Origin of the sequence: Nocardiopsis sp. NPDC006832, from assembly GCF_040635885.1 — a bacterium.
Classification (GTDB): Bacteria; Actinomycetota; Actinomycetes; order Streptosporangiales; family Streptosporangiaceae; genus Nocardiopsis.
In genome coordinates this window covers 29,607-141,306 of record NZ_JBEYLC010000009.1, presented here as the reverse complement: position 1 = coordinate 141,306, position 111,700 = coordinate 29,607, and the positions used below count along the sequence as shown (strand labels likewise).

109 protein-coding genes and 4 tRNA genes are annotated in these 111,700 nt (G+C 68.3%); 83 read left to right on the top strand and 30 right to left on the bottom strand.

What is annotated here, in order from left to right:
• Positions 1-122: 122 nt before the first annotated feature.
• Positions 123-620 carry a YajQ family cyclic di-GMP-binding protein gene (locus ABZ717_RS07200; RefSeq protein WP_358506836.1) on the bottom strand — a complete coding sequence of 166 codons (498 nt, stop codon included), beginning with the start codon at positions 618-620 and terminating at the stop codon, positions 123-125.
• 214 nt (positions 621-834) lie between these two features.
• Between ABZ717_RS07200 and ABZ717_RS07195 the strand changes: the two genes are divergently transcribed.
• The 17 genes from ABZ717_RS07195 to ABZ717_RS07115 all read left to right on the top strand — a co-directional run bounded on the left by ABZ717_RS07195 (position 835) and on the right by ABZ717_RS07115 (position 16,353).
• Positions 835-916: transfer RNA gene (locus tag ABZ717_RS07195), tRNA-Tyr, on the top strand.
• A gap of 553 nt (positions 917-1,469) precedes the next feature.
• On the top strand, positions 1,470-1,715 hold the full coding sequence (locus ABZ717_RS07190) for a hypothetical protein (RefSeq protein WP_358506834.1): 246 nt from the start codon (positions 1,470-1,472) through the stop codon (positions 1,713-1,715).
• Positions 1,716-1,771: 56 nt separating this feature from the next.
• Complete coding sequence (locus ABZ717_RS07185; RefSeq protein ID WP_358506833.1) at positions 1,772-2,017, top strand: hypothetical protein; 246 nt, start codon at positions 1,772-1,774, stop codon at positions 2,015-2,017.
• Positions 2,018-2,030: 13 nt separating this feature from the next.
• On the top strand, positions 2,031-2,276 hold the full coding sequence (locus tag ABZ717_RS07180; protein WP_358506831.1) for a hypothetical protein: 246 nt from the start codon (positions 2,031-2,033) through the stop codon (positions 2,274-2,276).
• A 10-nt stretch (positions 2,277-2,286) separates the two neighbouring features.
• Entirely contained in the window at positions 2,287-2,610 is a 324-nt protein-coding gene (locus ABZ717_RS07175; RefSeq protein ID WP_358506829.1) for a hypothetical protein, read from the top strand.
• A 130-nt stretch (positions 2,611-2,740) separates the two neighbouring features.
• Positions 2,741-3,283: a hypothetical protein gene (locus tag ABZ717_RS07170; RefSeq protein ID WP_358506827.1), complete on the top strand. Its 543-nt coding sequence runs from the start codon at positions 2,741-2,743 to the stop codon at positions 3,281-3,283.
• A 172-nt stretch (positions 3,284-3,455) separates the two neighbouring features.
• Positions 3,456-4,421, top strand: coding sequence for a DUF2397 family protein (locus ABZ717_RS07165; protein ID WP_358506825.1), 966 nt, complete (start codon positions 3,456-3,458; stop codon positions 4,419-4,421).
• Entirely contained in the window at positions 4,421-5,815 is a 1,395-nt protein-coding gene (locus tag ABZ717_RS07160; protein ID WP_358506823.1) for a TIGR02678 family protein, read from the top strand. The genes ABZ717_RS07165 and ABZ717_RS07160 overlap by 1 nt, the downstream gene beginning before the upstream one ends.
• Positions 5,769-10,340, top strand: coding sequence for a TIGR02680 family protein (locus tag ABZ717_RS07155; RefSeq protein ID WP_358506821.1), 4,572 nt, complete (start codon positions 5,769-5,771; stop codon positions 10,338-10,340). The genes ABZ717_RS07160 and ABZ717_RS07155 overlap by 47 nt, the downstream gene beginning before the upstream one ends.
• 85 nt (positions 10,341-10,425) lie before the next feature.
• Complete coding sequence (locus tag ABZ717_RS07150) at positions 10,426-12,531, top strand: AAA family ATPase (protein ID WP_358506819.1); 2,106 nt, start codon at positions 10,426-10,428, stop codon at positions 12,529-12,531.
• A gap of 253 nt (positions 12,532-12,784) precedes the next feature.
• Positions 12,785-12,860: transfer RNA gene (locus ABZ717_RS07145), tRNA-Thr, on the top strand.
• A 101-nt stretch (positions 12,861-12,961) separates the two neighbouring features.
• Positions 12,962-13,037: transfer RNA gene (locus ABZ717_RS07140), tRNA-Met, on the top strand.
• A 99-nt stretch (positions 13,038-13,136) separates the two neighbouring features.
• Positions 13,137-13,301, top strand: a complete 165-nt coding sequence (rpmG, locus tag ABZ717_RS07135; protein WP_026117477.1) for a 50S ribosomal protein L33 — start codon at positions 13,137-13,139, stop codon at positions 13,299-13,301.
• A 154-nt stretch (positions 13,302-13,455) separates the two neighbouring features.
• Positions 13,456-13,899 carry a MaoC family dehydratase N-terminal domain-containing protein gene (locus ABZ717_RS07130; protein ID WP_067597708.1) on the top strand — a complete coding sequence of 148 codons (444 nt, stop codon included), beginning with the start codon at positions 13,456-13,458 and terminating at the stop codon, positions 13,897-13,899.
• 17 nt (positions 13,900-13,916) lie between these two features.
• The gene (locus ABZ717_RS07125; protein WP_358506817.1) at positions 13,917-14,342 is read left to right on the top strand and encodes a MaoC family dehydratase; all 426 of its coding nucleotides are present in this window, start codon (positions 13,917-13,919) and stop codon (positions 14,340-14,342) included.
• Between the two features lie 39 nt (positions 14,343-14,381).
• Positions 14,382-15,443 carry a UDP-N-acetylmuramate dehydrogenase gene (locus tag ABZ717_RS07120; protein ID WP_358506855.1) on the top strand — a complete coding sequence of 354 codons (1,062 nt, stop codon included), beginning with the start codon at positions 14,382-14,384 and terminating at the stop codon, positions 15,441-15,443.
• 316 nt (positions 15,444-15,759) lie between these two features.
• Positions 15,760-16,353: a TMEM165/GDT1 family protein gene (locus tag ABZ717_RS07115; RefSeq protein WP_358506815.1), complete on the top strand. Its 594-nt coding sequence runs from the start codon at positions 15,760-15,762 to the stop codon at positions 16,351-16,353.
• A gap of 42 nt (positions 16,354-16,395) precedes the next feature.
• On the opposite strand, the gene ABZ717_RS07110 is transcribed toward ABZ717_RS07115, so the two are convergent.
• Both ABZ717_RS07110 and ABZ717_RS07105 read right to left on the bottom strand, forming a co-directional pair.
• The gene (locus ABZ717_RS07110; RefSeq protein ID WP_358506814.1) at positions 16,396-17,436 is read right to left on the bottom strand and encodes an adenosine deaminase; all 1,041 of its coding nucleotides are present in this window, start codon (positions 17,434-17,436) and stop codon (positions 16,396-16,398) included.
• A 125-nt stretch (positions 17,437-17,561) separates the two neighbouring features.
• On the bottom strand, positions 17,562-18,770 hold the full coding sequence (locus tag ABZ717_RS07105; protein WP_358506812.1) for a pyridoxal phosphate-dependent aminotransferase: 1,209 nt from the start codon (positions 18,768-18,770) through the stop codon (positions 17,562-17,564).
• Between the two features lie 224 nt (positions 18,771-18,994).
• On the opposite strand from ABZ717_RS07105, the gene ABZ717_RS07100 reads away from it, so the two are divergent.
• The 5 genes from ABZ717_RS07100 (at position 18,995) to rplA (ending at position 21,878) form a co-directional block, all read left to right on the top strand.
• Positions 18,995-19,067 (top strand) — tRNA-Trp (locus ABZ717_RS07100).
• Between the two features lie 103 nt (positions 19,068-19,170).
• Positions 19,171-19,422, top strand: a complete 252-nt coding sequence (gene secE / locus ABZ717_RS07095; RefSeq protein WP_358506810.1) for a preprotein translocase subunit SecE — start codon at positions 19,171-19,173, stop codon at positions 19,420-19,422.
• 180 nt (positions 19,423-19,602) lie between these two features.
• Positions 19,603-20,403 (top strand): transcription termination/antitermination protein NusG, encoded by an 801-nt coding sequence (gene nusG, locus ABZ717_RS07090; protein ID WP_358506808.1) that lies wholly within the window; start codon positions 19,603-19,605, stop codon positions 20,401-20,403.
• Between the two features lie 279 nt (positions 20,404-20,682).
• Entirely contained in the window at positions 20,683-21,111 is a 429-nt protein-coding gene (gene rplK, locus ABZ717_RS07085) for a 50S ribosomal protein L11 (protein ID WP_358506806.1), read from the top strand.
• Positions 21,112-21,200: 89 nt separating this feature from the next.
• The gene (gene rplA / locus ABZ717_RS07080) at positions 21,201-21,878 is read left to right on the top strand and encodes a 50S ribosomal protein L1 (protein ID WP_358506804.1); all 678 of its coding nucleotides are present in this window, start codon (positions 21,201-21,203) and stop codon (positions 21,876-21,878) included.
• An 88-nt stretch (positions 21,879-21,966) separates the two neighbouring features.
• Here rplA and ABZ717_RS07075 read toward each other — a convergent pair whose 3' ends face one another.
• A complete protein-coding gene (locus ABZ717_RS07075) occupies positions 21,967-22,791 on the bottom strand; it encodes a hypothetical protein (protein ID WP_358506802.1) in 825 nt (274 codons plus the stop codon).
• Between the two features lie 434 nt (positions 22,792-23,225).
• Here ABZ717_RS07075 and rplJ point away from each other — a divergent pair, with 434 nt between their 5' ends.
• The 41 genes from rplJ to truA all read left to right on the top strand — a co-directional run bounded on the left by rplJ (position 23,226) and on the right by truA (position 57,952).
• Positions 23,226-23,753, top strand: coding sequence for a 50S ribosomal protein L10 (gene rplJ / locus ABZ717_RS07070; RefSeq protein WP_358506800.1), 528 nt, complete (start codon positions 23,226-23,228; stop codon positions 23,751-23,753).
• Between the two features lie 96 nt (positions 23,754-23,849).
• Positions 23,850-24,236 (top strand): 50S ribosomal protein L7/L12, encoded by a 387-nt coding sequence (rplL, locus tag ABZ717_RS07065; RefSeq protein WP_358506798.1) that lies wholly within the window; start codon positions 23,850-23,852, stop codon positions 24,234-24,236.
• A 775-nt stretch (positions 24,237-25,011) separates the two neighbouring features.
• Positions 25,012-28,479 carry a DNA-directed RNA polymerase subunit beta gene (gene rpoB, locus ABZ717_RS07060; RefSeq protein ID WP_358506796.1) on the top strand — a complete coding sequence of 1,156 codons (3,468 nt, stop codon included), beginning with the start codon at positions 25,012-25,014 and terminating at the stop codon, positions 28,477-28,479.
• 34 nt (positions 28,480-28,513) lie between these two features.
• Positions 28,514-32,392 carry a DNA-directed RNA polymerase subunit beta' gene (locus ABZ717_RS07055; RefSeq protein WP_358506794.1) on the top strand — a complete coding sequence of 1,293 codons (3,879 nt, stop codon included), beginning with the start codon at positions 28,514-28,516 and terminating at the stop codon, positions 32,390-32,392.
• A 264-nt stretch (positions 32,393-32,656) separates the two neighbouring features.
• Positions 32,657-34,915, top strand: a complete 2,259-nt coding sequence (locus tag ABZ717_RS07050; RefSeq protein ID WP_358506792.1) for a hypothetical protein — start codon at positions 32,657-32,659, stop codon at positions 34,913-34,915.
• Positions 34,916-35,388: 473 nt separating this feature from the next.
• Entirely contained in the window at positions 35,389-35,760 is a 372-nt protein-coding gene (gene rpsL / locus ABZ717_RS07045; RefSeq protein WP_014912437.1) for a 30S ribosomal protein S12, read from the top strand.
• 2 nt (positions 35,761-35,762) lie between these two features.
• Positions 35,763-36,233, top strand: a complete 471-nt coding sequence (gene rpsG, locus ABZ717_RS07040) for a 30S ribosomal protein S7 (RefSeq protein ID WP_067597751.1) — start codon at positions 35,763-35,765, stop codon at positions 36,231-36,233.
• A gap of 36 nt (positions 36,234-36,269) precedes the next feature.
• Positions 36,270-38,381 (top strand): elongation factor G, encoded by a 2,112-nt coding sequence (fusA, locus tag ABZ717_RS07035; protein ID WP_358506790.1) that lies wholly within the window; start codon positions 36,270-36,272, stop codon positions 38,379-38,381.
• An 83-nt stretch (positions 38,382-38,464) separates the two neighbouring features.
• Positions 38,465-39,658: an elongation factor Tu gene (tuf, locus tag ABZ717_RS07030; protein ID WP_358506788.1), complete on the top strand. Its 1,194-nt coding sequence runs from the start codon at positions 38,465-38,467 to the stop codon at positions 39,656-39,658.
• A 259-nt stretch (positions 39,659-39,917) separates the two neighbouring features.
• Positions 39,918-40,226 carry a 30S ribosomal protein S10 gene (gene rpsJ / locus ABZ717_RS07025; RefSeq protein ID WP_014908366.1) on the top strand — a complete coding sequence of 103 codons (309 nt, stop codon included), beginning with the start codon at positions 39,918-39,920 and terminating at the stop codon, positions 40,224-40,226.
• A 12-nt stretch (positions 40,227-40,238) separates the two neighbouring features.
• Complete coding sequence (rplC, locus tag ABZ717_RS07020) at positions 40,239-40,889, top strand: 50S ribosomal protein L3 (RefSeq protein ID WP_358506786.1); 651 nt, start codon at positions 40,239-40,241, stop codon at positions 40,887-40,889.
• Positions 40,890-40,892: 3 nt separating this feature from the next.
• Positions 40,893-41,564, top strand: coding sequence for a 50S ribosomal protein L4 (rplD, locus tag ABZ717_RS07015; protein ID WP_358506784.1), 672 nt, complete (start codon positions 40,893-40,895; stop codon positions 41,562-41,564).
• Positions 41,561-41,851, top strand: coding sequence for a 50S ribosomal protein L23 (rplW, locus tag ABZ717_RS07010; RefSeq protein ID WP_067597766.1), 291 nt, complete (start codon positions 41,561-41,563; stop codon positions 41,849-41,851). Before rplD ends, rplW begins: the two co-directional genes overlap by 4 nt.
• 56 nt (positions 41,852-41,907) lie before the next feature.
• Positions 41,908-42,747: a 50S ribosomal protein L2 gene (rplB, locus tag ABZ717_RS07005; protein ID WP_358506782.1), complete on the top strand. Its 840-nt coding sequence runs from the start codon at positions 41,908-41,910 to the stop codon at positions 42,745-42,747.
• Positions 42,748-42,759: 12 nt separating this feature from the next.
• Entirely contained in the window at positions 42,760-43,038 is a 279-nt protein-coding gene (gene rpsS, locus ABZ717_RS07000; RefSeq protein ID WP_067597773.1) for a 30S ribosomal protein S19, read from the top strand.
• Between the two features lie 75 nt (positions 43,039-43,113).
• On the top strand, positions 43,114-43,482 hold the full coding sequence (gene rplV, locus ABZ717_RS06995) for a 50S ribosomal protein L22 (RefSeq protein ID WP_067597776.1): 369 nt from the start codon (positions 43,114-43,116) through the stop codon (positions 43,480-43,482).
• Entirely contained in the window at positions 43,482-44,270 is a 789-nt protein-coding gene (gene rpsC, locus ABZ717_RS06990) for a 30S ribosomal protein S3 (protein WP_067597779.1), read from the top strand. Before rplV ends, rpsC begins: the two co-directional genes overlap by 1 nt.
• Positions 44,271-44,273: 3 nt before the next feature.
• Positions 44,274-44,687 carry a 50S ribosomal protein L16 gene (rplP, locus tag ABZ717_RS06985; RefSeq protein ID WP_067597781.1) on the top strand — a complete coding sequence of 138 codons (414 nt, stop codon included), beginning with the start codon at positions 44,274-44,276 and terminating at the stop codon, positions 44,685-44,687.
• Entirely contained in the window at positions 44,687-44,941 is a 255-nt protein-coding gene (gene rpmC / locus ABZ717_RS06980) for a 50S ribosomal protein L29 (protein WP_067597784.1), read from the top strand. Before rplP ends, rpmC begins: the two co-directional genes overlap by 1 nt.
• Positions 44,938-45,210: a 30S ribosomal protein S17 gene (gene rpsQ / locus ABZ717_RS06975; protein ID WP_304074789.1), complete on the top strand. Its 273-nt coding sequence runs from the start codon at positions 44,938-44,940 to the stop codon at positions 45,208-45,210. The genes rpmC and rpsQ overlap by 4 nt, the downstream gene beginning before the upstream one ends.
• A 104-nt stretch (positions 45,211-45,314) precedes the next feature.
• Positions 45,315-45,683, top strand: a complete 369-nt coding sequence (rplN, locus tag ABZ717_RS06970; protein ID WP_067597790.1) for a 50S ribosomal protein L14 — start codon at positions 45,315-45,317, stop codon at positions 45,681-45,683.
• A gap of 3 nt (positions 45,684-45,686) precedes the next feature.
• Positions 45,687-45,992 (top strand): 50S ribosomal protein L24, encoded by a 306-nt coding sequence (gene rplX / locus ABZ717_RS06965; protein ID WP_358506778.1) that lies wholly within the window; start codon positions 45,687-45,689, stop codon positions 45,990-45,992.
• Positions 45,992-46,567: a 50S ribosomal protein L5 gene (gene rplE / locus ABZ717_RS06960; protein WP_067597796.1), complete on the top strand. Its 576-nt coding sequence runs from the start codon at positions 45,992-45,994 to the stop codon at positions 46,565-46,567. Before rplX ends, rplE begins: the two co-directional genes overlap by 1 nt.
• Positions 46,568-46,577: 10 nt before the next feature.
• Positions 46,578-46,763 (top strand): type Z 30S ribosomal protein S14, encoded by a 186-nt coding sequence (locus ABZ717_RS06955; protein ID WP_067597799.1) that lies wholly within the window; start codon positions 46,578-46,580, stop codon positions 46,761-46,763.
• A gap of 270 nt (positions 46,764-47,033) precedes the next feature.
• Positions 47,034-47,432 carry a 30S ribosomal protein S8 gene (gene rpsH, locus ABZ717_RS06950; RefSeq protein ID WP_067597865.1) on the top strand — a complete coding sequence of 133 codons (399 nt, stop codon included), beginning with the start codon at positions 47,034-47,036 and terminating at the stop codon, positions 47,430-47,432.
• A 25-nt stretch (positions 47,433-47,457) separates the two neighbouring features.
• On the top strand, positions 47,458-47,994 hold the full coding sequence (rplF, locus tag ABZ717_RS06945) for a 50S ribosomal protein L6 (protein WP_067597802.1): 537 nt from the start codon (positions 47,458-47,460) through the stop codon (positions 47,992-47,994).
• 2 nt (positions 47,995-47,996) lie between these two features.
• Entirely contained in the window at positions 47,997-48,377 is a 381-nt protein-coding gene (gene rplR / locus ABZ717_RS06940; RefSeq protein ID WP_067597805.1) for a 50S ribosomal protein L18, read from the top strand.
• Positions 48,378-48,423: 46 nt separating this feature from the next.
• Positions 48,424-49,026, top strand: a complete 603-nt coding sequence (gene rpsE, locus ABZ717_RS06935) for a 30S ribosomal protein S5 (protein ID WP_358506775.1) — start codon at positions 48,424-48,426, stop codon at positions 49,024-49,026.
• A 2-nt stretch (positions 49,027-49,028) separates the two neighbouring features.
• Positions 49,029-49,214 (top strand): 50S ribosomal protein L30, encoded by a 186-nt coding sequence (rpmD, locus tag ABZ717_RS06930; RefSeq protein ID WP_017603897.1) that lies wholly within the window; start codon positions 49,029-49,031, stop codon positions 49,212-49,214.
• Entirely contained in the window at positions 49,211-49,675 is a 465-nt protein-coding gene (rplO, locus tag ABZ717_RS06925; RefSeq protein WP_358506773.1) for a 50S ribosomal protein L15, read from the top strand. The genes rpmD and rplO overlap by 4 nt, the downstream gene beginning before the upstream one ends.
• A 284-nt stretch (positions 49,676-49,959) precedes the next feature.
• Positions 49,960-51,273 (top strand): preprotein translocase subunit SecY, encoded by a 1,314-nt coding sequence (gene secY / locus ABZ717_RS06920; RefSeq protein ID WP_358506771.1) that lies wholly within the window; start codon positions 49,960-49,962, stop codon positions 51,271-51,273.
• A complete protein-coding gene (locus tag ABZ717_RS06915) occupies positions 51,274-51,933 on the top strand; it encodes an adenylate kinase (RefSeq protein ID WP_358506769.1) in 660 nt (219 codons plus the stop codon).
• Entirely contained in the window at positions 51,933-52,757 is an 825-nt protein-coding gene (map, locus tag ABZ717_RS06910) for a type I methionyl aminopeptidase (RefSeq protein WP_358506767.1), read from the top strand. Before ABZ717_RS06915 ends, map begins: the two co-directional genes overlap by 1 nt.
• Positions 52,758-52,838: 81 nt before the next feature.
• Positions 52,839-53,303 (top strand): DUF1707 domain-containing protein, encoded by a 465-nt coding sequence (locus tag ABZ717_RS06905; protein WP_358506765.1) that lies wholly within the window; start codon positions 52,839-52,841, stop codon positions 53,301-53,303.
• Between the two features lie 466 nt (positions 53,304-53,769).
• Entirely contained in the window at positions 53,770-53,991 is a 222-nt protein-coding gene (gene infA / locus ABZ717_RS06900; protein ID WP_013156135.1) for a translation initiation factor IF-1, read from the top strand.
• A 54-nt stretch (positions 53,992-54,045) separates the two neighbouring features.
• Positions 54,046-54,159: a 50S ribosomal protein L36 gene (gene rpmJ / locus ABZ717_RS06895; RefSeq protein WP_013156136.1), complete on the top strand. Its 114-nt coding sequence runs from the start codon at positions 54,046-54,048 to the stop codon at positions 54,157-54,159.
• Positions 54,160-54,381: 222 nt separating this feature from the next.
• A complete protein-coding gene (gene rpsM / locus ABZ717_RS06890) occupies positions 54,382-54,759 on the top strand; it encodes a 30S ribosomal protein S13 (protein WP_358506763.1) in 378 nt (125 codons plus the stop codon).
• Between the two features lie 69 nt (positions 54,760-54,828).
• On the top strand, positions 54,829-55,233 hold the full coding sequence (gene rpsK, locus ABZ717_RS06885) for a 30S ribosomal protein S11 (protein ID WP_067597829.1): 405 nt from the start codon (positions 54,829-54,831) through the stop codon (positions 55,231-55,233).
• Positions 55,234-55,412: 179 nt separating this feature from the next.
• The gene (locus tag ABZ717_RS06880; protein ID WP_067597831.1) at positions 55,413-56,435 is read left to right on the top strand and encodes a DNA-directed RNA polymerase subunit alpha; all 1,023 of its coding nucleotides are present in this window, start codon (positions 55,413-55,415) and stop codon (positions 56,433-56,435) included.
• A 66-nt stretch (positions 56,436-56,501) separates the two neighbouring features.
• Complete coding sequence (gene rplQ, locus ABZ717_RS06875; RefSeq protein WP_358506760.1) at positions 56,502-56,990, top strand: 50S ribosomal protein L17; 489 nt, start codon at positions 56,502-56,504, stop codon at positions 56,988-56,990.
• Positions 56,991-57,109: 119 nt separating this feature from the next.
• Positions 57,110-57,952 (top strand): tRNA pseudouridine(38-40) synthase TruA, encoded by an 843-nt coding sequence (truA, locus tag ABZ717_RS06870; RefSeq protein WP_358506758.1) that lies wholly within the window; start codon positions 57,110-57,112, stop codon positions 57,950-57,952.
• Between the two features lie 86 nt (positions 57,953-58,038).
• Here truA and ABZ717_RS06865 read toward each other — a convergent pair whose 3' ends face one another.
• Positions 58,039-58,869, bottom strand: a complete 831-nt coding sequence (locus tag ABZ717_RS06865; RefSeq protein WP_358506853.1) for a hypothetical protein — start codon at positions 58,867-58,869, stop codon at positions 58,039-58,041.
• 1,258 nt (positions 58,870-60,127) lie between these two features.
• On the opposite strand from ABZ717_RS06865, the gene rplM reads away from it, so the two are divergent.
• The 4 genes from rplM (at position 60,128) to ABZ717_RS06845 (ending at position 63,806) form a co-directional block, all read left to right on the top strand.
• A complete protein-coding gene (rplM, locus tag ABZ717_RS06860; protein ID WP_067597868.1) occupies positions 60,128-60,577 on the top strand; it encodes a 50S ribosomal protein L13 in 450 nt (149 codons plus the stop codon).
• A gap of 37 nt (positions 60,578-60,614) precedes the next feature.
• The gene (rpsI, locus tag ABZ717_RS06855; protein ID WP_067597871.1) at positions 60,615-61,124 is read left to right on the top strand and encodes a 30S ribosomal protein S9; all 510 of its coding nucleotides are present in this window, start codon (positions 60,615-60,617) and stop codon (positions 61,122-61,124) included.
• A 163-nt stretch (positions 61,125-61,287) separates the two neighbouring features.
• Positions 61,288-62,625, top strand: coding sequence for a phosphoglucosamine mutase (gene glmM, locus ABZ717_RS06850; protein WP_358506756.1), 1,338 nt, complete (start codon positions 61,288-61,290; stop codon positions 62,623-62,625).
• Positions 62,626-62,771: 146 nt separating this feature from the next.
• Complete coding sequence (locus ABZ717_RS06845; protein WP_358506753.1) at positions 62,772-63,806, top strand: ROK family glucokinase; 1,035 nt, start codon at positions 62,772-62,774, stop codon at positions 63,804-63,806.
• Position 63,807: 1 nt separating this feature from the next.
• On the opposite strand, the gene ABZ717_RS06840 is transcribed toward ABZ717_RS06845, so the two are convergent.
• Positions 63,808-64,392, bottom strand: a complete 585-nt coding sequence (locus ABZ717_RS06840) for a Uma2 family endonuclease (protein WP_358506750.1) — start codon at positions 64,390-64,392, stop codon at positions 63,808-63,810.
• A gap of 199 nt (positions 64,393-64,591) precedes the next feature.
• Between ABZ717_RS06840 and ABZ717_RS06835 the strand changes: the two genes are divergently transcribed.
• From ABZ717_RS06835 to ABZ717_RS06820, 4 genes are all read left to right on the top strand, one after another.
• Positions 64,592-65,365 (top strand): SDR family NAD(P)-dependent oxidoreductase, encoded by a 774-nt coding sequence (locus tag ABZ717_RS06835; RefSeq protein WP_358506747.1) that lies wholly within the window; start codon positions 64,592-64,594, stop codon positions 65,363-65,365.
• Positions 65,366-65,374: 9 nt separating this feature from the next.
• Entirely contained in the window at positions 65,375-66,139 is a 765-nt protein-coding gene (locus tag ABZ717_RS06830) for a crotonase/enoyl-CoA hydratase family protein (protein ID WP_358506744.1), read from the top strand.
• Positions 66,140-66,286: 147 nt separating this feature from the next.
• Complete coding sequence (locus tag ABZ717_RS06825; protein WP_358506741.1) at positions 66,287-67,372, top strand: DUF6716 putative glycosyltransferase; 1,086 nt, start codon at positions 66,287-66,289, stop codon at positions 67,370-67,372.
• Between the two features lie 917 nt (positions 67,373-68,289).
• Positions 68,290-69,651, top strand: coding sequence for a DUF222 domain-containing protein (locus ABZ717_RS06820; RefSeq protein WP_358506738.1), 1,362 nt, complete (start codon positions 68,290-68,292; stop codon positions 69,649-69,651).
• Between the two features lie 913 nt (positions 69,652-70,564).
• Here the strand turns inward: ABZ717_RS06820 and ABZ717_RS06815 are convergent.
• On the bottom strand, positions 70,565-72,640 hold the full coding sequence (locus ABZ717_RS06815) for an acyltransferase family protein (protein WP_358506735.1): 2,076 nt from the start codon (positions 72,638-72,640) through the stop codon (positions 70,565-70,567).
• Positions 72,641-73,222: 582 nt separating this feature from the next.
• On the opposite strand from ABZ717_RS06815, the gene ABZ717_RS06810 reads away from it, so the two are divergent.
• Positions 73,223-74,275 (top strand): CDP-alcohol phosphatidyltransferase family protein, encoded by a 1,053-nt coding sequence (locus tag ABZ717_RS06810; protein ID WP_358506732.1) that lies wholly within the window; start codon positions 73,223-73,225, stop codon positions 74,273-74,275.
• A gap of 79 nt (positions 74,276-74,354) precedes the next feature.
• On the opposite strand, the gene ABZ717_RS06805 is transcribed toward ABZ717_RS06810, so the two are convergent.
• From ABZ717_RS06805 to ABZ717_RS06785, 5 genes are all read right to left on the bottom strand, one after another.
• Positions 74,355-75,863: an NCS1 family nucleobase:cation symporter-1 gene (locus ABZ717_RS06805; RefSeq protein ID WP_358506730.1), complete on the bottom strand. Its 1,509-nt coding sequence runs from the start codon at positions 75,861-75,863 to the stop codon at positions 74,355-74,357.
• Positions 75,864-76,073: 210 nt separating this feature from the next.
• Positions 76,074-77,084: a TIGR03842 family LLM class F420-dependent oxidoreductase gene (locus ABZ717_RS06800; RefSeq protein WP_358506727.1), complete on the bottom strand. Its 1,011-nt coding sequence runs from the start codon at positions 77,082-77,084 to the stop codon at positions 76,074-76,076.
• 9 nt (positions 77,085-77,093) lie between these two features.
• Positions 77,094-78,500 carry a dihydropyrimidinase gene (gene hydA / locus ABZ717_RS06795; protein ID WP_358506724.1) on the bottom strand — a complete coding sequence of 469 codons (1,407 nt, stop codon included), beginning with the start codon at positions 78,498-78,500 and terminating at the stop codon, positions 77,094-77,096.
• A gap of 4 nt (positions 78,501-78,504) precedes the next feature.
• Positions 78,505-79,347, bottom strand: coding sequence for a nitrilase-related carbon-nitrogen hydrolase (locus ABZ717_RS06790; RefSeq protein ID WP_358506721.1), 843 nt, complete (start codon positions 79,345-79,347; stop codon positions 78,505-78,507).
• A 301-nt stretch (positions 79,348-79,648) separates the two neighbouring features.
• On the bottom strand, positions 79,649-80,311 hold the full coding sequence (locus ABZ717_RS06785; protein WP_358506718.1) for a DUF4352 domain-containing protein: 663 nt from the start codon (positions 80,309-80,311) through the stop codon (positions 79,649-79,651).
• A gap of 363 nt (positions 80,312-80,674) precedes the next feature.
• Here ABZ717_RS06785 and ABZ717_RS06780 point away from each other — a divergent pair, with 363 nt between their 5' ends.
• Positions 80,675-81,139 carry a flavodoxin gene (locus ABZ717_RS06780; RefSeq protein ID WP_358506715.1) on the top strand — a complete coding sequence of 155 codons (465 nt, stop codon included), beginning with the start codon at positions 80,675-80,677 and terminating at the stop codon, positions 81,137-81,139.
• Positions 81,140-81,504: 365 nt separating this feature from the next.
• Here ABZ717_RS06780 and ABZ717_RS06775 read toward each other — a convergent pair whose 3' ends face one another.
• The 10 genes from ABZ717_RS06775 to ABZ717_RS06730 all read right to left on the bottom strand — a co-directional run bounded on the left by ABZ717_RS06775 (position 81,505) and on the right by ABZ717_RS06730 (position 89,451).
• Positions 81,505-83,112: a polyamine aminopropyltransferase gene (locus tag ABZ717_RS06775; RefSeq protein ID WP_358506712.1), complete on the bottom strand. Its 1,608-nt coding sequence runs from the start codon at positions 83,110-83,112 to the stop codon at positions 81,505-81,507.
• A 28-nt stretch (positions 83,113-83,140) separates the two neighbouring features.
• Positions 83,141-83,569, bottom strand: coding sequence for a DUF350 domain-containing protein (locus ABZ717_RS06770; RefSeq protein ID WP_358506709.1), 429 nt, complete (start codon positions 83,567-83,569; stop codon positions 83,141-83,143).
• 86 nt (positions 83,570-83,655) lie between these two features.
• Positions 83,656-83,973, bottom strand: coding sequence for a hypothetical protein (locus ABZ717_RS06765; protein WP_358506706.1), 318 nt, complete (start codon positions 83,971-83,973; stop codon positions 83,656-83,658).
• 10 nt (positions 83,974-83,983) lie between these two features.
• On the bottom strand, positions 83,984-84,490 hold the full coding sequence (locus ABZ717_RS06760; RefSeq protein WP_358506703.1) for a DUF2617 family protein: 507 nt from the start codon (positions 84,488-84,490) through the stop codon (positions 83,984-83,986).
• A gap of 7 nt (positions 84,491-84,497) precedes the next feature.
• A complete protein-coding gene (locus ABZ717_RS06755) occupies positions 84,498-85,100 on the bottom strand; it encodes a DUF4178 domain-containing protein (RefSeq protein WP_358506700.1) in 603 nt (200 codons plus the stop codon).
• Between the two features lie 293 nt (positions 85,101-85,393).
• Entirely contained in the window at positions 85,394-86,242 is an 849-nt protein-coding gene (locus tag ABZ717_RS06750; RefSeq protein ID WP_358506697.1) for a sulfurtransferase, read from the bottom strand.
• Positions 86,243-86,252: 10 nt separating this feature from the next.
• A complete protein-coding gene (locus ABZ717_RS06745) occupies positions 86,253-86,657 on the bottom strand; it encodes a hypothetical protein (RefSeq protein ID WP_358506694.1) in 405 nt (134 codons plus the stop codon).
• 58 nt (positions 86,658-86,715) lie between these two features.
• Positions 86,716-87,159: a hypothetical protein gene (locus ABZ717_RS06740; RefSeq protein WP_358506691.1), complete on the bottom strand. Its 444-nt coding sequence runs from the start codon at positions 87,157-87,159 to the stop codon at positions 86,716-86,718.
• The gene (locus ABZ717_RS06735) at positions 87,152-87,514 is read right to left on the bottom strand and encodes a hypothetical protein (protein ID WP_358506688.1); all 363 of its coding nucleotides are present in this window, start codon (positions 87,512-87,514) and stop codon (positions 87,152-87,154) included. The genes ABZ717_RS06740 and ABZ717_RS06735 overlap by 8 nt, the downstream gene beginning before the upstream one ends.
• A 182-nt stretch (positions 87,515-87,696) precedes the next feature.
• Complete coding sequence (locus ABZ717_RS06730) at positions 87,697-89,451, bottom strand: N-acetylmuramoyl-L-alanine amidase (RefSeq protein ID WP_358506685.1); 1,755 nt, start codon at positions 89,449-89,451, stop codon at positions 87,697-87,699.
• A gap of 158 nt (positions 89,452-89,609) precedes the next feature.
• Between ABZ717_RS06730 and ABZ717_RS06725 the strand changes: the two genes are divergently transcribed.
• Positions 89,610-91,112, top strand: a complete 1,503-nt coding sequence (locus tag ABZ717_RS06725; RefSeq protein WP_358506683.1) for an NAD(P)H-hydrate dehydratase — start codon at positions 89,610-89,612, stop codon at positions 91,110-91,112.
• Between the two features lie 122 nt (positions 91,113-91,234).
• The gene (locus ABZ717_RS06720) at positions 91,235-92,077 is read left to right on the top strand and encodes a hypothetical protein (RefSeq protein ID WP_358506680.1); all 843 of its coding nucleotides are present in this window, start codon (positions 91,235-91,237) and stop codon (positions 92,075-92,077) included.
• Positions 92,078-92,084: 7 nt separating this feature from the next.
• Here ABZ717_RS06720 and ABZ717_RS06715 read toward each other — a convergent pair whose 3' ends face one another.
• Together ABZ717_RS06715 and ABZ717_RS06710 are read right to left on the bottom strand one after the other, a co-directional pair.
• Positions 92,085-92,570 (bottom strand): NUDIX domain-containing protein, encoded by a 486-nt coding sequence (locus ABZ717_RS06715; protein WP_358506677.1) that lies wholly within the window; start codon positions 92,568-92,570, stop codon positions 92,085-92,087.
• Positions 92,567-93,214 (bottom strand): TetR/AcrR family transcriptional regulator, encoded by a 648-nt coding sequence (locus ABZ717_RS06710; protein ID WP_358506674.1) that lies wholly within the window; start codon positions 93,212-93,214, stop codon positions 92,567-92,569. Before ABZ717_RS06710 ends, ABZ717_RS06715 begins: the two co-directional genes overlap by 4 nt.
• Before the next feature lie 90 nt (positions 93,215-93,304).
• On the opposite strand from ABZ717_RS06710, the gene ABZ717_RS06705 reads away from it, so the two are divergent.
• The 3 genes from ABZ717_RS06705 to ABZ717_RS06695 are packed head-to-tail and all read left to right on the top strand — an operon-like array spanning position 93,305 to position 97,908.
• Positions 93,305-94,357 (top strand): hypothetical protein, encoded by a 1,053-nt coding sequence (locus ABZ717_RS06705; RefSeq protein ID WP_358506671.1) that lies wholly within the window; start codon positions 93,305-93,307, stop codon positions 94,355-94,357.
• Complete coding sequence (locus ABZ717_RS06700; RefSeq protein ID WP_358506668.1) at positions 94,354-95,700, top strand: isoprenylcysteine carboxylmethyltransferase family protein; 1,347 nt, start codon at positions 94,354-94,356, stop codon at positions 95,698-95,700. The genes ABZ717_RS06705 and ABZ717_RS06700 overlap by 4 nt, the downstream gene beginning before the upstream one ends.
• Before the next feature lie 27 nt (positions 95,701-95,727).
• A complete protein-coding gene (locus ABZ717_RS06695; RefSeq protein WP_358506665.1) occupies positions 95,728-97,908 on the top strand; it encodes a PrsW family intramembrane metalloprotease in 2,181 nt (726 codons plus the stop codon).
• Between the two features lie 17 nt (positions 97,909-97,925).
• On the opposite strand, the gene ABZ717_RS06690 is transcribed toward ABZ717_RS06695, so the two are convergent.
• Genes ABZ717_RS06690 through ABZ717_RS06680 form a run of 3 tightly spaced genes read right to left on the bottom strand, consistent with a single transcriptional unit; the run spans position 97,926 to position 100,698 of the window.
• Complete coding sequence (locus ABZ717_RS06690; RefSeq protein ID WP_358506662.1) at positions 97,926-98,186, bottom strand: type II toxin-antitoxin system RelE/ParE family toxin; 261 nt, start codon at positions 98,184-98,186, stop codon at positions 97,926-97,928.
• A complete protein-coding gene (locus ABZ717_RS06685; RefSeq protein ID WP_358506659.1) occupies positions 98,183-98,320 on the bottom strand; it encodes a hypothetical protein in 138 nt (45 codons plus the stop codon). The genes ABZ717_RS06690 and ABZ717_RS06685 overlap by 4 nt, the downstream gene beginning before the upstream one ends.
• A 26-nt stretch (positions 98,321-98,346) precedes the next feature.
• Positions 98,347-100,698, bottom strand: a complete 2,352-nt coding sequence (locus ABZ717_RS06680) for a molybdopterin-dependent oxidoreductase (protein ID WP_358506656.1) — start codon at positions 100,696-100,698, stop codon at positions 98,347-98,349.
• A gap of 153 nt (positions 100,699-100,851) precedes the next feature.
• On the opposite strand from ABZ717_RS06680, the gene ABZ717_RS06675 reads away from it, so the two are divergent.
• The 3 genes from ABZ717_RS06675 to ABZ717_RS06665 all read left to right on the top strand — a co-directional run bounded on the left by ABZ717_RS06675 (position 100,852) and on the right by ABZ717_RS06665 (position 104,135).
• Positions 100,852-101,799, top strand: a complete 948-nt coding sequence (locus tag ABZ717_RS06675) for a CoA ester lyase (protein ID WP_358506653.1) — start codon at positions 100,852-100,854, stop codon at positions 101,797-101,799.
• A gap of 82 nt (positions 101,800-101,881) precedes the next feature.
• Entirely contained in the window at positions 101,882-102,577 is a 696-nt protein-coding gene (locus ABZ717_RS06670; protein WP_358506650.1) for a response regulator transcription factor, read from the top strand.
• Positions 102,578-102,695: 118 nt separating this feature from the next.
• Complete coding sequence (locus tag ABZ717_RS06665; RefSeq protein ID WP_358506851.1) at positions 102,696-104,135, top strand: HAMP domain-containing sensor histidine kinase; 1,440 nt, start codon at positions 102,696-102,698, stop codon at positions 104,133-104,135.
• Here ABZ717_RS06665 and ABZ717_RS06660 read toward each other — a convergent pair.
• A complete protein-coding gene (locus ABZ717_RS06660) occupies positions 104,084-105,358 on the bottom strand; it encodes a glycosyltransferase (RefSeq protein WP_358506647.1) in 1,275 nt (424 codons plus the stop codon). The two genes, ABZ717_RS06665 and ABZ717_RS06660, sit on opposite strands and share 52 nt — an antisense overlap.
• Positions 105,359-105,701: 343 nt before the next feature.
• The gene (locus ABZ717_RS06655; RefSeq protein ID WP_358506644.1) at positions 105,702-107,450 is read right to left on the bottom strand and encodes a trypsin-like peptidase domain-containing protein; all 1,749 of its coding nucleotides are present in this window, start codon (positions 107,448-107,450) and stop codon (positions 105,702-105,704) included.
• 218 nt (positions 107,451-107,668) lie between these two features.
• On the opposite strand from ABZ717_RS06655, the gene ABZ717_RS06650 reads away from it, so the two are divergent.
• Positions 107,669-108,274, top strand: coding sequence for a response regulator transcription factor (locus ABZ717_RS06650; RefSeq protein ID WP_358506641.1), 606 nt, complete (start codon positions 107,669-107,671; stop codon positions 108,272-108,274).
• Positions 108,275-108,284: 10 nt separating this feature from the next.
• Here the strand turns inward: ABZ717_RS06650 and ABZ717_RS06645 are convergent, their stop codons facing one another.
• Entirely contained in the window at positions 108,285-110,450 is a 2,166-nt protein-coding gene (locus tag ABZ717_RS06645; RefSeq protein WP_358506849.1) for a SpoIIE family protein phosphatase, read from the bottom strand.
• Between the two features lie 380 nt (positions 110,451-110,830).
• Here ABZ717_RS06645 and ABZ717_RS06640 point away from each other — a divergent pair.
• On the top strand, positions 110,831-111,700 hold an 870-nt coding region (locus ABZ717_RS06640), incomplete at its 3' end, for a HAMP domain-containing protein (protein ID WP_358506638.1).

Sequence of the window (111,700 nt, the reverse complement as noted above, 5' to 3'; positions counted from 1 at the left end):
GGGCGCCCCCACCCTGGGGGTGGGGGACCCCGCGCGTGGGCGTGGGGGGCGGATTGGGGCCCGGGGCCTAAAAACCCCCCCGCCCGCCCGGGGTGGGGGGGGGGCCGTCGAACGTCGGTGCGTCAGCGGTAGTTGACGAACTGGAGGGCCAGGTCGAAGTCCTTCTCCTTGATGAGCGTCATGACGTTCTGGAGGTCGTCCTTCTTCTTGGCGCTGACCCGAAGTTCCTCGCCCTGGATCTGCGCCTTGACACCCTTGGGTCCCTCGTCGCGGATGAGCTTGGAGATCTTCTTGGCGTCCTCGGTGGTGATCCCCTCCTTGAGGTTCACCGGGAGGCGGTACTCCTTGCCCGAGGGCTTGGGCTCCTCGACGGCGTCCAGGACCTTCAGGGAGATCTTGCGCTTGATCAGCTTCTCCTTGAAGACCTCCAGGGCGGCCGTGGCGCGTTCCTCGGCGCTGCTCTTGATCTCGATGCCGTTCTCACCCTGCCAGGCGATGGTGGTCCCGGTGCCCTTGAAGTCGAACCGCTGGGCCAGCTCCTTGCCTGTCTGGTTCAGGGCGTTGTCGACCTCCTGACGGTCGAGCTTGGACACCACGTCGAAACTGGATTCGGCGGCCACGTACTCTCACACCCCGCTAGCTCTCGTGGGTCACGGGCGATACCCGTGCACGTCTGTTCGGCCCGGTGCGGGCCGGCTTCAGAGCTTAGCCGCGCCCCGCCGCGCACACCCGAAGCCGCTGGTGGGGGACGCGCCTCAGGATCCGATTTCAGGTTGGGGCCGATCATCCGCTATTGTCATTCATGCGCAGCGACACACACGTCGCCGCAGCCCAGGCAGGTTGCCCGAGCGGCCAATGGGAGCGGACTGTAAATCCGTCGGCTTAGCCTTCGAAGGTTCGAATCCTTCACCTGCCACCCTGGGGAAGGCCCCGGTGAACAGCGGAAACGCTGGCCACCGGGGCCTTTCGCGTTCCCTGCCCCCCAGGACCGCCTCGCGGGAGGGTGCCCCGAGGGGCGGCGCGACCACATCGACTCCCAGGCGCATCGCGGCGTGCTCGCCGACTCGACCACGCGACCACGCGACCACTGTCGAGAGCCGATGGATCAGGGCCGGCGGTATGAGGCGACGACGCGTCGTGGTTTCGGGCCTGTTCGCCGCGACCGCCGTGGTGCTCGGGGGATTCGGGTGGTCGCGAAGGTGTTACGCCAGGGCCACAGAGTGATCACCCTGAGTGATTTTCGTGGGATGGCGGAGCGGCTCGGCTGGGCTGATAAATCAGCGCATTGTCGTATTTGGGTTGCCTGACGAAAAGAATTGATCCGGCAATATGGACAAAATGACTTCCGAGTTTCGGCGTTGACAAAAAAGCGGGGCCGGATAATGATTGCCACAGTCCACCGCGACACAGGTGCAAGAAGCGCCTGCGTCTTTTTCTGTCAATGCCTCGCATGATTTCTCGGGGGAAACATGATCAAGAAGCTGACCGCTGCTGGCCTGGTCGCCGGTGCCGCGATGGGCGCGCTCCTCATGGGAGCTCCCGCGCACGCCTCGCACGGTGGTGACCAGCAGTTCAACCAGAATCTGCAGCTGGTTCCGGTTCAGTCCTGCAACCTGACCGGCAGCGTCGGTCTGGTCGCCGTCACCGTGCCGATCCTGTCGCCGCAGACCACGGGCGACTGCGTGAACGGCCCCATCGGCACCAACATCAGCTAGTTCCGGCAATCGGTCCGACCGATACGCTATCCCAAATTCTTCCGAAAGGTAATTCAATGCTGCGTAAGCTCGGCGTTGCCGGCCTCGTCGCTGGTGCCGCTTTCTCCGCCATTCTGGCCGCCACTCCGGCGTCCGCCTCGCACGGTGGCGACCAGCAGTACAACCAGAACCTGCAGGCCGTCCCGGTCCAGCTGTGCAACACCAGCGCCGCCGTGGGCCTGGTCGGTGTGAACGTGCCGATCCTGTCGCCGCAGACCACGGGCGACTGCGTCAACGGTCCCATCAGCACCAACATCGACTAGGAGAGTTCCCAGAATGCGTAAGTTCACCGCCGCCACCGCCATCGCCGGTATCGCCTTCGGCGCCATGCTCGCCGCCGCTCCGGCGTCTGCCTCTCACGGTGGCGACCAGCAGTACAACCAGAACCTGCAGGCCGTCCCGGTCCAGCTGTGCAACACCGAGCTGGCCGTCGGACTCCTCGCCGGTGTCAACGCGCCGATCCTGTCGCCGCAGACCACGGGCGACTGCGTCAACGGCCCCATCAGCACCAACATCGACTAGGGGTCCGTAGATGCTGCGCAAGTTCACCGCCGCCACCGCCATCGCCGGTATCGCCATGGGTGCGATGCTCGCGACCGCGCCGGCCTTCGCCTCGCACGGTGGCGACCAGCAGTTCAACCAGAACCTGCAGTTGGTTCCGGTCCAGCTGTGCAACACCGAGCTGGCCGTCGGCCTGGTCGGCGCCAACGTGCCGATCCTGTCGCCGCAGACCGCCGGTGACTGCGTCAACGGCCCGACGAGCACCAACATCGAACACGACCGTGACGATGAGGGTGACGAAGGCCACGAGGACCACAAGGGTCACGAGGGCGACAAGGGCAACGGCTACTACTAGTAGCCCGAGTCCGACGGGTCCGATCCGGTCCCGATGACGGAACAGGGTTGTTGGAAGGCCCCCCGGCGTGTGCCGGGGGGCCTTTCGCGTTCACACCGGGATGATGGGGACTTGAGACCCAGGAGGCGACATGAAGCGTGCACTACTGATCGGCGCGGTCCTGGCACTGGCGCTCTCCGCCTGTGGCGACCAGGACGAGCCGGACCGGGACGACGTTCCGGCCGAGGACGGCAACGGTGACGACGAACGTGACCGCGACGAGCACGACGACCACGACGATCGTGACGACGACCAGCGTGACGAAGAGGGTGAGGCGGCGACCCAGGGGGACGTCCAGGTCCTCAACTTCTACGGCGACGAGGCCGGGTTCGACGAGCAGCGACCCACGGAGTACGTGGCCACCGAGTTCACCACCTTCACCGACATGGAGTGGGACGAGTGGGATGAGGGTCGAGCCCGCGGAGAGGGCGAGGTCCTGGGCACCTGGTGCATGGACCAGGGGTGCCAGGACGACCCCTACGACGTGGACGTGGAACTCGGCGATCCCGTCGACGTCGACGACACCATGTACTTCTCCACGTACACGATCACCGACTACGACGACGACATGCCCGAAGAGACCCGTGAGGCCTTCGACCAGGCGGACGAGGGCCGGCTCGGGGTCCCGCAGTAGGCGTCCAGGGATGAGGTGACGTCGAAGAGTTCCCCGGCTCTTCGTAGAATCCTTACAAACGCCACAGTTGGGACAAAACACCTGTTCAGAACGGGTGTCAGGGAATCTCACCGAGGGCGGAGGGAGCCGAACCGGGCGTGGCGGGCCCGAGAGGTCTCTAGTCTGCTGAGTTGTGGGACTCAACCAGTGGACGAACGACCGCGCGGACGACGGACGGGGCAACGGCGATCGGCCGGTGCCACGGCACGGACGCGCCGCCTTGCTGCGTCTGGCCGGCTGGTTCGAGGAGGCGGAACCGGACCGCGCCGAAGCCTTGGCGACCGCGGCCTTCGCCCTCCACCCCGCCCGTCACCTGGAAGGACGCGTCGACGACAGCGTCGCGGCGACCACCAGCTGGTGGCAGGGGGAACCCGACCGCAGCACCATCACCGAGCACCCCGGTGCCCGCCCTCCCGAACCGGTCCGGGACCACCGCGCCCAACAGGCCCGCCTTCGGGACGCCGCCGAGTCCTCGGCGCACTGGCGCCGCGCGGGCGCCGACCAGATCCGCTCCCTGCTGGCCGAGCCCACCGGCGACGACGCCCGTCTGGACCTGTCCGGCGCCGGCATGGAGGTCCTCATGGAGCTCCTCACCGCCGCTCTGGGTTCGGGCGACGCCTCCCGGCGTCCCACCTCCGCCGGTGACCTGGAGTTCGGCCTGCGCCTGCACGTCATCGCGGCGCCGGGAGCCGAGGTCACCGCCCGGGGCGAGGGCGGCGACCTGAGCCTGGAGGGGCTGCGCCTGTGCGTGACCCCCTACGGTCAGCACTTCATCGACGTCCCCGCCGACCGCGCCGTCACACCCGACCCGCCGGAACATCCGGTCGCCCGGACCCCGACCACCCCTCCGGAACCTGTTTCGGACACCCCCGAACCGGTGGAACCGGTCCCGTTCGAACCGCCCCCCGCGGAAACTCCGCCCACCGGAACACCGCACGCCGTGCCCCCGGCCTTCGCGGCTCCGGAGGAGGACACCGCACAGGCCCCTGTCGAGGAGCCGACCGACACCGATAGCCTCCCCGGGCCGGACCCGGACTCCCAGAACACCGGTCCCATCGGGATCACCACGCAAACACCCTGGACGCGGAGGTGGGGGTGATGGAGACGAACGCCTACAGCGAAGACGCCGCCCTCATCGGGGAACGCCAGGCCGCCGCGCGCGCCCTCATGGCCCACCCGTTGCTCACCCGTGCCGCGCACCCGGCCGAGTTCTCCCTGGTGCGCTCGCACAACGAGTGGCTGGTCCAGCGCTTCCAACGCGTGCTCGGCTACCGGCTCACCGTCGCCGACGACCACGCCCGCCTGGGCAAACGCGGGCTCGTCGACGAGGTCACCGGACCGATCACCCGCGCGGACGGTTCCCGACTCACCCCCCGGGCCCTGACCTACCTCGCCCTGACGCTCGCGGTCCTGGTCGAGCACGACGGACCCGTCAGCGTGCGCTCCCTCGCCGCCACCGTGCGCGCGACCGCCCATGAGGCGGGCATCGACGCCGATCCCGCCCGTGGCCTGGGCGAACGCCGCGCCTACTGCGCCGCCCTGCTCCACCTGGTCGACCTCGGCGCGCTCACCGAGGCCTCCGGCACCATCGGAGCCCACCAGGCCGACGCCGCGATGGACGCCGAACTCGACCCCGACACCGAGGCCCTGCGCACGGTCACCGCGCACCTGCCCCGGGCCGGCACGGACGCCGACACCTTCCTCGCCGAGGCGGTCGACCCCGAGCCCGAGAGTGACCAGGCGGGAGAGGTCGCCCTGCGACGCCTGCTCGCCGAGACCGCCGTCGTGCACCGAGAGGAGCTCTCCGACCGGCAGCGCGACCTGCTCGCCGCCCACCAGTGGCGCGCCGCGTCCGCCCTGGGCAACCTGTTGGGCTGCGACACCGAGATCCGCGCCGAGGGTGTGGCCCTGGTCATGCCCGACGAGGCGATGGCCCGCCCGCGCTTCCCCTCCGACGACCCGGTCGGACACACCGCGCTGGCCCTGGTCCGCCACCTCTCCGGTCTGTTGAACCCCGGCCGCCCGACCACGTCCGTTCCCATCCCCGAGCGAGAACTCCAGGTCGCGCTGGACGCGCTCGGTGGCGCCGACGCACCGGTGCGCGCGGAGTGGGCGCGCACCGCCGGGCCGGAGATCCCCGAGCCCGAACGCCTCTTCGCCCTCGTCCTGGAACTTCTCACCGGGCTCGGACTGCTCCGGGGCGAACCCGGTGCCCGAAGACTGACGGCCATCGCCGCGAGGTACGGCGCGGAAGTGGACCATCGCGTCCCCCGGATCCAGGACAATGGCGAAGACAGCCGGACACATCCCGAAGACCGGACACACCCAGAACAACCGCGCGGTTCCGGTCGACAGGAGCCCGAGCCTCGGGACGACCCCCGTAGCGACCTCGACCGGGTGGCGTCCGTGCTGCAAGCGGTGGCGAACGAGAAGGTGAGCGCGACCAGTGGTGACACAGGAGACGAGCCAGGCCCACGGGAAGCCTCCGGCTGACCCCGCCCCCACCCCCCGTTACCGCCTCGAACGCGCGGGCATCCGGAACGTCTGGCAGTACGACGACCACGTCCTGGACTTCGCCGAGGGGCGGCTGCTGCTGCGCGGCCGCAACGGCGCCGGCAAGTCCAAGGCCCTGGAGATGCTGCTGCCGTTCCTGTTGGACGGGGACGTGCGACGTCTGGACACCACCGGCACCAACCGGACGAGCCTGCGTTGGCTGATGTCCGACGACCCCCGCGCGGGCCGTGTCCCGATCGAGGAGGAGACCGGTCCGGACCTGCTCGGTGGCCCCGAGGACCTCGTCGACGGCACCTCCGACGACGGCGACGCGACCCCCGGCCCCGCCACCCGCCTGGGCTACCTGTGGGTGGAGTTCACCACCGCGCGCGGGGACCGCGGCCTGGACGCCGCCGCCCACACCACCGGACCCAACTCCGCCTCCGCCCTGCTCGCGGCGCAGGCCGAACCCATCGCGGAACCCGAACCCGAGGGCGAGGAACCCCGTTACCTCACCCTGGGCGCGGCCGTCCTCGCCGTGGGCGACTCCGACCCGCGCTGCGTCTTCTTCGTCACCGAACGCCGGGTCGGATACGACCTGGACCTGGTCGTGGACGGCCGACCCAAGCCCGTGGACCGGCTGCGTTCGGAGATCGGCGCGGACAACTGCTTCACCAGCGCGGTCCCCTACCGGGCACGGGTGATGCGAACCCTGTTCGGCATCGACGACTCCGTCCGCTATCGCAACCTCATCCACCTGCTCTACCGGCTGCGCCGCCCCACCATCGGCGACCGCCTGGAAGCGGGCGAACTCGTCGGCGTGCTCTCCGAGGCCCTGCCGCCCATGGACGAGTCGGTCCTGGACGAGGTGGCCCGCAACATCTCCGACCTCGAACAGGCCCGTGCGGAGAAGAACGCCCTCACCGAGGCCGACGGCGGCATCGCCGAGTTCCTCACCGACTATCACGGTTACCTGGTCCACACCCTGCGCGCCCGGGCCGCCGAGGTCCGCGAACAGCTCGACGCCCGTGACCGACGAGTGGACGAGACCGACCGGCTGCGCGCCGAACTCGACGAGCTCATCTCCGACGAGAGCCAGATCTCCGAGGAACGCGACCAGGCCCGCCGCACCCGCGACACCGCCGAGGCCGACGACGGAACCCTCGCCTCCGCCCAGCAGGACGCGGCCACCGCCACCGCCAACGAACGTCGCGCCTACGACGCGGCCGTGGGCGCCTACATCCGTGCCGCGGAGGCGGCCTGGGCCGCCGCCGAACACGCCGCCACCACCGAGGACCACGCGATCGAGCGGTTGGGCGAGGACGTCTCCGCCGTCGAACGCGCCCTCGACGTCCTGCGACAGACCCACGCCGAAGCCGGTCGCGCCGCCACGGCCGCCGGCCTGGATCCCCGCGCGCTGGGCCGGGTCCCCGACACCCGCACCACCGTGCACGCACCCCGCGAGAGCACCACCCGGGTGGACATCCAAGGCCTCGAACAGGCCGTGGAACGTGCCCCCGTCGACGGCATCGACCTCGACGACCTGCGCGAGAACCTGGGCCGGCTGCACGACCGGCTCACCGCCGCCGCCGACACCGCGGCCGACCGCACCGACCAGGCCGCCCGCCTCACCGGCCTGACCAGCGCCGAGACCGCCGCGGACCGTCGCCTGGTCGCCCTGACCAGCGAGTCGGAGAGCGCCCAGGCCACCCTCGAACACACCCACACCCGGGAACAGGACGCCATCACCGGGCTGCGCGAACAGAGCGCCGCCTACGCCGAGGGCGTTCGCACCTGGGCCGCGCGCCTGCGCGACTCCAGCCACGCCCACGCCCTGGGCGACGCCATCCACGAGCTGGAGGGCAGCGTGGAGCTGCCCATCTCCGACGCGCTGCGCGTGCTGGACCCCGACGTACCGGCCAAGGTCGCCCGCCTGGCCCACACCGCCGTGGATCCGCTCCTGGAGGAGCTGCGCGCCCGACGTGACGTGGCCGTCAACGAGGAGGGCCAGCTCGCCGACGAACTCGCCGAGCTCGCCGAACGCAAGGCCAAGAACGCCGACGCCGCACCCGAGCGCCCCGCGTGGGCCACCTACGCGCGCCCAGACTCCGACGGAGTCCCCTTCCACCTCGCCGTCGACTTCGCCAACGGGCTCACCACCCGCGAACAGGCCGGGCTCGAAGCCGCCCTGGAGGCCAGCGGTCTGCTCGCCGGTTGGATCCGCTCCGACGGCACCCTGTACGACCCCGCCACCCGCGACCTCATGATCACCCCGGCCCGCCCCGCCAAGGGCCGCACCCTCTTCGACGTGCTCGTACCGGTCGCCGTCCCCGACCGTGGCGTCGACAACGACAACCTGCGCGCCCTGCTGGCCTCCATCGCCCTGGGCTCGGAGTCGACCGGTGCCTCCGCGGAGGACACCGAGGCCAAGCACCGCCGGGACAGCTCCGTGGCCACCGTCAGCTCCATGTCGCTCTCCGGCGGCTGGCGACTGGGCGTGGCCTCCGGAGCACACACCAAGACCGAACCGGAGTACATCGGCGAGGCCGCCCGCAAACGCGCCCGCGACCGTCAGACCGCCAACACCGACCGCCGCATGGCCATCGCCGAGGCCCTCCTCGCCGAAGCCGGCGAACGACGGTGGGCGGTGGAGCACTCCTACTCCGAACTCCTGGAGGTCTCGCGGGACCTGCCGGACGCCTCCCCCCTGGTCCGGGCCTGGGCCACCCTCGACGTGGGCCGCACCGACGTCGCCGCGGCCCGTCGCGCGCACGACACCGCCCGAGCCACCGCCGACGACGCCCGTACCGAGCTCCTCGACCTTCGCCGTCGCCTCAAGGACGCCGCTGGGGCGGAGGGTCTGCCCACCACGCGCGCCGAACTCGACAGCGCCCTGCGGGCCATGGACCACCTCCGCGTCCTCATCGCCTCGGCCCTGCGCGACCTCGAAGTCCTCGCCTGGCAGCTGGCCGACCACGAACGTCACGTCGCGGCCTGGAGCCGCACCCGATCGGCGCGTCTGGCCGCCGAGGACGCCCGGGCCGGCGCCATCGACGACATGATCACCGTGCGCCGCCAGTTCGAACTGGGCGATCGCGCGCGGGGAGTGCCCGGCGACCAGATCGAGGCTGCCCGAGAGCAGGTCCGCGCCCGAGCCGAAGAGGCCGCTGAACGCCTTCCCGAACTCGAACGCCGCGCCCAACAAGCACGCGATGACCGGGTGGCCGCCGAGGCGCGCCTGGAAGCGGCCACCATCGAACGGGCCGAACAGGTCCGTCGCGCCCTCGCCACGGGGGAGAACCTGGTCGGCGCGGTCACCACCCTCGGCGACCCCGCGGCCAAGGCGGTCAAGGGGACCGAGGACACCCGTCCCGACGCCGTCCTGCTGCGCGCCGCCGGGCTGGAGGACAGCGCCGCCGACGACGGCCCGCTGACCCGCTACCTGGCCGCCCTGGAGACCGGAGCCGACACCGAACCCGTCGGCCCCGACACCCGCCTGGACCTCCTCGCCGACTTCGTCGAACGGCTGGAGACCGGCCTGGCCGCGCAGACCGACGTCACCGAGGTCGACGACAGCGCCATCCTCGGCAGCCGTGAGGACCTACAGCGTCTCCTCACCTCCGTCGGCCGGGCGCAGACCCGCACCGAACTCACCGAACCCCGGGGTGTCAAACGCCTCACCGTCCATGACGAGGACGGGGCCCACGACGTCACCGCCTACGCCGAACACGTCGCGGCGTCCGTGACCAAGGCCGAGGAGGCCGTCGCCATCGCGGAGGAGGAGGCCTTCGAACGCCACCTGCTCGGGGAGCTCGCCGGACACCTGTCCCACCAGATCGACGAGGCCCGCGCCCTCATCACCACCATGAACGACGTCCTCAAGGACGTCACCACCTCCGCCGGTCTCGGCGTGCGGCTGGACTGGAGCCTGGCCCCCGACGCGGGCGCCGACGTCGAGGCGGTCGTTCCCCTGCTGGCCACACCGCCGGAGGAACGCACCCGCGTCCAGACCACCCGTCTACGCGACGCGCTGCGCCGCTGCATCGAGGCGATCCGTCGACTCGACCCGACCGCCACGGGCGGTGCCCAACTGCGCGCGGCCCTGGACTACCGGTCCTGGTTCACGTTCACCGTGTACGTCACCGACTCCGCGGGTGACGAACGCCGTCTGGGCCACCGCACCGCCCTCAGCCAGGGCGAACAGCGCGTGGTCGCCTACCTGGTGCTGTTCGCGGGGGCGGCCGCCCACTTCGACGCCCTCGCGGTCCGGGCGCCCTGGGCGCCTCGCCTGATCCTGTTGGACGACGCCTTCGCCAAGGTCGACGAACCCACCCACGGCAGGCTCCTCGGTCTCTTGGTCGAACTCGACCTCGACTTCGTGCTGACCTCCGAACGGGTCTGGGGCTGCTTCGCGAGCGTGCCCAGCCTCAACATCTACGAATGCCTGCGCGACCCCAACGTGCCCGGAATCGCGACCCTGCACTTCACCTGGGACGGCAGCCGGAGGAAACTGGTGGGGGTGTGATCCACGCCTCGTGTTGTAGGCATCACCAGCGGGCTTGATCCTTTCCTGCCCTAGTCTGCTGACGCAGGTTCTGAAACGGAGCGGGGTGGCGAAGGTGACTCGGGGACCCGAGGCGGGCGCGAACGGAGGACCGGACGGCCGGGGGGTCGCCCCCGGGGCCGACGACCCCACCACGAAGGGACTCCTGGAGGCGTTGGCGCGCTCCGGGGTGCCCTCACGGGTCCGATCCTGGGTCAACGCCGCCCTGTGGGGCGAGGACGCCCTGGAGGCCCTCCTGCGGGGCGAGCACTTCCCCGAGGCCGTTCCCGAGCCCCCGAGCGGTCCGCCGCCCGGTTCGATGCGTCGCGCCTACCTCACCGGCATCCGGGTCCAGGGTTTCCGCGGCATCGGTCGCCCGGCCGAACTCACCTTCCCGGCCGGCCCCGGACTCACCGTGATCGTCGGCCGCAACGGGTCCGGCAAGTCCAGCTTCGCCGAGGCCGCCGAAGCCGCCCTGACCGGTCGCAACCCCCGTTGGGACGCCATGCCCACGGGATGGCGAGACGGTTGGCGCAACCTGCACTACGACGAGCGCACAGAGGCCAGCGTCGACATCCACATCGCGGGGGACCACGGACCCACCCGGATCAGTCGCCGCTGGACCGGTGAGAGCGTTCGCTCCGCACGCGGCGAGGTCGTGCACCCCAACGGCGAGGTGTCGCCGCTGCGCACCCTCGACTGGGGCGAGAACCTGGTCCGCTACCGGCCCTTCCTGTCCTACGACGAACTCGGCCGTACCGTCACCGGTCGCGCCGCCGAGCTCTACGACACCCTCACCGCGCTCCTGGGCATCACCGGGCTCGCGGAGGCGGAGCGTCGCCTCGCCAAGGTCTGCGACGGCCTCGTCCGCCGCCGAGACCATCCCTCGCGCGCCCTGAGGCCGCTCCTGGAGGCGCTCGGCGCCTCCGCCGACCCTCGGGCGGCCCAGAGCGTACGGCTGCTCTCCGCGCCCGACATGGACCTGGACGCCCTGCGTCGACTGGCCGCCGACGACGGTCCCAGCGACCCGTCCCAACACGTCGTCATGCGCAGGCTGCGCCGGCTCAGCGTCCCCGAACGCGCCATCATGAGCGACGTCGTCAACGAGCTGCGGGGCGCCTCCATGGAACTGGCCATGGCGGCCGGTACCAAGGGCGACCACGCCCACGGGGTGGTCGAGCTCCTCGAACAGGCGTTGGAACACCACAAGCGCCATCCCACCGAGACCACCTGCCCCACCTGTGCCACCACCGGGGCGCTGGGGGCCGACTGGGTGCGGCGCGCCAACGCCCAACTGCGCGCGCTACGCCCCCAGGCCGCGATCACCTCGGCCGCCTACGAACGCGCCGACGTCGCCCGCGACCAGGCCCGGTTCCTGCTCTCCCCGATGCCCGGATGGCTCCCTCCGGAGAGCGAACTCGGTCAGCTGTGGTCGCTGTGGGAGTCCGGTTCCGACATCGAGGACCTCGCCGAACTCGCCGATCACATCGAGGACGTGGGCCGCAGGCTCCGCGCGGCGGCGGTCAGCGCGCGCCGGGACGCGTCCGAACGCCTGGAGGACCCCACCGACGGGTGGTCGGACCTCGCCGAACGGCTCTCCGCATGGTTGGACGACGCCCAGGACGCCATCAAGGCGAGCGAGTCCCTCTCGTACGCGGAGGCCGCGCTCGGACAGCTCACCGAGTACGCCCGGACGGTGCGCGCCGAACGGCTCGGTCCGGTCGCGGCCCAGGCCGAACAGGTCTGGTTCCGGTTGCGCCAGGAACGCCACATCGACCTGCAGGGCATGCGGCTCATCGGCCGTGGGGCCCGTCGCAGGGTCGAGGTGGACGTGTCCGTCGACGGGGTGGAGGACCAGACCAGCGCGCCCGGGCTGCTCAGCCAGGGCGAGTTCCAGGCACTGGCGCTGTCCATCTGCCTGCCGCGCACCCTCGTCGAGGGCAACCCGTTCGGGTTCCTGCTGCTGGACGACCCGGTCCAGGCCATGGACACCGAGACCGTGGAGGGGCTCGCCTCCGTTCTGGCCGAGGTGGGCCGACACCGGCAGCTCATCGTCTTCACCCACGACACCCGATTGTCGGACGCACTGCGCCGACTGGGGCTGGCCGCGGACATCCGCACGATCAACCGCGACGCCATGTCCAACGTCTGGCTTGCCGAGAACGGTGCCTGAGGGGCGCCGGGGCCCCTCGCGCGCGTGCACGGCGTCACATTCGGGCCGTTTTTCGAGGCTTGGAACAGGCTCTCGGGAAACCCGAGAAACCTGATCTGACCAGGGGTTACGTGATCCAGGTGCGGCCTCGGGCAAGCCGAGGGGAGGGGTCCCGGGCCTTCGATTTGGCAGACCACCCCTCAATCCCTGTATAGTCATGACCAGCGCAAGGGGGCAACACCCCCGGGGCGGACGAGAGAAAGTCCCACAGCGTGCCCCTTTAGCTCAGTCGGCAGAGCGTCTCCATGGTAAGGAGAAGGTCTACGGTTCGATTCCGTAAAGGGGCTCCACCACTTGATGAGGTTCCGGTCCACTCAGGTGGGCGGCCGGTGGAACTTCGCCGGCCGAAACAGGAGACATCCACGATAGGATGTCTCTGTTGTCTGATCGGGGCGGGGTAGCTCAGTCGGTAGAGCAAGCGGCTCATAATCGCTGTGTCGTCGGTTCAAGTCCGGCCCCCGCTACCAACCCACTGACCCCTGAGCGTCAAACTCAGGGGTCGTCGTGGGTCTCAGCAGTTTTTCACTGCGTCAAGGTAATGTCTCCAGCGAGAAAGGCACTCCGAAGTGGCTGCCACAGACGTGAGGCCGAAGATCACCCTGGCCTGCCAGGAGTGCAATCACCGGAACTACATCACGCGCAAGAACCGTCGGAACACCCCCGACCGTCTGACGATCAAGAAGTTCTGCCCGAACTGCCGCAAGCACAACGACCACCGCGAGACCCGCTAGGTCCCGCAAGAGGGTCGTCGTCCCAGGCAGGGAACGACAGCTTCTCGTAGACTCCAGCCCGGTGAGCCAATCGCTCACCGGGCTGTTCGTTGTCCAGGGGTCCTCTCCGCGACGGCGGCCGAGCCCCGACGTTTCCACATCCGAGAGGCAGAGCGTGGCGATCAACCCTGACTACCTCGGCCGGGAGTACCCCGCCCCCGAGACCTACGAGGTGACCCGCGGCAAGATCCGCGAGTTCGCCGAGGCCATCAACGACCTCAACCCGGTCTACCTGGACCGCGAGTCCGCGAAGGCCATGGGCCACCCCGACGTCATCGCCCCGCCCACCTTCCCGGTGATCCTGGGCATGGCCGGTTCCGCGCTGGCCATCGCCGACCCCGACCTGGGCGTCGATTTCTCCCGGGTCGTCCACGGCGACCAGAGCTTCCACTACGAGCGCCCGCTGTACGCCGGTGACGTCCTGAACACCGTCACCCGCATCACCGACATCAAGGCCCTGGGCGGCAACGAGCTGCTCACCCTGGAGACGGTGGCCACGGCGGCCGACGGCGAACACGTGGTGACGGCGGGCATGATGCTCGTCGTCCGGGGATCCTAGGAAGCGGGGATACGAGGATGAGCAGGCTCAAGTACGACGAGGTCGAGACCGGCGCGCTGCTGCCGGAGCGGACCTTCCCGGTCCGCCGCCTGGACCTGGTCCGCTACGCCGGTGCCTCCGGTGACTTCAACCTCATTCACTGGAACGAACGCTTCGCCAAGTCCGTCGGCCTGCCCGACGTGATCGCGCACGGCATGTTCACCATGGCCGAGGCCGGTCGGGTCATCACCGACTGGGCGGGGGACCCCGGCGGCGTCGTCGACTACTCGGTACGCTTCTCCGCGCCCGTGGTCGTCCCCGACGACGATGACGGCGCCGAGATCACCGTCGGCGGCAAGGTCAAGTCCAAGAACGACGACGGAACCGTCACCGTTGCGCTGACCGCCCGGTCCGGTGGCGCCAAGGTCCTCGCCAAGGCCACCGCCGTCGTCCGTCTCGCCTGACCCTCCAGAGAACGAAGAGGTACCACGCCCGTGTCCACGATGCTCGCCGACCACACCACGCTCGGTCTGGGTGGTCCAGCCAAGGCCTTTCACCCCGCAGCCACGACCGACGAACTGGTCCGCCTGGTCACCGACGCGGAGCGGGCCGGTGAACGGGTGCTCGTCCTGGGCGGCGGCAGTAACCTGGTGATCGCCGACGACGGCTTCCCCGGAACCGTGATCCTGGTCGCCTCCCAGGGGGTCACCCTGACCGAGGCCGGGACCGACCCGGAGACCGGTGAGACCGTCGTCCTGCTGCGCGCGGACGCGGGCGTGGACTGGGACCCCCTGGTCGAACGGGCCGTCGCCGAGGGCCTCAACGGCATCGAGTTCCTCTCCGGCATCCCCGGTCGGGTCGGCTCCACCCCCATCCAGAACGTCGGCGCCTACGGCCAGGACGTCGGCCAGACCATCCGTGAGGTGCTGGTCCTGGACCGCGCCACCGGTGACCTGGTGACCATGTCCAACGCCGACTGCGGGTTCACCTACCGGGACAGTTCCTTCAAGGGCCACGACCGCTACGTGGTGTGCGAGGTGGTCTTCGAACTGCGTCGCGCACCGCTCAGCCGTCCCGTGCGCTACGCCGAGGTCGCCCGCACCATGGGCGTCGAAGCGGGGGAGCGGGTGCCGCTGGAGAAGGCCAGGGAGGTCGTCCTGGGTCTGCGTCGGGGCAAGGGCATGGTGCTGGACCCGGCCGACCCGGACACCCGCAGCGCCGGTTCGTTCTTCACCAACCCGATCCTGTCGCCGGAACGGTACGCGGCCTTCCGTGAGCGCGCCCTCGAACGCCTGGGATCGGACGCCGAGATCCCCGGGCACCCCGACGACGAGGGCAACGTGAAGCTCTCCGCCGCCTGGCTGATCGACCGGGCCGGATTCACCAAGGGCTACGGCGACGGTCCCGCGCGGATCTCCGGCAAGCACACCCTCGCCCTGACCAACCCCGGTGGTGCGAGCACGGCCGACCTGCTCGACCTGGCCCGCGAGGTGCGCGCCGGGGTCGAGGCCGCCTTCGGGGTGCGCCTGGTCAACGAGCCGGTCATGGTCGGTGTGAGCCTGTAGGTCCGGCACCGCGCCCGATACGGCCTGGAGCGACGCTCCGAAGAAAGGAGTTGGGCGTTCCCAACTCACTTTTCCACCTCGCCGAATTGAACAATTCGCTGAATCAACGAATTGCCGATAAAAAAAGCCGCTGGTAATGTCGGCCGTGTCGAAGGGGAGTAGTCCCCAATGCGCGCGGTCGACATACTGGACCTTCCGTCCCGGCCGCGTGAGCCCAGCTCAGGCGGGCGGACGAGACCTTTGACCCGGTAGGAATCGACCGGGTTGAAGGGGCGTTCTCCGCCTCCTTCTGCCCAACCAGGACAGTTGGAGTAGCATGTCGGCTTTTCTCGCCGCTCTCGGTTTCAGCACGGTGGCCATCTTCATCGCGGAAATGGGTGACAAGACCCAGTTGGTCGCGATGTCCCTGGCCTCGCGCCACCGCGTCCTCACGGTCATCCTCGGCATCACCGCCGCCACCGCCGTGGTCCACCTGGGCAGCGTCTTCATCGCGGAGGTCCTCGGTGCGACCCTGCCCACCGACTGGCTCACCCTCGCCGCCGGTCTGGCCTTCCTCTTCTTCGGTCTGTGGACCCTGCGCGGCGACGAGATGACCGCCAAGGACGAGGAACGCGCCGCCTCCCGCCGGATCCGCTCCGCCTTCATGACCGTGGCCCTGATCTTCTTCGTCGCCGAACTCGGGGACAAGACCATGCTCGCCACCATCACCGTCGGCACCCAGCACCACTGGCTCCCGGTGTGGATCGGCTCCACGGTCGGCATGGTCGCCGCCGACGGGATCGCGATCGCCATCGGCGCCGTCCTCGGCAAGAAGCTGCCCGAGAGGGCGATCAGGATCGGCGCCGCGGTGCTGTTCTTCGTCGCCGGCGCCGCCATGCTCGCCCAGGGCGCTTGGGCCCTCCTCGCCTGACCTCGGCCATGGGCCCAAGCGCCGGCGGAGGAACCAGGGGAGCTAAACGGCGGGCGGAGCCGCCAGCCAGTCGTCCACGCCCGAGAGCATCTCCTTCTTCAACGAGTCCGGGGCGCCCGAACCACGGATCGACATGCGGGCCAGATCGGCGAGCTCGGGGTCGCCGAACCCGAACACCTCGCGGGCGATCCGGTACTGCTCCAGTAGACGGGGGCCGAACAACAGGGGGTCGTCGGTGCCCAGGGCGATCGGCACCCCCGCGTCGTAGAGCCTGCGCAGCGGCAGGTGGTCCACCTTCTCCACCACGCCCAGACCCACGTTGGAGGTCGGGCACACCTCCAGGGTGACCTCCTGGGTGGCGATCCGCTCCACCAGATACGGGTCTTCGATGGCCCGGACCCCGTGGCCGATGCGGTCGGCGTCCAGCTCGTCCAGGCACTCGCGCACGCTGAGCGGGCCGTTCAGCTCGCCACCGTGCGGGGCCGACAGCAGGCCGGCGCGCTTGGCGATCCGGAAGGCGGCCTCGAAGTCGCGCGCGCGACCGCGGCGCTCGTCGTTGTTGAGCCCGAACGAGACCACGCCCCTGCCCGCGTACTGGCGAGCGAGCCGGGCCAGGGCACGGGCGTCCAACGGATGCCGGGTGCGGTTGGCCGCCACCATGATCCCGATGCCCACACCGGTGGCCTCCGAGGCGACGCGGGCCGCGTCCAGGATGAGTTCCAGGGTGGCGGTGAGCCCGTCGAAGCGGGAAGCGTAGCCGCTGGGGTCGACCTGGATCTCCAGCCAGCCCGAACCGGCCTCCCGTTCGTCCTCGGCGGCTTCGAGCAACAGGCGGTACATGTCCTCTGGCCGCTGTAGGACCGAACGGGCGATGTCGTACAGGCGCTGGAAGCGGAACCAGCCGCGTTCGTCTGTGGCCCGCAGTTCGGGCGGCCACTCCTCGGCCAGGGCCTGGGGCAGATGCACGCCCCGCCGCTCGGCCATCTCCACGAGTGTGTCGTGGCGCATGGACCCGGTGAAGTGCAGGTGCAGGTGGGCCTTGGGCAGCCGGTCCAACCGGCGGGCGCTGGTCGGTGTCTCCATGTCCCAAGCCTGCCGTATGAATCACACCGCGCGCACCGGGAACGGCGACAACCGCGCGACCCGCCCCGCACACGAGGGAGCCCCGGACCACCCGGTCCGGGGCTCCCTCGTCACATCCGCGTTCGCTACTCGGCCTCGGCCAGCAGGTTCTGCACGCGGGTCACGCCCTCGACGAGGTCCTCGTCGCTGAGCGCGTACGACAGACGCAGGTAGCCGGGGGTGCCGAAGGCCTCACCCGGGACCACCGCGACCTCGGCCTCCTCCAGGATGAGCTCGGCCAGCTCGGTGGAGGTCTTCGGGGCCCTGCCGCGGATCTTCTTGCCGAGCACGCCCTTCACCGACGGGTACGCGTAGAACGCGCCCTCGGGTTCCGGGCAGACCACGCCGTCGATCTCGTTGAGCATCCGCACGATGGTCCGGCGACGACGGTCGAACGCCTTCCGCATCTCGTCGACGGCGGTCAGGTCGCCGGAGAGGGCGGCCACGGCGGCGGCCTGCGACACGTTCGCGACGTTGGAGGTGGCGTGCGACTGCAGGTTGCTCGCGGCCTTGACCACGTCCTTGGGACCGATGATCCACCCCACGCGCCAGCCGGTCATCGCGTACGTCTTGGCGACCCCGTTGACGATGATGGTGCGGTCGGCGATCTCGGGGACCTCGACGGGCAGCGACGAGAACTCGGCGTCACCGTAGACCAGGTGCTCGTAGATCTCGTCGGTCAGCACCCACAGGCCCTGCTCGTTCGCCCACCGGCCGATGGCGCGGACCTGCTCGCGCGGGTAGACGGCGCCGGTCGGGTTGGACGGGGACACGAACACCAGCACCTTGGTGCGGTCGGTGCGGGCCGCCTCCAACTGTTCGATCGAGGCCAGGTAGCCGGTGCTCTCGTCGGTGACGACGTAGACGGGCACACCGCCCGCGAGCTTGATCGACTCCGGGTAGGTCGTCCAGTACGGGGCGATCACGATGACCTCGTCGCCCGGGTCCAGCAGGGCGGCGAAGGCCTCGTAGATGGCCTGCTTGCCACCGTTGGTGACCAGGATCTGGGCCGGATCGACCTTGTAGCCGGAGTCGCGCTCGGTCTTCTCGGCGATGGCCTTCTTCAGCTCGGGGAGGCCACCGGCCGGGGTGTAGCGGTGGAAGCGGGGCTCGCGGGCGGCGGCCACCGCGGCTTCCACGATGTAGTCGGGGGTCGGGAAGTCCGGTTCCCCCGCGCCGAATCCGATGACGGGTCGGCCATCGGCCTTCATGGCCTTGGCCTTGGCGTCCACCGCGAGGGTGGCGGACTCGGAAATGGCGCTGATACGTGCAGAGACACGGGGTCGATCAGTCATGTTCCCATGGTGTCATGCGCTCATCCACGACGTCGGGGGGAAGGTCACTTCCTCGGGCGGGGAAGGTCACCTCGGGTGTCCGGACCGGCGGAACCGGTTTGGTCGTGGGCCTCGGATAGGCGTACACTCGTTCGCGTCGGCCGGTTCGTTACGCAGGCGTCACACCTTCGAGGTTGTGCGACGACTCTCAGGACCGGCTATGGTGGGCAACGCAGTTTCCGCTAAGGGCAGTGGCTCAATTGGCAGAGCACCGGTCTCCAAAACCGGCGGTTGGGGGTTCGAGTCCCTCCTGCCCTGCAAGTCCGAGCGCGGATCGGGGTGGCGACCACGGTCGTCACCCCGCCGCGAGGGCAACGGAACTACAGGGGAATCAAGCAGCCCGCGACTCTAAGGACCCCAGGTGACTCAGACTGACGCCGACGCCAAGCCCGAGAAGGAGCCCAAGCGTCGTACCGGTCCGGTGACGTTCACCAAGCAGGTCGTCGACGAGCTGCGCAAGGTCCGCTGGCCCACGCGCAAGGAACTGACCACTTACACCATCGTCGTTCTGGTGTTCGTCGTGTTGGTCCTGGCCTACGTCTCCCTTCTCGACTTCGCCTTCGGTGAGGCCGTCACCTGGCTCTACAGCACCTTCGGTCGGCCCAGCGTCTAAGGCACGACCCATCCTCACAGGGACAAGGGCGCGTCAACTCCGCCCTGGAAGCCCTTCCTCGTCCGCGCGTTGGTCCCGCGTCGCCCTGAGAGACCGTAAGCTGGCAGAACTGGGTTCGACGCACGGCCTGTTCGGTGTGCGTCGCACGCACTAGCGAATCCGACGAGAGAAAGAGCAGCCGTGTCCGAGTCCCCACTGACCTCTGACGACTTCCCCGAAGAGGAGCCGGATCAGTCGTCGGCGGAAGAGACCGGCCTGGCGGGCGAGCCGACCCAGGACGCCGATGGCGACGTCCCGGGGTTCGCCGATGAGGCCGATGAGGTCGCTGAAGCCGACGAGAGTGCCGAAGAGGCCGAAGCCGAGCCCGAGTTGCCCCGCCTCGACCCCGTCGAGGAGTTCAAGAACGAACTCGTCCTGCTGCCCGGCGACTGGTACGTCGTGCACACCTACGCCGGCTACGAGAAGCGCGTCAAGGCGAACGTCGAGAGCCGTACCCAGTCCCTCAACATGGAGGAGTACATCTTCCAGGTCGAGGTGCCCGAGCACGAGGTCACCGAGGTCAAGAGCGGCAAGCGCCAGCAGGTCACCGAGAAGGTCCTGCCCGGCTACGTGCTCGTCCGCATGGACCTGACCGACGAGTCCTGGTCGGCCATTCGCAACACCCCGGGCGTCACCGGTTTCGTGGGCCTGTCCAACAAGCCCGCCCCGCTGAGCCTGACCGAGGTCGCCAAGCTCCTGGCCCCCGAGCCGGAGGTGGAGCCGGAATCCTCCCCGCAGGCCAAGACCGCGGGCGGCGAGGCCCGCTCCGACGTCGCCTACGAGGTCGGAGAATCCGTCACCGTCATGGAGGGTCCGTTCGCGACCCTGCCCGCCACCGTCAGCGAGATCAACGGCGACACCCAGAAGCTCAAGGTGCTCGTGTCGATCTTCGGTCGTGAGACCCCGGTGGAACTCTCCTTCAACCAGGTCGCCAAGATCTGACGTCGTGGGGTACATTCCACGACCAGCCCGGAGCACTGTCCGGGCGACGTAGACTTGGTGGGTCCACCCTCGACGAGGGCGGACCCACCGTCGCGTGTCACAGCAGGCCCAGCGGCCCGACGAACACGCGCCCGGCCCTTCCGGTCCCGACGGGCCGTGGCCCCCGCCTCGCGCGGGGAAGCCTCCTTCGGCAGCGGCACGAACGTGGCCCTTCGGCCCGAACGTGCCGTCAGGGAGGCAGGGGCCGGTACACAACGCAGATCAGGCAAAGGACCCGATATGCCTCCGAAGAAGAAACTCGCCGCACTCGTCAAGGTGCAGCTGCCCGCCGGTCAGGCGACCCCGGCGCCCCCCGTCGGTACCGCTCTCGGTCCGCACGGCGTCAACATCATGGACTTCTGCAAGCAGTACAACGCTGCTACGGAGGCCCAGCGCGGCAACGTCATCCCCGTAGAGATCTCCATCTACGAGGACCGTTCCTTCAGCTTCGTCACCAAGACGCCTCCGGCGCCCAAGCTGATCCTGAAGGCCGCCGGAATGGACAAGGCGTCCGGTGAGCCGGGCCGCAGCACCAGCGGTTCCATCACCGCCGACCAGGTCCGTGAGATCGCGCAGACCAAGCTGCCCGACCTCAACACCGACGACATCGAGGCCGCGACCAAGATCGTCACCGGTACCGCCCGTTCCATGGGCATCGAGGTCAAGTAGCTCCCGACCAGGGGTTGCTCGACGGCAAGAACCACAGTGGCAGGGCCATGCGCCGGCCCAAGGACCACACGTTCCCGTAGGAGAACAGAGTGAAGCGCAGCAAGAACCACCGCAAAGCCGCCAACCTGGTGGACCGCGACCGGCTTTACAGCCCCGCCGAGGCCGTGAAGCTGGCCAAGGAGACCAGCAACATCAAGTTCGACGCCACCGTCGAGGTGGCCCTGCGCCTGGGCGTCGACCCGCGCAAGGCCGACCAGATGGTCCGCGGCACCGTGAACCTGCCGAACGGCACCGGCAAGACCGCTCGGGTCCTGGTCTTCGCGACCGGTGAGCGTGCCGAGCAGGCTCGGGCCGCCGGCGCCGACATCGTCGGCGACGACGAGCTCGTCCAGAAGGTCCAGAACGGCTTCCTCGACTTCGACGCCGTCGTGGCCACCCCGGACCTCATGGGCAAGGTCGGTCGTCTCGGCCGTGTCCTGGGCCCCCGTGGCCTCATGCCCAACCCGAAGACGGGCACCGTCACCCCGGACGTGGCCAAGGCCGTGACCGACATCAAGGGCGGCAAGATCGAGTTCCGCGTGGACCGCCACGGGAATCTGCACTTCATCATCGGCAAGACCTCGTTCGACGAGCCCAAGCTGCTCGAGAACTACCAGGCCGCGATCGATGAGGTGAACCGCCTCAAGCCGTCCGCCGCCAAGGGCCGCTACATCAAGAAGGCCGTGGTCTCCACCACGATGGGCCCGAGCATCCCGCTCGACGCCTAAAGCCTTCCCGGGCCTTGTGTGAAGCATGAGAACGGCCCCCGCTCCTTCGGGAGACGGGGGCCGTTCCGTGTCTTGGTGGGGGAGTGGATCAGCCGATCTGCTCCTCGGCGGGAATCTCGAAGGAGGTCGACCCGATCTCGGAGAACTCCATCGTGACGTCGGCCTGGTCGTCGGAGAAGTCGATGCGCATCGGGAAGCCGTCATCGCTGACCGCCAAGGAGACGTCCAGTGTGCCGCTGACCGAGCCGAGGAGTTCGATGACCGCGAGCTTCTGCTCGGCGTCGAGGGCGTTGATCTCCTCTTCGGTCATGCTGCCTTGGAGTACGGTGGTCTCGATCCCGCCGACCTCCTCGGTTCCGGTCTCCTCGATCTGGTCGAGCGTGGCGAACGCGGCGACGAGGTCGGGCAGGGATTCGATGTCGAAGGCGTCGCTCGGGTTCTGTTCCATGGTGGACGCGTCCCCGCGGATCCAGGGGGCATCCCCTTGGAGACCGTACGTGTCGGCGACCAAGGGGTCCGAGCCCTCCTCGAAGATGACGATGTAGGTGCTCAGGTCTTCGGCGGTCACCCCGTCCGGCAGTTCACCGCCCATGGACATCAGCTCGAACATCATCTCGCCCATGAGAGGCATGGACATGGTGGCCTGCGTGGCCACCGGATCGTTCATCACCTCGTAGAGGATTCCCATCTCCACGTCGGGCGCCGTCATGTCGATGTCGAGGGTGTAGTTGGTGATCTCGGTGGTGCTGTCGAAGACCTGGGCCAGGAGATCCTTGGGGGACCCGCCGCCTTCCTCCTCCTGCTTCTCGGTGGAGACCGTGGTCTCCTCCTCGGCGGGGTCGTTTCCACAGGCCGTGAGCATCAGGACGAGGGAGAAGGCTCCAGCGGAGAGCAGGGCCGGGGTGCGCGTCATGGGAAAGGATCACTTTCGCTATGGGGGAGTGGGCACGCTCGATGAGTGCGGACGCCCAGTTGGCCTCATGATCCCAGTGTCTTCGGACATTTCTCCTGTTGGGTGCGTGATCATCACCGAACGGTGATGAGGGTGCCGGCGATCACATCCTTTCCGCGTGGGAACGATGGTCGAGCACTCCCATTCGTCGGTTAGCATTGGGTCTTGCCGAAGACCGCTGGTCGTCACCCGCTCGGGTGACCTAAGGACCCACCTCGATGGGCGCCCGCGCAGGTGTCACCAGAGCTTTCCCGTTCCGGGTCCCGTGTGCCGAGCACACGGGCGGAAGAACGCGGACATGCCCCGTGCGCCTTGCGTTCGGGGCTTTTCTCGTGCTGACGCCGATCGTGGAAGTCCTTGGGATAAAACCAGCGTTCACTGTTGGAAGGAGTCCCATGGCGAGGCCGGACAAGGCAGCCGCGGTCGCCGAACTCGCGGACGAGCTCCGCGAGTCGAACGCCGCAGTGCTGACCGAATACCGGGGGCTCACTGTCGCGCAGGTTTCCGCACTGCGCCACAGCCTCGGTCAGAGCACGCGTTTTCGCATCGTCAAGAACACGCTGACCAAGATCGCGGTCAAGGAGGCCGGCGTCGACGAGCAGATCTCCGATCTGCTCGAAGGCCCGTCCGCCATCGCCTTCGTCCACGGGGACGTCGTCGAGGCCGCCAAGGGTCTGCGTGACTTCGCGAAGGCGAACTCGCCCCTGGTGATCAAGGGCGCTGTCGTCGACGGCAAGTCGATGAACGCCGAGCAGGTCACCAAGCTGGCCGATCTGGAGTCCCGAGAGGTTCTCCTCTCGAAGCTGGCCGGTGCGCTCAAGGCCAAGCAGGGCCAGGCCGCCGCCGTCTTCCAGGCGCTGCCCTCCAAGACTGTGCGTCTCGCGCAGGCTCTGGCGGACAAGCGCACCGAGGAAGCCGCTTAAACCTTTTGAACCACGGCGGGCGCCGACGGCGCCCGGCCATTGGCTCGCACGCTGTGCCGTTGGCGCGCGTGTCATGAGAGAAAGAGAGATCGCATCATGGCGAAGCTCAGCAACGATGACCTGCTTGCCGCGTTCGAGGAGATGACCCTTCTCGAGCTCTCCGAGTTCGTGAAGCTGTTCGAGGACAAGTTCGACGTCACCGCCGCCGCCCCGGCCGCCGTCGCCGTCGCCGCCCCCGGTGGCGCCGGTGCCGAAGAGGCCGCCGAGGAGCAGACCGAGTTCGACGTCGTCCTCGAGTCCGCCGGCGACAAGAAGATCCAGGTCATCAAGGAGGTCCGCGGCCTCACGAGCCTGGGCCTGAAGGAAGCCAAGGACCTGGTCGACAACGCTCCGAAGGCCGTGCTGGAGGCTGCCAGCAAGGAGAACGCCGACAAGGCCAAGGAGGCCCTTGAGGGCGCCGGCGCCACCGTCACCCTCAAGTAGTCCCTCGCGGGCCTCAGACGCCCGCTGGTCTACGCTGAGCGGCCGTTCCTCCCTTCGGGGAGGGGCGGCCGTTTTTTCGTGTCCGTGTCCATCCTCGGGTCGGGGTCGAAGGGCCCGGGCCCATGGGTGGCCGGTACGCGGGTCGAGCGGGAACGAACGTCCCCTTTGTCGTGGCGCGGCCGTGTCCGTGCCAGGACACGGGACTTCGGTGTGCGAAGCTGTTGCGGTCCCCGGGCCCTCGGACCAGGGGAAACCGGGAACGGAGGGGTACGCGTGTGCGAACTGTCCCTCGGACGCGATAATCTCCCGTCCCGGGAATCCTGACGGACCCGTTGGGGAGTGTTTACCCGCCTTGGGCGAGGGAATCCTTCCGGGTGTCCGTTGGCTCACAATCCCCCGTGGGGCCAGGGCAGGCGCGCTGTTTCACCCTGATGGTCCAGGGCCTTTCCCCCGGGGGCGTGTGCGGTGGCGTTCGGCGGCCACCGGGCTTGACGGATCGCCCTCCAGGGGTGATCCTGCCGGTGTCGTGAGTGGCGCCGTGGACCGTGAGTGGACAGCGGTGTAGTGTTCGGCTACACTGCTCTTTTGCGCTGCCCTTTGGTGATCCCTGTGTCGGTGAACGGCTTTTCGTCGTTTCCGTTTGTTACTCCGGAAGCTCCGACAATGCCCGCTCCCGCTCGAAGTGACCGTCTCAACCGCGTTGCGGCGGTCCTTCTCGTGACGGATCGTCTGGCGTGCGCGCTTCAACCGCCACAAGCCTTCGGAAGGACCCCTGTTGGCAGCCTCGCGCAACGCCTCCGCTAACGCCCTTGGTCCGCACCGCGTTTCTTTCGCCCGTATCCAGGAACCCCTTGAGGTTCCCAATCTTCTGGCCCTGCAGACCGAGTCGTTCGACTGGCTGCTGGGCAACGACACGTGGAAGACGCGGGGCGAGACGGCCCGCGCCGCCGGCCGCAAGGACGTTTCGGAGCAGTCCGGTCTCGAAGAGATCTTCGAGGAGATCAGCCCGATCGAGGACTTCTCGGGCACGATGTCCCTTTCGTTCCGTGACCACCGGTTCGAACCGCCCAAGTACTCCGAAGAGGAGTGCAAGGACAAGGACATGACCTACTCCGCCCCGATGTTCGTCACGGCGGAGTTCATCAACAACGACACCGGTGAGATCAAGAGCCAGACGGTGTTCATGGGCGACTTCCCGCTCATGACCGTCAAGGGCACCTTCATCATCAACGGCACCGAGCGCGTCGTCGTGTCCCAGCTGGTTCGGTCCCCGGGTGTCTACTTCGACACCTCCGTCGACAAGACCTCCGACAAGGACCTGTTCGGGTGCAAGGTCATCCCGTCCCGTGGTGCCTGGCTGGAGTTCGAGGTCGACAAGCGCGACTTCGTCGGTGTTCGCATCGACCGTAAGCGCAAGCAGGGCGTCACCGTCCTGCTCAAGGCCCTCGGCTGGACCACCGACCAGATCCTGGAGCGTTTCGGCCAGTACGAGTCGATCCGCAACACCCTGGAGAAGGACCCCACCGCGGGTACCGACGACGCGCTGCTGGACATCTACCGCAAGCTGCGCCCGGGAGAGCCGCCCACGAAGGAGTCGGCTCAGGCGCTGCTGGAGAACCTGTACTTCAACCCCAAGCGCTACGACCTGGCCAAGGTCGGTCGTTACAAGATCAACAAGAAGCTCGGCCTGGACACCGAGTTCACGCAGGGGACCCTCACCGAAGAGGACATCGTCTCCACGATCGACTACCTCGTCCGCCTGCACGCGGGTGAGGTCGAGAAGGAGACCGTCCTCGGCCTCCGTCCGATCGAGACCGACGACATCGACCACTTCGGCAACCGTCGCCTGCGCACCGTCGGCGAGCTCATCCAGAACCAGGTCCGCCTGGGCCTGGCCCGTATGGAGCGCGTCGTCCGCGAGCGGATGACCACCCAGGACGTCGAGGCGATCACGCCGCAGACCCTGATCAACATCCGTCCCGTCGTGGCCTCCATCAAGGAGTTCTTCGGCACCTCGCAGCTGTCCCAGTTCATGGACCAGACCAACCCGCTCGCGGGCCTGACCCACAAGCGTCGCCTCTCGGCGCTGGGTCCGGGCGGTCTCTCCCGTGAGCGCGCGGGCTTCGAGGTCCGAGACGTCCACCCGTCCCACTACGGCCGCATGTGCCCGATCGAGACCCCTGAGGGTCCCAACATCGGTCTGATCGGTTCGCTCGCCGCCTACGGCCGAGTGAACTCCTTCGGCTTCGTGGAGACCCCGTACCGCAAGGTCATCGACGGTAAGGTCTCCGACGAGGTCTACTACCTCACCGCCGACGAGGAGGACCTGTGCGTCATCGCGCAGGCCAACACCCCGTTGAACGCCGATGGGAGCTTCGCCGAGGCCGGTGTGCTCGTCCGTCGTAAGGGCGGGGAGTTCGAGCAGGTCAGCACCGACGAGGTCGACTACATGGACGTGTCGCCGCGCCAGATGGTGTCGGTGGCCACCGCCATGATCCCGTTCCTGGAGCACGACGACGCCAACCGCGCGCTCATGGGTTCCAACATGCAGCGCCAGGCCGTGCCGCTGCTGCGCGCCGAGTCGCCGTTCGTCGGCACCGGTATGGAGTACCGCGCCGCCACCGACGCCGGCGAGGTCCTCCTCGCGGAGAAGGCCGGTGTGGTCGAGGACGTCACCGCCGACTACGTCACCGTGATGGCCGACGACGGCACGCGCAAGACGTACCGGATGGGCAAGTTCCAGCGCTCCAACCAGGGCACCTGCTTCAACCAGCGCCCCATCGTCCACGAGGGCCAGCGGATCGAGGAGCGTCAGGTCCTCGCCGACGGTCCCTCCACGGACCAGGGCGAGATGTCGCTGGGCAAGAACCTCCTCGTGGCGTACATGTCCTGGGAGGGGCACAACTACGAGGACGCCATCATCCTCTCCCAGCGTCTGGTGCAGGACGACGTCCTCTCCTCGATCCACATCGAGGAGCACGAGGTCGACGCCCGTGACACCAAGCTGGGCCCGGAGGAGATCACCCGGGAGATCCCCAACGTCAGCGAGGAGGTCCTGGCCGACCTCGATGACCGGGGCATCATCCGGATCGGCGCCGAGGTCGTCGACGGTGACATCCTCGTCGGCAAGGTCACGCCCAAGGGTGAGACCGAGCTGACCCCGGAGGAGCGCCTGCTGCGCGCGATCTTCGGTGAGAAGGCCCGAGAGGTCCGCGACACCTCCCTGAAGGTTCCGCACGGTGAGACCGGCAAGGTCATCGGCGTGCGCGTCTTCAGCCGCGAGGACGGTGACGAGCTCGCGCCCGGCGTGAACGAGATGGTTCGCGTCTACGTCGCCCAGAAGCGCAAGATCACCGATGGTGACAAGCTCGCCGGTCGTCACGGCAACAAGGGCGTCATCGCCAAGATCCTGCCCCAGGAGGACATGCCCTTCCTGGAGGACGGCACTCCCGTCGACATCATCCTCAACCCGCTCGGTGTGCCCGGCCGAATGAACGTCGGTCAGGTCCTTGAGGTCCACCTCGGTTGGCTGGCCAAGAACGGCTGGTCCGTCGAGGGCACGGAAGAGGAATGGGAGAAGACGCTCCACGCGGTCGGCGCCTCGGAGGTCGAACCGAACTCGCGAGTGGCCACCCCGGTCTTCGACGGCCTGGAGGGCCCCGAGCTCAGCGGTCTGCTCAAGTCGGTCCGTCCGAACGCGGACGGCAACCGTCTCATCAACACCGACGGTAAGGCGCGTCTGTTCGACGGCCGCACCGGCGAACCCTTCGCCGAGCCGATCTCCGTCGGTTACAAGTACATCCTGAAGCTCCACCACCTCGTGGACGACAAGATCCACGCCCGCTCCACCGGTCCGTACTCCATGATCACGCAGCAGCCGCTGGGTGGTAAGGCACAGTTCGGTGGTCAGCGCTTCGGTGAGATGGAGGTCTGGGCGCTGGAGGCCTACGGTGCCGCCTACGCGCTTCAGGAGCTGCTCACCATCAAGTCCGACGACGTGGTGGGCCGCGTCAAGGTCTACGAGGCCATCGTCAAGGGCGAGAACATCCCCGAACCGGGCATCCCTGAGTCCTTCAAGGTGCTCATCAAGGAGATGCAGTCGCTCTGTCTGAACGTGGAGGTGCTGTCCAGTGACGGTATGTCCATCGAGATGCGGGACAGTGACGAGGACGTCTTCCGCGCCGCGGAAGAACTGGGAATCGACCTGGGTAGGCGTGAGCCGAGCAGTGTCGAAGAGGTCTAACTTCCGCATTCTTCGAGAGCAGGGGACGAATTAAGTGCTCGACGTCAACTTCTTCGACGAGCTGCGCATCGGTCTCGCGACGGCCGAGGACATCCGCCAGTGGTCGCACGGCGAGGTCAAGAAGCCCGAAACCATCAACTACCGGACCCTCAAGCCCGAGAAGGACGGACTCTTCTGCGAGAAGATCTTCGGTCCGACCCGGGACTGGGAGTGCTACTGCGGTAAGTACAAGCGTGTCCGCTTCAAGGGCATCATCTGTGAGCGCTGCGGCGTCGAGGTGACCCGCGCCAAGGTGCGCCGTGAGCGGATGGGCCACATCGAGCTGGCCGCTCCCGTCACGCACATCTGGTACTTCAAGGGTGTGCCCTCTCGCCTGGGCTACCTGCTGGACCTGGCGCCGAAGGATCTCGAGAAGATCATCTACTTCGCCGCCTACATGGTCACGTGGGTGGACACCGAGGGCCGTGAGCGCGACCTGCAGTCGCTAGAGGCTCGGATCTCGGTCGAGAAGCAGCACCTGGAGCAGCGTCGCGACTCCACCCTGGAGGAGCGTCACCGCAAGCTGGAGACCGACCTGGCCGAGCTCGAAGAGCAGGGTGCCAAGGGCGACGCGCGCCGCAAGGTGCGCGAGGGCGCCGAGCGTGAGATGCGCCAGCTGCGCGACCGCGCTCAGCGTGAGATCGACCGCCTCGACGAGGTCTGGAACCGGTTCAAGAACCTCAAGGTCCAGGACCTCGAGGGCGACGAGATGCTCTACCGCGAGATGCGGGACCGCTTCGGGAAGTACTTCCGTGGTGGCATGGGCGCTCAGGCCATCCAGGACCGCCTGTCCAACTTCGAGCTGGACGAGGAGGCCGAGAAGCTCCGGGAGACCATCCGTACCGGCAAGGGTCAGAAGAAGGCCCGTGCCCTGAAGCGGCTCAAGGTCGTCTCGGCGTTCCTCAACACCACCAACAGCCCCATGGGCATGGTGCTGGACTGCATCCCGGTCATCCCGCCGGACCTGCGTCCGATGGTGCAGCTGGACGGTGGCCGCTTCGCGACCTCCGACCTCAACGACCTGTACCGCCGTGTCATCAACCGGAACAACCGACTCAAGCGGCTTCTGGACCTGGGCGCGCCCGAGATCATCGTCAACAACGAGAAGCGGATGCTCCAGGAGGCCGTCGACGCGCTGTTCGACAACGGCCGCCGTGGGCGCCCGGTCACCGGTCCCGGTAACCGTCCGCTCAAGTCGCTGTCCGACATGCTGAAGGGTAAGCAGGGTCGGTTCCGTCAGAACCTGCTCGGTAAGCGAGTCGACTACTCCGGCCGTTCGGTCATCGTCGTCGGCCCGCAGCTGAAGCTGCACCAGTGCGGTCTGCCCAAGCAGATGGCCCTGGAGCTGTTCAAGCCGTTCGTGATGAAGCGTCTGGTCGACCTGAACCACGCGCAGAACATCAAGAGCGCCAAGCGCATGGTCGAGCGGTCCCGCCCGGTCGTTTGGGACGTCCTCGAAGAGGTCATCACCGAGCACCCGGTTCTGCTCAACCGTGCCCCGACGCTGCACCGCCTGGGCATCCAGGCCTTCGAGCCGCAGCTGGTCGAGGGCAAGGCCATCCAGATCCACCCGCTCGTGTGCACCGCGTTCAACGCGGACTTCGACGGTGACCAGATGGCCGTGCACCTGCCGCTGTCCGCCGAGGCCCAGGCCGAGGCGCGGCTGCTGATGCTGGCCACCAACAACATCCTCAAGCCGTCCGACGGCAAGCCCGTGACCATGCCCACCCAGGACATGATCATCGGTCTGTACTACCTGACGACGGAGAGGGCCGGCGCCGCGGGCGAGGGCCGTGCGTTCCGCTCGCCGTCGGAGGCCATCATGGCCTTCGACCTGGGCCACCTCGACCTGCAGGCGAAGATCCGCCTGCGGATCGCGGACGGAGCTCCCGCGCCCAAGGACTGGACCCCGCCCGAGGGCTGGGAACAGGGCGACGTGTACGTGCTGGAGACGACCCTGGGTCGGTACCTCTTCAACGAGGCCACTCCGGTCGACTACCCGTACGTCAACTTCCAGGTGGGCAAGAAGCAGGTCTCGACGCTGGTCAACGACCTCGCCGAGAACTACCCGAAGGTCCAGGTCGCCACGACCCTGGACGCCCTCAAGGACGCCGGTTACCGCTGGGCCACCCGGTCCGGTCTGACCATCGGCATCGAGGACGTCGTCGCGCCGCCGCAGAAGGGCGAGATCCTCGCCCGGTACGACGGCAAGGCCGACAAGCTGCAGCGCGAGTACGACCGTGGTCTGATCACCGACGATGAGCGCCGCAAGGAGCTCACGGAGCTGTGGACCGAGGCGACCGCCGAGGTCGCCAAGAACATGGAGGACAACTTCCCCGCCGACAACCCGGTGTGGATGATGGTCCAGTCCGGTGCGCGTGGTAACCCGATGCAGGTGCGCCAGATCGCCGGTATCCGTGGTCTGGTCTCCAACACCAAGGGTGAGACGATCCCGCGTCCGATCAAGTCCTCCTACCGTGAGGGCCTGTCCGTTCTGGAGTACTTCATCTCCACGCACGGTCAGCGCAAGGGTCTGGCCGACACCGCGCTGCGTACCGCCGACTCGGGTTACCTGACCCGTCGTCTGGTGGACGTCGCCCAGGACGTCATCGTCCGTGAGGTGGACTGCAACACCGACCGTTCCCTGTGGCACGAGATCGGTGAGAAGAACGCCGCCGGCGTCGTCGGTCGTAAGCACAACGTCGAGAACACCGGTTTCGGCCGTACCCTCGCCGAGGACGTGCTGGACGCCGACGGCAACGTGGTGCTGCCCGCCCTGTCCGACACCTCCGAGCAGAACATCGACAAGCTGGTCGCCGCCGGGGTCACCCGGGTGCGCATCCGCTCGTCGCTGACCTGTGAGGCGAAGATCGGCGTCTGCACCACCTGCTACGGCCGCTCCATGGCGACCGGCAAGCCGGTGGACGTCGGTGAGGCGATCGGTATCATCGCTGCACAGTCCATCGGTGAGCCCGGTACCCAGCTGACCATGCGTACCTTCCACATGGGTGGTTCGGCCGGTCTGGACATCACCCACGGTCTGCCCCGTGTCCAGGAGCTCTTCGAGGCCCGCATCCCCAAGGGTGTGGCCCCGATCTCCGAGATGGAGGGCCGGATCCGGATCGATGACACCGAGAAGAGCCGCAAGATCGTCGTCATCCCGGACGACGGCACCGACGAGATCGCTTACCCGGTCCCGATGCGTGCCCAGCTCCTGGTGACCGACGAAGACCACGTCAAGGTCGGTCAGCAGCTCATCCAGGGTGCGATCAACCCGCACGAGGTGCTTCGCATCCAGGGCCCGCGCGCGGTGCAGCAGCACCTCGTGTCGGAGGTCCAGGAGGTGTACAAGTCGCAGGGTGTGTCCATCCACGACAAGCACATCGAGATCATCGTTCGCCAGATGCTCAAGCGAGTGAACATCCTGGAGTCCGGCGACACCGAGCTGCTGCCCGGTGAGATGGTCGAGCGGCCCAAGTTCGAGCGCATCAACCGGCGCGTGGTGTCCGAGGGCGGCCAGCCCGCCGCCGGGCGTCCGGTCCTGCTGGGGATCACCAAGGCCTCGCTGGCCACGGAGTCCTGGCTGTCCGCGGCCTCCTTCCAGGAGACCACCCGGGTGCTCACCGAGAACGCGATCCACGGCAAGAGCGACCCACTGCTCGGCCTCAAGGAGAACGTGATCATCGGTAAGCTCATCCCGGCCGGTACGGGCATTCCGCAGTACCGGAACATTCGGGTCGAGCCGACCGAGGAGGCCAAGGCCTCGATGTACTCGGTGTCCGGCTACGAGGAGCCGAGTGAGTACACCTTCGGGCAGGGTTCGGGAGAGGCCGTGCCGCTGGAGGAGTACGACTTCGGGCCGTACAACCGGTAAGCAGCCGAACTGAACGTTGGCTGAGCTGACGGCGGCGGTCGGCCACCCCCATCACGGGGGGTGGCTCCGCCGCCGTTTCGTCGTTGTGGGTCGACACACCGCTGTGTTGACGGGGAGAGGGCGCCACGGCGCCGGCGGGAGAGCAGGCAAGTGAACGATAACGGGGGCGGAGAGCCGGGGAACCGGTCGTCCGGAGAGGACGCGGACTCCTGGTTCAAGCCCAGTGAGAACCGTTTCCGAACACAGTCCGATTACCAGGACCCCATGGACAATGAAGGGGCGGAGCCCGAGGGCGACGCCCCGAATGAAGCGGCCGCGGTCTTTCCCGACAGCGGCGGGTACTCGGGGCTGAGCACGTCGCGTCCGGCCCTGGTGGAGCCCTACCCTGACGCGCTGGGCGCTCCGCCCACACCCCCCGCGGTAAGCCCCGAGCCCCAGGGGCCGCCCGGCATCTCCTACCCGGGTGCGGGTAGTGGTGCCTATCAACCGGTGACACGTATCCCGGGTGAGCGTCCGCCCGCCTGGGAGTCTCCGAACACGTCCTCGACGCCGGTCGAGCCCTCGGTGCCGAACACGCACCCCGAGTGGGGTGCCCCGACCGGGGAGATCCCGGCCGGAGCCTCGGCTTCGCGAGTGCCGTCCTGGGAGCCGTCCACCGAACCCCGGGACCCCGCCGAGCCGCGGTGGCCCCGGCACGACGAGAACACGGTCTCCCCCTCGGAGAACGTGTCCTCCGAGGTCCCTCCCGGAGCGGAACCGTCGTGGGGCGTCGAGCCCGAGCGTGAGTTCGAGCGTGAGCCCGCTTGGGAGCCGGAGGAGGGCGAGAGCCGGACCGGAGGCTATCCGGGCATCGCCGCCAGCGCGCAGGTCCCGTTGCCGCCCGAGGAATCGGAGGAGAACGGTCCCGTTGCCGCCCAGGACTCCTGGGCGAATGAGGCGACCCCCGGTGCGCGGTCCGCGGACGTGTGGGCGGCCGACACCGCTGCCGCGGAGAACCCGGTGCCCCGGTACGACACCGATGGTCTGGACGATTGGACCCCGGGCCCGAGCCCCGTGCCGGATCGAGGGAGCACCGGTGCGGCCGAGCCCTGGGCCGGGTCCGAGCCGGAGCGTTGGCACGACCCCGCTCCCTCCTACCTGGAGGATCGCCGCCACGAGGCGTTCCCGGTCGAGGAGGCGGAGCGGCCCGGCGAAAGGTACACGGAGCCCTACGACGAGCTCTCCGCCCCTTCCAGGTACTCGATGCCCGCAGACGACGGGGGTCTGGGCACCGGCAGTGGCAACACCTGGGCGTTCGACCGCGACGACCCGCGGTTGCCGGACGTGGTCCGGGACGCCGAGCGGCGTCGTCGTGGCGAGAGCGGATTCGAGCCCACCGGTCTGGACGAGGTCGGTACCGAAGGGGACAACGGCCCCGATACCGGAGCACTGTCCGCGGCGGTGCCCTCATCCGAGGACCCGCTCGCCGCGATCGCGAACATGCAGTCGCGGGCCAAGGCCAGGGAGACCGAGGAACCGGGGGGATACGGCCCGGACCCGGTCGAGGAACCCTCCTGGAGCAGGGGCGCCGACAACGCCACCCGGATGTTCGGCTCACCCGCCTACGACGAGGAACCGTTGGGGTACGGGACCGGCACCGGACCCGCGATGCCCCACGACGAACTCGGGTTCGACGGTCGTGGCCTCGACGACTACGGGACGGCCGGCGCGCGTTCGATCGACCGTGCTCCGGAGGCGCCCGCGGGCGGTGACAGGAACATCGGCGGCTACGACGAACCGGCCTACTACGACCGTGGATACGCGGACCAGGGGTACATCGACCAGGGCCATCGGGAGCCGGGGTACCCGGAGCAGGGCTTCGGCGACCGGGCCTACCAGGAGCAGGCCTACGAGGACCGCGCCTACGGTGACCAGGGTTACGACGATCGGGTTCGGGACGAGCTCGGTTTCGACGACCGCCCCACCCCGCCCGTGGCCGGGCTCCCCTCCGACCTGGCGTCACCCTTCGGGTCCCACCCGCAGGGCCCCGCCGACGCCTGGAGCGACGCTCCGGACGACGGCCCGGAGCCCCGGTACGAGGCCGCGGAGGAACAGGTCGCCGAAGAGGGGGATCCCGAGTACGAGGACGGCTTCACCCCCGCCGACTACGGGATGACCGAACGTCCGAGGTCGAGCCGTCGCCGCCGTGACCGGATCGTTGAGGACTTCCCGGGCTTCGAGGACCGCCCCCTCGGGGGAGAGGCCGGCGACTCCTATCCCGGTTACGACAGCGTCGACTTCCTGGCCGACACCGATCCGGGTGCGATGCGGACCCTGTGGCTGGGCGTCGCCTCGCTGATCCCGTTCCTCGGTGTGATCACCGCGATCCTCGCGTTGTTCGTCACGGGACCCAGGGCCAAGAAGGAGATCCGGGGGTCGCGGGGGACCCTCGATGGACTCGGTCTGATCACGACCGGCACCGTATTCGCGGTGGCCGGCATCGTGGTGACGGTGATCTCCGTCGCGATCTTGGTGATTCTGTAGCCAGACGGCCGCTTTCGGGGGGAGAATGGGCCCTCCGGAAGCGGCCGTTCTCTTGTGAGGGCCCTCCAGCCACATTCCAGGGGAAACCTGGGGCGAAACGAGTCGGAGAGCGCGTAGACTAGGGGTGACCCACGGCTACGCGAGAACCGGTTCCGTTTGTTCTCGCTAACTCGCACACCGTTTTGACCGCCTGGTCTGGTAGCGGTAGCCTGTGTGATTGTGCCCGTGAGTCGACGGGTCACACATGTGCGCGGTGCCCCCAGTCCTTTTACGGGACGGATACGAGGCGCGCGGCGCATGTGAACCCCTCTCCTGCGAATCGGCCTCATGGCCGGGTGTGCTTCCGTTCCCGTGTTCGGGAACGAGGTCGACACGCCCGACTGCGGGGGTCGGGGAGTTTCGGGAAATTCAGCAGGTCAATAGCGATATCGGCTACGAGAACCGGCGTAGGTCACGAGGAAGACGGAGACGCGGTGCCCACCATCCAGCAGCTGGTCCGCAAGGGCCGACAGGACAAGGTCGCAAAGAACAAGACCCCGGCGCTGAAGGGGAGTCCGCAGCGTCGTGGTGTGTGCACGCGTGTCTACACCACTACGCCCAAGAAGCCGAACTCCGCTCTGCGTAAGGTCGCTCGCGTCAAGCTGAGCAGCGGCATCGAGGTCACGGCCTACATCCCCGGCATTGGTCACAACCTTCAGGAACACAGCATCGTGCTTGTTCGCGGTGGTCGTGTGAAGGACCTGCCGGGTGTCCGCTACCGAATTGTCCGCGGTTCGCTCGACACCCAGGGTGTCCGGGGCCGCAAGCAGGCCCGTAGTCACTACGGCGCCAAGAAGGAGAAGTAAGCATGCCGCGCAAGGGCCCGGCGCCGAAGCGCCAGCTCATCACCGACCCGGTTTACGGCTCGCCGCTCGTCACCGCACTGATCAACAAGGTGCTGCTCGACGGTAAGCGCTCCATCGCTCAGAGCGTCGTCTACGACGCCCTCGAGGGCGCTCGTGAGAAGACCGGTCAGGACCCGCTCGTCGTTCTGAAGCGAGCTCTGGACAACGTCAAGCCCGCGCTTGAGGTCCGCAGCCGCCGTGTCGGTGGCGCGACCTACCAGGTTCCGGTCGAGGTTCGCGCCTCCCGGTCCACCACGCTGGCCCTGCGCTGGCTGGTCTCCTACTCGCGTCAGCGTCGTGAGAAGAGCATGACCGAGCGTCTGATGAACGAGCTCGTCGACGCCAGCAACGGTCTCGGTGCGGCCGTCAAGAAGCGTGAGGACACGCACAAGATGGCCGAGTCGAACAAGGCCTTCGCCCACTACCGCTGGTAAAGCGGCTGGACCTGAACAGACCGAAGGACGAGCCTCATGGCTAAGACATTGCTAGACCTTGAGAAGGTCCGCAATATCGGCATCATGGCCCACATCGACGCGGGCAAGACGACGACGACCGAGCGGATCCTCTACTACACCGGTGTCAACCACAAGCTCGGCGAGACGCACGATGGCGCCTCGACGATGGACTGGATGAAGGAAGAGCAGGAGCGGGGTATCACCATTACCTCGGCTGCGATCACCACCCAGTGGAACGACACCACCATCAACATCATCGACACGCCCGGCCACGTCGACTTCACGGTCGAGGTCGAGCGGTCGCTGCGTGTGCTCGACGGTGCCGTCGCGGTGTTCGACGCCAAGGAAGGCGTCGAGCCCCAGTCGGAGCAGGTCTGGCGTCAGGCCGACCGCTACGGCGTTCCCCGTATCTGCTTCGTCAACAAGATGGACAAGATCGGGGCCGAGTTCCAGCGTTGTGTCGACATGTTCCGTGAGCGCCTCGGCGCGAACGCCATGCCGATCCAGCTGAACATCGGTGCGGAGAGCGACTTCCAGGGCGTCATCGACCTCGTGAAGATGAAGGCCTACCTCTGGAGCGCCGAGACGCCGCTGGGCGAGATGTACGACACCGTCGACATCCCGGACACCCACGTCGAGGCCGCTCGCGAGGCTCGCGAGTCCTTCATCGAGACGCTGGCCGACGCCGACGACGAGATCATGGAGATGTACCTCGAGGGCCAGGAGCCCACCGAGGAGCAGCTCGTCACCGCGATCCGTCGTGCCACCATCGCCGGCACCGCCGTGCCCGTGGTCTGCGGCACCGCGTTCAAGAACAAGGGCGTGCAGCCCCTGCTCGACGCGGTCATCGCCTACCTCCCCTCGCCCATGGACGTCGAGGCCATCGAGGGCCACGACCCCAAGGACGAGACCGAGGAGACCAAGCTCCAGCGCAAGCCGAGCGTGGACGAGCCGTTCTCCGCCCTGGCCTTCAAGGTCGTCAGCGACCCCCACCTGGGCAAGCTCTCCTACGTGCGGATCTACTCCGGTGTCCTCCAGGCCGGTACCCAGGTGCTGAACAGCATCAAGGGCCGCAAGGAGCGCATCGGCAAGGTCTACCGGATGCACTCCAACAAGCGCGAGGAGATCCCCAGCGCCGGTGCCGGCGACATCGTCGCCGTCATGGGTCTGAAGGACACCACCACCGGTGAGACGTTGTGCGACCAGGCGTCGCCCATCGTCCTGGAGTCCATGACCTTCCCGGCTCCGGTCATCGAGGTGGCCATCGAGCCGAAGACCAAGAGCGACCAGGAGAAGCTGGGCATCGCGATCCAGCGCCTGGCCGAGGAGGACCCCTCCTTCCAGGTGGCCACGGACGACCAGACCGGTCAGACCGTGATCTCCGGCATGGGCGAGCTGCACCTTGAGGTGCTGGTCAACCGCATGCGTGACGAGTTCAAGGTCGAGGCCAACATCGGTAAGCCCCAGGTGGCCTACCGCGAGACCATTCGCAAGAAGGTCGAAGGTCACGTCTACACCCACAAGAAGCAGACGGGTGGTTCGGGCCAGTTCGCCAAGGTCAAGATCGACCTTGAGCCGCTGCTGTCCGAGGACGGTGTCGCCTCCGGCTACGAGTTCGTCAACTCCGTCACCGGTGGCCGTATCCCGCGGGAGTACATCCCCTCGGTCGACGCCGGCTGCCAGGAGGCCGCTGAGCTGGGCGTTCTCGCGCACTACCCGCTCGTCGGCATCAAGGTGTCGCTGACCGATGGTCAGTACCACGACGTCGACTCCTCGGAGATGGCGTTCAAGACCGCCGGTTCGATGGCCTTCAAGGAGGCCGTCCGGCTGGCGAAGCCGGCTCTCCTGGAGCCGGTCATGGCCGTTGAGGTCACCACTCCTGAGGAGTACATGGGCGACGTGGTCGGCGACCTGAACTCTCGCCGTGGACAGATTCAGTCCATGGACGAGCGTTCCGGTGTCCGACTGGTCAAGTCCCTCGTGCCCCTCTCGGAAATGTTCGGCTACGTGGGTGACCTTCGTAGCCGCACGCAGGGTCGAGCCAACTACTCGATGGTGTTCGACTCCTACGCGGAGGTTCCGTCCGCTGTCGCCACGGAAATCGTGGCGAAGGTTCGCGGCGAGTAGTCGCGAACAACTAACCCGGCTGTTCCCCGTGCCCGCGGGGTTGGACCACAGTCAGATAGATCTGTACGTCTAGGAGACTTCCAGTGGCGAAGGAAAAGTTCGAGCGGACCAAGCCGCACGTCAACATCGGCACCATCGGTCACATTGACCACGGCAAGACCACGCTGACCGCGGCCATCACCAAGGTGCTGCACGACGCGTACCCGGAGCTGAACCCGTTCACTCCGTTCGCGGACATCGACAACGCTCCCGAGGAGCGCGAGCGCGGTATCACCATCTCCGTGTCTCACGTCGAGTACCAGACCGAGGCGCGTCACTACGCCCACGTCGACTGCCCCGGTCACGCCGACTACGTGAAGAACATGATCACGGGTGCGGCCCAGATGGACGGCGCGATCCTGGTCGTCGCCGCCACCGACGGCCCGATGCCGCAGACCAAGGAGCACGTGCTCCTGGCCCGCCAGGTCGGTGTCCCGGCCATCGTCGTCGCCCTGAACAAGTCCGACATGGTGGACGACGAGGAGATCTTCGAGCTCGTCGAGCTCGAGGTCCGTGAGCTGCTCAGCGAGTACGAGTTCCCCGGTGACGACACCCCCGTCACCAAGGTCTCCGCTCTGAAGGCGCTTGAGGGCGACGCCACGTGGGGCCAGGCCATCCTGGAGCTCATGGGCACCGTGGACTCCCACATCCCCGAGCCCCAGCGTGACACCGAGAAGCCCTTCCTCATGCCGATCGAGGACGTCTTCTCGATCACCGGTCGCGGCACCGTCGTCACCGGTCGTATCGAGCGCGGTATCGTCAACGTGAACGAGACCGTCGACATCGTCGGCATCAAGGAAGACAAGCAGACCACCACCGTCACCGGTGTTGAGATGTTCCGCAAGCTGCTCGACCAGGGCCAGGCCGGTGACAACGTCGGTCTGCTCCTGCGCGGCATCAAGCGCGAGGACGTCGAGCGTGGCCAGGTCGTCATCAAGCCCGGCACGACCACCCCGCACACGCAGTTCGAGGGTCAGGTCGTCATCCTGTCCAAGGACGAGGGTGGCCGCCACACGCCGTTCTTCAACAACTACCGCCCGCAGTTCTACTTCCGCACCACCGACGTCACCGGCGTCGTGACGCTGCCGGAGGGCACCGAGATGGTCATGCCCGGTGACAACACCGGTATGACGGTCCAGCTCATCCAGCCGGTCGCCATGGAAGAGGGCCTGAAGTTCGCCATCCGTGAGGGTGGCCGGACCGTGGGCGCGGGTCGCGTCACCAAGATCCTCAGCTAGTACACACGCCGGGGTGGTCCCAACCGGAACCACCCCGACGTGGCGGGTGGGCCGCGGAGACGCGGCCCACCCACCACATTGACAAGACGTCATCGGGCTCTGTGACGGTGACGCACCGCAGGGGCAAGCCCTGTTGCGGTTTCTCAAGGGAATAGGGGCTCAAGGCCAAGAAGCCGGCGGATTCCGCCGACGGGCCTGGGCTTCTGTGACCGGAACTGCTCACCGTTACGGACACTGAAGCGAAGGACGAACAGGCCATATGGCGGGACAAAAGATCCGCATTCGGCTAAAGGCCTATGACCACGAGGTCATCGACAGCTCGGCGAAGAAGATCGTTGAGACCGTGACGCGAACTGGCGCACAGGTCGCGGGCCCGGTGCCGCTGCCGACGGAGAAGAACGTTTACTGCGTCATCCGATCGCCGCACAAGTACAAGGACTCGCGCGAGCACTTCGAGATGCGCACTCACAAGCGGCTGATCGACATCATCGACCCGACCCCGAAGACGGTCGACTCGCTCATGCGACTCGACCTCCCGGCCGGCGTTGACATCGAGATCAAGCTTTAAGGACGCACTGACATGGCCACCAAGCAGATCAAGGGAGTTCTGGGCGAAAAGCTCGGCATGACCCAGGTCTTCGACGACGCGGGCAAGATGGTTCCCGTGACCGTCCTGAAGGCCGGTCCGTGCGTCGTGAGCCGCATCCGGACTCCGGACACCGATGGTTACTCCGCCATCCAGCTCGGCTACGGGCAGATCAACCCGCGCAAGGTCAACAAGCCCCTGGGCGACTACCTCCGCGCGCACGACCTGACCCCGCGCCGTCACTACGTCGAGGTCCGCACCTCCGACGCCTCCGAGTACACGCTCGGCCAGGAAGTCGACGCGGCCACGTTCGAGATCGGCCAGAAGGTCGACGTCACGGGCAAGAGCAAGGGTAAGGGCTTCGCCGGTGTGATGAAGCGTCACGGCTTCGCGGGCCTCTCGGCCTCACACGGTACGCACCGCACCCACCGCTCGCCCGGCTCCATCGGCGGCTGCGCCACGCCCGGCCGCGTTTTCAAGGGCATGCGGATGGCCGGGCGCATGGGCAACGTGCGCAAGACCGTCCAGAACCTGACCGTTCACTCCGTGGACGCGGAGAAGGGCCTCATCCTGGTCAAGGGTGCGGTGCCCGGTCCCAACGGCGGTCTGGTGCTCGTCCGCACCGCTGTGAAGGGGGACAAGTAAGCCATGACCCAGATCGAGGTCAAGAACCCTGAGGGCGGCTCCAAGGGCAGCGTCGAGCTTCCCGAGAGCGTCTTCGCCCAGCAGGTCAGCATTCCGCTGCTGCACCAGGTCGTGAACGCCCAGCTGGCCGCAGGCCGTCAGGGCACGCACGCCACCAAGACCCGCGGCGAGGTCCGCGGTGGTGGCAAGAAGCCCTACCGCCAGAAGGGAACCGGTCGCGCCCGTCAGGGTTCGATCCGCGCCCCGCAGTACACCGGTGGTGGCGTCGTTCACGGCCCCCAGCCGCGTGACTACAGCCAGCGGACCCCGAAGAAGATGAAGGCCGCCGCCCTGCGTGGTGCCCTCACCGACCGGGCCAACCACGGCCGCATCCACGTCGTCGGCCGGTTCGTGGCCGATGACGCGGACACCAAGCTCACGCAGACCGCCCTCAAGGCGCTGCGCCAGGTCACCGAGTCCGACAAGGTCCTCGTCGTCCTGGCTCGTGAGGACGAGCACAACCGGCGCGCCCTGCGCAACCTCGAAGAGGTCCACATCCTCGACGCGGACCAGGTGAACACCTACGACGTCCTGTACTCGGACGACGTGGTCTTCACCGAGGCGGGCTACGCCGAGTTCCTGGCCCACGCGGCCGGTACCTCGAAGGCCGCTGAGTCCGAGGAGGACGACCAGTGAGGATCGCCGACCACCGGGACATCATCGTCGAGCCGGTGATCTCCGAGAAGAGCTACGGGCTCATGGACGAGAACAAGTACACGTTCATCGTTCGCCCGGACGCCAACAAGACCCAGATCAAGATCGCGATCGAGAAGATCTTCGAAGTGAAGGTCACCGGCGTGAACACGATCAACCGGAAGGGCAAGCGCAAGCGCACCCGCTTCGGTTTCGGGAAGCGTCCTGACACGAAGCGCGCGATCGTCAGCCTCGCCGAGGGTGACCGCATCGACATCTTCGGTCAGTGACCTTTCGGGTCTGACCGCTGTACATCAAGTAACACGTAAAGGAATGCGCGAAGAAGATGGGCATTCGTAAGTACAAGCCGACGACGCCGGGTCGTCGCGGCTCCAGCGTGAGCGACTTCGTCGAAATCACGCGTTCGGAGCCGGAGAAGTCCCTGGTCCGTCCGCTTCACTCCAAGGGCGGTCGTAACGGCCACGGCCGGATCACCGCTCGTCACCAGGGTGGCGGTCACAAGCGCGCCTACCGCGTGATCGACTTCCGTCGCCACGACAAGGACGGTGTGCCGGCCAAGGTCGCTCACATCGAGTACGACCCCAACCGCACCGCTCGCATCGCCCTGCTCCACTACGTGGACGGTGAGAAGCGCTACATCCTGGCGCCCGCCGGCCTCTCGCAGGGCGACAAGGTCGAGAACGGCCCCCAGTCCGACATCAAGCCGGGCAACTGCCTCCCGCTGCGCAACATCCCCACGGGTACGTTCGTGCACGCGGTCGAGCTGAAGCCGGGCGGCGGTGCCAAGCTGGGCCGCTCCGCCGGATCGCAGATCCAGCTCCTGGCCAAGGAGGGCGGCTACGCCACGCTGCGTATGCCCTCCGGTGAGATGCGCCTGGTGGAGATCTCCTGCCGCGCCACGGTCGGCCAGGTCGGCAACGCCGAGCAGTCCAACATCAGCTGGGGCAAGGCCGGCCGCTCGCGGTGGAAGGGCAAGCGCCCGACCGTCCGTGGTGTGGTGATGAACCCGGTCGACCACCCGCACGGTGGTGGTGAGGGCAAGACCTCCGGTGGTCGTCACCCGGTCAGCCCCTGGGGCAAGAAGGAAGGCCGGACCCGGGCCAAGAACAAGGCCAGCGACAAGCTGATCGTGCGGCGTCGGCGTAGCGGTAAGAAGAAGCGGTAAGGAGCACGTCTGATGCCACGTAGCCTTAAGAAGGGCCCCTTCGTGGACGGCCACCTCATCAAGAAGGTGGAGTCACAGAACGAAAAGGGGACCAAGAACGTCATCAAGACGTGGTCCCGGCGGTCCATGATCGTCCCGGAGATGATCGGTCACACGATCGCCGTCCACGACGGCCGCAAGCACATTCCGGTGTTCGTGTCGGAGTCGATGGTCGGCCACAAGCTCGGTGAGTTCGCTCCCACGCGTACTTTCCGTAGCCACGTCAAGGACGACCGCCGTAGCCGCCGTTAGCGGTTGCAGCAGTTGTAAGAACAATGTTCTCCATGGTGAGTGGAGAAGATATTTTCCGTGAGCGAGGGAAAAGCGATGGGAACGAGGGCACAGGCGCGGTTCGTCCGCGTTACGCCCCGCAAGGCTCGCCGGGTGGCGGACCTTATTCGCGGGTTGCCCGCTGACGAGGCGCAGGCGGTGCTCCGGTTCGCTCCCCAGTCGGCGAGTGAGCCCGTTGGCAAGGTGCTGGACAGCGCCATCGCCAACGCCGAGCACAACGACAAGCTGGACCGGGAGAACCTGGTGGTCGAGCGTGTCTGGGTGGACGAAGGTCCGACCCTGAAGCGTATTCGCCCGCGAGGCTTCGGCCGGGCCTTCCGTGTCACCAAGCGTACGAGCCACATCACCGTGGTCGTCGCCGAGGACGCGCGTGCCTCGTCCAAGACGAAGGAAAGGACCCGATAGTGGGGCAGAAGATCAACCCGCACGGGTTCCGCCTCGGCATCACCACCGACTTCAAGAGTCGCTGGTACGCCGACAAGTCCTACAAGGACTACGTCAAGGAAGACGTCGCGATCCGTCGGATGCTGACCCGTGGCATGGAGCGCGCGGGCATCTCCAAGGTCGAGATCGAGCGCACCCGTGACCGTGTCCGCGTGGACGTCTACACCGCCCGGCCGGGCATCGTCATCGGCCGCCGCGGCGTGGAGGCCGACCGGATCCGTACGGACCTCGAGAAGCTGACCGGCAAGCAGGTGCAGCTGAACGTCTTCGAGGTGAAGAACCCGGAGATCGACGCGCAGCTCGTCGCCCAGGGCGTCGCCGAGCAGCTGAGCAGCCGCGTGGCGTTCCGCCGCGCGATGCGCAAGGCCATGCAGAGCGCGATGAAGAGCGGTGCCAAGGGCATCCGTATCCAGTGTGGTGGTCGTCTGGGTGGGGCAGAGATGTCCCGCTCGGAGTTCTACCGCGAGGGTCGGGTCCCGCTGCACACGCTTCGCGCCGACATCGACTACGGCTTCTTCGAGGCCCGGACGACGTTCGGTCGCATCGGTGTGAAGGTGTGGATCTACAAGGGCGACGCCCCTGTGACCCGCGCCGAGCGTGAGGCCGCTCAGGCCGCGCAGCGCACCGCCGGTGGCGGTCAGCGCCGCGAGCGTCCGCAGCGCCGCCGTCGCGGTGGCCCCGCGGGTGGCGGTCAGACCGAAGCCAAGGCCGGCGCCTCCGCCGAGGCCCCGAAGACCGAGGGGAGCTGACAAGTGCTTATTCCTCGTAAGGTCAAGTACCGCAAGCAGCACCACCCGGACCTTCGTGGCAAGGCCAAGGGCGGGACCCGGGTCACCTTCGGTGAGTACGGTATCCAGGCTCTTGAGTCCGCTTACGTGACGAACCGTCAGATCGAGTCCGCTCGTATCGCCATGACGCGTCACATCAAGCGTGGCGGCAAGGTGTGGATCAACATCTTCCCGGACCGTCCGCTGACCAAGAAGCCCGCCGAGGTCCGCATGGGCTCCGGTAAGGGTTCGCCCGAGTGGTGGGTCGCGCCGGTCAAGCCCGGTCGCGTGATGTTCGAGCTGTCGGGCGTGCCCGAGGCGGTGGCCAAGGAGGCCATGAGCCGTGCGATGCACAAGCTCCCGATGAAGTGCAAGTTTGTTAAGCGTGAGGGGGAGTGATGGCGAAGTCCGTGACTGCCCATGAGCTGCGCGACCAGTCCGTCGAGGACCTGGTCACCAAGCTCAAGGAAGCCAAGGAAGAGCTCTTCAACCTCCGCTTCCAGGCCGCCACCGGCCAGCTCGACAACCACAGCCGTCTTCGCACGGTCAAGCGCGAGATCGCGCGGATCTACACGGTCATGCGCGAGCACGAGCTGGGCATCGTCCCGCTGTCTGGTGAGTCGGCTGAGGAGACGAAGGAAGCAGCCGAATGACTGAGAACCAGACCGCGGCCCGTAACGACCGCAAGACGCGTGAAGGCCTCGTCGTCAGCGACAAGATGGATAAGACCGTCGTCGTCGAGGTCGAGGACCGCGTCACGCACGCCCTGTACGGCAAGGTCATCCGTCGGACGACCAAGTACAAGGCCCACGATGAGGCGAACTCCTGTGGCGTCGGTGACCGGGTCCTCATGATGGAGACCCGGCCGCTCTCCGCGACGAAGCGTTGGCGCGTCGTGGAGATCCTGGAGAAGGCTAAGTAACCCCGGCCTGTCGGCGGCCGACACCAGTTGTCGGCCGCCGTCGCGAGGGGTGAGACCACCTAGCCGTGCGGCAGTGGACCGCACGCATCACATCAGGAGCAGACGTGATTCAGCAGGAGTCGCGACTCAAGGTCGCCGACAACACGGGTGCCAAGGAGATCCTTACCATCCGTGTTCTCGGTGGCTCGGGTCGGCGCTACGCCGGGATGGGCGACACCATCGTCGCCACGGTGAAGGACGCCCTGCCTGGCGCTGGAGTCAAGAAGGGCGACGTCGTCAAGGCCGTTATCGTGCGCACCGCCAAGGAGCGCCGCCGGCCCGACGGCTCCTACATCCGCTTCGATGAGAACGCTGCCGTGCTCATCAAGGACGGTGGGGACCCGCGAGGCACCCGCATCTTCGGCCCGGTGGGCCGTGAGCTGCGTGACAAGAAGTACATGCGCATCATTTCGCTGGCGCCGGAGGTGCTCTAAGCGATGAAGATCAAATCTGGCGACGAGGTCATCGTTCTCGCCGGCAAGGACAAGGGTGCCACGGGGAAGGTCGTCAAGGCCCTTCCCAAGGAAGACCGTGTCATCGTCGAGGGCGTCAACCTGGTCAAGAAGCACAGGAAGGCCAACCCCGCCGGTGGCGAGCAGGGAGAGGTCGTCACCAAGGAGGCCACCATCCACGTGAGCAACGTTGCGCTCGCTGAGGACGGTAAGGCCACCCGGGTCGGCTACCGCTTCGAGGAGGACGGAACCAAGGTTCGCGTCTCCCGCCGCACCGGTAAGGACATCTGATGACGGTTACCAACGACATCACCGCCCCTCCGATGCCGCGGCTCAAGGAGAAGTACCGCAACGAGATCGTTGCGGGCCTCAAGGACGAGTTCGGCATCGAGAACGTCATGCAGATCCCCGGTCTCACGAAGATCGTGGTGAACATGGGCGTCGGCGAGGCGGCTCGTGACGCGAAGCTCATTCAAGGCGCGATCGCCGACCTGTCGGCGATCACCGGGCAGAAGCCGAAGATCAACCGGGCCAAGAACTCCATCGCGCAGTTCAAGCTGCGCGAGGGTCAGCCGATCGGCGCCAGCGTGACGCTGCGCGGCGACCGGATGTGGGAGTTCCTCGACCGGCTGCTCTCCCTGGCCCTGCCCCGTATCCGGGACTTCCGTGGCCTTTCCCCGAAGCAGTTCGACGGGAACGGGAACTACACCTTTGGTCTGACCGAGCAGGTCATGTTCCACGAGGTGAACCCGGACAAGGTCGACAGGCAGCGTGGGATGGACATCACCGTCGTCACCACCGCCACCATCGACGACCAGGGCCGCAGCCTGCTCAAGCGGCTCGGTTTCCCGTTCAAGGAAGCCTGAGGGGTTAACCATGGCTAAGAAGTCCCTGATCGCAAAGGCGAACCGGAAGCCGAAGTTCGGCGTTCGGGCGTATACTCGATGCTCGCGGTGCGGTCGCCCGCGTGCCGTCTTCAAGAAGTTCGGCCTGTGCCGTATCTGCTTCCGCGAGATGGCGCACCGGGGCGAGCTGCCCGGCATCACCAAGTCGAGCTGGTAGTTTCCGGCAGGGCCGACCAAGCGCGTGAGCGCGGTCGGCCCCCGGAGACGCCACCTTCCCGGTGGCTCGACGCAGGAACCGTCGTCCTCCACGACGGAGTTCGACGGGAAGCGAAATTCATTCACCAGGGCACGGCAGTCCCACGGGGACAGCGGTGCCCACGACCACGCCGAAGGTCCGTTTGTGCACTTCACGGGGGAAACCTCGCGGAAGGCAGGCTCTGGGAAAGGCCCGCACTCGGAAACCGCGGTGAGGAAGGGCCAGTCGGCCATGACAATGACCGACCCGATCGCAGACATGTTGACTCGTCTGCGTAACGCGAATTCGGCTTACCACGACACCGTGACGATGCCGTTTTCCAAGATCAAGGCGCACATCGCCGAGGTCCTCCAGCATGAGGGCTTCATTCAGGGGTGGCGGACCGAGGAGGCCACTGTCGGCCAGAGCCTCGTCCTGGAGCTGAAGTACGGCCCCACGCGTGAGCGCTCCATCGCGGGCATCCGCCGGGTGTCCAAGCCCGGTCTCCGCGTGTACGCGAAGAAGGACAACCTTCCTCGCGTTCTGGGTGGCCTCGGTGTGGCCATCATTTCGACGTCCGGCGGCCTGATGACTGACAAGCAGGCCAAGAAGCGTGGCGTGGGCGGCGAAGTCCTCGCTTACGTCTGGTAATAGGGAATAGGGAGAGACGAAAAGCATGTCGCGTATCGGTCGACTGCCGCTCTCGGTCCCCAAGGGCGTCGAGGTCACGATTAACGGGCAAGACGTCACTGTCAAGGGGCCGAAGGGCGAACTGAAGCACACGATCACCGAGCCCATCACCGCCTCCTTCGAGGATGGTGTGGTCACGGTGTCGCGTCCCGACGACAAGCCGGAGAACCGGTCGCTGCACGGTCTGAACCGTGCGATGATCGCGAACCTCGTCGAGGGTGTCTCCAAGGGCTACGCCAAGACTCTGGAAATCCACGGCGTGGGTTACCGGGTGCAGGCTCGCGGCTCCAACCTGGAGTTCTCGCTGGGCTACAGCCACCCCGTCGTGGTGGAACCGCCGGAGGGCATCTCCTTCCGCGTGGAGAAGCCGACGATCCTTCACGTCGAGGGCATCGACAAGCAGCTGGTGGGCCAGGTCGCCGCGAACATCCGCGGACTGCGCAGGCCTGACCCGTACAAGGCCAAGGGCGTGCGCTACCAGGGTGAGCACATCCGCCGCAAGGCCGGAAAGGCTGGTAAGTAGGCATGGGCATCACCGTGAGCCGCAAGCGCACCGCGAAGGCCACCACCGCTCGCAAGCGTCGCCAGTTCCGGGTGCGCAAGAAGGTCGTGGGCACCGCCGAGCGTCCCCGTCTGGCCGTCTTCCGCTCCTCCAAGCACATCGTCGCGCAGGTCATCGACGACACCAAGGGTCACACCCTGGTCGCCGCCTCCAGCGTCGAGTCGGATGTGCGTGGCGCCGAGGGCACCAAGTCCGACAAGTCCGTGAAGGTCGGTGAGCTCGTCGCGCAGCGCGCGAAGGACGCCGGCATCACCAAGGTCGTCTTCGACCGTGCCGGTAACCGGTACGCCGGCCGCATCGTGAAGCTCGCCGAGGCGGCGCGCGAAGGCGGGCTGGAGTTCTGATGACCGTTGTACAGGCCGAGAACAACCACGAGAAGAGGAACCACTGATGGCTGCAGCACCGCGGCGCGGCGCCGGTGGCGAGCGGCGTGATCGCCGTGACGATCGCCGCGGCGGCGCCGCAGACAAGGGTGTCTCCTACATCGAGAAGGTCGTGACCATCAACCGGGTCGCGAAGGTCGTCAAGGGCGGCCGTCGCTTCTCCTTCACCGCGCTCGTCATCGTCGGTGACGGTAACGGCATGGTGGGTGTCGGTTACGGCAAGGCCAAGGAAGTCCCGGCCGCCATCGCCAAGGGCGTCGAGGAGGCGAAGAAGAGCTTCTTCCGCGTCCCCCGCGTCCAGGGCACGATCACGCACCAGATCCAGGCCGAGGATGCCGCGGGTGTCGTCCTGCTGCGTCCCGCGGCCCCGGGTACCGGTGTGATCGCCGGTGGTCCGGTCCGCGCCGTCCTGGAGTGCGCCGGTATCCACGACGTCCTGAGCAAGTCGCTCGGTTCGTCCAACCCGCTCAACATCGTGCGAGCCACGGTGGCCGCTCTGAAGGGCCTCAACCAGCCCGAGGAGATCGCCGCCCGTCGTGGTCTGCCGATCGAGGACGTCGCCCCGGCCGCCATGCTGCGCGCTCGTGCTGAGGCGAAGGCAGGAGCCTGATCATGGCAAAGATCAAGATCACGCAGACCGGCTCCAAGATCGGTGGCAAGGAGAAGCAGCGCGCTGCTCTCCAGTCGCTGGGTCTGGGCCGGATCGGTAAGTCCACCGTCCGTGAGGACCGCCCTGAGGTTCGCGGGCAGATCACGATCGTCTCGCACCTCGTCACTGTCGAGGAGGTCGCAGAATGAGCGACTACAACCCCGACGAGCCGCTCAAGCTCCACCACCTGCGTCCCGCCCCGGGTGCCAACAAGTCCAAGATCCGCAAGGGTCGTGGCGAGGCCTCCAAGGGTAAGACCGCCGGTCGCGGTACCAAGGGCACGAAGGCTCGTAACACCGTTCGGCCCGGTTTCGAGGGTGGGCAGATGCCCCTCATCCGCCGGGTCCCGAAGCTCAAGGGCTTCAGCAACGCCTTGTTCAAGACGACCTACCAGGTCGTCAACCTGGACAAGCTGAGCGAGCTCTACCCCGAGGGTGGCGAGGTCACCGTCGAGGGTCTGGTCGCCAAGGGCGCGGTTCGCAAGAACCAGCCCGTCAAGGTGCTGGGCACCGGTGAGATCACCGTCGCCGTGCAGGTGAGCGTCAACGCGCTCTCCTCCTCGGCGAAGGAGAAGATCACCGCCGCCGGTGGCACCGTCACCGAGCTGTAGGGGTTTTCCCTACGATGCGCGTTTGGGGGCGTCCGCCCGGCAGGATCCGCGAGGATCGGCTGGTCGGGCGCCCTCACGCGTTGTGAGTGTTGATCGTTATGGCTCACGAACCCTGCTGTTGGGTGATGGCTGTTACAGTGCCATCTGTTTGAGCTCCCCGCTTGACGTAATGTGAGTACTTCCGAGCAATGGGCGACGTGCCTGTTGCTGACGTTCTACGACGATTCAGGATCGGCCGCGATGTCTGGAACCCGTTCCGCCGCCGAAGCCGCGCAGGAGGAGACGTGCTAGGTGCGTTCGTTCGTGCATTCCGCACGCCCGACCTGCGCAATAAGCTGCTGTTCACACTGTTCATCCTGACGCTGTTCCGCCTGGGATCGGTGATCCCGGCGCCGGGCATCGACTCGGCGGCGATCAGGGAACAGATGGAGACCATCACCACAGCCGACCAGTCCGGCGTCTACGCCCTGGTCAACCTGTTCAGTGGTGGCGCGCTTCTGCAACTGGCGGTGTTCGCGCTCGGGGTCATGCCGTACATCACCGCGAGCATCATCATCAACCTGCTGACGGTGGTCATCCCCCGCCTGGAGTCCCTCAAGAAGGAGGGCCAGGCCGGTCAGGGCAAGATCACCCAGTACACCCGCTATCTCACGCTCATGCTGGCGGTGCTGCAGGCGACCAGCATCGTGGCCATGGCCCGCACCGGTGCGTTGTTCCAGAACTCCATCCCGGTCTCGTCCTACATGCCCAACCAGGACATCATGACGATGGTGACCATCGTCTTCACGATGACCGGTGGCACCGTGATCATCATGTGGATGGGCGAGCTCATCACCGAGCGCGGTGTCGGCAACGGTATGTCGCTGCTCATCTTCACCCAGGTCATCGCGGTCTTCCCGTCCTCGATCATGGGTCTGTACGAAGAGCGTTCCGTCTGGATCTTCACCATCATCTGCATCGCGGGTCTGGCCCTGATCACCGCCGTGGTGTTCATGGAGCAGGCCCAGCGCCGTATCCCGGTGCAGTACGCGAAGCGCATGGTGGGTCGGCGGATGTACGGGGGTAGTTCCACCTACATCCCGTTGAAGGTCAACCAGGCGGGCATCATCCCCGTGATCTTCGCCTCCTCCCTGCTGTATCTCCCGCAGTTGATCGTGGGTCTTCTGGGACAGGAGTCCACCCATCCGGTGGCGCAGTTCTTCCAGACCTACTTCCTCACCGGCACTCACCCCGTCTACATGGCGACCTTCTTCGTCATGATCGTCGGCTTCGCGTTCTTCTACGTGGCGATTACCTTCAACCCCACCGAAGTCGCCGACAACATGAAGAAGTACGGTGGGTTCATCCCGGGTATCCGACCAGGGCGTCCGACCGCCGAGTATCTCGACTTCGTGCTCACTCGGCTCACGACTCCCGGCTCTCTGTACCTGGGTGTGATCGCTCTCCTGCCGATGGTCGCTCTCGGCGCCACCGGCGCCGACATGAACTTCCCCTTCGGCGGGACGAGCATCCTGATCATGGTCGGTGTCGGGCTGGACACGGTGAAGCAGATCGAGAGTCACCTCCAGCAGAGGAACTACGAAGGTTTTCTGCGATAAATGCGAGCTGTATTGGTGGGGCCGCCTGGGGCCGGTAAAGGCACCCAGGCCCAGATCCTCGCGGAAGAGCTGTCGATCCCGAAGGTGTCCACCGGTGACATCTTCCGGGCCAACGTCAGCGGTGGTACCGAACTCGGCAAGAAGGCCAAGGAGTTCATGGACCGTGGCGACCTCGTCCCCGACGAGATCACCAACGCCATGGTCAAGGACCGACTGGCCAAGGGCGACGCCACGGCGGGCTTCCTGCTCGACGGGTTCCCGCGCAACGTCCCCCAGGCGGAGACGCTCAAGGGGATGCTCGCCGACCTCGGCTCGAACCTGGACGTCGTCCTGGAGCTGAGGGTCGACGAGGAGGAGGTCGTCAAGCGGCTTTCCGGTCGTCGTTCCTGCCCAGAGTGCGGTCGGGTGTACCACGTCGAGTACGACGCCCCGAACGTGGCGGGTAAGTGCGACAACGAGGGCGCCGAGCTGTACCAGCGCGAGGACGACCGCGAGGAGACCATCAGGCACCGCCTGAAGGTCTACCGCGAGCAGACCGCGCCGCTGGTCGAGTACTACTCCGGTGAGGGTCTGCTGGCCACCATCTCCGCCACGGGCCCCGTGGCGGAGGTGACGGCGCGCGCGAAGGCGGCCATCGCCGAGAAGAGGTCGGCCACCTGATGTTCGGCAAGGCCGATCCCGACGTGCAGATCAAGACGCCGGAACAGATCGCCAAGATGAGGGCGGCGGGCCAGGTCGTGGCCGACGCCCTGGACACCCTCCGGGCCGCGGTGCGGCCCGGAGCGTCCACCCTCGAACTCGACTCGATCGCCGAGAAGGTGATCCGGGGCGCCGGGGCCATCCCGTCGTTCAAGGGCTACCACGGCTTCCCCGGCTCGATCTGCGCCTCGGTGAACGAAGAGGTCGTGCACGGCATCCCCAGCTCCGAGCGTGTGCTGGCCGACGGGGACATCATCTCCATCGACTGTGGCGCCATCCTCGACGGCTGGCACGGCGATTCCGCGGTCACGATCGCGGTGGGCGAGGCCCGTTCCGAGGACCTGACCATGATGGACGTGTGCGAGGAGTCCATGTGGCGGGGGATCGCCGAGATGGTCCCGGGCAAGCGCCTCGGGGACATCGGTCACGCGATCGGCGGCCACATCTCGCAGAACGGTGGCTACGGCAACGTGCGCGAGTACGGCGGCCACGGCATCGGCACGCAGATGCACATGGACCCGCACGTGCTCAACTACGGCAAGCGCGGCAAGGGCATGCGTCTTCGCGAGGGCATGTGCCTGGCGATCGAACCGATGACCACGCTGGGCAAGCACGACGTGGTGGAACTCGACGACGGATGGACGGTCGTGACGAAGGACGGCCGTCGTGCCGCCCACTTCGAGCACACCGTGGCCATCACCGCGGATGGTCCGATGGTGCTGACCGCACGCGAGTCCAACCGCGATAAAATCGACGCGATGGGGTTCGTCCAGCCGACCTGGTGACGGCGGGCCCACCCCCGCGTCCCGTCGGAATCCGGCGATGGGGTGGCGACCACTCACCGGTGCAAAGGCGAGGTACGAACAGTGTCCGACCCGGGGCCTTCCATACGAACCTCCGACTCCGAACGTGATCAGGTGGCGCGGCTGCTCCAGGAACACTTCGCTCAGGGGCGGCTGGACCACGAGGAGTTCACCGAACGCCTCGGTCGGGCGTACAAGGCCAAGACGGCGGACGACCTCGCCGGGGTGACCGCGGACCTTCCCGAGAGGGATGTCGTGGAGACCAAGAGCCCGGTGGGCTTCGATATGGGTGTGGCGGCACCTCCGCTGCGCCTGCGAGACCCGGCCCTGATGGTCCCGTGGTGGCTCTACGGTGGCGTCAACATCCTCTGCTTCACCATCTGGCTCATCCTGTACCTGACCACCGACGCGTCGTATCCGTGGTTCCTGTGGGTGCTGGCGCCCTGGGGAATCCTGATGCTCGTGGTGACGTTCGGGGTCCTGGCCGCCCAAAGAGGCGGCCCGGACCCCGAAGACCCTGTCGCTTAGCGCCGCCGCTAGCGCTTTGGCGTGTTCGGGCGCCAAATAAGTCAGGAACCTTCGGCGCCTTTGGTGGGATAGCGAAAAGCGTGCTATCCCACCGCCGGCCCCTCCAGAACCCTGACGGCGCCCGAACGGTAACCCCCGATGGCCGAGGGACTGGGATGTCCTTCAGGGCGGGTGTTTCGTCCGGTGAGGCGGAGCGTGTAGGCTGCTCTGCTCTCGTGTCGAGAGCACTTGCCGGAAGGGGATAGACTGTCACTGCCCATACGCGGGCTGTTGGGTCAGTCTGCCTTCTTTGTGCCACGTCTTCTTATCGACGTAAGCCTTGCAGTTGGCCTGGACTTCCAGTGTGTTCCGGCGTCGGTGACGCGGTGTATCCGTGGTCGCCGGGGCCGTCGCGTCATGCGAGGGACCACTCAGGTCGCGTCGGGTCGTCCTGATCAACCAAATCGATGAGCGAGGCGTGGAGGACATGGCAAAGAAAGACGGCGCCATCGAGATCGAGGGTTCCGTTGTCGAGTCCCTACCCAACGCTATGTTCAAGGTAGAGCTCGATAACGGGCACCAGGTTCTTGCCCACATCAGCGGCAAGATGCGGATGAACTACATTCGTATTCTTCCCGACGACCGTGTCGTCGTGGAACTGAGCCCGTACGACCTCACGCGCGGGCGCATCGTTTACCGCTACAAGTAGCCCGTCCGGGGCCGAACGGCCCGTGACTGGTGATGTGATGAGTTCGGAGTCACCATGAAGGTCAAGCCGAGCGTGAAGAAGATCTGCGCGAAGTGCCGCGTGATCCGCCGTAACGGCCGGATCATGGTCATTTGCTCGGACCCGCGGCACAAGCAGCGCCAGGGCTGACCAAGCCCCGGTTCGCCGGCCGCGACTTCCGTGTCGCACCGGACCCGGGTAGGGGAGTTCCTCCTCGACCGGGCCCACGAAACAACGAAAAACCTGTTCCGATCTCCCGCCCGTTGGTGGTGGGGGAGAACCCTCGGTCGGAGGCCGGGGCCTCGTCGATTGGGCGACGAGAGGAAGGAACGGGTCAGACCTCCGCACATGCATGGATGGAGTCTCGCCCACATGGCACGTATTGCCGGCGTAGACCTCCCCCGCGACAAGCGGGTGGAGATTGCTCTCACGTACGTTTTCGGGGTTGGTCGCACTCGCGCCCTCGAAACCCTGAAGAACACCGGTGTCGACGGGAACACGCGCGTCCACCAGCTGTCCGAAGAGGACCTGGTCAAGCTGCGCGACTGGATCGATGCCAACTACCAGGTCGAGGGTGACCTGCGACGCGAGGTCCAGGCCGACATCCGTCGCAAGATGGAGATCGGTAGCTACCAGGGCATCCGTCACCGTCGTGGTCTCCCGGTGCGTGGTCAGCGCACGCAGACCAACGCCCGTACCCGTAAGGGCAAGAAGAAGACCGTGGCCGGCAAGAAGAAGGCCAAGAAGTAGTCCGCCTCGGACCTGTCGACCGCGTCCGAGAAGTAATCAACGGACCGATGATCTCTGGGAGTTTCACGCATGCCGCCTAAGGGCCGTCAGGGTGCCGCGCGCAAGGTGCGCCGCAAGGAAAAGAAGAACATTGTCCACGGGCACGCTCACATCAAGAGCACGTTCAACAACACGGTCGTCAGCATCACCGACCCGACCGGTGCCGTGATCTCGTGGGCCAGCTCGGGTCAGGTCGGCTTCAAGGGGTCGCGTAAGTCCACCCCCTACGCCGCCCAGATGGCCGCCGAGGCCGCCGCGCGTCGTGCTCAGGAGCACGGCGTCCGTAAGGTCGACGTCTTCGTGAAGGGCCCGGGCTCGGGCCGCGAGACCGCCATCCGTTCGCTGCAGGCGACCGGCCTTGAGGTGGGCTCCATCCAGGACGTCACCCCGGTTCCGCACAACGGCTGCCGCCCGCCGAAGCGCCGCCGCGTCTGAGTCGGCACCGGCGCCCGCGTCTCCTACCCGCGGGCGCCTCGTGGTGCGGTTCGCCTCCACCCTGGTGGGGTGAGGGGCGGACCGGGTAGGAATCCGAACAGGGGACACCGCCGACCGGGCGGTGTCCATCCGGTGGCCGTCAAATAGCGGTCGGCCATGTGGAAGGGAAGACACGGACCATGTTGATCGCACAGCGTCCGACGCTCACCGAGGAGACCATCTCCGAGTGGCGTTCGAAGTTCGTCATCGAGCCGCTGGAGCCGGGTTTCGGCTACACCATCGGTAACTCGCTCCGGCGTACGCTGCTGTCCTCCATCCCCGGCGCGGCTGTCACCAGCATCCGCATCGAGGGCGTCGAGCACGAGTTCACCACCGTGCCCGGTGTCAAGGAGGACGTCACGGAGATGATCCTCAACCTCAAGGGCCTTGTCGTCAGCTCCGAGCACGACGAGCCGGTTCTGATGTACCTGCGCAAGCAGGGCCCGGGCGTGGTGACCGCCGCGGACATCGCTCCGCCGGCCGGTGTCGAGGTGCACAACCCCGACCTGCACATCGCCACGCTCAACGGCAAGGGCAAGCTGGAGATGGAACTGACGGTCGAGCGCGGCCGCGGTTACGTCTCGGCGACGCAGAACAAGCAGCAGGGCCAGGAGATCGGTCGTATCCCGATCGACTCCATCTACTCGCCCGTGCTGCGTGTGACCTACAAGGTCGAGGCCACCCGTGTCGAGCAGCGCACCGACTTCGATCGCCTGATCGTCGACATCGAGACCAAGCAGGCCATCCGTCCCCGTGACGCAGTGGCCAGCGCGGGCAAGACCCTGGTCGAGCTGTTCGGTCTGGCGCGAGAGCTCAACGTCGACGCCGAGGGCATCGACATGGGCCCGTCGCCGACGGACGCCGCCCTGGCGGCCGACCTGGCGCTGCCGATCGAGGACCTCAACCTCACGGTTCGTTCCTACAACTGCCTCAAGCGTGAGGGCATCCACAGCGTTGGCGAGCTGGTTGCCCGCTCTGAGCAGGACCTTCTGGACATCCGGAACTTCGGTGCCAAGTCCATCGACGAGGTCAAGCAGAAGCTCGTCGACATGGGCCTGTCCCTGAAGGACTCCCCGCCCGGATTCGACCCCGGCACCGCGGCCGACTCCTTCGGCTCCGAGGACGACGAGGGTGAGTCCTTCGTCGAGACGGAGCAGTTCTAGACCTTCGTCGCCCAATGGTCCCCGGCCGAGTGCGGCCGCGGACCGCATCACTAGGAGAACGAAAACATGCCCACGCCTACCAAGGGCGCCCGTCTGGGTTCCGGGCCCGCGCACGAGCGGCACATCCTGGCGAACCTGGCCACCTCGCTGTTCCAGCACGGCCGTATCCGCACCACGGAGGCCAAGGCCAAGCGCCTGCGTCCGTACGCCGAGAAGCTCATCACTCTCGGCAAGCGCGGTGACCTGCACGCCCGTCGTCAGGTGCTCACCAAGATCACCGACAAGTCGATCGTGCACGAGCTCTTCACCGAGATCGGTCCGCGCTTCGAGAACCGCCCCGGTGGTTACACCCGCATCACCAAGATCGGTCCGCGCAAGGGCGACAACGCCCCGATGGCTGTCATCGAGCTGGTCGAGGCGCTGAGCGCCCCCGCCGCTCCGGCCGCCGCTGCCGCCCCGGTCGAGGAGACCCCTGAGGCTCCCGCCGAGGAGACCGTCGAGGCCAAGACCGAGGAGGCCCCCGAGGCCGCCGAGGAGAGCGCCGAGAGCAAGTAGGGTGCCCGTGCGTGGCCGGCAGGCCCGCGCGAAGCCCTCGTGAGTGCCCGACCCTTGTGGGGGTCGGGCACTTCTCTTTTGTCCGGACCGGGGTGGCCGGCGAGGTGGAACGGATGGGGATGGACGAGAACGAGACCGTCCGGCTGCGGCTGGACATCGCCTACGACGGAACGGACTTCTCCGGTTGGGCGACCCAACCGACCCGTCGGACCGTGCAGGGTGAGCTGGAGTCGGCGCTGGCCAAGGTGCTGCGGCTCCCGGAGGCGTCGGTGACCTGCGCGGGACGCACCGACGCGGGGGTGCACGCCCGCGGTCAGGTAGCGCAGATCGACGTGCCGAGCGGGACCTGGGAGAACGAGGGTGAGCGTGTGCTGCGCCGGTTGGCCGGGGTCCTGCCCAAGGACGTTCGGGTCAACGCCGTGCGTGTGGCCCCGCCCGGGTTCGACGCCAGGTTCTCGCCGCTGTTCCGCCGCTACGTGTACCGGGTGAGCGACGCGCCCTACGGTGTGGAGCCGTTGCGCCGCCGGGACGTGCTCTGGCACCGGCACCCGTTGGACGTGGACCGGATGAACGAGGCGGCGGCCCTGCTCGTCGGGGAGCACGACTTCGCGGCCTTCTGCAAGAAGCGGGAGGGCGCCACCACGATCCGCGAGCTGTTGAGGCTGTCGTGGGTGCGCGAGGAGGAGTACGTTCTGGCCGGCACGATCCAGGCCGACGCGTTCTGCCACAACATGGTCCGCGCGCTCGTGGGCGCGCTCCTGGCGGTCGGGGACGGCCGTCAGGGGGTGGCGTGGCCGGGACGGATCCTGGGCGCCGCCGTGCGCGATTCGTCGGTGCACGTGGTCGGTCCCCAGGGGCTGAGCCTGGAGGAGGTGCGCTACCCGGCCGACGAGGAGTTGGCCGAGCGCGCCACCCTCACCCGACGCGTCCGTGAGCTGCCCTGCAAGGGGCACACGGGGTAGACCCCTAGTACGTGAGACGGCGCCACCCTCGATCCACGATCCGTGGACGAACGGGGTGGCGCCGTCTCGTGTTCGAGCACCTCAGATCAGGAACGGTCCTCGACGAGCTTGTCGTAGGCGACGTCGATGAAGCCGTCGCCGATGTCGCGCAGTTCGGTGGCGTCGGTCTCCTCGTCGCCGCTGCCGTCGCTGTTGGCCGACAGGGAGAAGAGCAGGTAACGGCCCCACTGGCCGCTGCTGCCGTGGCCTCCGGAGTAGCCCAGGCGTTCGGCCGGGCTGCCCTCCTCGCCGGGCAGACCGGCGAACCACTGGGCGCCGACCAGGTCCTGCGCGGACAGGGCCTCCTCGGCCTCGGTGTCGCCGGGCATGGCGGCGACACCGACGGTGACCGCGTGGTTCTGGTCCTCGCTCAGGTAGGAGGCGCGCACCAGCTGGCGGCACTCCTGGGAGCCGAGCACCTCGCCGTATTCGCCGTGGGTGCCACTGGCGCAGTCCTCGGTGTCGTCGACCGCCACACGGGTGAACGTCCCCTGGCCCTCGACCTCCACCTCTTCGGGGAAGAGGGCCTCGGCGGCCAGGCTGCCCGGGTCGCCGCCTTCGTCGGCGACGGTGGCGGCGTCGCCGCCACCACCGCCGAGGCCGCCGCTGGCGAACAGGAACACGCCGCCGCCGACCACGAGCAGCAGGACGGCGAAGCCGACGCCCATCAGCACGTTGCGCTTGTTGGAACCGGTGGGACGGCGGTCGTCGTAGCCGTCGTCGTAGTAATCGTCGTAGTCGTCGTAGGAGGCGTTCTGGACGTCGAACTGGGCCGTGTCCGCGCCGGCGTCCTCGGGCACCTCGTCGCGGTAGAGCGGGCGGGCCGCGGCACCGGCGCTCGGGCCGGGAACCGCGTTCATGTTCTGGGTGGCGCCCATGGCGTCGGGTGGGAAGACCGGCTCCTCCTTGGGGGGAGCCGGAGGGAGCGCGCCGGGAGGCGGCGGGCCCTGCTGGTACATGGGCGGTCGGCCCGGGCCCGTTCCGGGACGGCCGCCGGTGGGCATGTTCGGTGGCGGGCCCTGAGGGTGCCCAGGGGGCATTGGGGGGCCGCCCTGGGGTCCGGGCCCCTGGGGAGGCCTGGGAGGCATCTGGGGGCCGCTCTGCGGTCCTTGGGGCGGTGGGCCGGGCGGCATGCCGTGCGGTGGGACCGGGCCGCCTGGAGGCATGGGTTGCCCCGGGCCGCCCGGGCCGCGCGGCCCGGGCGGAGGTCCGCTCTGAGTGATATGTCCCATTCCGGGCTGGCCGCCGGTGGGCATGTTCGGTGGCGAGCCCTGGGGAGGACCCGGAGGCATCTGCGGGCCGGGGCCGGGCGGAGGCCCGGGCGGTCTTTGGGGGCCGCCCTGCGGGCCCTGGGGATGCTGCGGCCCGGTCGGGACGCCGGGCTGCGGCGGCGGGGGCGGGAACCCCTGCGCCGGCGGCGTGCCGTGCTGTTGCCCGGGGCCCGATGTGGAAGGCTGTCCCTCAGAAGGGGATCGGGGTCCTCCGAGCAGGTCCTGGCCTTCGCCGTCCGGTGGGAGGGGGCGTCCGTCGGAACCGTGATGAGGCGGGTTCGGATGCGTACTGATGGGAGTCTCCGAATGCTCTGAGGGTGGGACTGGTCCGCGGTTCGCCGTTTTCCCGCGCTTGTGGCGTCCGTATGGGGTCGGCGACCGTGACGGGCGTCTCCAAGGAACACGTCGTCGCCCGTCATATCGGGCTGAGACCGGCCTTTCGGAGCCAGGGTAACCAACCCGCGGCCGGGGGCAGGACGAAGCACTCCCGACAACGGGCATAATAAAAGGCGGAGAGGTCACGGATGTGAACCCGTCCCGGCGCTTTCCCGCCAAGACGATGATCCCACCGGTCGACCCGGCGCTTGCTTTGACCTGCGTTAGGGTGGGCGGGTAGGATATTTCGTCGTTGTGCGTTGAGTTGCCGTGGGCCCCAAAACTCCCGAAGTTGGGTGCCGATCCACGCACCATCGTCTGCGCACTCACGACCGGGTCGTCCTGATTGGACATGGGACATCCGGCCAACGTAACAGCCCCGCAACATGAGGGCTGTTTCCGGCCCCGCACCCGTTGGGGTGTTCCGTAATACGAGTCCACCATCCCGTTCGGGATGGGGCAGCCGAATGAAGAGCGAAGGCGAACGATCGTGCGTACATACAGCCCCAAACCAAGCGATGTCCAGCGTCAGTGGCACGTTGTCGACGCTACCGATCTCGTGCTCGGGCGTATGGCGAGCCAGATCGCCACGCTGCTTCGGGGAAAGCACAAGCCCTACTACGCGCCCCACATCGACACCGGCGACTTCGTCATCGTCGTGAACGCCGACAAGGTCGCGCTCACCGGTAACAAGCTCGAGCAGAAGCGCGCCTACCGCCACTCCGGTTACCCCGGTGGTCTGCGTTCGGTCGCCTACGCCGACCTGCTGGAGAAGAACCCCGAGCGGGCCATCGAGAAGGCCATCAAGGGAATGCTGCCCAACGGCACCCTTGGTCGTCAGATGGCCAAGAAGCTCAAGGTGTACGCCGGTCCTGAGCACCCGCACCAGGCCCAGCAGCCGGTCCCGTTCGAAATGACCAAGATCGAGCAGCCCGCGTAGGCGTTCGCAGACTTTCACAGGAAACACGAGGTTAACCGTGGCCGAGCCCACCGGCATCGAAGACGTCGCCCAGGATTTCGCCGAGAACCCGGAGGAGTTCCCCTCCGAGTACACCAGCGAGTCCGATGAGCAGACCGCCGCTTACGTTCCCACCGCGTCCGGCCCGAGCGCCGGCACCGGCCGTCGCAAGAAGGCCGTGGCCCGAGTCCGGATCACCCCGGGCGCCGGCGAGTGGAAGATCAACGGTAAGCCGCTTGAGGCCTACTTCCCGGACAAGGTCCACCAGCAGACCATCAAGGACCCCTTCACCTCCCTCGGGTTCGACGGCGCCTACGACGTCTTCGCCCGTCTGGACGGTGGCGGCCCCAGCGGACAGGCCGGCGCCCTGCGTCACGGCATCGCCCGCGCCCTGGCCTCGCTGGACCCGGAGAACAACCGCCCGACCCTGAAGAAGGCCGGTTTCCTCACCCGTGACGACCGCGAGGTCGAGCGGAAGAAGGCCGGTCTGAAGAAGGCGCGCAAGGCTCCGCAGTTCTCCAAGCGCTAATGCTCATGCGCCGGCACACGCTCGGCTGAGCTTTCGCCCGTACGTCGTCTCCGCAACAGGGGGCGGCGTACGGGCTTTTGTTTTTCGTCGGTGGCGCTCTCCGCCACGCTGAACTTCACAGGTGCCGGAAGCCCGGTGCCGCTTTCGAAAGGGGCTGACGCCTGTGGCACGGCTGTTCGGAACTGACGGTGTACGTGGTCTCGCGGGGCGTGACCTGACCGCCTCGCTCACCCTGGACCTGTCCATCGCGGCGGCGCGCGTCCTCACCCGGGCCGAGGGCGACCGGCGCCCGCTGGCCGTAGTGGGCCGTGACCCGCGGGCCTCCGGTGAATTCCTGGAGGCCGCGGTGGTGGCCGGGCTGGCCAGCACCGGCGTGGACGTCGTCAAGGTGGGCGTGCTGCCCACCCCCGCGGTCGCCTACCTCACCGGTGCTTTGGAGGCCGACTTCGGGGTGATGCTCTCGGCGAGCCACAACGCGGCCCCGGACAACGGGATCAAGTTCTTCGCCCAGGGCGGCCAGAAGCTCGCGGACGCCCTGGAGGAGGAGATCGAGGGCATGATGGGTGTGCCCTCCACCCCCGCCGTGGGCGAGGAGGTCGGCCGGGTCACCGAGTCCCACGACGGCGCCGAGATGTACACCCGGCACGTCCTGAACTCCCTGCCACACGGACTGGAGGGCCTGAAGGTCGTCGTGGACTGCGCCAACGGCGCTTCCAGCGCGGTCGCCCCCGAGGCGTTGCGTCGGGCGGGCGCCGAGGTCATCGCCATCGGTGACGCCCCCGACGGCCACAACATCAACCAGGGCTGCGGTTCCACCAGCCTGGCCACGCTCCAGGAGGCGGTCCGTCTGCACGGTGCCGACGCCGGCATCGCCCATGACGGTGACGCCGACCGTTGCCTGGCCGTGGACGCCGACGGCGACGTGGTCGACGGAGACCAGATCCTGGCGATCCTGGCCACCGAGGCCAAGGAGGCCGGACGACTGACCGAGGACACCCTCGTGGTGACGGTCATGTCCAACCTGGGACTCAAACTCGCCATGCGGCGCGAGGGCATCAACGTGGTGGAGACCGCGGTGGGTGACCGCTACGTGCTGGAGGAGATGAAGCGCGGCGGGTTCGGCCTGGGCGGTGAACAGTCCGGTCACGTGATCCTGCTGGATCACGCCACCACCGGCGACGGGCTCCTCACCGGTCTGCACCTGCTGGCCGCCATGGCCCACCACAAGCAGGGCCTGGCCGAGCTGTCCAAGGTCATGACCCGGCTCCCGCAGGTGCTCATCAACGTGCCCGACGTGGACAAGGACCGTGCGGCCGACTCCGAGGAGCTGGCCGCCGCCGTGCGCGAGGCCGAGACCGAACTGGGGGAGACCGGCCGCGTGCTGATCCGTCCCAGCGGCACCGAGCCGAAGGTCCGCGTGATGGTGGAGGCACCCGCACAGGAACAGGCCACCGCGGTCGCCGAGCGGCTCGCCGGAGTGGTGCGTTCCGCCCTCGGCTAGAGGAACACTGCAAGTCGTCCCTTCCGGGGATTTTTCGGGTTTTCGCGCGCATCCGGGCACAGAGCGGTCCGGGTGCGTGTTTTCGTTCGTGTTGATGCGGCTCCGTCCGAGGAGCGGCCGCCTAGGGTCAGTGGAGTGAAACGGTCATGACGACGAACGCGCGCTATGGGCACTCGCTGACGATCGGTGTGGACATCGGTGGCACGAAGGTCGCCGCGGCCGTGGTGACACCGGGCGGGCGGGTACTGGCGCGGTTGCGCACCCAGACCCCCGAACGCAGCAAGAACCCCGCCGTGGTGGAGGACACGATCGTCTCGGTCGTTTCGGAGCTGCGCCGGGAGTACACCGTGCGGGCCGTGGGCGTGGGCGCCGCGGGGTTCGTCGACGAACGAAGATCCAAGGTCCTGTTCGCCCCGCATCTGTCATGGCGGGAGGAACCGCTCAGGGACACCCTGTCGGTGCGCCTGGGCCTGCCCGTGGTGGTGGAGAACGACGCCAACGCCTCGGCCTGGGCCGAGGTGCGCGCGGGCGCCGCCCTAGGCGTCGACGAAGTGGTGGTCGTGAACCTGGGCACCGGGATCGGCGGGGCGATCGTCTCGGAGGGTCGGTTGCGCCGGGGACGCTACGGTCTGGCCGGTGAGTTCGGACACATGACGGTGGTGCCCGGTGGGCACCGTTGTGAGTGTGGAAACCGGGGCTGTTGGGAGCAGTACGCCAGCGGCAACGCCCTCACCCGGGAGGCGCGCGAACTGGTGGTGGCCGAGTCGCCGGTGGCCGAGGCGTTGCGCCAGGAGGTGGGCGGTGATCCGGGCCTGATCACCGGGTCGTTGGTCAGCGAACTGGCGCGTAAGGGTGATCGAGCCTGCCGGGAGCTCATGGAGGAGACCGGAACCTGGCTCGGGGTGGGGCTGGCCAATCTGGCGGCGGCCTTCGACCCGGAGCTGTTCGTGATCGGCGGGGGAGTGTCGGAGACCGGTGGATTGTTGCTCGACCCGGCGCGGCGGGCCTTCGCCAAGGGGCTGACCGGACGCGGGTATCGACCCGAGGCCCGGGTGGTCGCGGCGGCCCTGGGCAACGAGGCGGGTGTGATCGGAGCGGCCGACCTGGCCAGGGAGGCTCTACCCCGCGCCCGCCGGGGCCTGCGCCAACGTCGCCTGGGGGGCCCGCCCAAGCGGCGGTGATCTAACGGCGACCGGTCAGCGCCTTCACGTCGATGTCGATGGTGAAGGGTACGTCGAGCTTGAGCCGTTCCCTGGCGATGGTGATCGGCACGTACCGGGGCTCTCTGGTCCCGTCGAGTTCGTACACGTGGATCGCGGGACCGGTGTCCTCGGGTTCGACCCGCCAGAAGTGCGGGATGCCCGCCGCCGCGTACTTCATCGGCTTGGTGGTGCGATCCCGTTCCCGGGACTCCGCGGAGACGATCTCGACCACGAGGAGGACGTCTTCCGGGGGAATGTGGGTGTCCTTCTGCCAATCACCCTCATCCTTGTCACGGTAGACGACGAGGTCTGGTTCAGGGCGCTGGTGGGAACCCAGTTTCATGGTCATCTCGGCTAGGACGTCGATGTCTTCCGGAGCCATGGACCGGAGTTCGTACGCCAGGTTCATCATGGTTCGGGAGTGGAACTTGGTCTGAGGGGAAAGCAAGACGAGCGCTCCGTCGATGAGTTCCATCCGAGGTACCCCCGGCGGAAGGTTGTCCATGTGGTCGGCGGTCCAACCCCCGGGCGGGGTGAGGAACCAATCGGGGAGCGGCTCGGCCATCGAATCCTCCAGGGTCGATTCCTGAGGCCACTCTAGTGTCGCCGTTCTTCGCATGAGGGGAAGGTAGCGCTCCGTGACGACACTCGTGGGTTCTTCGTTCATGTCCGTCTGCGGGGGGACGCGGCCGGTCCCGGTATTACTCACGATTAACCGAACCCGGTTCTAGTGCGTGGGTCACATCCTCGGTAGAGTTCGGCACATGGATCTCAACGGAATCTCCGCCCTCGTTTCGGGCGGCGCGAGTGGCCTGGGTGAGGCCACCGCCAAGGAACTCGCCTCCGCCGGTGCCACCGTCGTCATCGCCGACCTGAACGCCGAGCGCGGCGAGGCGATCGCCAAGGAGATCGGTGGCGTCTTCGTCTCCACCGACGTCTCCCAGGAGGACCAGGTCAAGGCCGCCGTCCAGGCCGCCGCCGACACCGGCAAGCCCTTCCGCGTCGCGGTGTCCTGCGCCGGCATCGGCTGGGCCACCCGCACGGTGGACCGGAACGGCAACCCCCACGACCTGGACAGCTACCAGAAGGTCATCCAGGTCAACCTGATCGGTACGTTCAACGTGCTGCGCCTGTCCGCGGCCGAGATCGCCAAGACCGAGCCGATCAACGAGGACGGCGAGCGCGGCTCGATCCTCAACACCGCCTCCCTCGCCGGTATCGAAGGCCAGATCGGTCAGATCGCCTACTCCTCGTCCAAGGGCGGCGTGATCGGCATGACCCTCCCGGCCGCGCGCGACCTCGCGGCCGTCGGCGTCACCGTGAACACCATCGCCCCCGGCATCCTGGAGACGCCCATCTACGGTGACGGTCCCGGTTCGGAGGAGTTCAAGCAGAAGCTGGCCGCCCCGGTCCCCTTCCCCAAGCGTCTGGGCACCGCCGCGGAGTTCGGCAAGCTGGCCCGGACCCTGCTGGAGGTCAGCTACGTCAACGGTGAGGTCGTCCGGATCGACGGCGCCCTCCGCATGCCCCCGAAGTAGGAGGACGACGTGTCCGACGAGGTTCTCTACACCGCCGAGGACGGCATCGCCGTCATCACCATCAACCGGCCCAAGGCCAAGAACGCCGTCAACGCCGCGGTCGCCGCCCGGATCGCCGAGGCGCTCGACGACATCGACGCCCGCAAGGACATCTCGGTCGCCATCATCACCGGCGCCGGGGGCACGTTCTGCGCCGGCATGGACCTCAAGGCCTTCATGAAGGGCGAGGTCCCGGTGGTGGAGGGGCGCGGGTTCGGCGGGTTCGCCGAGCGCGGCCCGAAGAAGCCGCTGATCGCCGCGGTCGAGGGTTACGCCCTCGCCGGTGGTTTCGAGGCGGTGCTCGCTTGTGACCTGGTGGTGGCCGCCGAGGACGCCAAGTTCGGCATCCCCGAGGTCAAGCGCGGTCTGGTCGCCGGTGCCGGTGGTCTGCTGCGCCTGCAGCACCGCATCCCGCGCAACATCGCGATGGAGTTCGCCCTGACCGGTGACTTCGTCGGCTCCGAGCGCCTGGCGCAGCTGGGACTGGTCAACCAGGTCACCGAGAGTGGCGGTGCCCTCGAAGGCGCCAAGGCGCTCGCCGCCCGCATCACGCCCAACGGCCCGCTGGCCCTGAAGGTCTCCAAGGAGATCTTCCAGGCCTCCGACGACTGGTCCACCGACCAGATGTGGGACAAGCAGAACGAACTGGCGGGCCCGGTGTTCGTCAGTCACGACGCGATGGAGGGTGCGGCGGCCTTCGCCGAGAAGCGCGCTCCCGTGTGGAAGGGCGAGTAGCCTCTCCGAGCCCCGGCGGCCGTCCTTCCTCGAAGGCGGCCGCCTTCGTCGTTTCCGGGACTTTCGGCCTTCGACGGGGTGTCCGGAGGCCGGCGATGCGTGTGTAATCTGGGGTGGTCCAGCGAGCTCTTCCCAGGAAGCGACCCCGTGTCCCTTGTTCCCACCTGGAGTCGGGCCGCCGGCGGTACGCCCGCTGTCCTGGCGATCGCCGACTCCGCTCCGCGCGCACGTCTCTCGGCCTTGATGCTCGGCGACCTTCCCGACTCCGAGGGCGCCATTGGTCTGGCCGTGCTGCGTTCGGCCGATACACCCTCACCTGCTCAGATCAGGGCCGCCCTGGAAGGCACCCGTCACGCGGGGCGACGGATTCCGCTGTTGACCGTGGGTCAGGTGCGCCGCCTCATCCGGCGCCGACGCCCCGACGCGGTCCTGCTCAACTGCTCGGGTACGCACATCGAGGCGTTGTCCTGGTCGAGCCGCTCCTTCCTGCGCCGCTATCGGCCGGTGGTGGCGTCGTCCCTGCCCGTGCCCGCGCTTCCCGCCTCCGAGGGCGAGTGGATGCACCGGTCGAAGGTGGACCTGGTGGTCGCGCACAGCCATCGTGAGGTCGAGGAGTACACGAAACTGGGGGAGCAGCTCGGTCTCAAGGGTCGGGTCGGATTGGCGAGCCTGTTCCCCGAACTCGGTGTGCGGGAGAGTCAGGGTTCACGGAACCGGATCGTGTTCGCCGCGAGACCGGGGCAGCCGGAGGGGACCCTGGGGTGTGAGGCGTTGCTCTCGGCGTTGACCGAACTGGCCGCCGACCGTCCGGATCTCGAAGTGGTCCTGCACGTGGGCGAGGAGGGCCACCCCGAACTGACACAGACCTGGGAGTCCATGGTGGCGGCCGGGCGTGCCCCAGGGGGCGCCCTGGTCGTGGAGTCGGGACCGTTGCACGAGCAGTTCGAACGGGCCCGCGGGTTGGCGGCCCTCGGTTCCCTTCCGGTGCTGGAGGCCATCGCGGCCCGGGTGCCCTCCCTCGTGCTCACGGACTTCGGTGTGGGCTGGGACCAGGGGAACACGGTCTTCGAGGGCAGTGGCCTGTTCGGTGATCTGAAGGATCTGCGGGCGTGCCGGTTCCACAAGCCGAACCGTTCATGGGGCGAGCACAATCATTTCCACCCGACCTCGGATGACGATTGGGTGGCGCACCTCTACGAGCTGTGCGCCCGCGCCACCCGCGGTTTCCTGTAGTGCTGTTTCCTGTAGTGCTGTTTCCTGTAGTGCTGTGACCCCGAAAGGCCACCGGATCTGCCCGGTCCCCCGGTGACGCTTCTATGCCGAGCGGTGGGGGCGAGTTATCCACAGGCGGGGAGTTCGGGGTGGTGGACTGTTCCGCCTACGTGATCCCATTGATCTTGGGGGAGCCGCTGGTTCCGCCGGTTTCGTGCTGCCCGGGGGTTGGTGGTGGGCGGTGGGGCGCCTGGGGGCGGGAGCTCTCCGGTTTACGGGGCGTTGCTCGGGTGGTTGGTGGGGCGCCTCGGCTAGAGGACCTGCTGGTGGTCTGGCGGGGTGGGGGTGGGTTCTCCCTCCTTCCCCGCCGCGTGATTGTTGCCGCCCGCACCGCACGCGTCAAGGCGATGTTGAGTGCTGTACCGCTGTGGTGGGTGGCCTTGACCCGTGCGGTGCGGGCGGCGGTTTGGCGGCTATCGGGGAAGGGGGAGAGTGGTCGGGGTTCCAAGGGCCCTGTGGGCCTGCGGCCCACTCCGGCCGTGGCCGGCCGGATGCCTTCCCTTCCGCCTGGCTTTCTCGTGGGGCGCGTCGCCATTACGTGACGGGCCCGGTCACGAAGGACCCGCTACAGGACAAGCTCGGGGCGGGACGCGTCCCCGCGGTGGCCGGCCCCGGTCTTCACCCCGATGATCTTGCTCCTAGCGCCATGTTCGGCGCCCAAATTGGCGCTACGGACAAGATCGTTTCTCTTCAGAGCCCCTCCACCGAAACCCTGAGGAGACACTTCTGTAAGAGGTGGCGCCGACCATAGAGGAAAAGGGGTTGTGGATAACCCACAATAAGAGCCATTTCATGATAGGCATGCCGGCCTCGGAATTAGGTTAATAAACCGGTGGGTAGGCCTGCCATTCTTGAGGGTGTTGGCATATAATCAGAGTATGAGCTTTCCTCCCAGTACGCCGCGCCCGACCGGGAACACCCCGGTCGATAAGGCGATGGCGGGTGCGCGGGAGATCGCGGTGGAATTCTCCGGCCGGGATATCCCGTTCGGGTGCGAAGTCGATGTGCTCGCCCAGTTCGGCCGGCTCAACCAGGAAACAGATCGCATCCGCTATGGGATGTTGCCCGTCCTGGCCCGGATGGAGGCCACCGGTGCCCTGTTGGAAGAGGGCGGCCAGCGCAGCATCCAGGCGTGGATCACCCACCAGTGGGGCACCTCTCCGGCCGAGGCCCGCGATCTCGCCACCCTCGCCCGGGCGTTGTACAAACAACAGCTGCCCCTAGTGGAAGAAGCCTTCCAGGGCGAGGTCCTGTCGCTGGGTGAAGCGTGCGCAATCGCGACCTCCACCGAAAAGGCTGTGGCCGATTGGGCGCAGGTGTGGGAAAAGGGTGATGAGGATTTCCGGGCCGCCCACCCGGACGCGGAGGGGTTTCGGGCCCGGTTGGAATTCGGGCTGATCGGTTTCAAAGCCGAGTGCCCGCAGGCCTCGGTGCGCCAGTTGCGGGACGCGGCGAAATGGTTCGTCGCCCGTCTGGACCCGGATAAGGCCGACCGGGACTATGAGGTGTCTTTCGAGGAGCGGGGCGCGCAATTCTCGCCCACGTTCGAGTCCGGGTTTTTGTTGCGGATGTGGGGGCCGGGGGCCGACAACGAGCTCATCCAGGCCGCCCTGAACGCCTACACCGAACCGTACGGGCCCGATAACGCCGCCGTCCCGAAGCACCAGCGCACCTATGACGCGATGATGCGCATCTTCGAGACCGCCCTGACCCACCGGGGTTGCTCCAGCCTGAGCCGCCAACCTCTGGCGACCATCAACATCACCGTCCCCCTCAAACGCTTCCTCGGTGACGGCACCGCTGAGCCCGCCACCACTGAGGATGGGGTGGTGTTGCCTGATCAGATGGTGGCCCGGCTGGTCCCGCAGAGTTGGTTGCGCCGGTTTCTGACCGACGAGCAAGGTCGCACCTTGTTGGATGTGGGGCGAAAGAAGCGGTGTGCTCCGGATCCGGTGCGTCAGGTGGCCGGGTTCAAAGAGTTCACCTGCCAGTGGCACGAGGGCTGTGATGTGCCGCGTAGCTGGTCGCAGTACGACCACATCGTCCCCTTCTCCCACGGCGGGGCCACCAGCGCGGCCAACATGCAGGTGCTCTGCTCCACCCACAATCGGCTCAAGCACCGGTTGCAGGCCAGGGTGAACCGGCAGATCTGGGAGCACCACCACGCCCAGAACCGACAGGAAGCGGGTAAGGAAAGCGGGGATGATGAGGGGGAACCAGCTCCAGCCACAGTCCTCTAACCACCACCATCCGTTTCCACCACGCGTTTCCGCCAGGTGGACACCACCCCCGACGAGAACACCCCCAAGTGGGTGTCAGACCCCAAGGGCCTATGCCCTGTGGGGATATCGGCATGCCCAGGGGCAGAAACACCGCGAACCCCCTACCCGGAGCCATCACCTGGGCCCGGAGTGGCTCCCGTTGGGGGTGTGGGCGGCACACCTGCCGACACTGCCTCTACTGCGGCTACCGGCACCACTGCCACCCCACTACAGGGTGTCGGGGCTATCCCCACCGCCACTACAGAGTGCCGGGGCTACTCCCACCACCACTGACCATCACCGCTAACGGCCCGCCGGCACCGGGGACTGCTGTGGGCCTCGGTGTGGTCTTGTTGCCAGAGCCGGCTACCGCAGGGACGCGCCCCGCCCCGTGTCCGGCCTGTAGCGGGCCCTTCGTTACCTCACCGGTCACGTAGTGGCGACGCGCCCCACGAGAAAACCAGGCGGAAGGGAAGGGATCCGGCCGGCTGCGGCCGGAGTGGGCCGAAGGCCCACAGGGCCGTTGGGACCTCAACCACTCTCCCCCCTTCCCCGATAGCCGCCAAACCGCCGCCCGCGCCGTGCGGGTCAAGGCCACCAGCCCGATCGCTACAGGACTCAACGTTGCCTTGACGCGTGCGGGGCGGGCGGCAACAATCACGCGGCGGGGAAGGAGGGAGAACCCACCCCCACCCCGCCCAACAACCCCAAGAGCAGAGACCTTAGGCGCCCCACCAGCGCACCCCCACACGAACCCGCCTCCGCCCCCGCCCCACTTCCGCTCCTAACGTGGACCTCGTGGATCTCGTGGATCTCGTGGATCTGGCGGTTCTGGCAGAAGTGGTGTGCACTTACCTACGGGTCTGCGGCTGACCAGCAGAACAGAAGTGGGTCAGGAGTGGGCACCTTCGTGGAGGGTCATGGCGGCATCGACCAAAGTCGGCTCGCTCTGGGGCACCGACTGCCCGACCGCGTCCAGGATCTGGGGCTCCATCACCACCGCCAGGGATCGGGAGAACGCGTAGGACAGGTGATCGGTGTCGTAGAAGACCAACTGGTTGCCGATCACACCGTGACAGACCCCGTCCTCGCACAGGTAGTCGGTCAGGTCCAGGAACCGGGTGTTGTGCGGGACGTTCGGCAGGTCCTTGAAAGGTGGCACCTCGGCCATGGACTCGGCCTTGGGGGAAGAGCACTTGTCGCGGTCGTTGCGGTCGGTGCACTCGGGCACCGCGAAGTCGAACCGGGGTGTGTCCCGCATCGCGATCACGTCGACCCCCATCCCTTCGAGCAGACGCCAACGGTCCACGAAACCGGTGGGTACGTGTTCACCCTCCTTGCGATCGGTGAGCGAGGCCAGGGTGAACACGGCGTCGGGAGCCAGTTCGGCGAGGTCGGTCATCACTTCGGCGTTCCAGGTGGCGCACTCGGTATAGACCTCACCCCGGTACACCTGTTCCTCGGAACTGAACTGGCAAGCGTTCTTGGTCATCGTCACCAGTCGCCAACTGTGCTGGTCGGCGAGGGTGCGCATCGCCTGGAACCAGTGCCGCACGTGCGAACTTCCCACCATGGCGATCGTGTAGTCCGAGTCCGGGTCGCCGAACTCGCACGAGACGACCTGGGTGTCCTCCGCGACCGCGTTGCAGGCGCGGGTCTGGTCGATGGTCTCTTGGGCGACGGTGGTCGTGTCCGGGTGGATCGGCAGGTCTGGCAGCCCGGCGGCCAGTTCCGGGTTCAGGTGGACCGCCGCACCCGGGTAGGCGAGCGGGTTGGAGCTTAGTTCCAGACGCAGCTGTCGGTCCTGGTCGATGGAGTGGGCCCACAGAGAACCCGCCGCCAACACCGGGATGATGAAGATGACGCCGGCCGCCAGCGACCAGCTCGGGGCGCGATAGCGCTTGGTCACCCGGTTCACGCCACCCTCGATCACCCGGGTGGTGAACAGGGCGGCCGCGAACGAGGAGGCCAGCACGATGAGGCCACCGGTCAGGGATGGCCGGACCCGCTCGGTCAGCTCCAGGTAGACGATCAGTACCGGCCAGTGCCACAGGAACAGCGTGTAGGCGTGCCCACCGAGCCAGGTCAGGGGACGCATCCCCAGCAGCCGGTTGGCGGAGAACCGACCGTTGGCGGCCTCGCCCGCACCCGCCACGATGATGAGCAGGGCGGCGATGGTCGGCCACAGGGAGGCGTAGCCCGGGTAGGGGATCGAGTCGCCGATGACCAACCCGCACAGCACCAGACCGGCCAACCCCAGCCACCCGGCGATCATCCGCAGCGTGCCGGGCATGTTCACCCGGTGCACCACCAGGGCGAGCATCCCGCCCAACGCCAGTTCCCACAGGCGGGCACCGGTGTCGAAGTACGCCCAGACCGGCTCGGCCGCCGTGATCCACAGCGAGTACGCCAGGGACACCGCGAACACGACGCCCACGACCGCGAATGCGACGTGGCGCACGCGCGCACCCAGCCGCACGGCGACGAACCCGACGATGGTGATCAGCACCGGCCACAGCAGGTAGAACTGCCCCTGCACCGCCAACGACCAGAAGTGCTGTGCCGCGCTCGCGGCGGAGTTGTCGGCCATGTAGTCGACCGAACCAGTGGCCAGGTGCCAGTTCCCGTAGTACAGGACGGCGGCGCGGACGTCGTCGATCACCGTCATCCACTGCGAACGCGGGAAGAACAGGTAGGTCATCACCAGCACGGCGCCGAGGACGACCGCTCCGGCGGGGAACAGGCGCTTGACCAGCTTCGTCCAGAAGGCGCCGAAGGCGATGCGGCCGTCACGCTCCATCGCCCGGACCAGCGACCCGGTGATGAGGAAGCCGGTGAGCAGCAGGAACACGTCGACGCCACCGGAGACCGTGCCGAACCAGATGTGGTAGACGGCGATCAGTACGGCGGCGACGGCGCGCAGGCCCTCGATGTCGGCGCGATGACGTGGACGCGTGGGCGCGGTCACGGGTGTTTCGACGACATCGGTGACACGCGGGTGAGCGGGAACGGACACAGGTCAGCCTCGGGCTCGAAGAAAGTGGGGCAGGGGCCGGCCGGACGCGGCGGCTCGATGCGTCCGAGGAGAGGTTCGCGACGCCGAGAGGGAGCCCTGCCGAACCAGTATCGGTAACCGTCGGGAGTGACTTGGGTGTACAGGCCGTCCCGTTGTCGAGTCGAGATGGAATCTGTGTGAACGCGTAGCCCTGATCTGCGTAAACGAGTGCCCCGGGTCACATTCTCGGGCCCGTCGGTCCGGGTGCGGCCCAGGACGACCATCCCCGGCGAGGGCTTGCGGGGTGCTTCGAGGTCGTGTGTTGTTCAGGTCTTATTCATTACGTTTTGATCTATCTGTCACTTTTGACAACCCCGCGGTTCACGCGGGCGTCACCTATCGGTGGCCTCGAATGTGATGGACCGCCCCCGATGGGCGATTCTTCGTGCGAGGCACGGAAACCACGCGCCCCTACCCCCGGCGAACATCCCCCTGACCTGCACCGTTCGCTATCCATCGGAGTTCAGGGAAATGCCCTCCTTCACCCTCGCAGACGTGCGAGACCAGACCTACAAACCGCGCGACTCGTGGTGGACGGTCTGGCTAGTCGACCCGCTCGCCTCCCGGCTGGTCAAGGCCACGGCGAACCGCACCAACATCACCCCGAACCAGCTCACCGTGGCGGCCCTGATCCTGGGCCTGCTCTCCGCGGCGTGCTTCTTCCTCGCGGACTGGTACTGGCTCCTGACCGGTGCCCTGCTGTTCCACCTGAGCTTCGTCCTCGACTGTATGGACGGCAAGATCGCCCGCCTGAAGGGCAACGGCTCGGTGTTCGGTAGCTGGCTGGACTACGTCTTCGACCGCATCCGCGTACTGCTCTGCGGTATCGCCCTCATGGGCGGCCAGTTCGCGATCACCGGCAACCCCGTCTTCCTGTGGGTCCTGCTGGCCATCGTCTTCACCGACATGTTCCGCTACCTGAACTCGCCGCAGATGGCGAAGGTCCGCTCGGCCATGCGCCGCCACATCGCCCAGGCCATCCGAGAGGTCGAGGAGCACGCCGGCGAGCAGGACAGTGGTCGGGTCCGCCAGGCCGCCGGCGGCTTCGCCGGCACCGATGACAACGTCAACGACGGTATGGGAGACGAGGAGAGCAGCGTCTCCATCGGCGGGGCCGAGCGTGTCCAGGCCCCCACCTCGGCGTCCGACGACGATGACGAGACGGACGAAGAGGGGGTCATCACCCCCAACCGCAAGGCCAAGCACCTACAGAGCACCGCTCTGCAGAAGGGCTTCGACAAGCGTTTCCCCTGGTACCGCAGGGTGCGCGACATGCTCTGGGCCAACCGGATCCGTCCGCACCTGTTCAGCGGCATCGAGTTCCAGATGGGCGTGTTCATCGTCGCCCCGCTGGTGGGGATGTTCTCGGTCACCGGGATGGTCGCCACCATCATCGGTTCCGCGGTGTTCATGCTCACCTTCGAGCTGCTGATCATCTACAAGCTCTGGTTGTCCACCCGCGAGTTCGTCCGGGTCACCCAGAACATGAACGAGACGTTGGAGACGCTGGACCTCAGCGGCCTCGCACGGCACCGTCCGGCGGCCTGACCGGCCCCGATTCGCATGGCTCCTGGGTGTGAGCGGCGCGTCCCCGATTCGGGGACGCGCCGCACCCGTTTTCGAGGGATCAGCTCGTGCCGCTCTCCGCCGCCGCCCGGTCGGCGGCGAGCATCCGCCGGTCCGGGAGGAGGGCGCCCAGCGCCCAGTGCAGGAGGAACGCGGCGATCAGGCCGACCACCCAGCCGTACGAGGCCAGTGGGCCCGCAACGGACAGCAGCGCGCCGACGCCGAAGGCGAGCAGCGCGCGCCAGTTCCAGCCGCCCGAGTACCAGTACTCGCCGTCCCGGTCGAACAGGGCGGGCAGGTTGATCCTGGTGCGGCGCAGCAACCAGTAGTCGGCCAGCAGGATGCCCGCCACGGCACCGAGGATGCCCCCGACGGTGCCCAGCCACACGAAGATGTAGGTGTTCTCGTCCTCCAGGAGCTTCCACGGGAAGATCAGGACACCGAGGACACAGGTGATGAGCGCGCCGGTGCGGAAGCTGATCAGGTTCGGCTTGAGGTTGGCCAGGTCGTAGGCGGGCCCCACCAGGTTGGCGGCCACGTTGGTGGACACCGTGGCCAGCAGCACCACGAAGATCGCGAACAGCAGACCGAGGCCGGAGTCCATCTTGTCCACGACGTCGATCGGGTTCCAGATCGGCTCGTCGTACACCGCGGCGGTGCCCGCGGTCACCATGACCGCGATCAGCGAGAACAGCGTCATGGTCGTGGGCAGACCCAGGGACTGACCCATCACCTGCGCCCGTTGGGTGGAGGCGAACCGGGTGAAGTCACTGATGTTGAGGGTCAACGTCGCCCAGTAGCCGATCACACCCATCAGGGACGGGAAGAACAGCGCCCAGAAGGACGGGCTCCAGTCCAGGGGCCGGTCCACGGACAGCATCGGGCCGAGACCGCCCGCCTGGGAGGCCATCCACCCCAGCAATGCGACGCCGCCGAGGATCATCAGGGGCGCGGCCCACAGCTGGACCCTGCGAACACCCTCCATGCCCCACAGGACGATGGCGACCTGGGCCAGCCAGAACACCCCGAAGGACAGCCACAGCGTCCACGGGTACCCGCCGAACTCCGCGGCCTCCATCCATGGGGCACCGAACAGCCGACCGGTCAGGACGTACACGCCCTGCCCGCCGATCCAGGTCTGGATGCCGAACCAACCGCACGCCACCGCCCCACGCAGCAGCGCGGGCAGGTTCGCGCCGCGCACCCCGAAGGAGGAGCGCGCGAACACCGGGAACGGGATGCCGTACTTGGCCCCCGCGTGCCCGGTCAGGACCATCGGCAACAACACGATGAGGTTGCCCAGGACCACCGCGAGCATCGCCTGACGCCAGTCCAGGCCGGCGGCGATCAATCCACTGGCCAGCGTCCAGGCGGGGATGCTCACCGACATGCTCACCCACAGGGCGGAGAAGCTGCCGGTGCCCCAGTTCCGCCTGGACATGGGTACGGGCTGGAGGTCGTCGTTGACGAGGGGGCCGACCGGAAGGGTGGTGCCCTCCGGCAGGGAGACACGGCCGTCGGGATGGGTGACCTGTGTGGTCGACTCGGGTTGTGGTGGGGCTTGGGACACGGGACACCTTCTCGGTGGTGCTGACGGGGACGCACGACGGCGGGATCGCGCGCGGGGCCGGGGGGAGGGCCGGATAGGACGCGCTTTCAGGCCGTCGACCATCCTCACACGTCGCCGGGGTCGCGGCGACGTTCCCGTGCGCGGGCGGTCGGGGCCGGACCCCGGTCTCGGGGTCCGGCCGGGGCGGGTCACGGACGTGGCCGTGTCCGCTCAGGACATCGCCGGGACGATCCTGCTCCCGTAGGTGTCGATCACACCGTCGACGTCGTCGTGCATCGCGTAGATCGCGAACTGGTCCACACCCGCGGCGCGCAGCCGCTCCAGCTTCTCCAGGTGTTCGTCGACCGTCCCGATCAGGCAGAACCGGTCGACGATGGAGTCCGGAACGAACTCGGTGTCCGGGTTGTCGGCCCGGCCGTGGTGGCTGTAGTCGTAGCCCTGGCGGGCCTTGACGTAGTCGGTCAGCTCACGGGGCACCATGTCCGACCGGTCCCCGTACCGGGAGACCAGGTCGGCGACATGGTTGCCCACCATGCCGCCGAACCAGCGGCACTGCTCCCTGGCGTGGGCCCGCCCTTCGACGGATCCGTCGGTGACGTAGGCGGGCGCGGCCACGCACACCTTCACCTCGTCCGGGTCGCGCCCGGCGTCGGCGGCGGCCGACCGCACCGCCTTGACCATCCACTCGGTCAGGTAGGGGTCGGCGAGTTGCAGGATGAACCCGTCGGCCCGCCGACCCACCAGGTCCAGGGCCTTGGGTCCGTACGCGCCCATCCACATGGGCAGGGAACCGTCGCGCACCCACGGGATGCGCAGGGTCGCCCCCTCCACGTCGGCCTCGCGTCCTTCGGCGAGGTCCTTGATCGCGGTCATCGCCCGTGAGAGTCGTTCCAGGGTCGCGGGCCTGCGCCCGGCCACCCGCATCGCCGAGTCGCCGCGGCCGATCCCGCAGATCGTCCGGTTCCCGTACATGTCGTTCAGGGTGGCGAACACCGACGCGGTCACCTCCCACGCGCGGGTGGCGGGGTTGGTGACCATGGGGCCCACGACCAGGCGCTCGGTCCGCTCCAGGACGCGGCTGTGGATGACGAAGGGTTCCTGCCACAGCACCACGGAGTCGAAGGTCCACCCGTGCGTGAACCCCTTCTCCTCGGCGCGCACCATCCGCTCCACCAGGAGGTCGGCGGGCGGATCCGTCTGGAGGACCAGTCCGATGTCCATGCGGCCCCTTCAGATCAGGTACTGACAGGTGGACCTGGGCACGTACGAGCCGTCGCCGGCCGAACCCAGGTAGGAACCCCGGTCCACGATCACGCGGCCCCGGGAGAGCACGGTGCGGGCCTCGCCCGTCACCCGTTTCCCCTCGTACGCGGAGTAGTCCACGTTCATGTGGTGGGTCTCCGCCGACAGGGTCCGCTCGGCGTTCGGGTCGTACACGACAAGGTCGGCGTCGGCGCCCGGGGCGATGGTGCCCTTCCTCGGATATAGACCGAACATCCGGGCCGGGGTGGCGCAGGCCAGTTCGATCCACCGTCGGCGACCGATGTGCCCCTCCACCACGGCCTGGTGCAGCAGGTCCATTCGGTGTTCCACCCCGGGCATGCCGTTGGGGATCTTGGAGAAGTCGCCCACGCCCAGGTCCTTCTGTCCGCTGAAACAGAACGGGCAGTGGTCGGTGGAGACCACGGACAGGTCGTTGGTGCGCAGTGCCCGCCACAGGTGGGCCTGGTGCTCCTCGGGCCGCAGCGGCGTCGAGCACACGTACTTGGCGCCCTCGAACCCGGGTCCGGCGAGTTCGTCCACCGTCAGGAACAGGTACTGCGGACACGTCTCACCGAAGACGTTGAGCCCCATGTCCCGGGCCCGGGACAGTTCGGCCACGGCCTCTCCCGCCGACACGTGCACCACGTACAGGGGAGCGCCCGCGACCCGGGCGAGCTGGATGGCGCGGTGGGTGGCCTCCGACTCCAGCAGGGCCTTGCGGACCTCCCCGTGGTGGCGCGGGTCCGTCCGCCCCTGGGCCAGGGCCTGCTCGACGAGGACGTCGATGGCGATGCCGTTCTCGGCGTGCATCATCGTGAGCGCGCCGTTGGCGGCGCCGCGCTGCATCGCCCTCAGGATCTGACCGTCGTCGCTGTAGAACACGCCCGGGTAGGCCATGAACAGCTTGAACGAGGTGACGCCCTCGTCGACGAGGGCGTCCATCTCCTTCAACGAGGATTCGTTGACGTCGGACAGGATGGCGTGGAACGCGTAGTCGATCGCGCACCGGCCGTCGGCCTTGGCCATCCAGGAGTCCACCCCGGCGCGCACGGACTCGCCCGGCCGCTGGATGGCGAAGTCGACGATGGTGGTGGTGCCGCCCCACGCCGCCGCGCGGGTGCCGGTCTCGAAGGTGTCCGAGGAGTACGTACCGCCGAACGGCATCTCCATGTGGGTGTGGCCGTCGACGCCGCCGGGGATGACGTAGTGGCCGGTGGCGTCGATGACCTCGGCGTCGCCTTCGGCCCAGGTGCGGGCGGCGTCACTGCCGCGCAGGGCGAGGGCGGCCACCTTCCCGTCCTCGACGAGGACGTCGGCTTCGACCTCCTCCGCCGAGGTGACGACGAGGCCGCCGCTGATGAGGGTCCGGGTCATGGTCTCATCCCTCCGTCAGCGGGCCGTAGGCGTCGGGCCTGCGATCCCGGTAGAACGCCCACTGCTGACGGACCTCGTCGACCATGTCGAGATCGAGGTCGCGGACGACCAGCTCGGCCTTGGTGTCGGAGGCGACCTCGCCCACGAACTGTCCGCGCGGGTCGACGAAGTAGCTGGTGCCGTAGAAGTCGTTGTCGCCGTACTCCTCCCGGCCGACCCGGTTGATGGCGGCGACGAAGTATTCGTTGGCCACGGCGGCGGCGGGCTGTTCGAGCTTCCACAGGTGGGCGGACAGGCCGCGGCTGGTCGCGGACGGGTTGTAGACCAGTTGTGCGCCGGCCAGGCCCAGGGCACGCCAGCCCTCGGGGAAGTGGCGGTCGTAGCAGATGTAGACGCCGACGCGGCCGACGGCGGTGTCGAACACCGGCCATCCGAGGTTTCCAGGACGGAAGTAGTACTTCTCCCAGAATCCTTTGACCTGCGGAATGTGGTGCTTGCGGTACTTTCCGAGATAAGTGCCGTCGGCGTCGATGACGGCGGCGGTGTTGTAGTAGAAACCGGGTTTCTCGATCTCGAAGACCGGAAGCACCATCACCATGTTCAGTTCCGCGGCGAGCGCCTGGAATCGTGTGACGGTGGGGCCGTCGGGTACGGGCTCGGCCCAACGGTGGTGTTCGGCTTCCTGGACCTGGCAGAAGTAGGGTGCGTTGAACACCTCCTGGAACCCGATGATCCCGGCGCCCTGCGCGGCGGCCTCCCGCGCGTACCGCTCGTGGGCGTCCAGCATGGATGCGGTGTCTCCGGTCCACTCGGTCTGTACGAGTGCTGCCCGGACGTTGTGCGGCATGGTTCCCTCGCTCCTGGTCGAGCATGCGACCTGCGCTGTAGAGACCGCACCCTAGATAAGAGACGAATGACCGGTCAATATCCGACATCCCGCGTGACCGGATAAGAGTGTGTTAACCGAATTCGCATTTGTGTCGTATGAGGATATATAACCTTCCTGTGGCGTTATTCGGTCGGAGGATCGGACAAGCCCGAGCGCTCATCCGGGTGGAATTTCATGTGTCCGCACATGCGTCGGGGCCGCCGGATCAGATCCGGCGGCCCCGCCCGCACGACGTCGGCGTCGGCGTCGGCGTCACACGTCAGCCGGTGACGTCGACCTCGACCTCGTTGCCACCGAGGGTCTCGGCGCTCAGACCCATGTGGGAGATCTGCGAGGGGTCGTCCACGTCGAACACGATCACGGTCTCGTAGCTCTCACCGGGCTCCAGTTCGATGAGCATGCTGTCCTCGGTGTAGTCCCAGGTCGCCTCGTAGTCCTCTTCGATCTCTTGACCGTCGTAGGTGTAGAGGTGCTGCTCGTCGCGCCAGAAGTCGTCGGCGGCCGAACCGGCCGGTTCGATCTCGATCCAGACCGCGACGTACTCGCCGACCGGGGTGTGGCTGCCGGCCTCGGGGAGACCCGAGTCGATCTGGGTGATGGTGAAGCGCAGACCGTCGTGCTCCACGGTCTCGCCGATCCCCGGCATGTCGGGGTTGGAGCGCGGCTCGTTGCCCAGACCGGAGTCGGTGTCCGCTCCCGCGGAACCGCCGTTCTCGTCCTCGCCGGTGCCCTCGGATCCACCGCCGCCGGTGGTGGTGGATCCGCCCTCGTCCTCGGGCTCGTCACCGAAGACGAAGACCAAAAGGACGACCAAGACCACACCGATCACGAAGAGGCCACCGCAACCCAGGCTGATCCACAGCCAGGGGGAGGTCTTCTTCGGCCGCGGTTGCCCGTAGTGGCCACCGGGAGGGGGACCCATCGGCGGTTGGCCATAGGGCCCACCAGGGGGCATACCGCCGGGGGGCATACCGCCCGGCGGGGGCGGACCTCCGGGAGGCATCCCTCCGGGAGGCGGCCCCATAGGCGGTTGCCCGCCGGGGGGCGGAGGTCCGTAGGGAGGAGGCTGACTCATGGCGGGGCCTGGCTTTCTGAAGACTGAAGTTGTGCCGTTGGCTGAGACGCCATCCGACTTGTGCCGGTTCCAAGAGCTTTGGGCACGCTCCGACGATACCGACATGCCGAGGGTCGAGGTCAACGCTGACCGCGAGGTGCCCCGATCGTGGTCGTCTCGGTGAGGGGTGGGATGCCCTATCGCGCCGATCGGTTCTGAGAAGGTGGGCGCATGGCACGACTGCTCATCGTTCACCACACCGTCTCACCCGCCACACGCGAACTCCTGGACGCGGTCCTGGAGGGGGCGCGCGACGACGACGTCGAAGGCGTGGAGGTCGAGGTCAGGGCGGCACTGGCGGCGACGCCGACCGACCTGTTGGCGGCCGACGCGGTGGTCCTCGGCACCCCCGCCAACATCGGTTACATGTCGGGTGCGCTCAAGCACTTCTTCGACACGGTGTACTACCCGGTCCAGGTCGATCGCCAGGGCTTGCCGTTCTCCCTGTACGTGCACGGCGACAACGACACCTCCGGCGCGGTGCGTTCGGTGGAGTCCATCGCCAAGGGCATGGGCTGGGAACGGCACCGGCCCCCGGTGACGGTGACCGGGCGCCCCGACGCCGAGGCCCGGGAGGCCTGCTGGGAACTGGGGGCGGTCACCGCACTCGCCGCCTTGGAGCACGCCGAAGGGTGAGAGGGATGGGGTGGACGACCTCGAAGGGGCCCGTCGAGAACCGGTCACCGGACCACACACGACCCTGAACGCGGCTTTTCCGGCAAGGCTCGGTAAGTCTGCGTCAAGGGTTGCCATTCGGGACGAGCGGGGCGGCGTGGCGTCCACCGCACGTCCTCGCCCCGAGGCCAGGATGGTTCACGGACCGCGGGGGAGCTCCGAGAGGTGACCCGCTCCCCCCGCGGCCTTCCCACCTTCCACCGGACCACCGCGTGACCGCCCACCGGCCCAAGATCGTCAGGTCGCGCGGTGACCTCGTCGAGGCCGGCGCCCGCACTTCACGGGCGCCGGCCTCGACGTCGTTTCCGGGTTCCCTACGGCGGCGGTCAGTACCCGCGCCAGGCCTGTCGATCCTGGTGGTAGCCGATCACCCGCGGGTGCATCATCGTGGACTCCTGGACGTCGTCTTCGCGGCGGTCCATCGGGAACACCTGCGCCGCCTCCAACAAGGGCTGGTCCAGGTAGCGCAGCTCGGGGGCGTCCTCGGGCATGCGCAGCTCCGGTGCCCCGTTCAGCGTCCCGAGGTAGAAGCCCCAGTTACCGAAGGTCGGCACGTCCACGTTGTACGGGGTGACGTCGATCCCCGCCTCCACCAGTGAGTGCCGGACGCCCCAGTAGGCGTCGGGCGCGAAGAACGGCGACCCGGCCTGGACGACCAGCCTGCTGTCGCCCGTCATCGCCTGACCGATCAGCGAATAGAACTCCACCGTGTACAGCTTCGAGGTGCCCACGTCCGTGCCGTCGGGCAGGTCCGCGATGACCACGTCGAAGTCCTCGGCGTTGTCCCGTAGCCACTGGAAGGCGTCGGTGTTGACCACGTCGACCCGGGAGTCCCGCAGTGAGTCGTCGTTGAGGTCTCGGATCACCGGGTCCTCCCTGGCCAGCTCGACCACGGCCGGGTCCAGGTCGACCAGTGTCGCCGACTCGACGTCGTCATAGCGCAGGATCTCCCGCAGGGCCAGACCGTCGCCGCCGCCCAGGACCAGGACGTCCTCGCGCGGGCCGGCCATCGCGGGGTGGATGAGCGACTCGTGGTACCGGTACTCGTCCAAGGTGGAGAACTGCAGGTCCCCGTTGAGGAACAGACGTGTGTCCACGCCGTCCAGGGACTGGGTGACCACGATCTCCTGGTACTCGCTGCGATCGGCGTGCACGATCGGGTCCCGGTACATGGCCTGCCGGGCGTCCACCTCGAATCGCTCCGCGTAGTAGAAGGCCAGCCCCAGGACCGTCACGATGACCACGAGCCCGACGGTCAGCCCCACGTAGGCGAGGCGGGTGAGTTCGGATCGGAACAGCCACAGCACCACGGCCATGCCGATCACCGCGTTGAGCGCGCCCACCATGAGTGCGCCCTTGGGCAGGCCCAGCAGTGGCAACAGCAGGAACGGGAACGCCAGACCACCGATCAGACCGCCCACGTAGTCGGCGGCGAACAGGTCCGCGACCGCCTCGGAGGCGTCCTGCTTTCGGATGCGCTGGATCAGCGTCATCAGCAACGGGATCTCGACACCGATGAGCATTCCGATGACGAACGCCAACAACACCAGGGTCGGCTGGTAGGCCGAGGCGGACAGCCAGGCGAACGATCCGTACAGCAGCAGGATCGATAGACCACCGACCAGGGACAACAGCCCCTCGATGACGGCGAAGGCCAAGGCGGGGCGGGCCTGGTAGCGCTTGGACAGCAGTGAACCCACGCCCATGGCGAACACCATCACCGACAGCACCACGGAGGCCTGGGTGATGGTGTCGCCCAACAGGTAACTGCCGATCGCGACGAGCGCCAACTCGTACACCAGGCCGCAGGCGGCACAGATGAACACCGCCAAAAGCACGAGGAACCGGGCCAGTCGTGGTGTCACCGGAAGTCGCGTTCTGGCGGGCTCGGAGGCATCGGAGTCGGCGGCCTCGGCGGCCGGGGTGTCGGTCACACTACTGCTGCTTTCTGGAGAAGAACTTCTAGGAGATCGCCGCGGCCACGACCAGGGCGATGGAGACGTGCGCGGTCGCGTTGACCCACGTCGCCGGGTGCCATTCGGGGTCGCTGATCATGTGGCTGACCCGGCCCGGGATGATCAGATCGATCAGGAGGAAGGACAGGGCCATCACGACCAGACCGATGAGGCCGAAGATCAGGGCGGAGAGCAGACCGGCGCCGAGACCCAGTTCGGAGTAGCTGGACAGGATCGCGGAGACCACCACGATCGCGGCGCCCAGGGTGTTGGCGGAGACCAGCAGGATGGCGTTCCTGTTCCGGTCCTCCCAGATCAGTTTGTGCAGTTTGCCCGGGGTGAGCAGGTCGGTGATCAGGTAGCCGAGCAGCATGATGACCGTGCCGACCACGCCGTAACCCAGGGCGTAGAGCGAGCTGGTGAGAATTTCGTTCATGGCCTTGTCCGTGTCGGGGGAAACTCGTGCGTCCGGAGGGACCGTGGGGTACCCCCGACACGGCAGACTACTGGCCTGAACTCGGCTTACTTACCGAACCCCGATCCGCCACCGCGAGTGTCGCTTCCACTTCCCCCGCTGTTGGAGTTGTTGCCACCTCCGCCACCGCCGCCGAAGAAGAAGAAACCGCCGCCGCCACCACCGCTGCGGCCGTTGCAGTCGTCGGTGGGCGAGGGGCTCGGGGTGCGGTCGGCGGACGACGACGTGGTCGTACCACTGGTGGAACTGTCGCTGGGCCGGCAGTCGGCGCTGTTGCTACCGCCACAGGCGGACAGGAGCAGCAACAGGGCGGTCGCGCCACCGACCGCCGCGATCTTGTGGCGTGGAGTCTTGATCGTGGACATGAGGGCCTCCCTAGGGGGTCAAGGTCGTGATCGTCGTCACCAGTTCGCCGCTCTGCGGATAGGCGTGCCAGGTCCGCCAACGCAACGAGGTCCCATTGCCGGAGGTCAGGTGCAGTGCGGTGACCGCGAGGGGGTCACCGGGGAAGGCGACGATGAGCCCACCGGGCGAGTTCGAGGTCTCCTGGTGGATCCCCTCCACCCGGCGAGTCAGTTCGGTGCGGGGCAATGACTCGACGATCGAGTCGAAGCGGTAGTCGCCCACCCCAGGCAGGGGGTGCTCGGCGTTGCCGGGAAGCCCGCCGGGAACCCCCGGCAGGCAGGCGACCGTCTCCACCGGCGCACCCGGTCCGGCACCGAGTACGACCTGGTGCGAGGCGCCCAGCACCCGGAGTTCGACCGACAGCCCCGACACCTGGACGGTGCGGGTGGCGAGAGGGTCGACCAGCGGGTGGTTCAGGGTCCAGACCAGGTCGTCTGCGTTGGTGTCGACGAAGGGGGCGCTGATGGTCGCACGCATGGGGGCATCAGCTCCCGGGGAAGATCGTGAACGTACCGGCGTGGATCTTCTCGCCGGTGCTGACCTCCCAGTTCCCGTGGTCGAAGCGCTCGAAGGCGAGCAGCTTGCCATCGGTGGACTCGTAGTCGGCGTAGTCCATACCGCCCTCGGCCTTCAGACCGGTGGTCCCCTCGGAGCGGTAGGAGCCGGAGCCCTTCTCGTCGAGCTTGTAGGTGACACCTTCGAGCTCGATGTTCTTGCCCTGGGGCACCATGGTCAGGTCGGGGCGACCGGTCCACAGGGCCAACTCCACGTCCGGGTCCTCCTCGACGGAGAGCCAGCGCTTGCCGCCCTCCACCTCCAGGAAGTGCTCGGACCAGGTGTAGCCACCCTCGGACAGGCGTAGGGTGCCGCGGATCCAGGTGCGTTCGTTGCCCCAGTCGATCATGTCGCCGGCCTTGATGGCCCGAGGGTCACCGGCGGTGTCGGTGGTCGAGGAAGCGGCGAAGGGGTCCTGGGGCGGCGGTGGGGGAGCGGTGTCCTGCTTCCGCGAGCGCGAGCGCTGCGTGTAGATCAGGACTCCGATCACGATTCCAACGATGAGAATCAGTAGGAGAAGGAGTTCGATCACCAGAGTTCCTCGTTTCGCGGTGGAGCACGTCAATCGGTTCCGGGGGGCGGGGACCCTCTGTTCGCTGTGACGTCGGAACAGGGGTTCTGGTTCCGACAACGCTGCGATTCGGGAATCTTTCGCGTGGTCGAAGGGTTGACTTACGCCCCTTTGCCGTCGGTTCCTTCGTTCCTCGTCCGTCCACCCTAGGCGGTGGCAAGAACAAATAGGGGCGAAAAGGACAAGGCCCGCGCGGGTAGGCGCGGGCCCAAGGGTATCGGAGCCGGTCAGAGGTGGTTTCGTACGGGCGGGGGTCACGCCCGGGGATCACCGGTCTCCAACGGGAGCGACTCGTCCCCGCCCCAACGGCTCCACGAACCCGGGTACAGACGGGTATGACCGTAACCGGCGTGTTCCAACGCCAGTAGGTCGTGGCAGGCGGTCACTCCCGAACCGCAGTAGGCGGTGACGGTGCGCGCGGAGTCCGCGCCCAGGGCGGCGAAGCGCTCGCGCAGCGTTTCGGGCGCGGCCAACAGCCCGTCGGGGCCCAGGTTGGCGGGCCATTGGGCGCTGCGCGCCCCGGGGACGTGTCCCGCCCGCGCGTCGACGGGGGCCGGTTCGGCGCCGGTGAAGCGCCCGTACACGCGGGCGTCCAACAGCAGCCGGTCGGGGTCGGAGAGTTCGTCGCGCAGTTCCTCGGTGTTCACGATCCGGTCGGAGGGCCACGGGATCGGGGTCCGGTGCGCGGGCTCGACCGTCACCTCACCCTCCTCCAATGGGCCGGTCCAGCTCTGGAGGCCACCGTCGAGGAAGGCTGCGGGGGTGCCGAGGGCGCGCAGCATCCACACCATCCGGGCGGCCACCGAACCCCCGGCGTCGTCGTAGACCACCACCGTGGTGGTGTCGCCGACGCCGAGCGCGCCGAGGGAACGGGCGAGGTCCTCGGGGGAGGGCAGTGGGTGGCGTCCCCCTTCCGCGCTCGCGGGGGCGGCGAGGTCGGTGTCCACGTCGGCGAACACGGCACCGGGGATGTGCCCGGCCCGATGGGCGAGGGCTCCCGAACGACCGTCCATGTACCAACGGGAGTCGACGAGGACGACCTGGTCACGGTGTTCGCGGAGCCATTCGGAGGAGACGGCCACGGGAAGATTCGGCTCTGACATGGTCGACAGCCTAGTGCGGGGATTCGACGCCGGGCGGGTTCGACGGGGTGGGTCGGAAGGCGACCAGGCCCAGTCCGGTCAGGAGCGGGACCGACAGCCACACCTGGTACCAGAGGGCCGAGTCCAGGTTCGCCCAGGGCATGGTGCTGAGGGCGGTCGCCGCGACGAGACCGATGGCGAAGGTGGCGAGGCTGCGGGAGGCGCCCCGGGGCGTTCGCGCGTCGGCCCACAGCAGGGTCGCCAGGATCGCGGCGCCCGACAGCCACAACACCAGGAAGATGCGGTGCTCGATCACGTTGGGGGCGTTCGCGTTCCACACGAACGCGACCAGACCGAGGGACACGGCGAACACGACGCCGCCACCCAGATATGAGGGGAAGAGAGGCCGGGTGGGGGCCTGCGTGTGTACCTCCATGCACACGTCTGTGCCCGCGATGTCCGGAACTATGCGGTCCGCGACACTGTGTCCCGCGTCACCCCACGGGGTGGGCGCGGTCGGCGCGGTGCACCTTGAGGATCCACCACAGACCCAGGATCGGCAGGACCAGGGGAATGAACAGGTAGCCGCTGCCGAAGTGCGACCAGACGGTGTCCTCGGGGAAGATCCCGCTGGTGAACTCGGACAGGGCGCCCACCACCAGGACCCCGACCATCTCCACGGTCACCGACACCAGGGCGACCTTGCGGGAGACGCGACCGGCGCGGGCCAGGCCGATCGCGGCCACGAGGTACACCACACCGGCGAACACCGACAGCGCGTACGCCAGCGGAGCCTCCTCGAAGCGTGTCACCAGTTGGTAGGTGCCACGGGCGGTGGCCGCCAGGGCGAAGACGGCGTACACGGCCACGAGAAGCCGACCCGGTCCGGTGCGCAGGGTGCGGTCGGGGGCCGGGGGCGTGGTCTCGGTGTCAGACAACGGGACTCCACAGCTGTTCGATGCGCACCAGCAGGACGGGGAGGATGAGGCAGGTGAAGGCGATCACCGCCGGTCCCCACTTGCTGCGCTCCATGAACCCCCACACCGCGCTGGCCGGGGGCAGGAGGGCGACGGTCGCCAGGTAGGAGATCACCATCGCCAGATCGTCGGGGCGGTCACCGCCGATCATGGCGAAGACCATCGCGCCGACCTGGCCCAGGACCAGAAGCCACAGAACACCCATGCCGACCAGGTGGGGGACCAGCATCGGCTGGTCTCGGAAGGTCGAGACGAGGCACCACACGGCCATCGCCAACGACACCATCTGAATCAACATGGTCAGCCAGTCGACCACGTCGCCTCCGCTCGGGTACTTCCGGAACGTCCACCCATGTCAGCGGACCACACGACTACGACACACGGTAGTACGTCCGGAGTACCGCCCGGTACAGGGCGGGGCCGTCGGTGGAACCGGCATGGCGTCGCCCCCGGGGGAGGGCCGGGGGCGACGCCATGGTCGAAGAAGTCGGTGCCGGGTCAGCGGGGCCAGTAGAAGACGTCGGTGGTCGCCGAGACCACCTGCGCCGTACTGTCACCGAACTGCGCCAGCCGGACGCGGACCCGTCGACCCTCCGCCAGGTTGCCCTTCCACGAGTAGGTGAAGTGGCCTTGGCCACTCTTGTGCATGGGGCTGTGCTGGGGGCGGTTGCGGGCGATCTTCCAGCCGCCGTCACCGTCGGACTCGTACTCGGTGGCGCGGATCTGCACCTCGGCGCCGGGGGTGACGCCCTCCAGGACCACCCCGACGGAGATGTCGTAGTGGGCGCCGTCGGTCTCCTCGACCCCCACGAGCGAGTAGAACTCGCCGGTCTCGCCGTCGTGCCGCCGGTCGAACGCCAGACTCACCCAGTCGCCGGGCTCCATGGACTGGGCGTCGTCCTTCTCGAACCTGCGGTGTCGGGGCATGTCGTCGTCTCCCTCTGTGTCGTCGGGGTCCTTGGCGAAGGTGCCGTCCTGTACGAGCTTGTAGGCCTTGTCTCCGGGGCAGGACGTGGAGATGAAGTCGCGGTGCCCCGAGACACTGCCCGCGATGGAGGTGTCGGGCTCCATGAGCCACTGCCGAAGGGCCCGGACGGCGTTGATCTGCTCGGGGGTGATGGGGTCCTTGGGGCCGGTGGCGAGCGTGCACGAGTAGTGGCTGGTGTTGCCGCCGGGCTGGGCGGCCTGGGCGCGGTACAGCCCTCGCCCCTCGATCACGTACCCGTGCGGGCAGGCCATGAAGGAGTTCCCGGTGAAGTACACCGTTCCCTTTCGACGGGCCAGCCACGTCCCGTCGGGGGTGGTGGGACACCAGACGGGACCGTCGTGGTCCTCCCGGGTGACGGTGACGTCCTCGGGGGCGAAGCGGTCCCGGTCGAGCAGGTCCACCCGGTTCGCGTCCCCTCCTTCGTGCCGGACGGCCGCCCTCCCGGCGAGGACGGCGGCGAACAACAAGGATTCGGCCACCGCAGGTGAGGGAGCGAGCAGCATGCCCGTCCCCTCACCGCCGCTACCGGAGGCGGACCGCAGGAACAGGTCGAGTTGCGGGCCGGTCAGGGCGGACAGGAACCCGTGCGAGGGCACCCCGTCCGGGGCGTGTTCGGTGATCTCCTCGGGGAGGGGGTCGTCGTGGCCGTCACCCGTGCGCGGTTCTCCGGCTACGCAGGCGCGCGCGAGCCGTTCCACCAGGGCATCGGGCCACTTGGCTTCGGTGGGTGGCGCCTGGCAGGGCGCGGACAGCGTGATCAGGTCCCCCGCACGCAGGGTCGCGCTGGTCGCCCACGCCCGCTCGGGTTCGCCGGCGGCGGAGGGGCGTTCGACCGGCCAGCGGTGTCGGCCGGTGGTGAGGGAGGAGTGGCCGAACCCCTCCATCCGGAGCAGCTCGCGAGGCATGGCGGGGAAGACGTTGACCGCGGTCAGCGGCTGCCAACGGGAGGTGCCACTCGTGTGGTCGAGGGTGAGGACGAGGTCGCCCATGGCGATCTCGCGGAAGGTCCGCCACCCGTTCTCGGTGAGGATCTCGGTCTCGGCGTCGACGCAGTACCCGATGTCGGCCCAGCCGCGGGAGGGGCCGGTGTGGAAGTCGCGGGTGCTGCGCCAGTAGGACAGGCAGGCGGAGTGGTCCTTGCCCGCCAGGTTCTGGTCGGCTGAGTCGTAGTGGATGACCAGGCCGGAACGGGGGTTGGCCTGGTCGGCCGGGGACGAACCCCAGCCCAGATCGGACCTGGACACGTATTTGCTCGGTCGAGGCATACCTCCATTGTCCCCATTAACGGCTTCTCTACGTGGTGAACCCGTAACAACGGGCGATATGTGCCAAAAGTCGATCGCTAGTGGGTGTGGTGGGACGGGTGTTATCCGGCTCCGGTGCGTCACGATGAGAGATCCGACCCGTCCCTCGGAGGTGCCCGGTGCTTTCAGCCCACAACGTCGACGCCGTCCGCGAGGCCGAACAGACGCTCATGGACCGTCTGCCCGAAGGCGTCCTCATGCGTCGCGCCGCCACCGGGCTGGCCGTGCACTGCTCCCGGGCGCTGCCCCGGGTGTACGGCTCCCGCGTCACCCTCCTGGTGGGCGGCGGCGACAACGGCGGCGACGCCCTGTACGCGGGGGCGGACCTGGCCGCCCGGGGTTCCCACGTGCGCGCGGTGGCCGCCGGGTCCCGACTCCACCCGGGCGGTGCGACCGCGCTGCGGCGCGCGGGCGGTCGCGTCCTGACCGTGGCGAAGGAGGGGACCCTCTCCGACGACGTGCAGACCGCGCTCTTCGACACCGACCTGATCGTCGACGGGCTCGTCGGCATCGGCGGGCGCGGGGGTCTGCGCGAACCCCACGGCGCGTTGGCCGCCCTGGCCGTGAACTCGCCGGCCCCGGTGCTCGCGGTGGACCTGCCCAGCGGTGTGGACGCCGACACTGGTGAGGTCGCCGGGCCCGCGATCGCCGCCGACGCCACGATCACCTTCGGCACGTACAAGCCGGGGCTGTTCGTCGACCCCGGCGCCGAACGGGCCGGGAGCGTCCACCTCGTCGACATCGGACTCGGACCGGAACTGCCCGGCTCCGACCTCCTCCGTCCACAGGCTGTGGACATCGCGCGGCTGTTGCCCACGCCGGGGGCGGAGTCCGACAAGTACCGCCGGGGCGTGCTCGCGGTGCGCGCCGGCTCCGACCGCTTTCCGGGCGCCGCCGTCCTGTGCGTGGGCGGGGCACTGCGCACAGGCGTGGGGATGGTCCGGTACGGCGGCGGGGAACAGGTGCTCTCCCAGGTGATCTCCCGCTGGCCGGAGACGGTCGGCGAGCGCCTGGACCCGGGAAGCGACGCCGACCTGGGCCCGGGGCGCGTCGCGGCCGTCGTGGTCGGCTCCGGGCGAGGCACCGACCCCACCGAGGTGGACGAGGTGAAGGCGTTGCTGGAGAGCGATCGGCCGGTGCTGCTCGACGCGGACGCCCTAACGTTGGTCGGCGCCGAGGAACACCTCGCCGAACTGGTCCGAGACCGTTCGGCGCACACCCTGCTGACCCCGCACGCGGGTGAGCTGGCGCGGCTGTTGCCCGACGCCGAACGTTCCGACATCGAGGCGCGCCGGCTGGAACACGTGTCGCGCGCGGCGTCGCGGTATCGGGCGACCGTGCTGTTGAAGGGTTCGACGACGCTGATCGCCCACCCGGGCGCACCGGTCGTCGCCAACCCGACGGGGACCCCGCTGCTCGCGACGGCGGGTTCGGGGGACGTGCTCTCGGGGATGGCCGGCGCGTTCCTGGCGTCGGGGCAGCACCCGCAGGAGGCCGCCCTGTGCGCCGCCTACCTGCACGGACGCGCGGCCGTGTTGGCGCGGGACGGCGCCCCGATCAGCACCTCGGACCTGTTGGACGCGCTCCCCCTCGCCCTGAGGGAGGTCCTGGAACAGAAGTGACCGCGGGGCCGGGCTTGCCGGGATCGTCCGCTGTTGTCCTGGACGTGACCCGGGATCCCTAAGGTGGGTGGCCGAAGGATCCCCCACCGGCACGGCAGTGCCCCGACCGGACAGGTCTCCCCGTGTCCTGGACCCTCCCCGTGGTGCTGTTCCTGTTCTGGGCCGTCGTCATCGCGATGGCGCTGGGCTCCGAACACCGGCGTTTCGTCGCGGCCAGAGTGCGCGTCCACGGTCCACCGCCGACCCGGGGCGAGCTGCTGCGGGCGGCGTTCCTGCCCCACTCCCGGATGCGCTGGTGGGGCACGATCAGCGGACTCTTCTGCCTGTTCACCTTGTCGATAGTGACCGCTGTCGAATTCCACCACGAGGGGATACTCGCCCTGCTCTATGGGTTGGTCGGACTCGGTGGACAGACGGGGGAGGGGCGGGCGCTGCGGTCCGGGAACGGGCCGGACGGTCGCCGTGACCCGGCACGGTTCCACCCGGTGCCGGAGAGCGGAACCCTGTGGAACCCGGGGCGGGCATTCCTGGGAATCGTCATCGCGACGGTCGTATTCGGCATGACGCTGTGGTGGCTACCGAATCCCATGTCGTCTGAGTCGTTTCCCCTAGCGTGGCGGATCGTCGTGGGCCTCGCCGTCCTGCCGGTCGCGATCCTGGGCGTCTACGCGCTGCACCTGTCCCTGTCCCGGGTGCGCCTGGCGGGCACGTGGATCCAGGTGGTGCACCGAATCCACGTGACCTCCGTCCCCGTCGAAGCGCTGGACAGGGTCGAGGGTCGGCGGCTGCGCCTGAGGGATGGGACGGTCATCCACACCGGGGTCGACCTGGACGCAGAGCGGCTGTCCCGGTTCGCCGCCCGGCGGGCACCGGAAGGGGAACCCCGCGAGATCGAACGTGGGCGGGACATCCTGGGCGACCTGGTGCTCATCTGGGTGGGCCTCTTCTTCGCCCTTCCTGTCTGATTTTCGGTCAGGTGAGGGTGCGGGCGGCGGCCAGACCCTTCTGGACGATGTCGGCGATGAAGTAGTCGCCGGGGTCGCGGGCGTCGTGCAGCAGGTGCACCTTGGACTCGTCCACCCACATGAACTCGGTGTGCTTTCCGACCTCCAGGGTGGGACGGTTCAGGTCGCCCTCGACTCGGACCAGGTAGTCGATCTCGCGTCGGACGAGCCCGTCACCCGGGTCCCAGTCCAGGACGCACAGCTCGGCGATCACCTCGCTCAACCGCCATCCGGTCTCCTCGGCGATCTCACGGGTCAGGGCGTCGAGCATGCCCTCGCCCTCCTCCACGTGCCCGCCGACGACGTCCCAACAGTGCGGGAAGACCTTGCGGGTGGCCGACCTGCGCTGGGCGAAGACGTTGCCTCGCTCGTCGATGATCGCGGCCGCGGCCACCCAACGGTGACCATCGGCGGTGTCGGGGAATTCGATCCCCTCGGCGACGCGAACGCTCACTCGTGCTCCTTCTTCTCGGCGCGCCTGGGCAGGCGCAGGGTCAGTAGTCGGGCGCGGGGCGCCAGGGTTCCGGCCAGGTCGAACACCGCCTCGCTGCGGGAATGGTCCTCGTCGAGCACGGAGAACAGGTTGACCCCCAGGTAGTAGGTGATCGCGGCGTGGGCGACCTCCCGCGCGGGCAGCAACCGTCCCAGGGGGGAACCGCCCACCACACGCTCCCACTGCCCGGCGATGAAGTCGATCCATGGTTCCGAACGCCGTCGGATCTCCTCGCGCAGCTCGGGTTTGCCGACGGCGGCGGCTACCAGCTGGGTGAACTCCGTGATGTAGCCACGCTCCAGGTCGGTCCGATAGATCCTGGTGGCGACCTCCACCAGTTCTTCGAGCGTGCGGGCGTTCGACGCGAGCTCTTCGTACATGGTCATGCGCTCGGTGCTGGAGCGATCCAACGCGGCCAAGAGCAGCTGGTCGACCCCGCCGAAGTGGTAGAAGACCAGCGCCGAGTTGACCTCGGCCCGCGTGGCGATGGCCCGGGCCGAGGCCCCGGAGTACCCCTCTTCGCGCAGGACCTCTCCCGCCGCCGTGAGCAGGCGTTCCTTGGTCTCCTCGCTGCTTCTGCGGACTCCGCCGCCACCTTTGGCCATGACCCTCCCTTTCGACGAGCTTCATCATACGGTTTAATCAAGTGATTAAATCGAGTGATTCAATCAGTTGGACAGCCGAGAGGAGCCCCCATGCCGGAACCGCACGAGCCCGACGACCACCCCTCCGACGAGGAGACCGCCGCACGCTACGCCGCCGGCCATCGCGCCGTCCCCGGAACCCCGCCCAGCGCGTGGTTCGAGGGGGAGGAGCACGTGCCCGCACGCAGCCCCTCCACCGCCCGCTGGATCCTCGCGGGGATCTTTGCGCTGGGCGTCTTCCCCCTCCTGGTACTCCTACGGGTGACGAGCCTCGGTGGCCTGGACCAGACCGCCCTGTTCTACGTCGGGCTCCCCGTCGTCCTCGCCCTGATCGTGGTGCTCTCGGCCCGCCCACAGAGCGCCGTCGGGGTGGCCATGGCCATCACCACCGTCATGCTGCTGCTCTCCGGCCCACTGCTCGGGGAAGGTCTGGTCTGCCTGGTCATCGCGGCCCCGCTGATCTACGGGCTGGTCGCCCTGATCACCTGGCTGGGCGTCGCCGTGTCCGGCCGGGATCGGTACGGCCCGCACGCCTTCGTCGCCGTCCCGGTCCTGTTCGCCCTCACCCTGGAGGGGGTCGCCGGGCTGTCCCTGCTGCCCAGGGACGACACCGGCACGGGTTCGGCCCTGATCGACGCGACCCCCGAACAGGTCGCCGCCGCACTCGCCGCCCCGCCCGCCTATGGGGCCCCCGAGGCGTTCTTCCTGAGCGCGGTCCCCTTCCCCGAACCGGTCGAGGCGGTGGGGGAGGGCCTGGAGGTGGGCGAGGGCCGCCTGGTCCACTTCACCCCGCGCACCACCCTGGCCCTGGACGACGAACCCACCCCGCGCACCATGGAGTTGGAGGTCACCGAGAGCCGGATCGACGACGACGGCGGTCGGGTGGTCTTCGACGTCACCGAGGACACCACCCTCGCCCGTTGGCTGGACCTGCGCACCGCCACCGCAATCTGGGAACGGGAGGGTGACGACACCAGGCTGACCTGGGAGTTCGACTACTCCCGCACCTACGACCCCTCCTGGTACTTCGGCCCGATCCAGGCCTACGCCACCGACCTGGCCGCCGCCTACCTCGCCGACACCTTCGCGGAGGCCGCCCGGTGACCCCCGAACTCCCCGCCCTGCTCGTGCGCGGCCTGGGCCTGTTCCTACCGCTCGCGGCGCTGATCGCGCTGTGCCTGTGGCGTGCCCCGACCCACCGCGAGACGGCGTCGATAATCGTGGCCTCCGCCTGGGCCCTGCTCACCCTCATCCCGCTGAACCTGTACGCGGTGCGTGCCGGCTGGTGGTCCTTCCACGCTGAAGGCGCCGTGTGGCAGGGACTGCCGGTGGACCTGACGCTGGCGTGGGTCCTGTTGTGGGGCGCCCTGCCCGCGCTGCTGCTGCGCCTGCTCCCCGTCCCCCTGATCACCGGGCTGCTGGTCTGGCTGGACATGATCCTCATGCCGCTCGCGGAACCCGTGGTGGTGCTGGGGTCGTGGTGGTTGCTCGGTGAGATCCTGGGCGCGGCGCTATGCCTGATCCCCGCTTCGCTGCTGGCCTACTGGACCCGGCACAAGCAACTGCTCACCGCGCGGATGTGGGCCCAGTCGCTGCTCGCGTTCGGGCTGATGGTGGTCCTGCCGGTCTGCGTGTCGGCCGCTCTGGTCCGGATCGAGCCGCCCACGCCCGAGACCGCGTCCGTCCTGGTCCAACTGCTGGCCCTGGCCTGCCTGCCCGGGCTGGCCGCCGCCCGGGAGTTCGCCGCCGTGGGACGTGGCACCCCGTTGCCCTACGACCCACCCGAACGCCTGGTCACCAGCGGCCCCTACGCCTACGTGCGCAACCCGATGCAGCTCTCCATGGCGCTGGTGTACCTGGTGCTCGGCCTGCTGCATCCCGCGCTGATGATCGGAGCGGTGATCTGCTTCGCCTACGGGGCAGGGTTCGCCTCCTGGCACGAGGGCGGCCGGCTCCGCGCGGACCTCGGCTCCGCCTGGGCCGGTTACCGGGCCGGTGTGCGCCCCTGGCTGCCCCGATGGCGCCCCTGGTCGGGGCGGACCAAGGGCACCCTGTACGTGGCGATGGACTGCGGAATGTGCCGCGGGGTGGGCAATTGGGTGGCGGCCCGTCGACCCACGGCGCTGCGCATGCGCCCGGCCGCGGACCACCCGGAGGTGTTGTACCGGCTCACCTACGAAACCGCCGACGGCGCGCGCTGGAGCGGCCTCGCGGCGTTGGCCCGGGCGATGGAACATCTGCACCTGGGGTGGGCCCTGACCGGTTGGGCCCTGTCCCTGCCGGTGGTGCGGCACTTCCTGCAACTGTGCGCGGACGCCTTCGGAGCCGGACCACGCCCTTCGCGCGAGGGACCCACCGCGCATGGTCCGACCGAACCCTTCGCCGTTATGCTCGTGCCTGGCCGCCCCCGTACCGGACCACCGCCGGACTCCGGCGGCCCCACGTGATCCCCACCCCCCGGTACGAGGACACCCATGCAAGAACAGGCCATGCTCGCGCGCGATCTCGTGCTGCGCGTCTGTGCCGGACCGACCGAGTTCGACCCGCAGTGGGTCCGGGCCGGAGGCAAGGTCACCACGCCCTTCTCGGTGCCCCGGGACCGCAACCTCATCCGTGGGATCGTCGACGCGGGCCGGGCCCTGGGCGTGGAACGGCTCCTGGTCTGCCGTACCCGGGGCGAGTTCTCCTACGAACCGGTCACCGAGGTGCCGCCGCACACCGAGACCCTCGTCGACCTCATCCGGGGTTGGGGGAACGAACCCACCGACTTCCTCGTCTGCGTGGAGGACTTCTCCGCCGCCGTCCTGGTCGCCGCCAACGAACTCACCATCGCCTCCGGACCGGCCGACTTCGTCCGCGAGATCGTGGGCTCCGACATCCCCGGTGTGCGGGAGGAGTTCGCGGCCAAGGCGCAGCGCACCAAGCGCCCCGAGCTCTTGAACGCCGCCCAGCGGTACCACTGCATCGAACCCGGCGCCCGGCACGCACGGAATCGCGGGCCCGGTCCCGACCCGCACGAACGTCTGTCGCGGCGGGCCGAGCGCGCCCGCGTGCGATCCCCTCGGGCCGTACGCTCACTGCGCGCGGCGCGCGGCGGCTGGAACTGGCTCATGGTCGTGCTGCTGTTGGTGGCGCCGCTGAGCGCACCGGAGCTCGGGCCGGCCCTGCCCGCCCTGCTCCTGACCTTCGTCCTGCTGTTCCAACTGGCGTTCCTGGCGCGTTCGCGCACCGTGTCCTTCGCGACCCTGGCGCGCATGGTGGCCCTCGGGGCGCTCCTGCTGTGGCCGGTGGCCCTGCTGGAGGGGGCGATCGTGGGGCTGGTCGGTCTGGAACCGTACGACGCCCTCGGCTACACCTACGTGGCGGTCACCGTCGAGGAAGTGGCGAAGCTGTCGCCGCTGTTGGTCGTCGCCTTCCTGGCCCGTCGACGCACTCGTCGCCTGGCCTCCGTCGACTTCCTGCTGTTGGGCGCCGCCTCGGGGGCCGGGTTCCAGCTGGCCGAGCGGCTGTTCACCGAGTTCTCCGTGCCGAACACGGGCTCCACGGGCCTGTTCCTGCCCGGGGGCAGCACCATCTCCGGACCCGAGGGCGAGGTGCTGGCGATCTTCTCCGGGCACGCCGTCGTCACCGGGCTGATCGCCGGTGCCCTGGGCCTGGCCATCGTGGGGCGTCGACGTTACGGGAACTGGACGTGGCTGCTGCCGCTCCTGGCCGCCGGGCTCGTGTATCTGGAGCACCTGCACTTCAACGCGCTGCTGGCCGCCGCCACCCTGGACCCGGTCTCGACCTTCCTGCACCGCGTGCTGGGCGGCGGCGCGCTCACTCCGTGGCTGTTGTTGCTGGTCCTGGTGTTCGCGGTGGGCATGGACCACCGGCTGATCGCCTCCGCCGCCGAGACCACGCCCCCGCTGCCGGGTCGGGCTCCGCTGGCCCGGCTGCGCCGGTGGGCGCATGGACGTTCGATCTCCACGCGGGTGCGGGTGCCCGCCGACATCGCCCCGACGTTCCGGCGCACGGCCCTGGTCGGAGCGGATCTGCCGATCACCCTGGCCACCACCGTGACCGCCATCGTGCACGAGTTCGCCGCCGCCACCCGGGCCGCCCGGCGTGGTCCGGGCGCGCTCTGCGACACCCTGCGCTTCCTGCGCCGACGCCGGGCCAACGCCATGGGGGAGGCCCGGTCCCAGGGGCGGCCGTGGCGCCGTCACCCCTCCCAGGAGGAACTGGCCGGCCAGGCCCGTGAGCTGTCCTACCGTCTGGGGCTGGCGGGTACCGCCACCGGAGCCGTCGCCGTGGCGGCCGCCGCCCTGGCGGTCCTGGCCGGTGCGATGCAGTGGGGTGCCTGGAGCGCGCCGGGCCAGGCCGAACCCGCGTACGCGGTGGCGGCCTTGGACCACCTGCAGAACTGGCTGGCCCGCGCCGGCACCGGCGGGATGGTGTGGACCGCCCTGGTCGGTGTGGCCGTGCTCAGTCTGCTGTCCATGGGGAACGCGGTGCCCTACGCGCATCCCCGGATGCGCGAGTTCCTGCGCGCCCCCACCGCCAACACCGGTGTGATCCTCGGGATGCTGGCCCCCGGACAGGTGGGTTACGCGCTACCGGCCCTGGTCGGTCTGGTGCTGCCCCGCCGCGCCGACCGCCTCCTCACCCGCTGACCGCCCACGACCCGAACTTAGGCTCGGTAGGCGTCTCTGCGGTGGCGGATCGAGTGGATCTCGATCAGGTCCTTGTCCGGTCGGATCCGATAGATGACCCGGTAGGTTCCCCGCCTGGCGGCGTGCAGACCGGTAAAGGGGTCTTCGAAGGGCTTCCCCACACGCCAAGGGTTGTCCTTCAAAGGGCCGGAGATGAACTCATGGGCGGCGGACGCGACGGATTCCGGGAGCTCTTCCGTCAGTGCCCGCCGCGCGGGACTTTTGTAAGCGACCCTCACGCGGCGGAGCCCCTGTCCAAACGATGGCGCATCAGAGCGGCCATGTCCTCCTCGGTGGTGAACTCCTCGGAATCGATCGACTCGGCCAGGTCCGCTCGGGCTTCGGGATCGGAGAGGATACTCAACGTTTCCATCAGTGACTCGTGCTGGGCCACGGACATCATGACGACGGCGGGCCGACGTCGGTGACGCCCACCGGAGGCTGGAAGACCCGGACCGGGGGCGGGTCGCCCTCGTAGGGCTCCACCCGGACCCTGATCAACTGCCCCGTGCAGCCCTGTCCCAGCGACGAGGTCCCCTCGTCCCGGGCCAGCGCGTTGGGGTTGCCGTGCACGCAGGTCACGTCCGCACCCGACGGGTCGTACCAAACGCCGGTGGACAGCTGCACCACGCCGGGGCGCGGAGCGTCGTCGACCACCACCCCGGCCAGACAGGAACCGCTCGGCCCCGTCACCCGCACCACGTCGCCCTCGGCGACCCCCGCGGCCTCGGCGTCCTCGGGGCGCATCCGCAGCGGAGCCCTGCCGTGGACCTTCTGCGAGGCGCTGTACCGTCCCATGTCCTGCTGGCTGTGGAAACGCTCGCGCGGCTGGTTGGCCACCAGCACCAGCGGCCACTCCGTCCCGTCCTCACCCGTGTCGGTCACGGCCGGCCCCGGCAGCCACACCGGGTGACCGGGGCAGTCCTCGTAGCCGAACGACGCGATGGTCTCCGAGTACAGCTCGATGCGCCCACTCGGCGTCCGCAGCGGCCTGCCCTCGGGGTCCTCCCGGAAGTCGCCCATGAGCGTCTCGTCCTCGACCCGGCCCGGCATCTCCACCCGGCCCCGCTCCCAGAACCCGTCGAAGTCGGGGACCTCCAGGTCGCGGCGGGCCAGCATGGAACGCCACCGTTGGTAGGCCAGGCGCATCCACTCGCCGGAGGTGCGCCCCTCGGTGAACTCCTCCCGCACATCCAGTCGTTCGGCCAGGTCGGTGTAGGTGTCGTACTCGTCGCGTGCCCGCCCGTGTGGTGGGACCACCCGGGGCATCGCCCGCAATGCCAGGTCGCCCTGGCTGGCCGCCATGTCGTCGCGCTCCAACACGGTGGTCGCCGGGATGACGATGTCGGCGTGCCGGGCCGTGGCCGTCCAGTGCGTCTCGTGCACCACCACGGTCTCCGGCCGACCGAACGCCCGGGTCAGCCGGTTCAGGTCCTGGTGGTGGTGGAAGGGGTTGCCGCCCGCCCAGTACACGAGCCGGATGTCGGGGAAGTGCTTGCGCTCTCCGTCGTAGTCGTAGGGCTCGCCCGGGTGCAACAGCATGTCCGAGACCTTGGCCACCGGGATCAGCGAGTCCACCGCGTTCGTGCCCTGTGGAAACCGCGGCAGCCCCACCGGGGTCGCGCCACCGCCGTAGTTGCCCATCGAGCCGTACCCCGAAGCGAACCCGCCGCCGGGCAGCCCCACCTGTCCCAGGCAGCACGCCAACGCGAGCCCCGCCCACAGCGGCTGTTCGCCGTACCTGGCGCGCTGCACCGACCAGCCCACGTTGATCAGGGTGCGCTTCTGCGCCATCCGGTGCGCCAACGCTCGAACGTCCTCGGCGGGCACACCGCTCACCCGCTGCGCCCATTCGGGGGAACGCTCCACCCCGCCCGGCGCACCGTACTCGTCGCGCTCGCCCATCACGTAGGCGCGCAGCCGGTCGGCGCCGACGGTGTACCGGTCCAGGAACGCGGTGTCGGCCAACCCCTCGTCGAACAGCACGTGCATGAGCGCCAACAGCACGGCGGTGTCGGTCCCGGGCTCCAGCGACATCCACGTGCACTTGAGGTCGGCGGAGGTGTCGTCGCGCAAGGGGGACACCGACACGAACTCCACACCGGCGTCCGAGGCCGCGCGCATCGCCGGACCCGCCGTCTGCGCCGCCCGCCCGCCGGAGGCGATCCAGGTGTTGGACACCCGCAGCCCACCGAAGCTCACCAGGAGTTCGGTGTGCTCGCGGATCCGCTCCCAGGACGGTGCGCGATGCAGCAGCCGGTTGGCGGCCGGAACGCCGATGATCCTCGGGAACAGCACCTCCACGGCCCCGTGGCTGTAGGTGGTGCGCGCCCGCGTGTACCCGCCGATGGTGTTGAGGAACCGGTGCAGCTGGCTCTGCGCGTGGTGGATCCGCCCCGCGCTGCCCCACCCGTAGGAGCCGCCGAAGATCGCGGCGTTGCCGTGGCGGGTGCGTACCCGGTCCAGTTCGCCGGCGAGCAGGTCCAAAACCCTGGACCACTCCACCTCCACGTACTCGTCGTCGGGGTCGCCGCGTCGCGCGTCCGGGCCCGGGCCGTTCTCCAACCAACGGCGTCGCACCGCCGGCCGGGCCACCCGGGTGCGGTGGTGCTGGGCGTCCGGTGTGTTGGCCATCAGCGGGGACGGAGCGGGATCACGAGGATCGGGGTGCACCCCCACCACTCGGTCGTTCTCCACATCGACCCGGTAGGCACCCCAATGGGTACTGGTCGGGTACGGCTGCACGGCCATGTCGCATTCCCCCGTGTGATCCCCGGACCCGCCCTCACCGGGCCCGGCCACACTCTACGCATCACACGGTGCGATGATGAGGCCCGCGGGCCCGGACGGGACCCGTCTCACACCACGGGCCGCAGCGCACGGACGGAACGGGGAGGACACGCCATGGCAGAACCGAGGTCGCGACGGTCGGTGCTCGCGGTACCGGGGTCCAACCCCCGATTCGTCGAGAAGGCGCGAGGGCTGGACGTCGACGCCTTCTTCCTCGACCTGGAGGACGCGGTCGCGCCCCTGGAGAAGGAGACGGCGCGCGCCACCGTGGTCGAGGCGCTCACCGAAGGTGGATGGGACGGCAAGGTCCGCTCCGTGCGGGTCAACGACATCTCCACCGAATGGGCCTACCGCGACGTCATCACCGTGGTCGAGAACGCCGGCGCGCATTTGGACACCCTGGTCCTGCCCAAGGTGACCGCCGCCCGCGACGTCCACTGGCTCGACACGCTGCTCACCCAGATCGAACGCGCCGTGCGCCTGCCCATCGGTCGGATCGGTATCGAGGCGCAGATCGAGGACGCCAAGGGCCTGGTGAACGTGGACGAGATCGCGGCCGCCTCCCCACGGTTGGAGAGCCTCGTCTACGGGCCCGCCGACTTCATGGCCTCCCTCAACATGAAGAGCCTCGTGGTCGGTGAGCAGCCGCCCGGGTACGACACCGGCGACGCCTACCACCACGTTCTCATGCGCATCCTGGTGGCCGCTCGGGCCAACGGGGTCCAGGCCATCGACGGTCCCTACCTGCAAATTCGTGACGTGGACGCGTTCCGCCGCGCCGCCGGGCGCACCTCCGCGCTCGGTTTCGACGGCAAGTGGGTGCTGCACCCGCTCCAGGTGACGGCCGCCAACGAGGTGTTCGCTCCCTCCCAGGAGGACTACGACCACGCCGAACTCATCCTCGACGCCTACGAGCACGCCACCACCGTGGACCGGCGCGGCGCCGTCATGCTGGGCGAGGAGATGCTCGACGAGGCCTCTCGGAAGATGGCGCTGGTGGTGGCCGGCAAGGGCCGCGCCGCCGGGCTGGAGCGCACCCGCGTCTTCGACCCGAACGCCTGACCAGGGCACTCGACCAGGACACCACACCCCGTTCCCGATCGCTTCTTACCGCTCTCTCACCCTGGTGCGAGAGCATGGGGGCATGGAAAGCACCGCCACCGTCCTGGTCGCCGACGACGACCGTGCCATCAGGGAGTCCCTGGAACGCGCCCTCCAACTGGAGGGGTACACGGTGCGCACCGTCGCCGACGGAGTCCAGGCCCTGGCCGCGGTCCACGCGGAACCCGTCGACCTGCTGGTCCTGGACGTCATGATGCCCGGTGTCGACGGCCTCGGGGTGGCCCGCGTACTTCGGGCCGAGCACGATCGCACGCCCATCCTCATGCTCACCGCGCGGGTCGAGACGCCCGATCGGGTGGCGGGCCTGGACGCCGGTGCCGACGACTACCTCGCCAAACCCTTCGAACTCGACGAACTCCTGGCGCGGCTGCGTGCCCTGCTGCGCCGCGCCGCTCCCGTGCCGGAGGGGGCCGACGACGAGGCGCCCCTTCGGGTGGGTGAACTGCGCCTGGACGCCCGCGCCCGGCGCGTGTGGCGCGGCGAACGCGAGGTGGAACTGTCCAAGACCGAGTTCGACCTGCTCGAACTGCTCATGCGCAACTCCGGCATCGTCCTGGACCACGCCACCATCTACGACCGCATCTGGGGTTACGACTTCGGACCGGAGTCGAAGAACCTGGCGGTCTACATCAGCTATCTGCGGCGCAAGTTGGAGGATGGCGGACCGCCGCTGATCCAGACGGTCCGAGGTGTCGGATACACGCTGCGCCAGGGGTGATCCAAGGGTGTCCGTTCCCCACAGGGAGTCCGTTCCGGAGTCACGCGTCCAAGAGGCGAGGCGGCGCAGCGTCCTGCTCAACCCGGACGACTGGCGACTGGGAACCCGCTTCGCGGTGATGTTCGCGGCGGTCGCCGCCGTCACCATCGCCCTGATCGGCATGCTCGCCTACGGCACCGCCGCCTCGCTCATCCGCGCCGACGCCGAGGGCGAGTTCGACGACGCGTTGCAGAACCTGTCCCGCCAACTGATCGTGTCCGCGCAGGAGAGCGAGGACGTACAGGAGAACCGGCTCTCCTTCCTGGCCCCGGGCAGCCTGGACGCGCAGATCCTGGGCCCCGACGGAAGCTGGGCGCGACTGCTCGCCAACCAGCACGAGATCTCCTCCTTCCACCCCACCTCCGAGGACTTGGAGCTCGCTCGGGCCGACGAACCCGGGGTGATCAGTCAGCGGGAGCTCCAGGTCCAGGACCAGGCGTATCGGGTCGGCACCGTTTCGTTGGGCGAGGGACGCGGCGCCGTCCAACTCCTCCAACAACTGTCCCCGATCGAACAGATGATCGGCCGATTGGCCACGCAGATCCTGTGGGTGGGCCTGTTCGTCGCCCTGTGCGCGGCTTCGGTCGGCTGGCTGGCGGGACACCGCGTCACCGGCCGGCTGGTCCGCCTGACCGAGGCCGCCGAGTACGTCAGTTCCACCGGCCGACTCGACCCGGTCACCACCACGCGCAACGGTCGCGGCAACGGGGGAGCCACTGACCGAGGCGCCGGTGGTCCGGGCGTGGGCCCCGAGGAACCCGGACACGACGAGGTCGGCCGTCTCACCAGCGCCTTCAACGGCATGCTCGCCCGGTTGGCCCGTTCCAAGGACGAACAGCGCCGCCTGGTGCAGGACGCCGCGCACGAACTGCGCACCCCGCTCACCAGCCTGCGCACCAACGTGCAGGTCCTGGGCCGGGTGGAACGGCTCGGCCCGGACGCGCGTCAACGGCTCTTCGACGACCTCCAAGGCGAGACCAAGGAGCTCACCGCCCTGGTCAACGAACTGGTCGGGTTGGCCACCGGCGACCACGAGGACGAGACCCGCAGCGCGGTGGCGCTCGCAGGGCTCGCCGAGCGCGTCGCCACCCGGACCCGACGCCGGACCGGCCGCGAGATCCTCGTCGATGCCGACGACAGTCTCGTTTGGGGCCGTCCCGGCGCCCTGGAACGGGCGATGTCCAACCCCGTGGAGAACTCGGCCAAGTTCGACCCCGACGGCGACGGGCCCATCGAGATCCGCGTCCGCGAGGGCGTGGTGGAGGTCCTGGACCGGGGCCCGGGCGTGGACCCCGACGAGATCCGCCACCTCTTCGAACGCTTCTACCGGGCCACCGTCGCCCGTGGCCTGCCCGGCTCCGGGCTGGGTCTGTCCATGGTGCACGAGATCGCCCGTGACCACGGGGGAGAGGTGTTCGCCCGAAACCGGGAGGGCGGCGGCACCGTCATCGGGTTCGCCCTGCCGCCCTACCGGCCGCCGGAGAACGAGGCGAGTGCCCCGACCGACGCGTCCACGTAGATGTGCGCGAAGCGGTCCAGCGAATCCTCCAACCGGTGCCGTGACGCCATGAGCCGGCTGTGCGCGCCCATGCGCGGCCGTTCCCGCTCGGTGGCCAGCACCGTTTCCACCCTGTCGGCGAGCGCGTCGGGATCGCCCGGCTCGTACAAGTAGCCGTTGCGGCCCTCCTCCACGAGGTGGGGCAGGGCCATCGCGTCGGCCGCCACCACGGGCAGCCCACTGGCCATGGCCTCCAACGTGGCGATGCTCTGCAACTCGGCGATGCCCGCGATGGTGAACACGTCCGCGCACCGGTAGACGTTCGGGAGGTCCTCGTGCGCGACGAAGCCGAGGAACCGGACCCGGCCGGCGACCCCTTCGGCCCGGGCCAGTTCCTCCGCCCTCTCGCGGTGCGCGCCCTGACCGGCCAGCACCAGCTGGACGTCGGAGGTGCGGGCCACCGCGCGCACCAGTTCGTCGACGCGCTTCTCCTCGTCCAGACGACCCACGAACAGCATCGTCGGACGGTCGGGCAGCCCGAATCGGGCGCGCAGCCGCAGACGTTCGGCGACGACGGAACCCTCCGGTGGCGGTCGGAAGCGGTCCAGGTCGATCCCGCAGGAGACCGCCTCCACCGGATGGATGAACCCCTGTTCGCGTAGCAGCCGGGCCGCGGTCGGCGTCGGTGTGGTCACGTGCTCGACCCGGCCCAGGATCCGGTTCAGGTCCCACCAGGCCAGGCGTGCGGCGTACGGGCGTAGGGACCACGGCATTCGCAGGTGGTCGAAGAGGTTCTCGGGCATGAAGTGGTTGGTGGCCACCACCGGCACGCCGTGGTCGTGTGCGGCGCCGGCCAGCATCCGGCCGACGAGGAAGTGGTTCTGGATGTGCACGGCGTCCGGCCGCAACCGGTCCAGGAGCCGGTTCAGGTGGCCGCGTACACCCGCGGGCAGGGCCAGCCGGACGCTCTCGTGCGCCAAGGAGGGCATGGACCGCAGCCGATGCTCCACCACCCCGTGCCGCTCCACCACGTGCGGCCGCCCGGTGGGCGAGGGGCATAGCAGGTGCACCTCGACACCGTGTTCGGTCAGCCCCCGGGCGAGCCGGGCGGTGAAGTAGGCGGCGCCGTTGACGTCCGGGGGGTAGGTATCGGTACCGATGAGGACCCTGGTCCGGCGGCGTCCACCTCCGGAAGGGGCCGGACGCGTCGCCGCGGGCGGGTGGGGTGCGAAGGACGTGGACATACCGGATTCTCCTGGGGCTGCGCGCGGCCTGCCGTGGTGATCACGAGTGTGGGCCATCCGTATGGCCCGTCGCCGACCTTGCGGTGAACACGGGGGCGATCCCGAAAGTGGCACACGGTCCACGGAACGATACTCTCCGTGTTCACTTCTGTCTCTCAGTTCCCAGGCGTGTGTTCAGGTCATGGCCCGTACCCGATGGCGCGGCCGGCGGTACCTCGACCACCACGAAGGGGCGGCCCGGCGACAGCCGGACCGCCCCTTCGCTTCAGGGTCGGTTTCCCGTCGACCCATGGTCCCGCCGGAGCGACGCCCCCGTCGGCCTCTGGCGGAACCAAGTCCTTCCCTAGTCCTCTTCCTCCTCGACCTCCTCGGTCGCGGACGCGGCGCTCTGCTCGCCCAGGGTGACCGTCACGTCCTCCGGGGTGTCCTCGCCCTTGGGCACCACGCCCAGGGTCACCTCGTCTCCGGGAGCCCGGGCCCGGATCTGCGCGATGAGCTGGTCGGGGGAGTCGACGGCCTCATCGTCCAGCGACACCACCACGTCGCCGGTGGACAGACCGGCGTCGGCGGCGGCCCCGCCGTCGGTGACCTCCATGATCTCCGCGCCACCACTCCGGCTCGGGGCGATGGTCGCCTGGATGGCCGGGTAGCTGGCGCTGCCCTCCTCCACCAGTTGTTCGGCGATCGGCCGGACCTGGTTGATCGGGATGGCGAAGCCCAGACCCACCGAACCGCTCTCCTGGGAGAGCCCGGCGATGGCCGTGTTGACCCCGACCACCTCGCCGGCCATGTTCACCAACGGGCCGCCGGAGTTACCGGGGTTGATCGCCGCGTCCGTCTGGATCGCGTTGATCACCGTGGAGGTCTGGCCGCCACCGCTCTCGGTGGCTCCGGTGTTCACCGGCCGGTTGAGCGCGCTGACCACACCGGTCGTGACCGTGCCGGACAGGCCCAGCGGGGAACCGATGGCGACCACGTCGCCGCCCACGCCGACCTGGTCGGAGTCGCCCAGGGTGGCCGGAGTGAGGTCGTCTCGACCCTCGGCCTGGATCACCGCGATGTCGGACACCGGGTCCACACCGAGGACTTCGGCCTCCGTGGCGCTGCCGTCGTTGAACCGGACCTGTAGGGGCCCGTTCTGGGCCTCCGCCACCACGTGCGCGTTGGTGAGGATCTGTCCGTCCGACGACAGGATCACGCCACTGCCGCCGCCCGAACCGGTCTGGATGGAGACCACGCTCGGCAGGACCTGTTCGGCGACCTCGCCGACGGCGCCCTCGGTGGCGGTGCTTCCCTGCTCACCGTCGAGCGCGCTGATGGGGTCCGCCTCGGGCAATAGGTAGGCGGTGCCCAGCGCGGCCGTCGGTCCGATGACCAGGCTGGTGACCAGGGCGGTCACCGCGGCGATTCCCACGATCTTGCCGGTGCCGCGCTTCTTGCGCTCGGACTCCGGGGGCGGGCCGAAGTGCGGTTGCCCGAACGGTCCCGGGTGCCGGGGCCCACCAGGGTGACCACCGGCCCCGAAGGCGGCGGTCTGGTGCGGCGGGCCGGCCGGGCCGGGCTGCCCCGGTGCGGCGAAGCCCCCGGTGTGCGGTCCGGCGCCGTAGTGGCCCTGTGGCGGCTGCTGTGGGTACGGCTGTTGCTGGTGCGGCTGAGGCGGAGGCATGCCGGGTCCGGGGGGTGGTCCCTCCTGGTGCGGTCCGGTGTGCGGTCCCTGCCCGTGGAAGGCGTAGGAACCATGGCCGGTGCCCTGGGGATCGGTCGCCCACCGGGGTCCCGACTCCTCGGGCGGGGAGAAGCGAGGTGCGCTCGAAGGCTCGGCCTCGGAAGCCTCGGAAGCCTCGGAGGTCGCGGGGACTTCGGGGGCCGCCGGGGTTTCGTGAGCGGAGGGGGTCTCGGAGGCCGCAGCGGCCTCCAGCGCCTCGGAGGTCTCCGGCGCGGTCTCGTTCACCGGGGCGGGGCCGCCCGCGGTGGCGCTCTGGTCCCGGTCTTCGGAGGCGAAGGAGTCCTGGACGGGGTGGTCCTCGGCGCCGGCGGCGTGCTCGGTACCCGCGCCGGGCTCGTGGCCGTCGTTGGTTTCGTGGGGCTGCAACTCATCCTCCGTCAGATGGGACGATGTACTGACAAGCTTCATCATGTGGTGCGTGGGTTAAAAGAGGGTGAGAGCCCGCTACAGCGCGGTTTCGAGTTCTCCCGAGCCGTGACCGAGCGTCCTCGTACTCGGCCGCCTCCGTGCCGAATGATCCACAATGTCCGGAACGATACCGTGCTCGCGATCCCTGACGACGCGGGCGACTGGGAAGGTCCCCCGTGATCAATCTGGTTCTCGCCGACGATGAACACCTGGTCCGTGGGGCCATCGCCGCGCTGCTCGGCCTGGAGGACGACATCGAGGTCGTCGCCGAGGTCGGCCGGGGCGACCAGGTGACCGACCTGGTCCTCGAACACGACGCGAACATCGCCGTACTGGACATCGAGATGCCCGGCGCCACCGGCCTGGAGACCGCCGCGGAGCTCAAGGAACGCGCCCCCGGCTGCGGGGTCGTCATCCTCACCAGCTTCGGGCGCCCCGGCTACCTGCGCCGAGCCCTGTCCGCGGGGGCCCGCGGGTTCCTGGCCAAGGACGCACCGGTCGAGCAGCTCGCCGGCGCCATCCGCAAGGTCCACGAGGGCGGACGTTACATCGACACCGACCTGGCCGCCGCCGCGATGGTCGGCGGGGAGAGCCCCCTGACCGACCGGGAGGGCGAGGTGCTGCGAGCCGCCGCCGACGGGGCCACCGTCGCGGCGATCGCCAAGAAGCTCCACCTCACCGAGGGCACCGTTCGCAACTACCTGTCGAACGCCATCGGCAAGACCGGCGCCGAGAACCGCATGGCGGCCATCCGAACCGCCCAGGACATGGGCTGGCTCTGAGCCCCACCGGTCACAGGAACCGCAGCACCAACATGGCGGTGTCGTCGGCGTTGCCGCCCGGGGCGTACTCCTCCAGTTCGCGCTCGATCCGGCTGATCACCGCTTGGGCGGTCAGCCCGGCGGCGTGCGAGAAGATCTCCTCCAACCCCTCGTCGCCGAGCATGTCGTTGCCACTGCGTCGCTCGGTGACGCCGTCGGTCACCGCCAGCACCACCTCGCCCGGGTGGATGTCCACGCTCTCGGTGGTGAAGCCGACGTCCTCGAACGCGCCCAGCAACGGCTGGGAGCTGCCGAACGTCTCCACCCGCCCCTTCTGGTTCAGTCGCATCGGAAGCGGGTGCCCGGCCGAGACCATGCGCACGCGCATGCCGCCGGTTCCGTCGGTGGCCGGGGTCATCTCCCCGTAGAGCATGGTGAGGAACCGGGTCGAGGTGTTCTCGTCCAGGATCGCCATGTTCAACCGCTGCATGATGTGCGCCGGGGTGAATCCCTCCCGGGCCAGGGCGCGCAGCGTGTGCCGGGCCAGACCCGTGACGGCGGCGGCCTCCGGGCCGGTGCCGCACACGTCGCCGATCGCGAAGCACCACCGGCCGCTGGCGGAGAACACGTCGTAGAAGTCGCCGCCCACCTCGCTGCGTTCGTCCGAGGGCCGGTAGTACACCGCGTGGTCGACCCCCGGGATCACCGGCTCCTTGTCCTTGGGCGGCAGCAGGCTGCGCTGCAGGGCGGTGCTCATCGATGTGTGCCGCTCGTGCAGGCGGGCGTTCTCCATCGCCGAGGCGACCCGACGGCTCAGGTCGTCGGCGACGTCCGCCTCCTCACGGGTGAAGTCGTCGCTCTCGTTCTTGCCGATGGTCATCCGACCCAGCTCCCGGCCGTGCGCGATCAGCGGGATGCTGATCGCGGGCCCTCGGGCGGGTACACGTGACCACTGCTCCTCCAGCCCTTCGGCGGCCAACTCCTGCGGGGTCCACAGGGGCTGCGGTTCACGCTGTTCCCGCGGTGGCAACGAGGTGAGCAGGGAACGCAGGATGTCGTTGAGGTTCTCGTCGCTGTGCACCACGTGGGTGAGCTTGGAGATTCCCAGTTCGTTGGTGGTGTGGATGGCGCACCAACGGCCCAGGCGCGAGGTGATGAGCTGCGCGGCCAGGGCGCCGGTCATCTTCTCGTCGAGGGTGCCGGCGAGCAGGTCGCTGGCCTCGGCGAGGAAGCTCAGCGAGGCGCGACGGCTCAACTCGACCTCGGCCAACCGGGCACGCTCGACCGGCAGCGCGATGAGGTCCGCGCCCTCCTGGAGTCGTTTGGCCGCCGCCGGACCGAAGTGGCGTGCCCGGGTGGAGGCGACCGCCAACAGGCCGGTCACCCGACCGTCGACGATCATCGGTGCCGTCACCAGTGACCGCATTCCGGCACGGGCCAGCGCGCCGCGACCGGCTCGGGCGATCATCAGGTCGTCGTTGATCACCGGTCCGGGCTCGGGCGCCGCGGACGGGAAGATCTCCTCGGTGCGCACCCGGAGCGGGCGCCAGTGCGCCCCACCGGTCAGCCCGACCGCGGTACGCACCTCCCACATGGTCTCGTCGGAGGTCGTCAACGCGATGTAGGCGGCGTCACCGCCCAACGTCGACGTGGAGTACTCCACCGTGCGTTCCAGTAGTTGCGGCAGGGTCAGGCGCGAACCCAACGCCGAGTCCAGCGCCGACCACGCGGGTGGGCGCGCGGGACGGACGGTGCCCCGACGCACCGGCGGCGACTCCAGGGACGGCGTCCCGTCGTTCTTGTCCTCTATGCGGAACCACACGGCCTTGTCGTTACGCCCGTAGCTCACGCCCCAACTGGAGGCGATGGCCGAGGCCAACGCCAGTCCCAGGCCACCGCTGCGCTGCTCCTCGGTCGAGGGGGAGGTGTCCACGGCGAGTGGACCCGCCTGCGGGACCGCCCTCTCGGGGGCCGAGTCGGTGACCATCACCTCCGTCGACCCCTCCGAGCGGCGGACGGTGACCTCCAACGCGGAGTCCGCGTGGATGACGGCATTGGTGACCAGTTCGCTGACGAGCAGGATGATGTCGTCGAACGGGTCGGGCAGACCCCAACCGAGCAGGGTGTCGTGCACGAACTCTCGGGCGGCCGCCGCCGTCTCGGGAGCGGGGGGGAACTCCCGTCGAGCTACCTTCAACGCGTCTTGTACTACCAAGCCGTCGGTGTCCTTCGTCACTGGGCGCGAATGCCGGTGCCGGCAACTGCAACGATACGCGGGTTCCACGAAGCCATGGCCGGGCCCCGCCTCACCGGGATCGTGGACGCGAGTTCGTCGACCCACCTGTGCGAAATCTCGGGGCCGGTTAGTGTAAGACGACACATCCGCTTCTTTCGGGTGGTAACTCGCGACGATAGCGTGACGGGGTGTCACCGAGGCGCGCGGCCACGCGCGCGCTCCCCGTGTCCCGTGCCCCGACCTGGTACGGGGCCGGCCCACCGTGCGGTGGGCCGAGTCGGGCCGTCCCCGGCAGGCGGAGGTCGATGACCGAGGTGGCGTGCGGGATAGAGGAGGGGTACATGCCCGAGGCGGTCAAGGAAGTGGCCGACGACCAGCTCGACGAGATTCTCAGCGCTCTGTACCGGATGCGCGACGGCGACTTCAGTGTTCGACTCCGATCGCGCGGCAGTGGCAGGCTCAAGGAGATCACCTCGGTCTTCAACGAGGTCGTCGACCACAGCGAACAGCTCAGCTCGGAACTCCAGAGGGTCGGCGACGTCGTCCGTGAGGAGGGCCGGCTCAACGAGAGGGTCATCGTCCACCCGGCGCGGGGCGCCTGGGGCAACAGCGCCCGGGCGCTGAACATGCTGCTGGACGAGGTCGCCGAACCCGTCACCGACGTGGCCCGGGTCTTGGACTCGGTCGCCGAGGGCGAGCTGAACCGACGGGCCTCCACCGAGTCCCGCAGCGGCGAACTCCGCGGTGACCTGCTGCGTCTGGCCACCACGGTGAACCGGATGGCCGACCAGATGAGCGGCTTCACCCAGGAGGTCACCCGTGTGGCCCGTGAGGTGGGCACCGAGGGCAAGCTGGGCGGCAGCGCCAAGGTCGAGGGTGTCTCCGGTGCCTGGCGCGAGGTCACCGAGTCGGTCAACCAGATGGCCTCCCGCCTCACCCTGCAGGTCCGCGACATCTCCACCGTCACCACCGCGGTCGCCCGCGGTGACCTGACCAAGAAGATCACCATCGACGTCCAGGGCGAGATGCTGGAGCTGAAGGACACCATCAACACGATGGTGGACCAGCTCTCCACGTTCGCCGACGAGGTCACCCGCGTGGCCCGTGAGGTGGGCACCGAGGGCAAGTTGGGCGGTCGCGCCAACGTGCGCGGGGTCCAGGGCACTTGGAAAGACCTGACCGACAACGTCAACTCGATGGCGGACAACCTC

Excerpts from the sequence above, each read along its gene's own strand:
- ABZ717_RS07050 (WP_358506792.1), top strand. The coding sequence starts at position 32,657 with ATGGACAATGAAGGGGCGGAGCCCGAGGGCGACGCCCCGAATGAAGCG.
- ABZ717_RS06765 (WP_358506706.1), bottom strand. The coding sequence starts at position 83,973 with ATGTCCACGATCAAGACTCCACGCCACAAGATCGCGGCGGTCGGTGGC.
- ABZ717_RS07120 (WP_358506855.1), top strand. The coding sequence starts at position 14,382 with ATGCTCGCCGACCACACCACGCTCGGTCTGGGTGGTCCAGCCAAGGCC.
- rplF (WP_067597802.1), top strand. The coding sequence starts at position 47,458 with ATGTCGCGTATCGGTCGACTGCCGCTCTCGGTCCCCAAGGGCGTCGAG.
- rpsQ (WP_304074789.1), top strand. The coding sequence starts at position 44,938 with ATGACTGAGAACCAGACCGCGGCCCGTAACGACCGCAAGACGCGTGAA.
- rpsK (WP_067597829.1), top strand. The coding sequence starts at position 54,829 with ATGCCGCCTAAGGGCCGTCAGGGTGCCGCGCGCAAGGTGCGCCGCAAG.
- ABZ717_RS07190 (WP_358506834.1), top strand. The coding sequence starts at position 1,470 with ATGATCAAGAAGCTGACCGCTGCTGGCCTGGTCGCCGGTGCCGCGATG.
- ABZ717_RS06750 (WP_358506697.1), bottom strand. The coding sequence starts at position 86,242 with ATGTCAGAGCCGAATCTTCCCGTGGCCGTCTCCTCCGAATGGCTCCGC.
- rpmJ (WP_013156136.1), top strand. The coding sequence starts at position 54,046 with ATGAAGGTCAAGCCGAGCGTGAAGAAGATCTGCGCGAAGTGCCGCGTG.
- rplJ (WP_358506800.1), top strand. The coding sequence starts at position 23,226 with ATGGCGAGGCCGGACAAGGCAGCCGCGGTCGCCGAACTCGCGGACGAG.
- rplR (WP_067597805.1), top strand. The coding sequence starts at position 47,997 with ATGGGCATCACCGTGAGCCGCAAGCGCACCGCGAAGGCCACCACCGCT.
- ABZ717_RS06865 (WP_358506853.1), bottom strand. The coding sequence starts at position 58,869 with ATGGGCGCCACCCAGAACATGAACGCGGTTCCCGGCCCGAGCGCCGGT.
- ABZ717_RS06705 (WP_358506671.1), top strand. The coding sequence starts at position 93,305 with ATGCCGGAACCGCACGAGCCCGACGACCACCCCTCCGACGAGGAGACC.
- rpmD (WP_017603897.1), top strand. The coding sequence starts at position 49,029 with ATGGCAAAGATCAAGATCACGCAGACCGGCTCCAAGATCGGTGGCAAG.
- ABZ717_RS06790 (WP_358506721.1), bottom strand. The coding sequence starts at position 79,347 with ATGCCGCACAACGTCCGGGCAGCACTCGTACAGACCGAGTGGACCGGA.
- ABZ717_RS06840 (WP_358506750.1), bottom strand. The coding sequence starts at position 64,392 with ATGGCCGAGCCGCTCCCCGATTGGTTCCTCACCCCGCCCGGGGGTTGG.
- rplD (WP_358506784.1), top strand. The coding sequence starts at position 40,893 with ATGACCCAGATCGAGGTCAAGAACCCTGAGGGCGGCTCCAAGGGCAGC.
- rplX (WP_358506778.1), top strand. The coding sequence starts at position 45,687 with ATGAAGATCAAATCTGGCGACGAGGTCATCGTTCTCGCCGGCAAGGAC.
- rplQ (WP_358506760.1), top strand. The coding sequence starts at position 56,502 with ATGCCCACGCCTACCAAGGGCGCCCGTCTGGGTTCCGGGCCCGCGCAC.
- ABZ717_RS07175 (WP_358506829.1), top strand. The coding sequence starts at position 2,287 with ATGCTGCGCAAGTTCACCGCCGCCACCGCCATCGCCGGTATCGCCATG.
- ABZ717_RS07160 (WP_358506823.1), top strand. The coding sequence starts at position 4,421 with ATGGAGACGAACGCCTACAGCGAAGACGCCGCCCTCATCGGGGAACGC.
- ABZ717_RS07125 (WP_358506817.1), top strand. The coding sequence starts at position 13,917 with ATGAGCAGGCTCAAGTACGACGAGGTCGAGACCGGCGCGCTGCTGCCG.
- ABZ717_RS07185 (WP_358506833.1), top strand. The coding sequence starts at position 1,772 with ATGCTGCGTAAGCTCGGCGTTGCCGGCCTCGTCGCTGGTGCCGCTTTC.
- ABZ717_RS06820 (WP_358506738.1), top strand. The coding sequence starts at position 68,290 with ATGAGCTTTCCTCCCAGTACGCCGCGCCCGACCGGGAACACCCCGGTC.
- ABZ717_RS06680 (WP_358506656.1), bottom strand. The coding sequence starts at position 100,698 with ATGGCCGTGCAGCCGTACCCGACCAGTACCCATTGGGGTGCCTACCGG.
- rplO (WP_358506773.1), top strand. The coding sequence starts at position 49,211 with ATGAGCGACTACAACCCCGACGAGCCGCTCAAGCTCCACCACCTGCGT.
- rplK (WP_358506806.1), top strand. The coding sequence starts at position 20,683 with ATGCCTCCGAAGAAGAAACTCGCCGCACTCGTCAAGGTGCAGCTGCCC.
- ABZ717_RS07110 (WP_358506814.1), bottom strand. The coding sequence starts at position 17,436 with ATGGAGACACCGACCAGCGCCCGCCGGTTGGACCGGCTGCCCAAGGCC.
- rpsH (WP_067597865.1), top strand. The coding sequence starts at position 47,034 with ATGACAATGACCGACCCGATCGCAGACATGTTGACTCGTCTGCGTAAC.
- ABZ717_RS06730 (WP_358506685.1), bottom strand. The coding sequence starts at position 89,451 with ATGCCTCGACCGAGCAAATACGTGTCCAGGTCCGATCTGGGCTGGGGT.
- ABZ717_RS06880 (WP_067597831.1), top strand. The coding sequence starts at position 55,413 with ATGTTGATCGCACAGCGTCCGACGCTCACCGAGGAGACCATCTCCGAG.
- ABZ717_RS07105 (WP_358506812.1), bottom strand. The coding sequence starts at position 18,770 with ATGACTGATCGACCCCGTGTCTCTGCACGTATCAGCGCCATTTCCGAG.
- ABZ717_RS06665 (WP_358506851.1), top strand. The coding sequence starts at position 102,696 with ATGTTCGCGGCGGTCGCCGCCGTCACCATCGCCCTGATCGGCATGCTC.
- rpsJ (WP_014908366.1), top strand. The coding sequence starts at position 39,918 with ATGGCGGGACAAAAGATCCGCATTCGGCTAAAGGCCTATGACCACGAG.
- ABZ717_RS06835 (WP_358506747.1), top strand. The coding sequence starts at position 64,592 with ATGGATCTCAACGGAATCTCCGCCCTCGTTTCGGGCGGCGCGAGTGGC.
- hydA (WP_358506724.1), bottom strand. The coding sequence starts at position 78,500 with ATGACCCGGACCCTCATCAGCGGCGGCCTCGTCGTCACCTCGGCGGAG.
- ABZ717_RS06660 (WP_358506647.1), bottom strand. The coding sequence starts at position 105,358 with ATGTCCACGTCCTTCGCACCCCACCCGCCCGCGGCGACGCGTCCGGCC.
- ABZ717_RS06955 (WP_067597799.1), top strand. The coding sequence starts at position 46,578 with ATGGCTAAGAAGTCCCTGATCGCAAAGGCGAACCGGAAGCCGAAGTTC.
- ABZ717_RS06760 (WP_358506703.1), bottom strand. The coding sequence starts at position 84,490 with ATGCGTGCGACCATCAGCGCCCCCTTCGTCGACACCAACGCAGACGAC.
- ABZ717_RS06685 (WP_358506659.1), bottom strand. The coding sequence starts at position 98,320 with ATGGAAACGTTGAGTATCCTCTCCGATCCCGAAGCCCGAGCGGACCTG.
- ABZ717_RS07180 (WP_358506831.1), top strand. The coding sequence starts at position 2,031 with ATGCGTAAGTTCACCGCCGCCACCGCCATCGCCGGTATCGCCTTCGGC.
- ABZ717_RS07115 (WP_358506815.1), top strand. The coding sequence starts at position 15,760 with ATGTCGGCTTTTCTCGCCGCTCTCGGTTTCAGCACGGTGGCCATCTTC.
- rplE (WP_067597796.1), top strand. The coding sequence starts at position 45,992 with ATGACGGTTACCAACGACATCACCGCCCCTCCGATGCCGCGGCTCAAG.
- ABZ717_RS06770 (WP_358506709.1), bottom strand. The coding sequence starts at position 83,569 with ATGAACGAAATTCTCACCAGCTCGCTCTACGCCCTGGGTTACGGCGTG.
- infA (WP_013156135.1), top strand. The coding sequence starts at position 53,770 with ATGGCAAAGAAAGACGGCGCCATCGAGATCGAGGGTTCCGTTGTCGAG.
- ABZ717_RS06780 (WP_358506715.1), top strand. The coding sequence starts at position 80,675 with ATGGCACGACTGCTCATCGTTCACCACACCGTCTCACCCGCCACACGC.
- ABZ717_RS07075 (WP_358506802.1), bottom strand. The coding sequence starts at position 22,791 with ATGACGCGCACCCCGGCCCTGCTCTCCGCTGGAGCCTTCTCCCTCGTC.
- rpsG (WP_067597751.1), top strand. The coding sequence starts at position 35,763 with ATGCCGCGCAAGGGCCCGGCGCCGAAGCGCCAGCTCATCACCGACCCG.
- rplL (WP_358506798.1), top strand. The coding sequence starts at position 23,850 with ATGGCGAAGCTCAGCAACGATGACCTGCTTGCCGCGTTCGAGGAGATG.
- ABZ717_RS06745 (WP_358506694.1), bottom strand. The coding sequence starts at position 86,657 with ATGGAGGTACACACGCAGGCCCCCACCCGGCCTCTCTTCCCCTCATAT.
- rpsE (WP_358506775.1), top strand. The coding sequence starts at position 48,424 with ATGGCTGCAGCACCGCGGCGCGGCGCCGGTGGCGAGCGGCGTGATCGC.
- fusA (WP_358506790.1), top strand. The coding sequence starts at position 36,270 with ATGGCTAAGACATTGCTAGACCTTGAGAAGGTCCGCAATATCGGCATC.
- ABZ717_RS07170 (WP_358506827.1), top strand. The coding sequence starts at position 2,741 with ATGAAGCGTGCACTACTGATCGGCGCGGTCCTGGCACTGGCGCTCTCC.
- rpsS (WP_067597773.1), top strand. The coding sequence starts at position 42,760 with ATGCCACGTAGCCTTAAGAAGGGCCCCTTCGTGGACGGCCACCTCATC.
- map (WP_358506767.1), top strand. The coding sequence starts at position 51,933 with ATGTTCGGCAAGGCCGATCCCGACGTGCAGATCAAGACGCCGGAACAG.
- rplC (WP_358506786.1), top strand. The coding sequence starts at position 40,239 with ATGGCCACCAAGCAGATCAAGGGAGTTCTGGGCGAAAAGCTCGGCATG.
- ABZ717_RS06695 (WP_358506665.1), top strand. The coding sequence starts at position 95,728 with ATGCAAGAACAGGCCATGCTCGCGCGCGATCTCGTGCTGCGCGTCTGT.
- ABZ717_RS06785 (WP_358506718.1), bottom strand. The coding sequence starts at position 80,311 with ATGGGTCCCCCTCCCGGTGGCCACTACGGGCAACCGCGGCCGAAGAAG.
- rplV (WP_067597776.1), top strand. The coding sequence starts at position 43,114 with ATGGGAACGAGGGCACAGGCGCGGTTCGTCCGCGTTACGCCCCGCAAG.
- ABZ717_RS06670 (WP_358506650.1), top strand. The coding sequence starts at position 101,882 with ATGGAAAGCACCGCCACCGTCCTGGTCGCCGACGACGACCGTGCCATC.
- rpsM (WP_358506763.1), top strand. The coding sequence starts at position 54,382 with ATGGCACGTATTGCCGGCGTAGACCTCCCCCGCGACAAGCGGGTGGAG.
- rpmC (WP_067597784.1), top strand. The coding sequence starts at position 44,687 with ATGGCGAAGTCCGTGACTGCCCATGAGCTGCGCGACCAGTCCGTCGAG.
- ABZ717_RS06710 (WP_358506674.1), bottom strand. The coding sequence starts at position 93,214 with ATGGCCAAAGGTGGCGGCGGAGTCCGCAGAAGCAGCGAGGAGACCAAG.
- truA (WP_358506758.1), top strand. The coding sequence starts at position 57,110 with ATGGACGAGAACGAGACCGTCCGGCTGCGGCTGGACATCGCCTACGAC.
- ABZ717_RS06915 (WP_358506769.1), top strand. The coding sequence starts at position 51,274 with ATGCGAGCTGTATTGGTGGGGCCGCCTGGGGCCGGTAAAGGCACCCAG.
- rplB (WP_358506782.1), top strand. The coding sequence starts at position 41,908 with ATGGGCATTCGTAAGTACAAGCCGACGACGCCGGGTCGTCGCGGCTCC.
- ABZ717_RS06800 (WP_358506727.1), bottom strand. The coding sequence starts at position 77,084 with ATGGACATCGGACTGGTCCTCCAGACGGATCCGCCCGCCGACCTCCTG.
- ABZ717_RS06675 (WP_358506653.1), top strand. The coding sequence starts at position 100,852 with ATGGCAGAACCGAGGTCGCGACGGTCGGTGCTCGCGGTACCGGGGTCC.
- ABZ717_RS06845 (WP_358506753.1), top strand. The coding sequence starts at position 62,772 with ATGACGACGAACGCGCGCTATGGGCACTCGCTGACGATCGGTGTGGAC.